General features: G+C 71.0%; 115 protein-coding genes and 4 tRNA genes (2 of these 119 cut by a window edge). 93 read left to right on the top strand and 26 right to left on the bottom strand.

The annotated features are described in order from the left end of the window. From GCL84_RS25250 to GCL84_RS25185, 14 genes are all read left to right on the top strand, one after another. Positions 1-624: the final stretch of a bifunctional uroporphyrinogen-III C-methyltransferase/uroporphyrinogen-III synthase gene (locus GCL84_RS25250; RefSeq protein WP_156758033.1), read on the top strand. Its footprint begins 909 nt before the window's first position; only the last 624 of its 1,533 coding nucleotides appear in the window; the start codon falls outside the window, past its left edge; the stop codon is at positions 622-624. A gap of 77 nt (positions 625-701) precedes the next feature. After that, positions 702-1,676: a porphobilinogen synthase gene (gene hemB / locus GCL84_RS25245; RefSeq protein ID WP_156758119.1), complete on the top strand. Its 975-nt coding sequence runs from the start codon at positions 702-704 to the stop codon at positions 1,674-1,676. 57 nt (positions 1,677-1,733) lie between these two features. Next, positions 1,734-2,249, top strand: a complete 516-nt coding sequence (locus GCL84_RS25240; protein WP_156758032.1) for a hypothetical protein — start codon at positions 1,734-1,736, stop codon at positions 2,247-2,249. Then, positions 2,246-2,767: a hypothetical protein gene (locus GCL84_RS25235; protein ID WP_235926683.1), complete on the top strand. Its 522-nt coding sequence runs from the start codon at positions 2,246-2,248 to the stop codon at positions 2,765-2,767. The genes GCL84_RS25240 and GCL84_RS25235 overlap by 4 nt, the downstream gene beginning before the upstream one ends. Beyond that, on the top strand, positions 2,764-3,903 hold the full coding sequence (locus GCL84_RS30365; protein ID WP_156758031.1) for a hypothetical protein: 1,140 nt from the start codon (positions 2,764-2,766) through the stop codon (positions 3,901-3,903). Before GCL84_RS25235 ends, GCL84_RS30365 begins: the two co-directional genes overlap by 4 nt. Positions 3,904-4,029: 126 nt before the next feature. Then, positions 4,030-4,374 carry a hypothetical protein gene (locus GCL84_RS25225; protein ID WP_156758030.1) on the top strand — a complete coding sequence of 115 codons (345 nt, stop codon included), beginning with the start codon at positions 4,030-4,032 and terminating at the stop codon, positions 4,372-4,374. A 13-nt stretch (positions 4,375-4,387) separates the two neighbouring features. Beyond that, complete coding sequence (locus GCL84_RS25220) at positions 4,388-4,684, top strand: hypothetical protein (RefSeq protein WP_156758029.1); 297 nt, start codon at positions 4,388-4,390, stop codon at positions 4,682-4,684. Positions 4,685-4,721: 37 nt separating this feature from the next. Further along, positions 4,722-6,044 (top strand): glutamate-1-semialdehyde 2,1-aminomutase, encoded by a 1,323-nt coding sequence (gene hemL, locus GCL84_RS25215; RefSeq protein ID WP_235926682.1) that lies wholly within the window; start codon positions 4,722-4,724, stop codon positions 6,042-6,044. After that, on the top strand, positions 6,041-6,670 hold the full coding sequence (locus tag GCL84_RS25210; RefSeq protein ID WP_156758028.1) for a histidine phosphatase family protein: 630 nt from the start codon (positions 6,041-6,043) through the stop codon (positions 6,668-6,670). The genes hemL and GCL84_RS25210 overlap by 4 nt, the downstream gene beginning before the upstream one ends. Next, entirely contained in the window at positions 6,670-7,245 is a 576-nt protein-coding gene (locus tag GCL84_RS25205) for a TlpA family protein disulfide reductase (RefSeq protein WP_156758027.1), read from the top strand. The genes GCL84_RS25210 and GCL84_RS25205 overlap by 1 nt, the downstream gene beginning before the upstream one ends. 74 nt (positions 7,246-7,319) lie before the next feature. Beyond that, positions 7,320-8,102: a cytochrome c biogenesis CcdA family protein gene (locus GCL84_RS25200; RefSeq protein ID WP_235926680.1), complete on the top strand. Its 783-nt coding sequence runs from the start codon at positions 7,320-7,322 to the stop codon at positions 8,100-8,102. After that, positions 8,099-9,661 carry a cytochrome c biogenesis protein ResB gene (gene resB, locus GCL84_RS25195; RefSeq protein ID WP_156758026.1) on the top strand — a complete coding sequence of 521 codons (1,563 nt, stop codon included), beginning with the start codon at positions 8,099-8,101 and terminating at the stop codon, positions 9,659-9,661. Before GCL84_RS25200 ends, resB begins: the two co-directional genes overlap by 4 nt. Next, entirely contained in the window at positions 9,661-10,632 is a 972-nt protein-coding gene (gene ccsB, locus GCL84_RS25190; protein ID WP_156758025.1) for a c-type cytochrome biogenesis protein CcsB, read from the top strand. Before resB ends, ccsB begins: the two co-directional genes overlap by 1 nt. Positions 10,633-10,771: 139 nt before the next feature. After that, positions 10,772-12,172 carry a MinD/ParA family ATP-binding protein gene (locus GCL84_RS25185; RefSeq protein ID WP_156758024.1) on the top strand — a complete coding sequence of 467 codons (1,401 nt, stop codon included), beginning with the start codon at positions 10,772-10,774 and terminating at the stop codon, positions 12,170-12,172. 128 nt (positions 12,173-12,300) lie between these two features. Here the strand turns inward: GCL84_RS25185 and GCL84_RS25180 are convergent, their stop codons facing one another. Further along, a complete protein-coding gene (locus GCL84_RS25180) occupies positions 12,301-12,483 on the bottom strand; it encodes a hypothetical protein (RefSeq protein WP_156758023.1) in 183 nt (60 codons plus the stop codon). 89 nt (positions 12,484-12,572) lie between these two features. Next, a complete protein-coding gene (locus GCL84_RS25175) occupies positions 12,573-12,782 on the bottom strand; it encodes a BldC family transcriptional regulator (RefSeq protein WP_156758022.1) in 210 nt (69 codons plus the stop codon). 182 nt (positions 12,783-12,964) lie between these two features. Here GCL84_RS25175 and GCL84_RS25170 point away from each other — a divergent pair, with 182 nt between their 5' ends. The 6 genes from GCL84_RS25170 to GCL84_RS25145 all read left to right on the top strand — a co-directional run bounded on the left by GCL84_RS25170 (position 12,965) and on the right by GCL84_RS25145 (position 16,549). Then, on the top strand, positions 12,965-13,441 hold the full coding sequence (locus tag GCL84_RS25170) for an Lrp/AsnC family transcriptional regulator (RefSeq protein WP_156758021.1): 477 nt from the start codon (positions 12,965-12,967) through the stop codon (positions 13,439-13,441). A gap of 9 nt (positions 13,442-13,450) precedes the next feature. Beyond that, positions 13,451-13,720, top strand: coding sequence for a DUF4229 domain-containing protein (locus GCL84_RS25165; RefSeq protein ID WP_156758020.1), 270 nt, complete (start codon positions 13,451-13,453; stop codon positions 13,718-13,720). Next, positions 13,717-14,793 (top strand): L-cysteine desulfhydrase Cds1, encoded by a 1,077-nt coding sequence (gene cds1 / locus GCL84_RS25160; protein ID WP_456236908.1) that lies wholly within the window; start codon positions 13,717-13,719, stop codon positions 14,791-14,793. Before GCL84_RS25165 ends, cds1 begins: the two co-directional genes overlap by 4 nt. 105 nt (positions 14,794-14,898) lie before the next feature. Continuing rightward, complete coding sequence (locus GCL84_RS25155) at positions 14,899-15,234, top strand: type VII secretion target (RefSeq protein WP_156758019.1); 336 nt, start codon at positions 14,899-14,901, stop codon at positions 15,232-15,234. After that, entirely contained in the window at positions 15,234-16,115 is an 882-nt protein-coding gene (locus GCL84_RS25150) for a WXG100 family type VII secretion target (protein ID WP_156758018.1), read from the top strand. The genes GCL84_RS25155 and GCL84_RS25150 overlap by 1 nt, the downstream gene beginning before the upstream one ends. Positions 16,116-16,117: 2 nt before the next feature. Beyond that, complete coding sequence (locus tag GCL84_RS25145; RefSeq protein ID WP_156758017.1) at positions 16,118-16,549, top strand: hypothetical protein; 432 nt, start codon at positions 16,118-16,120, stop codon at positions 16,547-16,549. Between the two features lie 23 nt (positions 16,550-16,572). Here the strand turns inward: GCL84_RS25145 and GCL84_RS25140 are convergent, their stop codons facing one another. Next, positions 16,573-17,034 (bottom strand): DUF3592 domain-containing protein, encoded by a 462-nt coding sequence (locus GCL84_RS25140; protein WP_156758016.1) that lies wholly within the window; start codon positions 17,032-17,034, stop codon positions 16,573-16,575. An 82-nt stretch (positions 17,035-17,116) separates the two neighbouring features. Between GCL84_RS25140 and GCL84_RS25135 the strand changes: the two genes are divergently transcribed. The 3 genes from GCL84_RS25135 to GCL84_RS25125 are packed head-to-tail and all read left to right on the top strand — an operon-like array spanning position 17,117 to position 19,532. Then, positions 17,117-18,364, top strand: coding sequence for a hypothetical protein (locus GCL84_RS25135; protein WP_156758015.1), 1,248 nt, complete (start codon positions 17,117-17,119; stop codon positions 18,362-18,364). After that, complete coding sequence (locus GCL84_RS25130) at positions 18,364-19,245, top strand: hypothetical protein (protein ID WP_156758014.1); 882 nt, start codon at positions 18,364-18,366, stop codon at positions 19,243-19,245. The genes GCL84_RS25135 and GCL84_RS25130 overlap by 1 nt, the downstream gene beginning before the upstream one ends. Continuing rightward, complete coding sequence (locus GCL84_RS25125; RefSeq protein ID WP_156758013.1) at positions 19,242-19,532, top strand: hypothetical protein; 291 nt, start codon at positions 19,242-19,244, stop codon at positions 19,530-19,532. Before GCL84_RS25130 ends, GCL84_RS25125 begins: the two co-directional genes overlap by 4 nt. On the opposite strand, the gene GCL84_RS25120 is transcribed toward GCL84_RS25125, so the two are convergent. Further along, the gene (locus tag GCL84_RS25120) at positions 19,507-20,376 is read right to left on the bottom strand and encodes a 1,4-dihydroxy-2-naphthoate polyprenyltransferase (protein ID WP_156758012.1); all 870 of its coding nucleotides are present in this window, start codon (positions 20,374-20,376) and stop codon (positions 19,507-19,509) included. The two genes, GCL84_RS25125 and GCL84_RS25120, sit on opposite strands and share 26 nt — an antisense overlap. A 76-nt stretch (positions 20,377-20,452) precedes the next feature. Further along, positions 20,453-21,565: an o-succinylbenzoate--CoA ligase gene (gene menE, locus GCL84_RS25115; protein WP_156758011.1), complete on the bottom strand. Its 1,113-nt coding sequence runs from the start codon at positions 21,563-21,565 to the stop codon at positions 20,453-20,455. A gap of 74 nt (positions 21,566-21,639) precedes the next feature. Between menE and GCL84_RS25110 the strand changes: the two genes are divergently transcribed. Beyond that, positions 21,640-22,569, top strand: coding sequence for an arylamine N-acetyltransferase family protein (locus GCL84_RS25110; protein ID WP_156758010.1), 930 nt, complete (start codon positions 21,640-21,642; stop codon positions 22,567-22,569). Here GCL84_RS25110 and GCL84_RS25105 read toward each other — a convergent pair. Next, on the bottom strand, positions 22,563-23,474 hold the full coding sequence (locus tag GCL84_RS25105) for a 1,4-dihydroxy-2-naphthoyl-CoA synthase (RefSeq protein WP_156758009.1): 912 nt from the start codon (positions 23,472-23,474) through the stop codon (positions 22,563-22,565). The two genes, GCL84_RS25110 and GCL84_RS25105, sit on opposite strands and share 7 nt — an antisense overlap. A 71-nt stretch (positions 23,475-23,545) precedes the next feature. Here GCL84_RS25105 and GCL84_RS25100 point away from each other — a divergent pair, with 71 nt between their 5' ends. Beyond that, on the top strand, positions 23,546-24,874 hold the full coding sequence (locus GCL84_RS25100; protein WP_156758008.1) for a hypothetical protein: 1,329 nt from the start codon (positions 23,546-23,548) through the stop codon (positions 24,872-24,874). Between the two features lie 52 nt (positions 24,875-24,926). Next, positions 24,927-26,618 (top strand): 2-succinyl-5-enolpyruvyl-6-hydroxy-3-cyclohexene-1-carboxylic-acid synthase, encoded by a 1,692-nt coding sequence (gene menD, locus GCL84_RS25095; protein ID WP_156758007.1) that lies wholly within the window; start codon positions 24,927-24,929, stop codon positions 26,616-26,618. Between the two features lie 10 nt (positions 26,619-26,628). On the opposite strand, the gene GCL84_RS25090 is transcribed toward menD, so the two are convergent. Further along, positions 26,629-27,444, bottom strand: coding sequence for an inositol monophosphatase family protein (locus GCL84_RS25090; RefSeq protein ID WP_156758006.1), 816 nt, complete (start codon positions 27,442-27,444; stop codon positions 26,629-26,631). A 155-nt stretch (positions 27,445-27,599) separates the two neighbouring features. On the opposite strand from GCL84_RS25090, the gene GCL84_RS25085 reads away from it, so the two are divergent. Then, positions 27,600-28,709, top strand: a complete 1,110-nt coding sequence (locus GCL84_RS25085) for a glycosyltransferase family 4 protein (RefSeq protein WP_197523494.1) — start codon at positions 27,600-27,602, stop codon at positions 28,707-28,709. Between the two features lie 24 nt (positions 28,710-28,733). Then, entirely contained in the window at positions 28,734-29,435 is a 702-nt protein-coding gene (locus tag GCL84_RS25080) for a demethylmenaquinone methyltransferase (RefSeq protein ID WP_156758004.1), read from the top strand. On the opposite strand, the gene GCL84_RS25075 is transcribed toward GCL84_RS25080, so the two are convergent. Then, a complete protein-coding gene (locus GCL84_RS25075) occupies positions 29,425-30,150 on the bottom strand; it encodes a DUF4328 domain-containing protein (RefSeq protein WP_197523493.1) in 726 nt (241 codons plus the stop codon). The genes GCL84_RS25080 and GCL84_RS25075 overlap by 11 nt on opposite strands. Positions 30,151-30,256: 106 nt before the next feature. Here GCL84_RS25075 and GCL84_RS25070 point away from each other — a divergent pair, with 106 nt between their 5' ends. From GCL84_RS25070 to GCL84_RS24985, 18 genes are all read left to right on the top strand, one after another. Then, on the top strand, positions 30,257-31,558 hold the full coding sequence (locus tag GCL84_RS25070) for a geranylgeranyl reductase family protein (protein ID WP_156758002.1): 1,302 nt from the start codon (positions 30,257-30,259) through the stop codon (positions 31,556-31,558). Positions 31,559-31,890: 332 nt separating this feature from the next. After that, positions 31,891-32,289, top strand: coding sequence for an NADH-quinone oxidoreductase subunit A (locus GCL84_RS25065; RefSeq protein WP_156758001.1), 399 nt, complete (start codon positions 31,891-31,893; stop codon positions 32,287-32,289). A 15-nt stretch (positions 32,290-32,304) separates the two neighbouring features. Continuing rightward, positions 32,305-32,853: a NuoB/complex I 20 kDa subunit family protein gene (locus tag GCL84_RS25060; protein ID WP_156758000.1), complete on the top strand. Its 549-nt coding sequence runs from the start codon at positions 32,305-32,307 to the stop codon at positions 32,851-32,853. Positions 32,854-32,864: 11 nt separating this feature from the next. After that, complete coding sequence (locus GCL84_RS25055) at positions 32,865-33,686, top strand: NADH-quinone oxidoreductase subunit C (protein ID WP_156757999.1); 822 nt, start codon at positions 32,865-32,867, stop codon at positions 33,684-33,686. Further along, positions 33,683-35,065, top strand: a complete 1,383-nt coding sequence (locus GCL84_RS25050) for an NADH-quinone oxidoreductase subunit D (protein ID WP_156757998.1) — start codon at positions 33,683-33,685, stop codon at positions 35,063-35,065. The genes GCL84_RS25055 and GCL84_RS25050 overlap by 4 nt, the downstream gene beginning before the upstream one ends. Beyond that, positions 35,062-35,928, top strand: a complete 867-nt coding sequence (locus tag GCL84_RS25045; RefSeq protein WP_156757997.1) for an NAD(P)H-dependent oxidoreductase subunit E — start codon at positions 35,062-35,064, stop codon at positions 35,926-35,928. The genes GCL84_RS25050 and GCL84_RS25045 overlap by 4 nt, the downstream gene beginning before the upstream one ends. A gap of 44 nt (positions 35,929-35,972) precedes the next feature. Next, positions 35,973-37,286 (top strand): NADH-quinone oxidoreductase subunit NuoF, encoded by a 1,314-nt coding sequence (gene nuoF, locus GCL84_RS25040; protein ID WP_156758114.1) that lies wholly within the window; start codon positions 35,973-35,975, stop codon positions 37,284-37,286. After that, a complete protein-coding gene (locus GCL84_RS25035) occupies positions 37,283-39,751 on the top strand; it encodes an NADH-quinone oxidoreductase subunit G (protein ID WP_156757996.1) in 2,469 nt (822 codons plus the stop codon). The genes nuoF and GCL84_RS25035 overlap by 4 nt, the downstream gene beginning before the upstream one ends. Next, a complete protein-coding gene (nuoH, locus tag GCL84_RS25030; protein ID WP_156757995.1) occupies positions 39,748-41,046 on the top strand; it encodes an NADH-quinone oxidoreductase subunit NuoH in 1,299 nt (432 codons plus the stop codon). Before GCL84_RS25035 ends, nuoH begins: the two co-directional genes overlap by 4 nt. After that, on the top strand, positions 41,043-41,567 hold the full coding sequence (nuoI, locus tag GCL84_RS25025) for an NADH-quinone oxidoreductase subunit NuoI (RefSeq protein ID WP_156757994.1): 525 nt from the start codon (positions 41,043-41,045) through the stop codon (positions 41,565-41,567). Before nuoH ends, nuoI begins: the two co-directional genes overlap by 4 nt. Next, positions 41,564-42,415, top strand: coding sequence for an NADH-quinone oxidoreductase subunit J (locus GCL84_RS25020; protein ID WP_235926678.1), 852 nt, complete (start codon positions 41,564-41,566; stop codon positions 42,413-42,415). The genes nuoI and GCL84_RS25020 overlap by 4 nt, the downstream gene beginning before the upstream one ends. Beyond that, positions 42,412-42,711, top strand: coding sequence for an NADH-quinone oxidoreductase subunit NuoK (nuoK, locus tag GCL84_RS25015; protein WP_156757993.1), 300 nt, complete (start codon positions 42,412-42,414; stop codon positions 42,709-42,711). Before GCL84_RS25020 ends, nuoK begins: the two co-directional genes overlap by 4 nt. A gap of 24 nt (positions 42,712-42,735) precedes the next feature. After that, positions 42,736-44,676: an NADH-quinone oxidoreductase subunit L gene (gene nuoL, locus GCL84_RS25010; protein ID WP_156757992.1), complete on the top strand. Its 1,941-nt coding sequence runs from the start codon at positions 42,736-42,738 to the stop codon at positions 44,674-44,676. Between the two features lie 20 nt (positions 44,677-44,696). Then, entirely contained in the window at positions 44,697-46,301 is a 1,605-nt protein-coding gene (locus tag GCL84_RS25005; protein WP_456236907.1) for an NADH-quinone oxidoreductase subunit M, read from the top strand. After that, the gene (gene nuoN / locus GCL84_RS25000; RefSeq protein ID WP_156757990.1) at positions 46,301-47,899 is read left to right on the top strand and encodes an NADH-quinone oxidoreductase subunit NuoN; all 1,599 of its coding nucleotides are present in this window, start codon (positions 46,301-46,303) and stop codon (positions 47,897-47,899) included. The genes GCL84_RS25005 and nuoN overlap by 1 nt, the downstream gene beginning before the upstream one ends. A gap of 186 nt (positions 47,900-48,085) precedes the next feature. Beyond that, entirely contained in the window at positions 48,086-49,102 is a 1,017-nt protein-coding gene (locus GCL84_RS24995) for a polyprenyl synthetase family protein (RefSeq protein ID WP_156757989.1), read from the top strand. A 187-nt stretch (positions 49,103-49,289) separates the two neighbouring features. Then, entirely contained in the window at positions 49,290-51,089 is a 1,800-nt protein-coding gene (locus GCL84_RS30360) for a sunset domain-containing protein (protein ID WP_235926675.1), read from the top strand. 90 nt (positions 51,090-51,179) lie between these two features. Next, positions 51,180-51,392, top strand: a complete 213-nt coding sequence (locus GCL84_RS24985; RefSeq protein ID WP_156757988.1) for a hypothetical protein — start codon at positions 51,180-51,182, stop codon at positions 51,390-51,392. 64 nt (positions 51,393-51,456) lie between these two features. Here the strand turns inward: GCL84_RS24985 and GCL84_RS24980 are convergent, their stop codons facing one another. The 4 genes from GCL84_RS24980 to GCL84_RS24965 form a co-directional block, all read right to left on the bottom strand. Beyond that, the gene (locus GCL84_RS24980; RefSeq protein WP_156757987.1) at positions 51,457-52,527 is read right to left on the bottom strand and encodes a 2-oxoacid:ferredoxin oxidoreductase subunit beta; all 1,071 of its coding nucleotides are present in this window, start codon (positions 52,525-52,527) and stop codon (positions 51,457-51,459) included. Then, complete coding sequence (locus tag GCL84_RS24975; RefSeq protein WP_156757986.1) at positions 52,528-54,411, bottom strand: 2-oxoacid:acceptor oxidoreductase subunit alpha; 1,884 nt, start codon at positions 54,409-54,411, stop codon at positions 52,528-52,530. A gap of 308 nt (positions 54,412-54,719) precedes the next feature. Then, positions 54,720-55,490, bottom strand: coding sequence for an enoyl-CoA hydratase (locus tag GCL84_RS24970; protein ID WP_156757985.1), 771 nt, complete (start codon positions 55,488-55,490; stop codon positions 54,720-54,722). Between the two features lie 10 nt (positions 55,491-55,500). Further along, complete coding sequence (locus GCL84_RS24965) at positions 55,501-55,950, bottom strand: Lrp/AsnC family transcriptional regulator (protein ID WP_156757984.1); 450 nt, start codon at positions 55,948-55,950, stop codon at positions 55,501-55,503. A gap of 74 nt (positions 55,951-56,024) precedes the next feature. Between GCL84_RS24965 and ddaH the strand changes: the two genes are divergently transcribed. Together ddaH and GCL84_RS24955 are read left to right on the top strand one after the other, a co-directional pair. Next, the gene (gene ddaH / locus GCL84_RS24960) at positions 56,025-56,897 is read left to right on the top strand and encodes a dimethylargininase (protein ID WP_156757983.1); all 873 of its coding nucleotides are present in this window, start codon (positions 56,025-56,027) and stop codon (positions 56,895-56,897) included. 592 nt (positions 56,898-57,489) lie between these two features. After that, on the top strand, positions 57,490-57,645 hold the full coding sequence (locus GCL84_RS24955; RefSeq protein WP_156757982.1) for a hypothetical protein: 156 nt from the start codon (positions 57,490-57,492) through the stop codon (positions 57,643-57,645). On the opposite strand, the gene GCL84_RS24950 is transcribed toward GCL84_RS24955, so the two are convergent. Together GCL84_RS24950 and GCL84_RS24945 are read right to left on the bottom strand one after the other, a co-directional pair. Beyond that, positions 57,632-58,189: a TetR/AcrR family transcriptional regulator gene (locus GCL84_RS24950; protein ID WP_156757981.1), complete on the bottom strand. Its 558-nt coding sequence runs from the start codon at positions 58,187-58,189 to the stop codon at positions 57,632-57,634. The genes GCL84_RS24955 and GCL84_RS24950 overlap by 14 nt on opposite strands. Next, entirely contained in the window at positions 58,164-59,546 is a 1,383-nt protein-coding gene (locus GCL84_RS24945; RefSeq protein WP_156757980.1) for an amidase, read from the bottom strand. The genes GCL84_RS24950 and GCL84_RS24945 overlap by 26 nt, the downstream gene beginning before the upstream one ends. 82 nt (positions 59,547-59,628) lie before the next feature. Between GCL84_RS24945 and GCL84_RS24940 the strand changes: the two genes are divergently transcribed. The 3 genes from GCL84_RS24940 to GCL84_RS24930 all read left to right on the top strand — a co-directional run bounded on the left by GCL84_RS24940 (position 59,629) and on the right by GCL84_RS24930 (position 64,195). Then, positions 59,629-60,456 carry a siderophore-interacting protein gene (locus tag GCL84_RS24940; RefSeq protein WP_156757979.1) on the top strand — a complete coding sequence of 276 codons (828 nt, stop codon included), beginning with the start codon at positions 59,629-59,631 and terminating at the stop codon, positions 60,454-60,456. 86 nt (positions 60,457-60,542) lie between these two features. Next, entirely contained in the window at positions 60,543-61,403 is an 861-nt protein-coding gene (gene htpX / locus GCL84_RS24935) for a zinc metalloprotease HtpX (RefSeq protein ID WP_156757978.1), read from the top strand. Between the two features lie 35 nt (positions 61,404-61,438). Further along, entirely contained in the window at positions 61,439-64,195 is a 2,757-nt protein-coding gene (locus tag GCL84_RS24930) for an NACHT domain-containing protein (protein WP_156757977.1), read from the top strand. Here GCL84_RS24930 and rfbA read toward each other — a convergent pair. Continuing rightward, positions 64,182-65,066: a glucose-1-phosphate thymidylyltransferase RfbA gene (gene rfbA / locus GCL84_RS24925; RefSeq protein WP_156757976.1), complete on the bottom strand. Its 885-nt coding sequence runs from the start codon at positions 65,064-65,066 to the stop codon at positions 64,182-64,184. The two genes, GCL84_RS24930 and rfbA, sit on opposite strands and share 14 nt — an antisense overlap. 129 nt (positions 65,067-65,195) lie before the next feature. Beyond that, a complete protein-coding gene (locus tag GCL84_RS24920) occupies positions 65,196-65,687 on the bottom strand; it encodes a YajQ family cyclic di-GMP-binding protein (protein ID WP_156757975.1) in 492 nt (163 codons plus the stop codon). 139 nt (positions 65,688-65,826) lie between these two features. Here GCL84_RS24920 and GCL84_RS24915 point away from each other — a divergent pair. Continuing rightward, positions 65,827-65,910: transfer RNA gene (locus GCL84_RS24915), tRNA-Tyr, on the top strand. A 1,022-nt stretch (positions 65,911-66,932) separates the two neighbouring features. Further along, on the top strand, positions 66,933-67,337 hold the full coding sequence (locus tag GCL84_RS24910) for a hypothetical protein (RefSeq protein ID WP_156757974.1): 405 nt from the start codon (positions 66,933-66,935) through the stop codon (positions 67,335-67,337). 45 nt (positions 67,338-67,382) lie between these two features. Here the strand turns inward: GCL84_RS24910 and GCL84_RS24905 are convergent, their stop codons facing one another. Further along, entirely contained in the window at positions 67,383-68,546 is a 1,164-nt protein-coding gene (locus GCL84_RS24905) for a hypothetical protein (RefSeq protein ID WP_156757973.1), read from the bottom strand. Next, positions 68,543-69,055 (bottom strand): SigE family RNA polymerase sigma factor, encoded by a 513-nt coding sequence (locus GCL84_RS24900; RefSeq protein ID WP_197523492.1) that lies wholly within the window; start codon positions 69,053-69,055, stop codon positions 68,543-68,545. Before GCL84_RS24900 ends, GCL84_RS24905 begins: the two co-directional genes overlap by 4 nt. 93 nt (positions 69,056-69,148) lie before the next feature. Between GCL84_RS24900 and GCL84_RS24895 the strand changes: the two genes are divergently transcribed. After that, on the top strand, positions 69,149-70,135 hold the full coding sequence (locus GCL84_RS24895) for a DNA glycosylase AlkZ-like family protein (protein WP_156757971.1): 987 nt from the start codon (positions 69,149-69,151) through the stop codon (positions 70,133-70,135). A 432-nt stretch (positions 70,136-70,567) separates the two neighbouring features. Here GCL84_RS24895 and GCL84_RS30355 read toward each other — a convergent pair whose 3' ends face one another. After that, entirely contained in the window at positions 70,568-71,500 is a 933-nt protein-coding gene (locus GCL84_RS30355; protein WP_235926673.1) for a GNAT family N-acetyltransferase, read from the bottom strand. Between the two features lie 61 nt (positions 71,501-71,561). On the opposite strand from GCL84_RS30355, the gene GCL84_RS24885 reads away from it, so the two are divergent. The 13 genes from GCL84_RS24885 (at position 71,562) to rplA (ending at position 81,029) form a co-directional block, all read left to right on the top strand. After that, positions 71,562-72,356: a PhzF family phenazine biosynthesis protein gene (locus tag GCL84_RS24885; protein WP_235926672.1), complete on the top strand. Its 795-nt coding sequence runs from the start codon at positions 71,562-71,564 to the stop codon at positions 72,354-72,356. Between the two features lie 113 nt (positions 72,357-72,469). After that, a complete protein-coding gene (locus GCL84_RS24880) occupies positions 72,470-75,184 on the top strand; it encodes a putative bifunctional diguanylate cyclase/phosphodiesterase (RefSeq protein WP_156757968.1) in 2,715 nt (904 codons plus the stop codon). A gap of 85 nt (positions 75,185-75,269) precedes the next feature. Continuing rightward, a tRNA-Thr gene (locus GCL84_RS24875) sits at positions 75,270-75,342 on the top strand. Between the two features lie 84 nt (positions 75,343-75,426). Beyond that, positions 75,427-75,499, top strand: a tRNA-Met gene (locus GCL84_RS24870). A 147-nt stretch (positions 75,500-75,646) separates the two neighbouring features. Next, the gene (gene rpmG, locus GCL84_RS24865) at positions 75,647-75,811 is read left to right on the top strand and encodes a 50S ribosomal protein L33 (protein ID WP_156757967.1); all 165 of its coding nucleotides are present in this window, start codon (positions 75,647-75,649) and stop codon (positions 75,809-75,811) included. 89 nt (positions 75,812-75,900) lie between these two features. Further along, entirely contained in the window at positions 75,901-76,356 is a 456-nt protein-coding gene (locus tag GCL84_RS24860) for an FAS1-like dehydratase domain-containing protein (RefSeq protein ID WP_156757966.1), read from the top strand. After that, positions 76,353-76,763 (top strand): MaoC/PaaZ C-terminal domain-containing protein, encoded by a 411-nt coding sequence (locus GCL84_RS24855; protein WP_156757965.1) that lies wholly within the window; start codon positions 76,353-76,355, stop codon positions 76,761-76,763. The genes GCL84_RS24860 and GCL84_RS24855 overlap by 4 nt, the downstream gene beginning before the upstream one ends. Before the next feature lie 25 nt (positions 76,764-76,788). Further along, positions 76,789-77,880: an aminotransferase-like domain-containing protein gene (locus GCL84_RS24850; RefSeq protein ID WP_156757964.1), complete on the top strand. Its 1,092-nt coding sequence runs from the start codon at positions 76,789-76,791 to the stop codon at positions 77,878-77,880. A 230-nt stretch (positions 77,881-78,110) separates the two neighbouring features. Beyond that, positions 78,111-78,183 (top strand) — tRNA-Trp (locus tag GCL84_RS24845). Between the two features lie 88 nt (positions 78,184-78,271). After that, complete coding sequence (gene secE, locus GCL84_RS24840) at positions 78,272-78,718, top strand: preprotein translocase subunit SecE (RefSeq protein ID WP_156757963.1); 447 nt, start codon at positions 78,272-78,274, stop codon at positions 78,716-78,718. Positions 78,719-78,784: 66 nt separating this feature from the next. Further along, the gene (nusG, locus tag GCL84_RS24835) at positions 78,785-79,642 is read left to right on the top strand and encodes a transcription termination/antitermination protein NusG (protein WP_156757962.1); all 858 of its coding nucleotides are present in this window, start codon (positions 78,785-78,787) and stop codon (positions 79,640-79,642) included. 111 nt (positions 79,643-79,753) lie between these two features. Then, on the top strand, positions 79,754-80,185 hold the full coding sequence (gene rplK, locus GCL84_RS24830; protein WP_156757961.1) for a 50S ribosomal protein L11: 432 nt from the start codon (positions 79,754-79,756) through the stop codon (positions 80,183-80,185). A 118-nt stretch (positions 80,186-80,303) separates the two neighbouring features. After that, positions 80,304-81,029: a 50S ribosomal protein L1 gene (gene rplA, locus GCL84_RS24825; RefSeq protein WP_156757960.1), complete on the top strand. Its 726-nt coding sequence runs from the start codon at positions 80,304-80,306 to the stop codon at positions 81,027-81,029. 77 nt (positions 81,030-81,106) lie between these two features. Here rplA and GCL84_RS24820 read toward each other — a convergent pair whose 3' ends face one another. Next, the gene (locus tag GCL84_RS24820) at positions 81,107-81,916 is read right to left on the bottom strand and encodes a hypothetical protein (protein WP_156757959.1); all 810 of its coding nucleotides are present in this window, start codon (positions 81,914-81,916) and stop codon (positions 81,107-81,109) included. 283 nt (positions 81,917-82,199) lie between these two features. Between GCL84_RS24820 and rplJ the strand changes: the two genes are divergently transcribed. The 16 genes from rplJ (at position 82,200) to GCL84_RS24740 (ending at position 103,592) form a co-directional block, all read left to right on the top strand. Next, positions 82,200-82,742 (top strand): 50S ribosomal protein L10, encoded by a 543-nt coding sequence (gene rplJ / locus GCL84_RS24815; protein WP_156757958.1) that lies wholly within the window; start codon positions 82,200-82,202, stop codon positions 82,740-82,742. 63 nt (positions 82,743-82,805) lie between these two features. Further along, positions 82,806-83,192, top strand: coding sequence for a 50S ribosomal protein L7/L12 (rplL, locus tag GCL84_RS24810; protein ID WP_156757957.1), 387 nt, complete (start codon positions 82,806-82,808; stop codon positions 83,190-83,192). 219 nt (positions 83,193-83,411) lie between these two features. Further along, the gene (locus GCL84_RS24805; protein ID WP_156757956.1) at positions 83,412-84,563 is read left to right on the top strand and encodes an ABC transporter ATP-binding protein; all 1,152 of its coding nucleotides are present in this window, start codon (positions 83,412-83,414) and stop codon (positions 84,561-84,563) included. Next, complete coding sequence (locus tag GCL84_RS24800) at positions 84,560-85,354, top strand: MlaE family ABC transporter permease (protein ID WP_156757955.1); 795 nt, start codon at positions 84,560-84,562, stop codon at positions 85,352-85,354. The genes GCL84_RS24805 and GCL84_RS24800 overlap by 4 nt, the downstream gene beginning before the upstream one ends. 2 nt (positions 85,355-85,356) lie before the next feature. Then, positions 85,357-86,208, top strand: a complete 852-nt coding sequence (locus tag GCL84_RS24795) for an MlaE family ABC transporter permease (RefSeq protein ID WP_156757954.1) — start codon at positions 85,357-85,359, stop codon at positions 86,206-86,208. Next, a complete protein-coding gene (locus GCL84_RS24790) occupies positions 86,205-87,545 on the top strand; it encodes an MCE family protein (RefSeq protein WP_156757953.1) in 1,341 nt (446 codons plus the stop codon). Before GCL84_RS24795 ends, GCL84_RS24790 begins: the two co-directional genes overlap by 4 nt. Then, positions 87,542-88,579 (top strand): MCE family protein, encoded by a 1,038-nt coding sequence (locus GCL84_RS24785; protein WP_156757952.1) that lies wholly within the window; start codon positions 87,542-87,544, stop codon positions 88,577-88,579. Before GCL84_RS24790 ends, GCL84_RS24785 begins: the two co-directional genes overlap by 4 nt. A gap of 23 nt (positions 88,580-88,602) precedes the next feature. Next, on the top strand, positions 88,603-89,595 hold the full coding sequence (locus GCL84_RS24780; protein ID WP_156758112.1) for an MCE family protein: 993 nt from the start codon (positions 88,603-88,605) through the stop codon (positions 89,593-89,595). Continuing rightward, on the top strand, positions 89,592-90,785 hold the full coding sequence (locus GCL84_RS24775) for an MCE family protein (RefSeq protein ID WP_156757951.1): 1,194 nt from the start codon (positions 89,592-89,594) through the stop codon (positions 90,783-90,785). Before GCL84_RS24780 ends, GCL84_RS24775 begins: the two co-directional genes overlap by 4 nt. Further along, the gene (locus GCL84_RS24770) at positions 90,785-92,032 is read left to right on the top strand and encodes an MCE family protein (protein WP_156757950.1); all 1,248 of its coding nucleotides are present in this window, start codon (positions 90,785-90,787) and stop codon (positions 92,030-92,032) included. Before GCL84_RS24775 ends, GCL84_RS24770 begins: the two co-directional genes overlap by 1 nt. Further along, positions 92,032-93,297 carry an MCE family protein gene (locus tag GCL84_RS24765; protein WP_156757949.1) on the top strand — a complete coding sequence of 422 codons (1,266 nt, stop codon included), beginning with the start codon at positions 92,032-92,034 and terminating at the stop codon, positions 93,295-93,297. Before GCL84_RS24770 ends, GCL84_RS24765 begins: the two co-directional genes overlap by 1 nt. A 57-nt stretch (positions 93,298-93,354) precedes the next feature. After that, positions 93,355-94,038 (top strand): hypothetical protein, encoded by a 684-nt coding sequence (locus tag GCL84_RS24760; RefSeq protein ID WP_156757948.1) that lies wholly within the window; start codon positions 93,355-93,357, stop codon positions 94,036-94,038. A 36-nt stretch (positions 94,039-94,074) separates the two neighbouring features. Continuing rightward, entirely contained in the window at positions 94,075-95,064 is a 990-nt protein-coding gene (locus GCL84_RS24755) for a hypothetical protein (protein WP_156757947.1), read from the top strand. 332 nt (positions 95,065-95,396) lie between these two features. After that, entirely contained in the window at positions 95,397-98,900 is a 3,504-nt protein-coding gene (gene rpoB / locus GCL84_RS24750; protein ID WP_156757946.1) for a DNA-directed RNA polymerase subunit beta, read from the top strand. 88 nt (positions 98,901-98,988) lie between these two features. Beyond that, positions 98,989-102,888 (top strand): DNA-directed RNA polymerase subunit beta', encoded by a 3,900-nt coding sequence (locus tag GCL84_RS24745; protein WP_156757945.1) that lies wholly within the window; start codon positions 98,989-98,991, stop codon positions 102,886-102,888. A gap of 245 nt (positions 102,889-103,133) precedes the next feature. Then, positions 103,134-103,592, top strand: coding sequence for a hypothetical protein (locus GCL84_RS24740; protein ID WP_156757944.1), 459 nt, complete (start codon positions 103,134-103,136; stop codon positions 103,590-103,592). Positions 103,593-103,599: 7 nt separating this feature from the next. Here the strand turns inward: GCL84_RS24740 and GCL84_RS24735 are convergent, their stop codons facing one another. Together GCL84_RS24735 and GCL84_RS24730 are read right to left on the bottom strand one after the other, a co-directional pair. Further along, positions 103,600-103,977, bottom strand: coding sequence for a hypothetical protein (locus tag GCL84_RS24735; RefSeq protein WP_156757943.1), 378 nt, complete (start codon positions 103,975-103,977; stop codon positions 103,600-103,602). Then, a complete protein-coding gene (locus tag GCL84_RS24730; RefSeq protein ID WP_207710102.1) occupies positions 103,938-104,267 on the bottom strand; it encodes an MHYT domain-containing protein in 330 nt (109 codons plus the stop codon). The genes GCL84_RS24735 and GCL84_RS24730 overlap by 40 nt, the downstream gene beginning before the upstream one ends. Positions 104,268-104,645: 378 nt before the next feature. Between GCL84_RS24730 and GCL84_RS24725 the strand changes: the two genes are divergently transcribed. Next, positions 104,646-105,389: a D-Ala-D-Ala carboxypeptidase family metallohydrolase gene (locus GCL84_RS24725; RefSeq protein ID WP_197523502.1), complete on the top strand. Its 744-nt coding sequence runs from the start codon at positions 104,646-104,648 to the stop codon at positions 105,387-105,389. Positions 105,390-105,441: 52 nt separating this feature from the next. Here the strand turns inward: GCL84_RS24725 and GCL84_RS24720 are convergent, their stop codons facing one another. The 4 genes from GCL84_RS24720 to GCL84_RS24705 all read right to left on the bottom strand — a co-directional run bounded on the left by GCL84_RS24720 (position 105,442) and on the right by GCL84_RS24705 (position 107,584). After that, positions 105,442-105,981, bottom strand: coding sequence for a DUF3558 family protein (locus GCL84_RS24720; RefSeq protein ID WP_156757940.1), 540 nt, complete (start codon positions 105,979-105,981; stop codon positions 105,442-105,444). Continuing rightward, positions 105,981-106,370, bottom strand: coding sequence for a hypothetical protein (locus GCL84_RS24715; RefSeq protein ID WP_156757939.1), 390 nt, complete (start codon positions 106,368-106,370; stop codon positions 105,981-105,983). The genes GCL84_RS24720 and GCL84_RS24715 overlap by 1 nt, the downstream gene beginning before the upstream one ends. A gap of 149 nt (positions 106,371-106,519) precedes the next feature. Beyond that, the gene (locus GCL84_RS24710; protein WP_156757938.1) at positions 106,520-106,693 is read right to left on the bottom strand and encodes a DUF397 domain-containing protein; all 174 of its coding nucleotides are present in this window, start codon (positions 106,691-106,693) and stop codon (positions 106,520-106,522) included. A gap of 15 nt (positions 106,694-106,708) precedes the next feature. Then, the gene (locus tag GCL84_RS24705) at positions 106,709-107,584 is read right to left on the bottom strand and encodes a helix-turn-helix domain-containing protein (RefSeq protein ID WP_156757937.1); all 876 of its coding nucleotides are present in this window, start codon (positions 107,582-107,584) and stop codon (positions 106,709-106,711) included. Between the two features lie 701 nt (positions 107,585-108,285). Between GCL84_RS24705 and rpsL the strand changes: the two genes are divergently transcribed. The 9 genes from rpsL to rplB form a co-directional block, all read left to right on the top strand. Continuing rightward, a complete protein-coding gene (gene rpsL / locus GCL84_RS24700) occupies positions 108,286-108,660 on the top strand; it encodes a 30S ribosomal protein S12 (protein WP_075977316.1) in 375 nt (124 codons plus the stop codon). Position 108,661: 1 nt separating this feature from the next. Beyond that, on the top strand, positions 108,662-109,132 hold the full coding sequence (gene rpsG / locus GCL84_RS24695) for a 30S ribosomal protein S7 (RefSeq protein WP_156757936.1): 471 nt from the start codon (positions 108,662-108,664) through the stop codon (positions 109,130-109,132). Positions 109,133-109,205: 73 nt separating this feature from the next. Next, positions 109,206-111,305, top strand: a complete 2,100-nt coding sequence (gene fusA, locus GCL84_RS24690) for an elongation factor G (protein ID WP_156757935.1) — start codon at positions 109,206-109,208, stop codon at positions 111,303-111,305. Between the two features lie 156 nt (positions 111,306-111,461). Then, on the top strand, positions 111,462-112,655 hold the full coding sequence (tuf, locus tag GCL84_RS24685; RefSeq protein ID WP_156757934.1) for an elongation factor Tu: 1,194 nt from the start codon (positions 111,462-111,464) through the stop codon (positions 112,653-112,655). A gap of 372 nt (positions 112,656-113,027) precedes the next feature. Then, on the top strand, positions 113,028-113,333 hold the full coding sequence (rpsJ, locus tag GCL84_RS24680) for a 30S ribosomal protein S10 (protein ID WP_003938093.1): 306 nt from the start codon (positions 113,028-113,030) through the stop codon (positions 113,331-113,333). Positions 113,334-113,357: 24 nt separating this feature from the next. Further along, positions 113,358-114,008, top strand: coding sequence for a 50S ribosomal protein L3 (gene rplC, locus GCL84_RS24675; protein ID WP_156757933.1), 651 nt, complete (start codon positions 113,358-113,360; stop codon positions 114,006-114,008). A gap of 2 nt (positions 114,009-114,010) precedes the next feature. Next, positions 114,011-114,712, top strand: a complete 702-nt coding sequence (rplD, locus tag GCL84_RS24670) for a 50S ribosomal protein L4 (RefSeq protein ID WP_156757932.1) — start codon at positions 114,011-114,013, stop codon at positions 114,710-114,712. Further along, positions 114,709-115,008, top strand: a complete 300-nt coding sequence (rplW, locus tag GCL84_RS24665; protein WP_156757931.1) for a 50S ribosomal protein L23 — start codon at positions 114,709-114,711, stop codon at positions 115,006-115,008. The genes rplD and rplW overlap by 4 nt, the downstream gene beginning before the upstream one ends. A gap of 14 nt (positions 115,009-115,022) precedes the next feature. Continuing rightward, a protein-coding gene (rplB, locus tag GCL84_RS24660; RefSeq protein ID WP_156757930.1) for a 50S ribosomal protein L2 crosses the window boundary here: on the top strand, positions 115,023-115,090 show its 5' portion. It continues 766 nt past the right edge of the window; 68 of the gene's 834 nt are visible here — the first part of the coding sequence; the start codon lies at positions 115,023-115,025; its stop codon lies beyond the right edge, outside the window.

The following is a 115,090-nucleotide window of genomic DNA, read 5'->3' as shown; positions in this document are numbered from 1 at the left end:
GCCGTGCGCGCGGTCTGGGAGAAGTTCGCCGAGTTCGGCCTCGACGCCCGCGCCTTCTCCGGCGTGAAGATCGCCTGCGTCGGCGAGGCGACCGCGGCGAAGGTCCGCTCGTTCGGCATCAACCCGGAGCTGGTCCCCTCGGGCGAGCAGTCCTCCGAGGGCCTGCTGGCCGACTTCCCGCCCTACGACGACATCCTCGACCCGGTGGAGCGCGTGCTGCTGCCCCGGGCCGACATCGCCACCGAGACGCTGGCCGCGGGCCTGCGCGACCGGGGCTGGGAGATCGACGACGTGACCGCGTACCGCACGGTCCGCGCCGCGCCGCCGCCCGCCGACACCCGCGAGATGATCAAGACTGGCGGCTTCGACGCGGTGTGCTTCACCTCGTCGTCGACCGTGCGCAACCTGGTCGGCATCGCGGGCAAGCCGCACACCCGGACCCTGGTCGCCTGCATCGGCCCGAAGACGGCCGAGACCGCGCGTGAGTTCGGTCTCCGCGTGGACGTGCAGCCCGAGCACGCGACCGTGCCGTCGCTGGTCGACGCGCTGGCCGAGCACGCGGCCCGGCTGCGGGCCGAGGGCGCGCTGCCGCCCCCGCGCAAGACCAAGCGGGCGCGCCGCTGACGCGCTGAGGGACACTGAGCGGGTGGGTCGCCGGATGGTGACCCACCCGTTCTCATTCTTGCCGCATGGGAGAAGCGATGTTCCCCAACCACCGCCCCCGCCGACTGCGCCGCACGCCCGCGCTGCGCCGGATGGTGAGTGAGACCCAGCTCGAGCCGCGCCAGCTCGTGCTGCCCATGTTCGTCAAGGAGGGCGCGACCGAGCCGTCGGCCGTCTCCAGCATGCCGGGCGTCGTCCAGCACACCCGCGAGACGCTGCGCAAGGCCGCCGTCGAGGCGGTGTCGGCCGGGGTCGGCGGGATCATGCTCTTCGGCGTGCCCGCCCGCCGCGACGCCGTGGGCTCGGGCGCGGTCGACCCGGACGGCGTCCTCAACGTCGCGCTGCGCGACCTGCGGTCGGAGCTGGGCGACTCGACCGTGCTGATGTCCGACCTGTGCCTGGACGAGTTCACCGACCACGGCCACTGCGGCGTCCTCGACCCCGACGGCGGCGTGGACAACGACGCCACCCTCGCCGTCTACGCGGACATGGCCCGCGCCCAGGCCGACGCGGGCGCCCACCTGCTCGGTCCCAGCGGCATGATGGACGGCCAGGTCGGCGTCATCCGCGAGGCCCTCGACACCGCGGGCCACACCGACACCGGCATCCTCGCCTACTCCGCCAAGTTCGCCTCGGCCTTCTTCGGGCCCTTCCGCGAGGCCGTCGACTCCCAGCTCACCGGCGACCGCAAGACCTACCAGCAGGACCCGGGCAACATCCGCGAGGCGCTGCGCGAGACCCACCTCGACCTGGTCGAGGGCGCCGACCTGGTCATGGTCAAACCCGCCATGGCCTACCTCGACGTCATCCGCGCCGTGCACGAGATCGCCGACGTGCCGGTCGCGGCCTACCAGGTGTCCGGGGAGTACGCGATGATCGAGGCCGCGGCCGAGCGCGGGTGGCTGGAGCGCGAGCGCACGATCATGGAGTCGCTGACCTCGATCCGCCGCGCGGGCGCAGACGTGATCCTCACGTACTGGGCCGCCGAGGCCGCCGGCTGGCTCGATCGCTGAGGCGGTCGCGGCTGGTCTGCGGCCGGGCAAAACGGACCGGCGGGTAACCTCGGCGGCGTGAGCGGCTCCGAGGACGAGGTCGAAGAGGGCAGCGGGCACCGGCACAAGCCGGTGATGCCGACGGCGGACGAGGCGGACGAGGGCGCGCGCGGCGATGCCCCCGGGGCGGTGCGGGCGGCGTTCTGGGTCTGGGTCGTGGCCGGGGCCGTCGGGTTGGCCGGGGCGATCTACTTCTTCGTCAACCGCGAGAACTGGGTGCGGGCGCAGGTGCGGCTGAACCCGGACCTGCTGGCGCTGGACGTGCAGGCCACGGCCACCGGGCTGGGGGCGTGGCTGATCGCGGGCGCGGCGATGTTCCTGGTCTTCTTCGTCCTGCTCGCCTACCAAGCCCGGCGCGGCATCCGGAAGGCCAGGGCGCTGCTGCTGGTGCTGGGCCTGTTCGCCGCCCTGTTCGAGTACACGCTGGGTCGGGTGACGATCTACGGCCTGCTCAGCGCACTGCTGATCATCATTGCCGCCGGGATGCTCTACTCGCCGCGGGCCAGGCGGTTCTACCGCGAGGCGGACGAGTGACCGATCCGGACCTGCCCACCCCGCCAGAGCAGACCCCGGCTGACCGAGCGGCGCCGGTCGAGGAGGTCGTGCTCTACCGCGAGCCCGGCTCCACCTGGTGGCCGCTGCTCTGGGGCCCGCTGTTCTGCGCCGTCGGCTACCTCGTCGAGGTCCTCACCGGCCCCGCGCACCCGCTGGCCTGGTCGGGCGCCGCGGTCCTGCTGGTCGCCATCACCACGCTCTGGATCGTCGCCCGGCGCCAGGACCGGTCGGTCGTGCTGACCCCGACCTTGCTGCGCCTGGGCGCGGACGTGCTGCACCTGGAGCGGATCGTCCGCGTCGAGGGGGTCGAGGAGCCCGAGGTCGCCCGGCCGGTCGGCCGCGGGTTCACCATCCCCCGCAAGACCCACGCCGTGCCGCTTGAGCTGACCGGCGGGACGGTCGTGCTCGCCTGGGCCCGGTTCCCCGACGACCTGGTGGAGGTCTTGGCGCCGTTGCTGCGCGAACGGCACGAGGAGAGCGAGGACGAACAGCCGTGACCCCGTCCCACACCGGCGCCCGCCCCACGGCCAACCCCCGGCCCAAGCTCGTCGACCAGGCTGTCTGGCTCACCCTCGGCGGGGTCGCGGTCAACGCCGCGGGCACCCTGTTCCAGGTCTTCACCGACCGGGTCTGGGTGGAGCGCACCGCGCGCGAGCTGAGCGAGGGCTTCACCGGCGCGGGCCCCATCACCCCGGGGCAGGTCGTGGCCGCGGGCGTGCTCGGCGTCGTGGCCATGATCGGGCTCTTCGCGTTGCTGGTTGTCAAGGCCCGCGCGGGTCGGGAGTGGTCCCGGATCGCGCTGGCCGGGCTCGCGGCGCTGGGCGCCGCCGGGTTCCTCGCCGAGGTCGCCTCGGTCGGCCCGGCGCCGGTCCTGGCCGTCGACCTGGCCGACGCCGCGTTCCGGGTCGTGGGCGCGGCCTACCTGTTCCGACCGGAGTCGACGCGGTTCTTCCACCTCGTCCGGTCTGGAATTCCCAGCGGAGCGACCCGCGAACCAATACCGTCTGGCGGTATGACGAGCAACGACCCCAACCAGCCGTCGGGCCAGCAGCCCGGCCAGTCCCCCCAGTACGGCCAGGAGCCCCAGTACGGGCAGGCCCCGCAGTACGGGCAGCAGCCCGGCCAGTACCAGCCGATGCCGTCCGCCCCGCCGGTCGGCCACGGCGCCCCGCCTGCCCGGCCCAAGCAGGTCGACACCTCCTTCATGCTCTGGCTGGTCAACGCGGGCATCAACATCCTCAGCTTCATCGTCACGCTGACCATCGGCGCCGACATCCTGCGCGACCAGGTCCGCGACCAGGTCACGGTCGGCGGCGGGCTCTCCGAGTCCGAGATCGACTCCGCGGTCACCGCCGCGCTCACCGTCTCCGGCGTCATCGCGGTCGGCTTCTTCGCGCTCTACGTGCTGTTCGCGTTCAAGATGCGCGCGGGCCGCAACTGGGCCCGCATCACGCTGACCGTGCTGGGCGTCCTCGGCGTGCTGAGCGGCCTGTACAGCCTGGCCAGCGGCGACGGCGGCGTGGTCGGGATCCTGCTGAGCGTGGTGCAGGTCGTCCTGATCGGCACGGCGCTGTTCCTCATGTGGCAGAAGCCCTCGACCGAGTACTTCGAGGCGTCCAAGCGCGTCGGCTGACCCAGCCGCGACCTGAGACGGCATTCGGCGCACGGCGGTAACACGGGCGGGCTCGGCGACTACATACCGGACGTGATCCGGTTGTCCGAGCCCGTCCGAACCCCTGCGCCCACCACCGCGAGACCCGTGGCGGTGGACGCCGCCTTCGCGGGCGCCCTGCTCGCCGCGGGCATCACCGGCGCCCTCCTCGTGTTCTCCACCCGCGCCCTCGGCCTGCTCGGCCTGGGCGCCGCGCTGTCCGCGCTGGTCGCGGCGGCGCTGGCCTTCCCGCTGCGCGAGGGCCGCTCCTGGGCCAGGGCGGGGGTCGCCGCGGCCGCCCTGCTCGGCGCCCTCGGCGCGCCCGCCGCGGCCAACGCCGCCGCGGGCGTCGCGGCCCCGTGGCTGGGCTGCGCGCTGGTCGCGAGCTGGATGGCCGTGGTCGTCCTGCTGCTGCGCGTCGACGCCGCCCGGTACTTCGCCCGCCGGTCGTGACATTCTGGGGCGCGTGACCGATCCGCACTGGCCCGAGCCCACCGCCGCGCCGAACCGGCCCCGCCGGGCGCTGGTCGCCGCGGCCGAGGTCCTCGTGGTCGCCGCGCTGGTGTGGCTCGCGCTGTGGCTCTGGGCCAGGGGGACCCCGGTCTCCACCCCCGTCCTCGACCGCCCCGACCTGCGGCTGGCGGACTTCGACGGCCCGTTCGTCGCGGCCGCGGTGGGGGCGGCGACGCTGGCCGGGCTGCTGGTCGTCGACGCCGTCCGCCAGCTCGCGCTGGCCGTGCGCACCCGTCCCAGCCGGGCGTGAGCGTGCCCACCCGGACGCGTTTGGGACACTGGTCGGCGTGAGCACCGAAGCCCCCGAGCCCCACGTGCGCGCCTCCGCGGCGCTGTTCGACCGCGCGCGGTCCGTCACCCCCGGCGGGGTGAACTCACCGGTGCGCGCGTTCTCCGCGGTCGGCGGCACACCCCGGTTCATGACCGGCGGCGCGGGCGCCTACCTCTGGGACGTCGACGACAACCGCTACGTCGACCTGGTCTGCTCGTGGGGCCCGATGATCCTGGGCCACGCCCACCCCGAGGTGGTGGCGGCGGTGCGCAGGGCGGCGGGCGACGGCCTGAGCTTCGGCACCCCCACCGCGGGCGAGGTGGACCTGGCCGAGGAGATCATCCGCCGGGTCGCCCCCGTGCAGCAGGTGCGGCTGGTCAACTCCGGCACCGAGGCCACGATGAGCGCCATCCGGCTGGCCCGCGGGTTCACCGGCCGGACCCGGATCGTGAAGTTCGCGGGCTGCTACCACGGCCACGTCGACGCGCTGCTCGCCGAGGCGGGCTCCGGCCTGGCCACGCTGGGCCTGCCGACCACGCCCGGGGTGACCGGCGCGCAGGCCGAGGACACCATCGTGCTGCCCTACAACGACCTCGACGCCGTGCGCGCCGCCTTCGCCGAGCACGGCGACACCATCGCCGCGGTGATCACCGAGGCGGCGGCGGGCAACATGGGCGCGGTCGCCCCGGTCGCGGGCTTCAACGCGGGCCTGCGCGAGATCGCCACCCAGCACGGCGCGCTGCTGGTGATGGACGAGGTGATGACCGGCTTCCGCGTCTCCGGCGCGGGCTGGCACGGCGTCGACGGCGTCGCGGGCGACCTCTACACCTTCGGCAAGGTCATGTCCGGCGGCCTGCCCGCCGCCGCGTTCGGCGGCCGGGCCGACGTCATGGCCAGGCTGGCCCCGTCCGGGCCGGTCTACCAGGCGGGCACGCTGTCGGGGAACCCCGTGGCCGTGGCCGCGGGCCTGGCGACGCTGCGCGCGGCGGACGAGTCGGTCTACACCGCGCTCGACGCCAACGCCGCCCGGCTGGGCGAGCTGTTCACCGAGTCGCTGACCGCGGCGTCGGTGCCGCACCGGGTGCAGTTCGCGGGCAACCTGGTGAGCGTGTTCTTCACCGAGGACCCGGTGGTGGACTACGCGGGCGCCAAGGCGGCGCAGACCTGGCGCTTCCCCGCCTTCTTCCACGCCCTGCTCGACCACGGCGTCTACGCCCCGCCCAGCGCCTTCGAGGCCTGGTTCGTCAGCGCCGCCCTCGACGACGAGGCGTTCGAGCGCATCGCCGCCGCCCTCGTCCCCGCGGCCGCCGCCGCCGCACGAGCCCAGGAGCCCGCGTGACCCAGACGATCGTCCACCTGCTGCGCCACGGCGAGGTGCACAACCCGTCGGGCATCCTCTACGGCCGCCTCCCGCACTTCCGGCTGTCGGAGGCGGGCAAGCGCCAGGCCATCACCGTCGCCGAGTACCTGCGCGACCACGACATCACCCACGTGGTGGCCTCCCCGCTGACGCGCGCCCAGGAGACCGCCGCCCCCATCGCCGGGTCGCACCGCCTGGAACTGGCCACCGACGACCACCTCATCGAGTCGGCGAACGTCTTCGAGGGCCAGAAGGTCTCCGTCGGCGACGGCGCGCTGCGCAGCCCCCGCAACTGGCCGCACCTGCGCAACCCGTTCCGCCCCTCCTGGGGCGAGCCGTACCTGCTCATCGCCCACCGGATGCTCGCCGCCGTCCACCGCGCCCGAGCCGCCGCCGAGGGCCACGAGGCGGTCTGCGTCTCCCACCAGCTCCCGGTCTGGACCATCCGCCGCTACCTGGAGGGCAGGCGCCTGTGGCACGACCCGTCCAAGCGCCAGTGCTCCCTGGCCTCGCTGACCTCCCTGGTCTTCGAGGACGAGCGCCTCGTCGACATCCGCTACGCCGAGCCCGCGGGCGCCAGCGACCCCAAGCAGACGGGCGCCTGATGCGTGGCGGCCTGGTTGGTCTCGTCGTCTTGGCCCTGGCCTTGACCGGGTGCGGCGCGGAGAAGGACGCCGTCGCCAACGACACCCAGTTCGTGTTCGTCTCGCCCGGCGGGCAGACGGACATCACCTACCCGGTGGCCGAACGCAAGCCCCTGCCCGACGTGTCCGGGCCGGACCTGATGGACGAGACCAAGCAGGTGGGCCTGTCGGACTTCCGGGGCGAGGTCGTGGTGCTGAACGTGTGGGGGCAGTGGTGCGGGCCGTGCCGCACCGAGGCGCCCGAGCTGGAGAAGGTCCAGCAGGCCTACCAGTCCCGAGGCGTCCAGGTCCTCGGCATCAACTTCCGCGACAACGACCGGTCCGCGCCGCAGGACTTCGTGCGGGACCGGGAGCTGACCTACCCGTCGATCTACGACCCGCCGGGGCGGACGCTGCTGGCGTTGAAGGGGTACCCGCGCGCCGTCGTGCCCGCGACGTTCCTGATCGACAAGCAGGGGCGGGTGGCGGCGGCGTACATGCGCGACCTGCTGGCTGAGGACTTGACAGCGGAGCTGGACAAACTCGTCGCCGAGTGAGCGGTCCTGTGAGCTACGACGCGATGGCCGGACCCGCTCACGCTGGTCTGACGGGGTTTTCCTAGTCTGATCCGGTGGACGCCCCCGAAATCGCCACCACACTCGCCACCAGCGGGCCGCTGGTGGTCGCGGGCGGTGTGGCGCTGCTGGCGGGGATGGTGTCGTTCGCGTCGCCGTGCGTGGTGCCGCTCGTGCCCGGCTACCTCGCCTACCTCGCCGCCCTCGTGGGCGCTGAGACGCCCGCGGTGACCGCCGACGAGCAGCGCAAGACGGGGCGGGGGCGGGTCCTGGGGGCCGTGGCCCTGTTCGTCCTGGGGTTCACCGTCGTCTTCGCCGCGACCGTCGGCACGTTCGTGTGGTTGGCGGACTCGCTGTTCGCCAACCAGGACCTGTTGCAGCGCATCGGTGGCGTGGTGACCATCGCGATGGCGCTGGTGTTCGTCGGGTTGGTGCCGGGGGCGCAGCGGGAGTTCCGGTTCCACAAGACGCCCAACCTGGGGTTGGCGGGGGCGCCGATCCTGGGCGGGATCTTCGGCCTCGGGTGGGCGCCGTGCATCGGGCCCACGCTGTCCGGGGTGCTGTCGCTGGCCGCGGCCACCGGTGGGACCGCGGCGCGGGGGTTGTTGCTGGTGCTCATCTACTGCCTGGGGCTCGGGGTGCCGTTCCTGCTGATCGCCGTGGGCGCGCGGTGGGCGGTGCGCACGACCGCGTGGCTGCGCACGCACGGGCGGGGCATCCAGCTCTTCGGCGGCGGGCTGCTGTTCGTCGTCGGCGTCCTGCTGGTGACCGGGGTGTGGGGCGACTTCGTGGTCTGGATGCGCAACGGCCTGGTCAGCGACTTCGTCCCCTCGCTATGACCAGGCTCCGCAGGCTGTCGGCGTTCCTGCGCAACACCTGGCGCGGCCTGACGTCGATGCGCACGGCGTTGATCCTGCTGTTCCTCCTCGCGATCGCGGCCCTGCCCGGCGCCCTGCTGCCCCAGCGCTCGCTCAACCCGCCGCGCACCGCCGACTACATCGCCCGGCACGGGTGGTGGGGGGAGCTGCTCGACCGGCTCCAGTTCTTCGACATCTACGCCAGCGTCTGGTTCTCGGCGATCTACCTGATGCTGTTCATCTCCCTGGTCGGCTGCCTGCTGCCGCGGATGGTCGAGTACGCCAGGAGCTTCCGCGCCCGGCCGGTGCTGACCCCGCGCAACCTGTCCCGGATGCCGCACCACGTCACCGGCGAGACCGCCACCGACCCGGACGAGGTCGTCGCCAAGGCGGGCGCGCGGCTCAAGGGGTGGCGGACCGAGGTGCGCGAGGAGGCCGACGGCTCCCGCACCATCAGCGCCGAGCGCGGGTACCTGCGCGAGCTGGGCAACCTGGTCTTCCACTTCGCGATGCTCGGCATGATCGTCGCGCTGGCGGTCGGCAAGCTCTACAACTACGAGGGCCAGGTCATCGTGGTGGCCAACGGCTCGCAGTTCTGCAACTCCGGCACGGCGAGCTTCGACAGCTTCCGGCCCGGCCTGCGGGTCGACGGCACCGACCTGAACCCGTTCTGCCTGCGGGTCAACGAGCTCGACGTGGACTACCTGGACAACGGCCAGGCCGACCAGTTCACCGTCAAGATGGAGCACCAGGCGGGCGAGGACCTGGACAACGGCACCTGGCGGCCCTACGACCTGCGGGTCAACCACCCGCTGCGGATCGTCGGCGACCGCGTCTACCTGCTCGGGCACGGCTACGCGCCGACCTTCACCGTGACCTTCCCCAACGGAGAGCAGCGCACCCAGACCCTCCAGTGGCGCACCGTCGACGACCTGACCCTGCTCTCGCAGGGCGCGCTCAAGTTCGACCCGCCCGGCATCACCGACTCCGCCGAGCGCAGGCAGAAGCAGATCGCGATCACCGGCCTGTTCGCCCCCACGGCGATCTACGACGGGACGCTGCTGTCGTCGAGCCACCCCGAGCTGCGCGACCCGGCGGTGGCCGTCGACGTGCTGCGCGGCGACCTCGGCCTGGAGTCCGGCAGCGGTCAGTCGATCTTCGACATCGACCAGGCCCTGGTCGACAGCGGCAGGCTCAACCGGGTGGCCAGGGAGAACCTCACCGTGGGCGAGGAACTGACCCTCGACGACGGCACCCGGGTCAGGTTCGACGGGGTCGACCGGTGGGGGTACCTGCAGGTCTCGCACGACCCGAGCCAGGTGTGGGTCCTGGTGTTCTCGATCGCGATGTTCCTCGGGCTCGGTTTGTCGCTGGTCGTCAAGCGGCGCAGGTTCTGGGTCCGTGCCACCCCGTCCGGGGACGGGTTTACGGTTGTGACCGTCGGCGGCCTCGCTCGCACCGACCAGGCGGGATACGGCGAGGAGTTCAGCAGGACGGCATCCACGCTGTTCACGCTGCTTAGCCCCAGGAGGAGTCCCTGATGCCGGTCAACGAGACGCTGTCGACCTACAGCGACTGGTGCTACGGCGCCGCCACCCTCATCTACGTCTTCGCGATGATCGGGTACGCCATCGAGCAGGCCTTCACCCGCACCGCGAAGAAGTCCGAGGTCGCGGTGCTGGTCGGCGCGGGCGGTCCCGAGGTCGACACACCGGACGGGGGACCCGCCTACGGCAGGGTCGAGGCGGGCGCGGGGCGGTCCAGGGCCGAGCGGGCCGGGCGGGTGGCCGTCGCGCTGACCGCGCTCGGCGTGGCGCTGCACCTGGGCTCGCTGGTGCTGCGCGGGGTCGCCACCCAGCGCGCGCCCTGGGGCAACATGTACGAGTACGGCATGGCCACGATGCTCGTCGCGGTCATCGGCTGGCTGGTGCTGATGCGCAAGTTCGACGTGCGCCGGATGGGCGTGTTCGTGCTGACGCCGGTCGTCATCCTGATGTTCCTCGGCGGCACCGTGCTCTACACCGAGGCCGCCCCGGTCCAGCCCGCCCTGCAGTCGTACTGGCTGGTCGTGCACGTGTCCGCCGCGATCATCTCCAGCGGCCTGCTGCTGATCCCCGGCGTGTTCAGCCTGCTGTACCTGGCGAAGGTGCGCCACGACGCCGACCAGAGCCGGTTCGCCCGGCTCGGCCCGAAGCTGCCCGACGCCGACACCCTCGACCGGCTGGCCTACCGCACCACGATCTTCGCCTTCCCGATCTACACCTTCGGCATCATCTGCGGCGCCATCTGGGCCGAGGCCGCCTGGGGCCGGTTCTGGGGCTGGGACCCGAAGGAGACCGTGGCCTTCGTGGCCTGGGTCGTCTACGCCGGGTACCTGCACTCCCGGGCCACCGCGGGCTGGCGCGGCTCGCGCGCGGCCGTGATCAACTCGGTCGCGTTCGCGGTGGTCGTGTTCAACCTGTTCTTCATCAACCTGGTGGTCTCGGGTCTGCACTCGTACGCGGGCGGCTGACCGGCCGGGGGTTCGTGACCGATTCGATGACGTCGTGGACAGCCCCCGTTTCGGTGGTGCGGGTCGTGAGCGACTACCGTCGCCGGTGAGGGTCCTGGGGCAGGGACCACTCGCACGCCGGGTAGGAGGGGTCGCAGGGGTGACTGGACGCCACGAAGAGTCGGAGCTGGCCTGGGGACCGGGAGCCGCTGGGCAACCCGGTGCGGGCGGCGCCGGGGACGACGCCGCGCGCGACTTCGGGCCCGCGCCCGAGATCGCCGCGGACCTGCCGGAGGTCGCCGCGCAGGCGCAGGCCGACCACCCGCTCGAGAACGAGGCCACGACCGACCACACGAAGTACCCGGACACCTCCGGCCCGCACGCCGTCGCCGGGCCGGGCCAGTCGGGTCCGCACCAGGTCCCCGGGCCGGGCCAGTCCGGACCGCACCAGGTCCCCGGCCAGTCCGGACCGCACCCGGTGCCCGGCCAGCAGCCCGGCTACTACGCCGAGCCGACCCCGTCGGGCCCGCAGCCGATGCAGCAGTACAACCCGCAGCAGTACGCGCCGCAGCCGCACATGGCCCCGCAGCACGGCGGCTTCGCCCCGCCGCAGCCGCCCGGCCCGCCGAGCGATGAGCTGACCTCGGCGCGCCTGATCAAGCAGACCAAGCGCACCCCGCAGTCGGGCTGGCGCCGCGCCGTCTACGTGGCCTCCGGCCACCTGATCAACGTCGGCGAGAGCCCGGCCGACAAGCAGCGCCGCGACCTCATCGCCCGGGTCAACCAGCCGCTGCGCGGCTGCTACAAGATCGCCATGCTCAGCCTCAAGGGCGGCGTCGGCAAGACCACCACGACCACCACCCTCGGCTCGACCTACTCCTCGCTGCGCGGCGACCGGGTCATCGCGGTCGACGCCAACCCCGACCGGGGCACCCTGAGCCAGAAGATCCCGCTGGAGACCACGGCCACCGTCCGCCACCTGCTGCGCGACGCGGGCCGCATCCGCCGCTACAGCGACATCCGCGCCTACACCTCCCAGGGCCCCAGCAGGCTCGAGGTGCTGGCCTCGGAGCAGGACCCGGCCGTCTCGGAGGCGTTCAGCGAGGACGACTACCGCCGCACCGTCGCGCTGCTCGAGCACTTCTACAACATCGTGCTCACCGACTGCGGCACCGGCCTGATGCACTCGGCCATGAAGGGCGTCCTCGACATCGCCGACTCCCTGGTCATCGTCTCCTCCGGCTCGGTCGACGGCGCCCGCAGCGCCTCGGCCACCCTGGACTGGCTCGACGCCCACGGCTACCGCGACCTCGTCGCCCGCTCCGTCGCCGTGATCAACTCGGTCCGCCCCAAGTCCGGCTCGGTCGACCTGGACAAGCTCAGCCAGCACTTCGCCGCCCGCTGCCGCGCCGTCTGCCGAATCCCGTTCGACCCCCACCTGGAGGAAGGCGCCGAGATCGAACTCGAGCGCCTGCAACCCGACACCCGCCTGGCCCTGCTCGACATGGCCGCCACCGTCGCCGACGACTTCCCCAACGAGGCCCGCCGCACCATGCGCTGACCACCAGCCGAGGCGGCGCCCCGACCCGGGGCGTCGCCTCGCGGCGGCAGCTCGGCCTCCACCTCCAGACCCCTCGCATAGAACGACGGCCGGACTCCACCAGGAATCCGGCCGCCACCAGGGACAGATCAGGCCGCCCCGTCCTCGGGCTTCCTGCGCTGCTCAAGCCCGCGCAGGAAATCCGGGTCGTCGTCAGGGGCCAGTTCGCGCTTGGCGCGAGCCGCACCCGCGGCCTCGACCTGGGGGGCCAAGGCCTTCCACAGGAGCACGGCCACGGTGACGGCGCCGACTATGGCGAGCAGGTAGATCATGGGTAGCCACCTCCGAACGCTTCCACGTCGAGGTTAACCCGTTTGTCGCTTTCGCGGGTCTCGGTCCGCGATCGGTTCGGTGTGGCGCCCTACAGGCCGGGGCCGCTGGCCTCGGTGGTCAGCTCGGCCAGCAGGGCGCGGACCTCCGACTCCCGGAACCGGCGGTGCCCGCCCGGGGTGCGGATGGAGCCGATGCGGCCCGCGGTCGCCCAGCGGGTCACGGTCTTGGGGTCGACGCGGAACAGGGCCGCGACCTCGCCCGGCGTCAGCAGGCGCTCTCCGACGTGCGCAACGGTCACCTTGGCCGCCTCCTCGCTCGAATTGCATGGTTGAACTCCGACCATCGTGGCACTTCGACCATCGGGTACTCGAACGGTTGGGTGATGGTAAAGAGGTAGTAAGGGACAAAACGACCAGATCCGGACACCGCTCGGGCCGCTCGTTGCCGCCCCGGGCCCCGCACGCCGTACCCTGCGTACCCGTGGACAACGTGGACCGCCGCATCATCGCGGCATTGCGCACCAACGGTCGCGTCACCTACGCCGACCTGGGCAGGCAGGTGGGGCTGTCGGCGTCCGCCGTCCACGAGCGGGTGGGGAAGCTGGAGACCGCCGGGGTGATCACCGGCTACCACGCGGTCGTCGACCCCACGCTGGTCGGCCTCGGGGTGACCGCGCTGGTCAGCATCCACCCCACCGACACCGCCGACGACGAGGACGTGGCCGCTGAGCTGGCCGAGCTCCCCGAGGTGGAGAGCTGCTACCGGGTCGCGGGCGACGAGGCGTTCGTGGTCAAGGTGCGGGTCGCCACCGTCGACGCCCTGGAGCTGTCGCTGGGGCGCCTGCGCCGGATCAAGGGCGTCGCGCGCACCCGGTCCACCGTGGTGCTGTCCACCCGCTTCGAGGGGCGGCCCAACGTCTCCGACGTCGACGAACCCGCTGATGGGAACGCCGGGTAGCCTGGCCGGGTGGACGACAAGCGGCACCTCGGACGCGATCTCGCGCTCTACTCGCTGGCGCGTCTGGTGCTGGCGGGCCTGATCACCGGCATCCTGGTCTTCTTCGACATCCCGGTGCTGGTCAGCCTCATGATCGGCCTCGTCGTCGGGTTCCCGCTCGGCCTGCTGCTGTTCCGCGGCCTCAACGCCAGGGTCACCGCGGGCCTGGCCGAGCGCGGCGCGGGCCGCGACGCCGAGCGCGACCGGCTGCGCGCCGAGCTGCGCGGCGAGCAGGACTGACCTTGAGCGCGGCGACCACGCGGGCCTGGGTGAACCGGGCCATGCGGCAGATCCAGGCCGACGCCAACCGCAGCGCGGACACCCACCTGCTGCCCTTCCCGCTGCCCGCGCAGTGGAAGGTCCGCCTCTACCTCAAGGACGAGTCGACCCACCCGACCGGTTCGCTCAAGCACCGGCTCGCCCGCTCGCTGTTCCTCTACGCGCTGTGCAACGGCTGGATCGTCGAGGGCACGCCGGTCATCGAGGCGTCGTCGGGGTCCACCGCGGTCTCCGAGGCGTACTTCGCCAGGATGCTCGGGCTGCCGTTCATCGCGGTGATGCCGCGCACGACCAGCCAGGAGAAGGTGCGGCTGATCGAGCACCAGGGCGGCCGCTGCCACTTCATCGACTCGCCGGGGGAGATCTACGCCGAGTCGCGCAGGCTGGCCGAGGAGCTCGGCGGGCACTTCATCGACCAGTTCACCAACGCCGAGCGGGCCACCGACTGGCGCGGGAACAACAACATCGCCGAGTCGATCTTCGAGCAGATGGCGTTGGAGCCGCACCCGGTTCCGGACTGGATCGTGGTCGGGGCGGGCACCGGCGGCACGAGCGCCACCATCGGCCGGTACCTGCGCTACCAGTGCCACCGGACCCAGCTCGCGGTCGTCGACCCCGAGGACTCGGTGTTCTACGACGCCTGGCACAGCGCCGACGTCGAGCTGACCGGGCACCGCGGCTCGCGGATCGAGGGCATCGGGCGGCCCAGGGTCGAGCCGTCGTTCCTCGGCCACGTCGTCGACCGGATGGTGAAGGTCCCGGACGCGGCGTCGATCGCGGTGATCCGGGTCGTCGAGGACCTGCTGGGCCGCCGCGTCGGCGGGTCGACCGGCACGAACCTGTGGGGCGTGTTCCAGATCGTGGCCGAGATGGTCGCCGATGGCCGCTCGGGCAGCGTCGTCACGCTGCTCTGCGACGGCGGCGAGCGCTACTCCAACACCTACTACGACGACGACTGGCTGGCGGCCAACGGGCTCGACACGGCTCCGCACGTCGACAAGGTCCGGTCGTTCCTCGCGACCGGACAGTGGTGAACCGGGTTCCATTCGCTTTGGAAAAGCACTTCCCGGCGGGGGAACCGGACGCGGCCGGTCCCGCGTCAACCCCTGGGTAACCGCAAGACCAGGTGGGGAGCCGCGATGGGTGAGGTCAGGGTCGTTCCGGAGGAGCTGCGGGGGTACGCGGGCCTGCTGGAGCGCAACGCCAACCACTTCTCCGCCATCGAGGGGCACGCCCGCTCCAAGGGCGGCGACACCAGCGGCTTCACCGGCCTGCTGTCCCTGCTGGTCCCGGTGGTCGACGGCGCGGTCGGGCTGTACGCGGAGACGTTGAAGTTCGGCCACGACAAGCTGGCGGGCCTGCACCAGTCCCTCGTGGACGCGGCCGACGCCTACGAGCGCGCCGACACCGCGAGCGCGCGCGGCCTCGACGGCGTGCGCGGCGTCTCCGACATCCCGACCGTTGGGGGCCAGTGATGCCGTACGCGGACACGGTGGACCCGATCGCCGCACTGAACAACGAGGCGAACCTGCAGGGCGGGCCGAGCATCGACTCGGCCATCGCCAACGCCGGGGCGCAGGTCCAGGTGGTGAACTGGATCTGGGAGCAGGTCGTCGGCGAGGACCTGGTCACCTCGATCATCGCCCCGATCACCGGCGACTTTGAGAAGATCGCGGTCACCGGCAAGCAGTGGGACAACGTCTGCGACGCCTTGCAGGCCGTGCGCGACAACATGAACTCCGGCCTCGACGAACTGGCCCCGCACTGGGACGGCGCGGCGTCCGAAGCCCTCGCGCGCAAGGTCCGCACGGTGTGGACGGTCGCGATCGAGGCCGACGCCCAAGCCGCCAAGCTGGTCGGCACCGCGTTCGAGAAGGTCGCCGAGGCCTCGAAGAAGGCCTGCGACCAGGCCCTCAAGCTGATCAAGAAGCTGGTCAACAAGCTGCTCGAGGCGATCGCGCTGCTGCCCATCCCGGTGGTCGGCTGGGGCAAGGCGGTCAAGACCGTCATCGACGCCATCGAGATCTACAACGCCGTGCTGACCATCATCAACGGCATCAAGGCCATCATCGAGGGCTGCCAGGCCGTCGTCCAGGGCGTCAAGGACATGGGCAGCGCCATCAGCGGCATCACCGACATCCGCAACGTCAACGACGCCCTGAACTCCGCCAACGACGTCAACGACGCCCGCACCGACATCAACGCGGGCCGCGAGCAGGCCGCGGGCGGTCTCAAGTCCACGGGCGGCGGCGTGGTCGCGGCGGGCAAGAACGGGTACAACGCCAACAAGCACTACGGCGAGTACCAGCAGGAGCGCAACCCCGCGCCTTCGCCCGACCCGGAGCCGGTGGCCTGACCATGACGACTCCCGAGGACTGGAAGAACCTCCAGGTCCGCGCCGCCGAGGCGGAGTTGGACCTCGCCATCGCCCAACTGGAGACCGCGGTCGCCGAGACCGAGACCCGTTTCGCCGCGATGCCGGACTCCACGCTCACCGATGAGGACATCGAGCTCATCGAGCGGCACAACCGCGGCGCGGAGGCGACGCAGGCGCAGCGCGAGCTGCAGGGGCGGATCGACGCGGGCGAATTCACCTGGCGGGACATCGTGTCCGGGCGGGCGGCGGGGGAGGAGGGCGTGCGGGAGGCCTTGGCGGCGGGTGTCCCGCAGATGCGCCAGGCGTACGCGCTGATCGAGGAAGGGCACTCGCTCAACGAGATCATCGCCGCGGGGCTGCCCCCGGAGGACGACCCGGATGACTTCGGTGGGCCGATCATGCGCAAGCGCTAGAACGCCTGGTCCACAGAGGAACGTCAGACTCGGATGCGGCGGGGGAAGATCGGCCGCAGCAGCAGTGGGCCCTGTCGTCGGAGCCACCACACCAGGGCACCCACGACCACCCAGCCGATGAGCACGGTCGTGCTGACCGGCAGCACAGTCAGTGACGCCCCGCGTCCGGCGACGCGGACCAGTTCGGGGTTGCGCTGGTCGTACTCGACGCGGACCACCTGGCCCTCTTGCAGGGCCTCGGGGTAGAGCACGCCATAACCCGGGGTGTGCACGGCGCCGTCGGGGGTTTGGAAGCGGACCAGGGTGCGGCCGAAGCTGACGCTGACGACGTCGGCTTCGGCTCGACCGGTGTAGGTCTCGATGGCGGAGTCCTCGGTGAACGCGGCGACCACGAGCAGCAGGCCCAGCACGGTCAGCAGGCCAGCGACGCCGAGGGCGGCGAGGGCGACCACGCGGCGGGTCGGCTGGGAGCGATCGGCGGTCACGGTCCGAGCGTAGCGGGTGTGTTCGAGTGCTCGATCCGGGTGAACAGTCCCCCACGAACGTTGGAAACCTTATGCTCGGAGCGTGACTCAAGGTCGGATTCTCGCTGCTGTGCTCGGGTCCGCCCTCGCGCTGATCATCTCCGCGGGCCCCGCCTCGGCGCAGGACGAGCCCATCGGCTGGACGGCCGCGCAGGCGCTGTCCGCTTTGGAGGCCGACGTCGTCGCCAGGGTGCCTGGGGCGCCCGCGGTCATCGACGAGGCCAGGGTCCGGCCCGCGCTCGCCGCCGCCGGGCGCAAGCTCCTGCTGCTGCCGCACTCCGGGGTGGGCAGCCGCGAACGGCACCGCGACGAGGTGGCCAAGGTGCTCGACGAGTACCCGGACGAGGACGACTTGGTCTTCACCAGCGGACTCAAGGTCAACATCGGCGGCAACGCCCGGGTGGTCGGGCCGTCGGACATGGCCGAGGTCGCCGCCACCCTGGGCACCGCGGACCTGACCGAGTTCGTCCTCACCGCGCTCGGCGCCGACTGGAACCCGCCCGCCGCGCCCGTCGCCGCCACCGACGCCCAGGTCACCGAGGTGGGCGACGCCCTGGCCGAGCGGCAGCTCTACAACCCCGACCGGCCCGACCGCGCCCGCGACGACCGGTGGGACAAGGCGGGCGGACTCACCGTGCGCATCGCCGTGCTGCCCGCGGGCCCCGCCACCGACCTCGCCGACCGGCTCGCCCAGCGCTTCCCCGACGACGTCGTCGCCGTGGTCCGGGGGCTGTGGGTGGACCTGCGCGGCCCGGACGCCGGGGTGGCGCGCACCGCGAGCGACGCCTACTACGGGCAGAACTTCTTCCGCCTCGCCGAGTGGGGCCCCGACCCGCTGCAACTGGCGACGCTGCTCGTCGGCGAGTACGGCGAGACCGCCGCGGCCAGGGCCGCGGCGCTGCAGCGGCCGGACCAGGCGGGCGACCCGCTGGAGATCGCCGGGATCGCCCTGCCCTGGGTGTTCGCAGGCGCCGCGGTGCTGCTGGTGGCGGTGCCGGTGGCCATCCGCCGCCGCCCGTCGCGGCTGCGCGGGCTGCGGGCCACGGCCGCGCAGCTCGACCGCGACCGGGTGGCCGCCGAGGTCAGCGCGGTCGCCGCGAAGATCGCCCACCTCGACGCGGTGAGCCGGGGCGGGCGGCCGGGGCAGCTCGTCACCAGCGCCACCGAGCGCTACCAGGTGGCCCGCGACCTGGTGCTCTCCGAGGGGGACCTGACCGTGGCCAGGGAGGCGGTCCGCGAGGCGGCCGCCCAGTTGGCCGAAGCCGCCGAGCTGCTGGGGGTGCCCGCCTGATGTCCACGCGGAACGAGGGCGAACACCGCAGGCCGCCGGACCGGAAGCTGCTGCGCCGCTACCTCTACGTGCTGGTGGTGGGCCTGATCGCGCTGCTGACCTGGAAGGACGTGCTGCTGCTGTTCTCCTCGGCCCGGCCGGTGGTCGCCGCGCTGGACCGCGACGTCGTCTACGTGCAGGACGGGGTGCCCGGGGTCGACGTGCCTGCCATCCAGCGGGCCATCGGGAAGCGGCCGGTCACGGTCTCGATCGTCACCGGCGACTCGGCGGTGGCCCAGGACAAGGCCGACGCCTGCGCGGACGTGGTCGACCGGATCGACGGGATCATGCACGTGGTGATCGCCGACGGCGAGTTCGTGCGCGGCTGCCAGAGCGACGACTTCCCGATCGTGAGCAGCCCCTTCGCTTGGGACTTCGTCACCTGGAGCATCTACGGCGACACCACCCAGTTCATCGAGGGCGACCACCGGGCGATGGCCGAGCAGCTCGTCGCCTACTACGACAGCGAGGTCTTCCGCGGCCGCGTGCTGCCCGGTGAGCGCGTGTTCACCTTCTCCGCCTACCGCTACCTGTTCGCCGCGGGCTTGCTCGTCGGCATGGTGCTGCTGGTCCACTTCGGCACCCGCTGGCTCGGCCGGGGCGCCGCAGGCCTGGCTGCCCGCCGCGAGCAGCGGGCGCGCTGGCGCGTGCAGCGCGCGGACCTGGAGAGCGAGTTGGCCCTGGTGGCGATGCGGATGGTGGCGCAGTCGCCGCGCCGCAGCCTCGGCGAGACCTCCGAGCAGTACCTCGCGGCCCTGGCCGACTGGGAGGCCGCGAAGCCGGGCCAGCCGTGGGACGAGCTGCGGGACCGGGTGGCCGCGCTGCGGGAGCGTGTCCGGTGACGGCGTGGCTGTGGGTGCTGGGCGCCGTGGTGATCCTCGTCGTCGTGACCCTGCCCTACCTGCGCGCCCGGCCCCGTCCGTCCACTGACCGGGCCCGGTCCCTGCTGTCGCGGCTGGAGCACGAGCTGGACCGGTCCGACATCACCGAGGCCGCCCGGGCCGAGGCCGAGCGCTGCCGCACCCTCGCGGGCTCCGCCCTGGCCGACGGCGCGGCCGCCCGCGCCGAGCGCTGGGCCGGGGCTGGTCTGCGGGCCGTCGGGGCTACAGCGCCAAAGCGCCCGCGGTGACCGTCGCCCACAGCAGCATCGCCAGCCCGGTCAGCTTGAGCACGGGGACCAGCCGCATGCCCGTCTCCTGGCCGAGCACCAGCCGCAGCGCGGGCACCACGAGCACCGCGGCGACGAACGCCACCACCGCCACCGGCGAGGCGGACACCAGGATGACGCTCACCACGAACGGGACGCCGACCAGCGCCGCGTAGAGCACCCTGGTCCGCTCCTCGCCGAGCCGCACGGCCAGCGTCTTCTTGCCCGCGACCCGGTCGGTCGGCACGTCGCGCAGGTTGTTGGCCACCAGCACCGCCGCCGAGAACGCCCCCATGGCCACCGCCCCGCCGAGGCCCACCCAGCTCACCGCGCCGACCTGGACGTACTCGGTGCCCAGCACCGCCACCAGGCCGAAGAACAGGAACACGGCCACCTCACCCCACCCCGAGTACCCGTAGGGCCGGTCGCCGCCGGTGTAGTACCAGGCCCCCGCGACGCAGGCGGCGCCGACGAGCAGCAGCCACCAGAACCCCGACACGGCCACGAGCGCGAGCCCGGCCGCCGTCCCCACCCCGAAGCACGCGAACGCGGCGGTCTTCACCGCCCGGGGCGTGGCCACCCCGGCCCCCACCAGCCGCAACGGCCCCACCCGGTCCGCGTCGGTGCCCCGCACCCCGTCGGAGTAGTCGTTGGCGTAGTTCACGCCCACCTGCAGCGCCAACGCCACCACGAGCGCCAGCACCGTGCGCCCCGGCGAGAACCCACCACCGGCCAACGCCGCCCCGGCCCCCACCACCACCGGCGCCACCGAGTTCGGCAACGTCCGCACCCGGGCGCCCTCGACCCACTCCGCCACACTCGCCATGGCCCCATCATCACCGATGCCCCGCGCCCCCTGACCACGGGCCACACCCGACGTGGTCGGGCACACGCGCCGCGTACTACGCCCGTCCACCCCCGAACAGCCCGGCCACCGCCCGTCGATCCACCTTCCCCGGCCCCCGCAGCGGCAGTTCCGCCACCACCACGACCTCCTTCGGCGCCAGCACCCCGCCCAGCACCCCCCGGACCCACTCCACGACCTCCCCGCCCGCGACCCGCCCCACCACGGCCGCCACGACCCGCTCGCCCCACTCCGCGTCCGGCACCCCCACCACGCACGCCTCCTCGACCCCCGGGCAGCCCAGCAACGCCCGCTCCACCACCGCGGGCACGACCTTCTCCCCACCCGTGTTGATCACGTCATCCGCGCGGCCCGACACCGACAGCAGGCCGTCGACGAACTCCCCGGCGTCATTGGTCCGGAACCAGCCGTCCTCGAAGGCGGGAGCGCCGGGGTCCAGCCGGTAGCCCGAAGCCAGGGTGGGGCCGCCGAGCCGGATCAGACCGTCCACAACGGACACGCGAACGCCGTCCAGCGGCCGTCCGTCGTACACGCACCCGCCCGCTGTCTCGCTCATCCCGTAGGTCGTCCGCACGCGGACCCCCGCCGCCAACGCCCGCTCCAGCAGCGGTGCGGGCGTCGCGGCCCCGCCGACCAGGACGCCGTCGAAGGAGCGGAGGGCGGCCAGTCCCTCGCCGCCCTCGGCGAGCAGGCGGGTCAACTGGGTGGGCACCAGGGCCGTGTACCGGGGGCCGGAAGCGCTCAGGACCGACGACGCCGACTCGACGAAGGTGTGGCCGCGGAACGCCCCGGGGGGCACCACCCCCAGCGGGGTGCCCGCCACCAGGGAGCGGACGAGCACCTGGACGCCCGCGACGTGGTGGGCGGGCATGGCCAGCAGCCAGTGGCCGGGGCCGCCCAGGCGGGTGTGGGTGGCCCCGGCCGAGGCGCGCAGAGCGGGGGCGGAGAGGAGCACGCCCTTGGGGGTCCCGGTGGAGCCGGAGGTCTGGACGATGAGGGCGGTGCCGGGTTCCACGGGCAGGTCGGGGCGCATGGCGGCGGGGGAGGCGCCCTCGGCGAGGGGGAGGACGGCGGGGCCGGAGCCGTCCAGGGCGGCGCGCAGGGCCCGCGCCAGCGGGGTGATGCCGCCAGTGAGTTCCACGACCTGCATGGGGCTCATCCTTCCAGGCCGCCGGTGCGGCCCCTTACGCTGCGAGCACGCCGAACCACGAGGAGTGCCGCCGCATGCCCAAGCAGGTCCCCGCCCAGGCGACCCGGGTGACCGCGCGCGGTTGGCGCCGCCCGCTGGACGCGGACCTGCGCGACGCGTACCTGGCCAGGCTGGGGTGGTCGTCGCCGCCGGAGCCCTCGGTGCGGACCCTGGTGGACCTGCACGCCGCGCAGGTGCGGCTGGTGCCCTACGAGGTGGTGTGGATCGCCCTGGGCGAGACCCGCTCCATCGAGCCGCTGAACTCGCTGCGCTACCTGGTCGCCGGGCGCGGCGGCTACTGCTACCACCTCAACGGCGCGCTGGCCGTCCTGCTCGACTGGCTCGGCTTCGACGTGCACCTGCGCGTCGGCGGCACCCAGGGCCACGCCGAGGCCACCGCGCCGGGGGCCACCGGCACGCACATGGTCGTCGAGGTGCACGGCCTGCCCACCGACGCCAACCCGCAGGGCCGGTGGCTGGCCGACGCCGGGCTCGGCGACGGCCTGCGCGAGCCGCTGCCCCTGGTCGAGGGCCTGCACGCGGCCCCGCCGTTCCGCTTCGGCCTGCGCCCCTCGCCGTCGGTGCCCGGCGGCTGGCGCTTCGACCACGACCCCGGCGGCGCGTTCGCGGGCATGGACTTCGCCCCGGGCGAGGCCAGCATCGCCGACTTCGCCGAGCAGCACCGCAGGCTGTCGACCACGCCCACCTCGGGCTTCGTCCGCACGGTGACCGTGGCCCGCCGCGACGGCGACACCATCCACGAACTGCGCGGCCTGGCGGTGCAGAACATCTCGCCGAGCGGTGAGGACTGCGTGTACCTCACCACCCGGGCGGACTACTTCGCCGCGCTGGCCGACGTGTTCCTGCTCCCCTTGTCCGATGTGGAGCGACCGAGGCTGTCGGCGCTGTGGAACCGGCTGCGCGAGGACCACGAGCGCTACCTGCTGGCGCAGGCCGCTCAGTAGTAGTAGGGGAACCGCGACCAGTCGGGATCGCGCTTCTCCAGGAACGAGTCCCGGCCCTCGACGGCCTCGTCGGTCATGTAGGCGAGGCGGGTCGTCTCGCCCGCGAAGACCTGCTGGCCCACCAGGCCGTCGTCGATGGCGTTGAACGAGAACTTGAGCATCCGCTGGGCGGTCGGGGACTTGCCGCAGATCTCCTTCGCCCACTGCAGGGCCGTCTCCTCCAGCTCCGCGTGCGGGACGGCGGCGTTGACCGCGCCCATGCGCACCATGTCCTCGGCGGTGTAGTCGCGGCCGAGGAAGAAGATCTCGCGGGCGTACTTCTGCCCGACCTGCCTGGCCAGGTAGGCCGAGCCGAAGCCGCCGTCGAAGCTGCCCACGTCGGCGTCGGTCTGCTTGAAGCGGGCGTGCTCGGCGCTGGCCAGGGTCAGGTCGCAGGTGACGTGCAGGCTGTGCCCGCCGCCCGCGGCCCAGCCGGGGACCACGGCGATGACGACCTTGGGCATGAACCGGATGAGCCGCTGCACCTCGAGGATGTGCAGGCGGCCCGCGCGCGCCGGGTCGACGGTCTCGGCCGTGTCGCCGCTGGCGTACTGGTAGCCCGTGCGGCCCCGGATGCGCTGGTCGCCGCCGGAGCAGAACGCCCAGCCGCCGTCCTTGGCCGACGGGCCGTTGCCGGTGATCAGCACGCAGCCGACGTCGGAGCTCATCCTGGCGTGGTCCAGGGCCCGGTAGAGCTCGTCGACGGTGTGCGGGCGGAAGGCGTTGCGCACCTCTGGCCGGTCGAAGGCGATGCGCACCGCGCCGGTGTCGACCGCGCGGTGGTAGGTGATGTCGGTGAAATCGAACCCGGGCACCTCGGTCCACCGCGCCGGGTCGAACAGCTCGGAAACTCCACGCTCAGCCACCCCCTGAGCATGCCCCAGCCGCGGTGGCCAGCCATTCGCGGGGTGCGGGGTCGGCGTGTCAAGCTGGTGGCGTGCACGACCTGGACTCGGCACTCGACGTCATCCGCGCGCGGGACGACACCGCCGCCAAGCACGCGCACGCGCTCTGGCACGTGATGCGCTCCACAGCCGCGCACCCGACCAAGGTCACCCGCTACGAGGTGCAGCAGATGGTCTGGCGGACGCTGCCCGGCGCGCACACCAAGCCGGGCGGGGCCGGGCCGTTCGACGACCCGCACCGCATCTGCGACTCCTTCGCCGAGCTGCTGCACCTGCTCGGGCACACCGCCTACGCCGAGGTCTGCCGGTCGGCGGCCACGCACGCCATCATCGCCGCCGCGACCGACCCGCCGCGCTACCGCGAGCTGGTCGACGCCGCCTGGACCGCCTCCGGGGTGCGCCCGCCGGACACCCCCGTGCTGGCCTGGGCCGACGACGGCGGCCCGGTCGAGACGGCGCTGCACGCGGCCTGCGGCAGGCTGCTGGAGGAGGCCCTGGACCAGGGCACCCTGCCCGCCGACGGCACCGGTGGCCCGATGCGGGTCGGCCTGGTGATGCGCCTGCTGACCAGCCCGGAGTCCGAGGGCGACCAGACCTGGTTCGCCAAGCTGCTCGACGAGCGGCTCGACACCTGGACCACCGACGGCGGCAGCCAGACCCGCCGGGAGATGCTGGTGCGGCTGCGCCCGGAGGTGCGGCGCGCCCCGGAGACCGCCGAGGAGCGGCTGCCCGCGCTGGCCGCGCTGCTCGAGGCCTGCCGCGGCGGGGCCAGGCTGACCGGCAGCGGCTACCTGCCCACGTCCCTGGTCGCCGCCCTGGTCGACACCATGCCCGCGTGCCGGGAGCTGGCCGGGACCGGGCGCAGCGAGTCGCGGTGGCCGCCGGTGGCGCTGCTGCGCGCCCTGGCCGAGTCGATGGGGCTGGCGGTGCGCGACGGGGCCCGGCTGCGGCTGACCGACCAGGGCGCGGCGCTGGTCGACGACGCCGACTCGCTGCTGATGACCGTCGGCGAGCGGCTGGTGCCCCGGGAGCGCTCGGCACTGGGCTCGGCGGCCGAGGTCGTCCTCGCCGCGCTGCTGCTCGAGGACCGGATGGCCCCGGCGCGGGTGTTCGAGAAGGTCGGCTTCGTGCTGGCCGAGCAGGCCGCGGCCGGGCAGGAGCCAGCCGGGCAGGTCCGGACCGACGCCGCGCCCGCCCAGGCCACCCGGCTCAGCGCCTGGGTGCTGCGGCGGCTGCGGGTGCTCGACGCGGTCGACGCCGACTGGACCGCCCGCCGGGTCGGGCTCACCGACGCGGGCCGGTCGCTGGCCAGGTGGGCGCTGCGCGCCCGGGTGCTGTTCCCCCCGCCGTCGGCGGCCTGAGTAGCGTTCCAGGGGTCGGATCAGCCGACCCCCGGCTGGGAATGGAGCGCAGGTGAACCCGTCCACCGCGATGGCCGCCGTGGTCGTCAACGAGTTGGTCCGCAACGACGTCCGGCACGTGGTGGTGTGCCCCGGGTCGCGCAACGCTCCGCTGAGCATGGCCCTGCACGCCGCCTCCGCCGCCGACCGGCTCACCCTGCACGTCCGGGTCGACGAGCGCTCCGCCGGGTTCGTCGCCCTGGGTCTGGCCCGCGCGTCCGGCCGCCCCGCCGCGGTGGTGTGCACGTCGGGCACGGCCGTGGCGAACCTGCACCCCGCCGTGCTGGAGGCGCACCACTCCGGGGTCGGGATGCTGCTGATCACCGCCGACCGACCGCCCGAGCTGCACGGCAGCGGCGCCAACCAGGTCATCGACCAGCGCGGCATCTTCGGCAGCGCGGCGGTGGCCATCGACTTCCCGGTCGCCGAGCGGCGGCCGGGGCAGAACCCGGTGTGGCGCGGCCTGGTGTGCCGGGGCGTCGCCCGCGCCGAGACGGGCCTCCCGGTGCAGTTGAACATCCCGTTCCGCGAGCCGCTCGTGCCCACCTTCGGCGACGGCTGGCCGGACTCGCTGGACGGCCGCCCGACGGGTCTGCGGTGGACGACGTCGTCGGCGCCGCGCCCGATCCCGGACAACCGGGTCGACTTCCCGCTGCCCGCCCGCGTGGTCATGGTCGTCGGCAGCGGCGACCCGGCGCGCGCCGAGGCCGCCGCCGGGGTGGCCGCCACCGCGGGCTGGCCGGTGATCACCGAGCCGGTGGGCTCCGCCGCCGCGCTGTCCGGTGGGGCGCACGTCGTCCGGGGTGGGCCGCTGCTGCTGGGCTCGGGGGACCTGCCCGCCGCGCTGCGCCCGGACGCCGTGGTGGTGGTGGGCCGCCCGACGCTCTCGCGCGGGGTGCGCGGCCTGATGGACCGGGCCGCCGTCTACGGCATCGGCGACCACCCGCAGTGGACGGACCCGCAGTACGTGGCCACCCACGTGCGCGGCTGGCTCGACGTCGACGACCTGCACCAGGTGGCCGAGACCGACCCCGCCTGGCTGTCCGCGTGGCGCGAGGCCGAGGCCGCGGCCGGGCTGGCCGTGGAGAAGCTGCTGGGCGAGGAGCCCTGGCCCACCGGCCTGCACGTCGCCCGCGACGTGCTCGACACCCTGCCCCCCGGCGCCACCCTGGTCCTCGGCTCGTCCAACCCGGTCCGCGACGTCGACCTGGTCGCCACCCACCGAGCCGACATCACCATCCACGCCAACCGCGGCGTCGCGGGCATCGACGGCAACGCCTCCACCGCCGTGGGCGTCGCCCTCGGCGGCCACGCCCCCACCTACGCCCTCATGGGCGACCTGACCTTCCTGCACGACGCCAACGCCCTGCTCATCGGCCCAGCCGAACCCCGCCCCGACCTCACCTTGATCATCTTCAACGACGACGGCGGCGGCATCTTCTCCCTGCTGGAACAAGGGGCCACCGAACACCACGACGGCTTCGAGCGCGTCTTCGGCACCCCCACCGCCGTGGACCTGCCCGCCCTCTGCGCGGCCTACCGGGTCCCCCACACCCTCGCCACCACCCCGGCGGAGCTGCGCACCGCCCTGACCCCCACCCCCGGCCTCCGCCTGGTGGAACTCCGAGCCGACCGCACCCGCCTGCGAGACCTCCACGCCCGCCTCCGGGCCGCGGTCCGCGAAGCCGTCGCCGCCCGCCTGTAGGACCCCCGCCCTACCCCTGCCACCACCCCAACGCCTGCTCAGCCACCCCAGGCGCAGCCACGAGCAACCCGTCAACCGGCGGCGACACCGCATCACGCCCACAACGGTCCAGCACGACCGCCCCCGACTCCAGAGCCACCGCCACCGCAGCAGCCACCTCGTGCTCACGACAACCGTGCAGCACCGCGGCAGCCGCGTGCCCGAGAGCCACCTGGGCCACCGCCAGCGCCGCCGACCCCAACACCCGCACCCGGGCCGACGCGGCCCCCGCCCGCTCGATGAACCCCGCCAGTCCCGGCCACGGGTCGCCGGACACCAGTTCCGTGCAGACGATCGCACCCGCCGCCGAGGCCCGGTCGGGCACCTTGATGCGCACCCCGTTCACCCGCGCCCCGCGCCCGCGCGAGGCCGCGTAGATCCGGCCGCGGAACGGGTCGGCGACCACGCCGACGACCGGGCCGTGCGCGTCGGTCAGGGCGAGGCTGTAGGCGCACCAGGGGATGCCCGCCGCGTAGTTCACCGAGCCGTCGAGGGGGTCGACGACCCAGCGGTAGGGCGTGTCGACCTGTTCGGCGAAGGTCGCGCTGACCACCGGGATGCCCGGGAACTCGGCGGTCAGCACCCGGCGGGTGTGGCGTTCGAGGGTGTGGTCGGTGTCGGTGACCCAGTCGAACGGGGACTCCGGGTTGGGCGGGGCGGCGTCGCGTCCGGCTGTCGCGGTGATGACGTCGGTCGCCTCGTTCGCGAGCTTGCCCGCGGTTTCCAGGGCTCGAGAGGCGAGCCCGGGATCAACCGGCCAGCGCGGCCGTGGCGACATGAGGGTCATGCCGACCTAGGGTGACCACTCCGGGTGTCCGGATGGCGACAGCCAGGTGGCCAAACGACGATGCACGGGTCAAGGTTGGCCGGGGCACGCGCTGTTCCCCACGCGTTCTCCCCGCTGCCACGCCCACGTCCCCCTGGGCTGCGACGGTCGGCCCCGTGCGCGTCGCCATCGTCACCGAGAGCTTCCTGCCCCAGGTCAACGGCGTCACCAACTCGGTTCTGCGGGTGTTGGAGCACCTGCGCCTGCGGGGTGTCCCAGCGCTCGTGGTGGCCCCGGGGCCGGGGCCGGACAACTACGCGGGCGCCGCCGTGGCGCGGGTCCCGGCGATCGACGTGCCAATGATCACGTCGCTGCCCATCGGCATCCCGACGCGCCGGGTGCACACCGCGTTGGCCGAGTTCGGACCCGACGTGGTGCACCTGGCGTCGCCGTTCGTGCTCGGCGCGGGCGGGCTGTGGGCGGCCAACCGGCTGGGGGTGCCGAGCATCGCGGTCTACCAGACCGACGTCGCCGGGTTCGCCGCCAGCTACGGCCTCTCCCGCGGGTCGCGCGCGGCGTGGCGCTGGATCCGCAGGCTGCACGCGGGCGCCGACCGCACCCTCGCGCCGTCGTCGGCGTCCGTCGACGACCTCACCGCGCACGGCATCCCGCGCGTGCACCGCTGGGGCCGGGGCGTCGACACCGCCCGCTTCCACCCCGACCGCGCGGACCCCGCGCTGCGGGCCGAGCTGGCGCCCGAGGGGGAGCTGCTCGTCGGCTACGTCGGCAGGCTCGCCCCGGAGAAGCAGGTGCACCGGCTGGCCGCGCTCAACGACCTGCCCGGCGTGCGCGTGGTCGTGGTGGGGGAGGGCCCGGACGAACCCGCGCTGCGGGCGGCGCTGCCCGGCGCGGCGTTCCTCGGCTTCCGCGGCGGCGACGAGCTCGCCGCCGCCTACGCCAGCCTCGACGTGTTCGTCCACACCGGACCGCACGAGACGTTCTGCCAGTCGGTGCAGGAGGCGATGGCCTCCGGGCTGCCGGTCGTCGCGCCGGACGCGGGCGGCCCCCGCGACCTGGTGCGCCACGGCCGGACCGGGTTCCTGCTCGACCCGGCGGCCTTCGACGTGCGGACCGCCGTGCGCACCCTGGCCGACCCGCTGACCCGCCGCAGGATGGGATCGGCGGCGCGCGCGGCGGTGCGCGACCGGGGGTGGCCCGCGGTGTGCGAGGAGCTGCTCGGCCACTACGGCGCGGTGCTCGGCGGCACCCGTGCGCAGGCGGCGTGACGGTTTCCTCGTAGTCTGCCGGGTATGGCGCGCGCCGGTTTGGACAAGGACCCCCAGGACATCGCGGAGATGTTCGACGGGGTGGCCAAGGGCTACGACCGCACCAACACGGTCATGACGATGGGCTTCGACCGCCGCTGGCGGGCGCGCACCGGCCGGGTGCTCGACGCCAAGGCGGGCGACAAGGTCCTCGACCTGGCCGCGGGCACGGCCGTGTCCACCGCGGAGTACGCCCGGTCCGGGGCGTGGTGCGTCGCCGCCGACTTCTCGCTGCCGATGCTGCACGCGGGCGCGGGCCGCGGTGTGCCCAGGGTCGCCGCGGACGCGTTCCACCTGCCCTTCGCCGACGACTCCTTCGACGCGGTGACCGCCAGCTTCGGCCTGCGGAACATGGTCCCGACGGTGGCGGCCCTCGCGGAGATGCTGCGCGTGGTGCGGCCGGGCGGCAGGCTCGTGGTGTGCGAGGTCTCGCAGCCGCCGCTGCGCCCCATCCGCTGGCTCTACCACAACACCGTGCTGCGGGCGCTGCCGATGATCACGCGCCCGTTCTCCTCCAACGGCGAGGCCTACGCCTACCTGGCGGAGTCCATGCGCGACTGGCACGACCAGCGCACCGTCGCCGAGCTGATCGCCAAGGCGGGCTGGACCGAGGTGGAGTGGCGCAACCTCACCTTCGGCGTCGTCGCCCTGCACCGCGCCGTCAAGCCCCAGGCCGTCAAGCCCTGACCGCCTCCCGCCCCGTCTGCCAGCGGTCGATCCGGAACATCAACCACAGCGCGGCCACCGCGGCGACCCCGGCCAGGCCCGCGCTGAGCGCGTTCGCCACCGCCAGCGCCCGGAACGTGCCCTCGGTCGAGTCCTCGTCCAGCACGAACACGGCCACCAGGTCGACGGCGTTGGCGGCCAGCAGCGCCGCCCACCACACGTCGACAGCCCGGCCGGGCCGGACCTTGCGCAGGTTGCGGCCCTGCGGCGGGGTGTCCGGGTGGCTGGCGCGGCGCACGTCGGCGACGACCATCCGCGGCCACCACAGGTTCGCCACCGGGACCAGCCAGGCCCCGACGACCCACCCGCGGGCGAGCTGGTGGCGGCCCGCGCACAGCCGCTCGGCGTTGCCCCTGGCCCGCCACAGCCACCAGGTGAACGCGATCCACGTCACGCCCAGCCCGACCAGCCACGCCCACGCCAGCAGCTCGGCCCGCGACTGCGCGGTGTCCACCTGCTCGGCGGTCACGGGCGCGCCCGCGGCGATGTCGCGCACCAGGTGCAGCGACCGCCACGACTGCCAGGCCACCAGTGCGGCGATCACCACCATGGCCATGACCAGCAGGGACGTGGTGTAGCGGGCGGCCTTGGCCGGGCGCACCACTGGCAGCCCGTCCGGCAGCCGGGTCGTGGCGAAGCCGTGCGGCGGGGTCTCGGTGTCGGTCGGGTCGGACATGTGCTGGCTGGCCTTCCTGCGGTGGGGACGCGGCCGGTCTCCGACCGGGATCGGTCCTGGGCGCGCGCTCGTTTCACCCCGCAGGCCGCCCTCTAGACTCGGTCGCATGACGACTTCTCCGCAGAGCAGGCGCAAGCCGGGCGAGGACGCCGAGGTGATCGTGGTCGGGGCGGGCCCGGCCGGGTCGACCGCCGCGACCTACCTCGCCCGCGCGGGCCTGGACGTCCTCCTGCTGGAGAAGTCGACCTTCCCGCGCGAGAAGGTCTGCGGCGACGGCCTGACCCCGCGCGGGGTCAAGCAGCTCATCGACCTCGGCATCGACACCCGCGAGGAAGCTGGCTGGCTGCACAACCGCGGCCTGCGCGTCGTCGGCGGCGGGGTCAACCTGGAGCTGGACTGGCCAGACCTGGCCACCTTCCCGCCCTACGGCGTCGTGCGCCCCCGCCAGGACTTCGACGAGATGCTGGCCCGCACCGCCCAGCAGGCGGGCGCCCGCCTCCAGGAGCACACCACCGTCACCGGCGCCCTCGTCGACGACCGCACCGGCCGCATCACCGGCGTCGAGGCCAAGACGGGCCCGGACCGCACCCCGGTCACCTACCGCGCCCCGCTGATCCTGTCCTGCGACGGCGTGTCCGCGCGCCTGGCGCTGTCGGTCGGCATGGACAAGATCGAGTCCCGCCCGATGGGCGTGGCCGTGCGCCGCTACTACGCCTCCCCGCGCTCCAAGGACGACTACCTGGAGTCCCACCTGGAACTGTGGGACCGCTCCGACCCGGCGAACCCGGTGCTGCTCCCCGGCTACGGCTGGATCTTCGGCATGGGCGACGGCACCGTGAACGTCGGCCTGGGCATCCTGTCCACCTCCAAGGCCTTCGGCTCCACCGACTACCGCAAGCTCCTGACGTCGTGGCTCGACGGCACCCCCGAGGAGTGGGGCTTCCGCGAGGACAACGCCCTGGGCAAGATCGGCGGCGCAGCCCTCCCCATGGGCTTCAACCGCACCCCCCACTACCGCGCGGGCATGCTCCTGGTCGGCGACGCGGGCGGCATGGTCAACCCCTTCAACGGCGAGGGCATCGGCTACGCCATGGAGTCGGCCAAGATCGCCGCCCAGTGCGTCGTCCAGGCCCTGGCCCGCCCCGAGGGCCCCGCCCGCGAACGCGCACTGGAGGGCTACCCGGTGGCCATGAAGCAGGCCCTGGGCAGCTACTACCGCCTGGGCAACGTCTTCTCCAAGCTCATCGGCAACCCCACCGTCATGAGCGTGGCCACCAAGTACGGCCTGCCCAGGCAAACCCTCATGAAGCTCGTCCTCAAGCTCCTGGCTGGCCTCTACGACCCCAAGGACGGCGACGCCTTCGACAAGGTGATCGTCGCCGCCACCAAACTGGCCCCCAGCGCCTAGCCCTCCAGCTCCCTTCGGGGCCCACCCCCACCCAGCCGCAGCAAGGCCCCAGGGCACGCAGGGCCACTACACCCGCACTGGCGAACCCACCCAGCCAGTCCCAATGAGAATCCTCACTCGAGGACCCCGCCTCACCCCCTGTGAGCGACGTCCTACACTGACCCAGGTTGCTTGTGAAGCCACCCACACCGCCTGCCCAGGCTTGTGAATGTTTTCACAAGCGACGGCCCGCGAGTACGGGTGCCGCGGTTAGGCCCGCCTAACAACAGGTGGTGCGACCAGGTCCCCATAGGGTTCGGCCGGAGGAAGCGGGAAAGGACGACGGAGTGGTCATGCTCGTAGCCCAATCTTCGGACGTGTCGTCGGACCTGGGGGTATACCTGCCCCTGGTCGTGATGTTCGCCCTGGCGGCGGTCTTCGCGGTCGGCTCGGCCCTGCTCGGGCCGCTGGTCGGTCCCAGCCGCTACAACCGGGCCAAGCAGCAGGCCTACGAGTGCGGCATCGAGCCCTCGCCGCAGCCCGTCGTCGGCGGCGGCCGCATCCCGGTCGCCTACTACCTGACGGCCATGCTGTTCATCCTGTTCGACATCGAGATGGTGTTCCTCTACCCGTTCGCGGTCACCGCGGACGTCCTCGGCCTGTTCGGACTTGTGGAGATCTTCTTGTTCATCGCGACGGTCGGCTTCGCCTACGCCTACGTGTGGCGGCGCGGCGGACTCGACTGGAACTGACGGGAGGCACGCGTCATGGGCATCGAAGAGAAAATCCCCAACGGAATCCTGCTGGTCAGCGTCGAGAAGCTGGTCAACTGGGCGCGCAAGAACTCGCTGTGGCCCGCGACCTTCGGGCTGGCGTGCTGCGCGATCGAGATGATGACCAGCGGCGGGCCGCGCTACGACCTCGCCCGCTTCGGCATGGAGGTCTTCCGGGCCTCCCCGCGCCAGGCCGACCTGATGATCGTCGCGGGCCGGGTCACCAACAAGATGGCCCCGGTGCTGCGCCAGATCTACGACCAGATGCCCGAGCCGCGCTGGGTGCTGGCGATGGGCGTGTGCGCCTCCTCCGGCGGCATGTTCAACAACTACGCCGTGGTGCAGGGCGTCGACCACATCGTCCCGGTCGACATGTACCTGCCCGGCTGCCCGCCGCGCCCGGAGATGCTCATCGACGCGATCCTCAAGCTGCACGCCAAGATCGCCGACGAGCCGATCAACGCCACCCGCGCGGCGCTGCTGGCCGAGCAGGGCCACCGCACCGAGCTGATCGCCTCCACCAAGAAGTTCGCGAAGAAGTGAGCTGACCGACGATGGCTGACGAACCCACCACACCAGAAGAGCCCAAGGCCGACGTCCCCGGCCGCGAGATCGGCGGCGAGGACTCCTCCGCCCAGCAGCCCGACGCGGGGCTTCAGGCCACCGCCCCCGGCACCGCGGAGGCCAAGGCCCCGCTGGTCACCGGCCGCGAGCGCCAGGGCATGTTCAACATCTCCGGCTCCGGCGACACCTCCGGCTTCGGCGGGCTCAAGCTCCCCGCGTACTCCCCGGCCCCGGCCGAGCGCCCCTACGGCGGCTGGTTCGACGAGCTGGCCGACGACCTGGCCGCCGCCATGGCCACCCGGGAGATCCCGGCCGAAGCGGTGCAGCAGGTCACCGTCGACCGCGGCGAGATCACCTTCTACGTCGCGGGCGAGCACCTGCTGGAGCTGTGCCGCGCGCTGCGCGACGAGCCCGCGCTGCGGTTCGAGCTGTGCAGCTCGGTGTCCGGGGTGGACTACGGGGTCGACGTGCCGCAGCGGCTGCACTCGGTCTACCACCTGACGTCGATGACCTACCGGCGGCGCATCCGCCTCGAGGTCGCCATCGACTGGCCCGCCGCCGAAGGCGCGCCGAGCACGGTGCCCACGGTCCAGTCCGTCGTGGAGGTCTACCCCACCGCGGACTGGCACGAGCGCGAGGCCTACGACATGTTCGGCATCGTCTACGAAGGCCACCCGGCGCTGACCCGCATCCTCATGCCGGACGACTGGGACGGCTACCCCCAGCGCAAGGACTACCCGCTCGGCGGCATCCCCGTCGAGTACAAGGGCGCGGAGATCCCTCCGCCCGACCAGCGGAGGTCGTACTCGTGACCACCGGCAACAACCTCTCCGACGCCACCACCGGCACCGACACCAGCCCCGAGGGCAGCGACAGCCGCTCCGAGGCGTTCCCCGCGCCGGAGCGCGAGACCACCGAGGGCAAGGTCTACACCGTCACCGGCGGCGACTGGGACGACGTCCTCGAGGACGCCAGCAACGACGAGCGGATCATCATCAACCTCGGCCCGCAGCACCCGTCGACGCACGGCGTGCTGCGGCTGGTGCTGGAGCTCGAGGGCGAGACCGTCACCCAGGCCCGCTCGGTGATCGGGTACCTGCACACCGGCATCGAGAAGAACACCGAGTACCGCACCTGGACCCAGGGCGTCACCTTCGTGACCCGGATGGACTACCTGGCGCCGCTGTCCAACGAGGCCGCGTACTGCCTCGCGGTGGAGAAGCTGCTCGGGGTCGAGGCCCCGCGCCGCGCGCAGGTCCTGCGGGTCATCCTGCTGGAGATCAACCGGATCAGCTCGCACCTGGTCGCGCTGGCCACCGGCGGCATGGAGCTGGGCGCGCTCACCGCGATGACCTCCGGGTTCCGCGAGCGCGAGGAAGCGCTGCACCTGCTCGAACACCTCACCGGCCTGCGGATGAACCACGCGTTCATCCGCCCCGGCGGCCTCGCCCAGGACTTCCCGGCCGACTACGAGGTCAAGATCAAGGAATTCCTGCAGGTGATGAACAAGCGCCTGCCGGACTACGACAAGCTCCTGACCGGGCAGCCGATCTGGCGCAACCGGCTCAAGGACGTCGGCTACCTCCCGGTCGACGCCTGCCTCGCGCTGGGCATCACCGGCCCGGTGCTGCGCAGCGCGGGCCTGGCCTGGGACCTGCGCAAGGTCGAGCCGTACCTGGGCTACGAGGAGTACGACTTCGAGGTCCCGACGGACACCGCGGCCGACTCCTTCGCGCGCTACCTGCTGCGGCTCGAGGAGATGCACCAGAGCCTGCGGATCATCAACCAGGCGCTCAAGAAGCTCGAGCCCGGCCCGGTGATGGTCGAGGACCAGAAGATCGCCTGGCCCGCCAAGCTCAGCATCGGCTCCGACGGCATGGGCAACTCCCTCGAGCACGTCCGCAAGATCATGGGCCAGTCCATGGAGTCGCTGATCCACCACTTCAAGCTGGTGACCGAGGGCTTCCAGGTCCCGGCCGGGCAGGTCTACGTGCCGGTCGAGTCCCCGCGCGGCGAGCTCGGCTACCACGTCGTCTCCGACGGCGGCACGCGCCCGATGCGGGTGCACGTGCGCGAACCCAGCTTCGTCAACCTGCAGGCCATGCCCGCGATGAGCGAGGGCGGCATGATCGCTGACGTCATCGCGGCCGTCGCCTCGCTCGACCCGGTGATGGGGGGATGTGACCGATGACCGGCAGCAACACCGGTTCCACCTACGGCGGCTCCAGCGTGGGCGCCGGGACGACGCACCAGGAGACGGTGGGCGACACCGACGTCCTGGGCATCTCCCCGGTCGCGGCCGAGCACCTCGTCACCGAGTTCGTCGAGGACCTGAGCGTCTTCGACGGCATCGTGGCGAAGGCGCGCGCGATCGTGCTGCGCTACCCGGACTCGCGCTCCGCGCTGCTGCCGATGCTGCACCTGGTGCAGTCGGTGGAGGGCAGGGTCAGCCAGGCGGGCATCCAGTTCTGCGCCGCGCAGCTCGACCTGGCCCCGGCCGAGGTCTCCGCGGTGGCGACCTTCTACACGATGTACAAGCGCAAGACCTGCGGCGAGCACCTGGTCAGCGTCTGCACCAACACGCTCTGCGCGGCGCTGGGCGGCGACGACATCTACAACAAGCTCGGCGAGCACCTGGGCGAGGACGGCAAGAAGCTGGGCCACAACGAGACCGTCGGCGAGCCCGGCGCTCCCGGCTCGGTCACGCTGGAGCACGCCGAGTGCCTGGCGGCCTGCGACCTCGGCCCGGTCATCCAGGTCAACTACGAGTACTTCGACAACCAGACCGCGGACTCGGCCGTCGCGCTCGTGGACGCCCTGCGGGCGGGCGAGAAGCCCGCGCCCACCCGCGGCGCGCCGCTGCGCGACTTCCGCACCGCGGAACTGGAGCTGGCCGGGTTCTGGCCCGAGGACGAGGCCGACTACCGGGCCTCTGTGGACGGTCCCAGTGCCGCGGTGGAGACGCTGCGCGGCGCGAAGCTGGCCGAGGACCGCGGGTGGACGGCCAAGCCGTACCCCGCCAAGGCCCCGCTGCCGGAGGTGGAGAAGAAGTGACAACCCCGAACACTCCCTCTCAGAATCCCACCGCTGAGCCGACTATCAACAAGCCCGCTCCGGTCACGCCCGTGCTGACCAAGCGCTGGCTGTCGCCGACGTCGTGGTCGCTCAAGACCTACGAGCAGCTCGAGGGCTACTCGGCGCTGCGCAAGGCGCTGGGCGGCACCCCGGAGCAGATCGTCGAGCTGGTCAAGGCGTCCGGCCTGCGCGGCCGAGGCGGCGCGGGCTTCCCCGCGGGCGTCAAGTGGTCGTTCATGCCGCCCAACGAGGACAAGCCGCACTACCTGGTGATCAACGCCGACGAGGGCGAGCCGGGCACGTGCAAGGACATCCCGCTGATGATGGCGGACCCGCACTCGCTGATCGAGGGCTGCGTCATCGCCTCGTACGCGATGCGCGCGCACCACTGCTTCATCTACGTGCGCGGCGAGGCCCTGCACTGCATCCGCCGCCTCAACGCGGCGGTGCGCGAGGCCAAGGCCGCGGGCTACCTGGGCCGCGACATCCTCGGCTCCGGGTTCGACCTGGAGATCGTCGTGCACGCGGGCGCGGGCGCCTACATCTGCGGCGAGGAGACCGCTCTCCTCGACTCGCTGGAGGGCCGCCGCGGGCAGCCCCGCCTCAAGCCGCCCTTCCCGGCGGCGGCGGGCCTCTACGGCGCGCCCACCACGATCAACAACGTCGAGACCATCGCCAGCGTTCCCTTCATCGTCAACGGGGGCGCGGACTGGTTCCGCACGATGGGCACCGAGAAGTCGCCCGGCCCGAAGATCTACTCGATCTCCGGCCACGTGACCAACCCCGGCCAGTTCGAGGCGCCGCTGGGCACCACGCTGCGCGAGCTGCTGGAGATGGCCGGGGGCATGAAGGACGGCGTCCCGCTGAAGTTCTGGACCCCGGGCGGCTCGTCGACCCCGATGTTCACCGCCGAGCACCTCGACGTCCCACTGGACTTCGAGGGCGCCGCGGGCGCGGGCTCGATGCTGGGCACCACCGCGGTCATGGTCTTCAACGAGACCGTGTCCGTGCCGTGGGCGGTCATGAAGTGGAGCCAGTTCTACGAGCACGAGTCGTGCGGCAAGTGCACGCCGTGCCGCGAGGGCACCTACTGGCTGACCGGCATCCTGGAGCGGATGCTCGACGGCAAGGGCACCCCGGGCGACATCGACACGCTGCTGGACATCTGCGACAACATCCTCGGGCGCTCGTTCTGCGCGCTCGGTGACGGTGCCGTCAGCCCGATCACCAGTGGCATCAAGTACTTCCGGGACGAGTTCCTGGCGCTGTGCGCGAAGAACACGGGCGACCAGAACGCCGCGACCGCGTCCCCCGCACTGGCTGGAGCGCACTCATGACGATCGCGCCGGAGAACCCCACCACGGACAAGGCCCCAGTCCCCGAGGGCCACGTCCGCCTCGTCATCGACGGCGTCGAGGTCGACGCGCCCAAGGGCGAGCTGATCATCCGCACCGCGGAGCGCCTGGGCATCACGATCCCCCGGTTCTGCGACCACCCCCTGCTCGACCCCGCGGGCGCCTGCCGCCAGTGCCTGGTCGAGGTGGAGGTGGGCGGGCGGCCGATGCCCAAGCCGCAGGCCTCCTGCACCCTCACCGTCGCCGACGGCATGGTGGTCAAGACGCAGGTGACCTCGCCGGTGGCGGACAAGGCCCAGCAGGGCGTGATGGAGCTGCTGCTCATCAACCACCCGCTGGACTGCCCGGTCTGCGACAAGGGCGGCGAGTGCCCGCTGCAGAACCAGGCGATGGCGCACGGCCGCACCGAGTCCCGCTTCGTCGAGACCAAGCGGACGTTCCCCAAGCCGCTGCCGATCAGCACCCAGGTGCTGCTCGACCGCGAGCGCTGCGTGCTCTGCCAGCGCTGCACCCGGTTCTCGGCGCAGATCGCGGGCGACCCGTTCATCGAGCTGCTCGAGCGCGGCGCCCAGCAGCAGGTCGGCATCGCCGAGGAGAAGCCGTTCCAGAGCTACTTCTCCGGCAACACCATCCAGATCTGCCCGGTCGGCGCGCTCACCTCCGCCGCCTACCGGTTCCGGTCGCGCCCGTTCGACCTGGTGTCCACCCCCGGCGTCTGCGAGCACTGCTCGTCGGGCTGCGCGGAGCGCACCGACTGGCGGCGCGGCAAGGTCATGCGCAAGCTGGCCGCGGACGACCCGGAGGTCAACGAGGAGTGGCTCTGCGACAAGGGCCGCTTCGCGTTCCGCTACTCGGGCGCGGCCGACCGGGTCAAGCGCCCGCTCGTCCGCGACGCCGAGACCGGTGAGCTGGTCGAGACGAGCTGGACCGACGCGCTGCAGGTCGCGGCCGAGGGCCTGCTCAAGGCGCGTGCGGGCAAGGGCGCCGCGGTGCTCACCGGCGGCCGCCTGACCGCCGAGGACTCCTACGCCTACGCCAAGTTCGCCAGGATCGCGCTCAAGACCAACGACATCGACTTCCGCGCCCGGCCGCAGTCGGCCGAGGAGCTGGAGTTCCTGGCCTCGACGGTCGTGGGGACCACCCCCGAGACCGGCGTGACCTTCGCGGCGATCGAGCAGGCCCCCGCGGTGCTCTGCGTGGCCTTCGAGCCGGAGGAGGAGGCGCCGATCGTGTTCCTGCGGCTGCGCAAGGCGGTCCGCAGGAACAAGACCAGGGTCTTCCACATGGGGCAGTGGACGACCCCGAGCGTCGAGAAGACCTCCGGCACCCTGCTGGCCTGCCCGCCCGGGGCCGAGCCCGCCACCCTGGACGGCCTGTCCGACAACGACCCGGGCGTCGTCATGGCCCTCGCGGGCACGGGCTCGGTCATCCTGGTCGGCGAGCGCGCAGCCACCGTGCCGGGGCTGTTCACCTCGGTGCTGCGGCTGGCCGCGGCCACCGGGGCCCGGATCGCCTGGATCCCCCGCCGCGCCGGTGAGCGCGGCGCGCTGGAGTCCGGCGCCGCGCCGACCCTGCTGCCCGGCGGACGCCTGGTCAGCGACCACAAGGCCCGCGCCGCGGTCGAGCAGGCATGGGGCCTGGCCGCGGGCGCGCTGTCGCCCGCCCCCGGCCGCGACACCGACAGCATCCTGTCGGCCGCCTCGGTGGGCATGCTCGACGCGCTGGTGATCGGCGGTGTCGACCCGTTCGACCTGGCCGACCCGCAGCTCGCCGAGCGGGCGCTGACCACCGCCGGGTTCGTGGTCAGCCTGGAACTGCGGCACAGCGCGGTCACCGCGCACGCCGACGTCGTGCTGCCCATCGCCCCGACGGTCGAGAAGTCCGGCTCCTTCATCAACTGGGAGGGTCGGGTCCGCGAGTTCGGCAACACCCTGGAGGGCACCGGCGCGCTGCCGGACTGCCGGGTGCTGGACTCGCTGGCGGTCGAGATGGACGTCGACCTGTTCACCCAGACCCCGGCGGCCAGCGCCGCGGACCGGGCCCGGCTCGGCTCGACCGCGCGCACCGCGCCCGCCCCGGCCACCACCGCGGCCGCCCCCGCCGCCCCCGGCCCCGGGCAGGCCGTGCTGGCGAGCTGGCGGATGATGCTGGACGCCGGCTCGCTGCAGGACGACGAGCCGCACCTGGCGGGCACCGCCCGCCCCGTGGTCGCGCGGTTGTCCGCCGCCACCGCCAGCGGCCTCGGCCTCACCTCGGGCGCGCCGGTCGAGGTGTCCACCGGCCGCGGTTCGCTCACGCTGCCGCTGGCCATCGCCGACCTGCCCGACGGCGTGGTCTGGCTGCCCGCGAACTCGCCCGGCTCGGCGACCCGCCGGGTGCTCGGCGCAGGCCACGGCGACGTGGTCGGTCTGGGAGTCGGCACGGTCCACGCTGGAGGCAACGCATGACCAGGGCAGAACTGCTCGCGGACGACCCGCTCTGGCTGATCCTGGTCAAGGCCGTCGCACTGCTGCTCATCGGCATGTTGATGACCCTGTTCATGATCGTCATGGAGCGCAAGGTCGTCGGCCGCATGCAGAACCGGCCCGGTCCCAACCGGGTCGGCCCCGGCGGTTGGCTGCAATCCTTGGCGGACGGCTTGAAGCTGCCGTTCAAGGAGCAGGTCATCCCGGACTCCGCGGACCGGAAGGTCTACTTCCTGGCCCCGATCCTGTCCACGATCCCGGCGTTCCTGGCCCTGTCGGTGATCCCGTTCGGGCCCGAGGTCTCGATGTTCGGCGAGCGCACGGTGCTGCAGCTCGTCGACCTGCCGGTGGGTGTGCTGGTGACGCTGGCCTGCTCCTCGGTCGGCGTGTACGGCATCGTGCTCGCGGGCTGGGGGTCCGGCTCGCCGTACCCGCTGCTGGGCGGCCTGCGCTCGGCGGCGCAGGTGATCTCCTACGAGATCGCGCTGGGCCTGTCGCTGGTCGCGGTCATCCTCTACACCGGCTCGATGTCCACCGGCGACATCGTCGACGCGCAGGCGGACGGCTGGTACTTCTTCCTGCTGATCCCCAGCTTCGTCATCTTCGTGATCTCGATGGTCGGCGAGACCAACCGCGCCCCGTTCGACCTCCCCGAGGCCGAGTCGGAGCTGGTCGGCGGCTTCCACACCGAGTACTCGTCGATGAAGTTCGCCCTGTTCTTCCTGGCCGAGTACGTCAACATGGTCATGGTCTCGGCGTTCTGCACCACGCTGTTCCTCGGCGGGTACATGGCCCCGTGGCCGCTGTCGGCGATCAACGACAACATGTTCAACACCGGCTGGTGGCCCATGTTGTGGTGGCTGGGCAAGACGCTGATCTTCCTGTTCCTCTTCATCTGGCTGCGCGGCACGCTGCCCCGCCTGCGCTACGACCAGTTCATGCGGCTGGGCTGGAAGGTCCTCGTCCCGGCCAACCTGGTCTGGATCGTGCTCGTGGTGGCGCTGCGCGCGTTCCGCAACGAGGCCGACATCTCCGCGGGGACCATCCTCACCGCGGGCGGCATCGTGCTGGTCGTGCTGATCGGCCTCAGCTTCCTGCTGCCGGAGCGCTCGGTGCCCGACGACGAGGACCGCGTGCCGGTCACCGGCGGCGGTTACCCCATCCCGCCGCTGGACCTGGTGGTGCCGGACAAGGCGGAGCTGGCCAAGCCCGCCAGGCAGCGCCGCAAGCGCCAGACCGCGTCGGTTGGCGCGGCCGAGAAGGAGACCGACCAGTGAGCATCTTCGACCCCTTGAAGGGGTTTGGGGTGACCTTCGGGACGATGTTCAAGAAGGTCGTCACCGAGGAGTACCCGGAGAACTTCCCGGGCACCGCGCCCCGCTACCACGGCCGCCACCAGCTCAACCGGCACCCGGACGGGCTGGAGAAGTGCGTCGGCTGCGAGCTGTGCGCGTGGGCCTGCCCCGCTGACGCGATCTTCGTCGAGGGCGGGGACAACACCGACGACGCGCGGTTCTCCCCCGGCGAGCGCTACGGCGCCGACTACCAGATCAACTACCTGCGCTGCATCGGCTGCGGCCTGTGCATCGAGGCCTGCCCGACCCGGTCGCTGACCATGCTCAACGACTTCGAGCTGGCCGACGACGACCGCCAGCGGCTGATCTACACCAAGGAGCAGTTGCTCGCGCCGCTGCTGCCGGGCATGGAGCAGCCGCCGCACCCGATGCGCCTCGGCGACAACGAGCAGGACTACTACGTCAACGGTCCGCAGCTCGCGCGCGAGGAGGGGACGAAGTGAGCGCCGCCCTCATCCTCGCGCAGGACCTCGCCCAGCAGTCGGCCACGCTCAGCACCGGTGAGGCCGTCGCGTTCTGGGTCCTCGGCCCGGTCGCCCTCGCGGGCGGCCTCGGCATGGTCTTCGCCCGCAACGCCGTGCACTCCGCGCTGTTCCTGGTCATGACGATGCTGTCGCTCGGCTGCCTCTACATCGTCCAGCAGGCCCCGTTCCTGGGCCTCGTGCAGATCGTCGTCTACACCGGCGCGATCATGATGCTGTTCCTGTTCGTGCTCATGCTCGTCGGCCGCGACGCCTCCGACTCGGTGGTCGAGGTGCTGCGCGGCCAGCGGCTGTGGGCGGGTGTCCTCGGCGTCGGGCTCGCCGTGCTCATCGTGGCCGCGCTCGCCCGCTCGCTCGAGGGCGTCAGCGACCAGGGCTTGGCCGAGGAGAACGCCGCCACCGGCCCCGGCAACGTCGGCAACATCGGTCGGCTGATCTTCACCGACTACCTGTTCCCGTTCGAGCTGACCTCGGCGCTGCTGATCACCGCCGCCGTCGGCGCGATGATCCTGGGCTACGTCGACCGGCACACCCGCGGCCGCAAGACGCAGAAGGAACTGGTCGAGGCCCGCTTCCGCGGCGAGCACGACCGCCCGTCGCCGCTGCCCGGCCCCGGCGTGTTCGCCACGTCGCACTCGGTGGCCACCCCGGCACTGCTGCCTGACGGCTCGGTCGCCCCGGAGTCGCTGTCCCGGCTGATCGACTCGACCGCGGCCGACAAGCTCGACGCCGAGCGCAAGTCGGTCGCGGGCACCGGTCCGCAGGCCGAGTCCCGCGCGCTCGCGCCCCGCGAGGAGGAGGCGGAATGACGCCGACGTACTACCTGCTGCTCTCCGCGCTGCTGTTCACCATCGGCGCCGTCGGCGTGCTGGTGCGGCGCAACGCGATCGTCGTGTTCATGTGCATCGAGCTGATGCTCAACGCGGTGAACCTGACCCTGGTGACCTTCGCCAGGCTCAACGGCGACCTGCACGGCCAGGTCATGGGCTTCTTCGTCATGGTGGTCGCCGCGGCCGAGGTCGTGGTCGGCCTGGCGATCATCCTGTCGATCTTCCGCACCCGCCGGACGGCCTCGGTCGACGACTCCAACCTGCTGAAGTACTAGGCGGCCGCGGTGGAAGGAAACCTGGTGACTACAACTCTCGCGGAGGGTGTCGTCGACGCCTCCGGGGCAGCGAGCGCGGCGTGGCTGCTGCTCGCGCTGCCCGCCCTCGGCGCCGCGGTCCTGCTGATCGGCGGGCGGCGCACCGACAAGTGGGGGCACCTGCTCGGCAGCGGCACCGTCATCGCCGCGTTCGCACTGGCCGTGGTCACGTTCTTCGGAACCGACTTCGCCCAGCAGCACAACCTGCACCTGTGGGACTGGATCTCGGTCAACCAGCTCGTCATCGACTTCGGGCTGCGGATCGACGCGCTGTCGATCACCTTCGTGCTGCTGATCACCGGTGTCGGATCGCTGATCCACATCTACTCGATCGGCTACATGAACCACGAGCTGCGGGACAGGCGGCGGTTCTTCGCCTACCTGAACCTGTTCGTCTCGGCCATGCTCCTGCTGGTCCTGGGCAACAGCTTCGTGACGCTCTACTTCGGCTGGGAGGGCGTCGGCCTCGCCTCCTACCTGCTCATCGGCTGGTACCAGGGCAAGGACTTCGCGGCCACCGCGGCCAAGAAGGCGTTCCTGATGAACCGCGTCGGCGACGTCGGCCTGGCGCTGGCGATCTTCCTGATGTTCAAGAACTTCGGGTCGACCCAGTACACCGAGGTCTTCGCCGCCGTCGGCGACGCACCGACCGGCCTGATCGTGGCGATCGGCCTGCTGCTGCTCCTCGGGGCCTGCGGCAAGTCGGGCCAGTTCCCGCTACAGGCGTGGCTCCCGGACGCGATGGCGGGCCCGACCCCGGTGTCCGCGCTGATCCACGCGGCGACGATGGTCACCGCGGGCGTCTACCTCATCGCCCGCTCCAGCCCGATCTACTCGCTGCCGCAGGCCGCGGACGCCCGACTGGTCGTCATGATCATCGGCGCGGTCACCATCCTGATCGGCTGCGTCATCGGCTGCGCCTACGACGACTTCAAGAAGGTCCTGGCGTACTCGACGGTCAGCCAGATCGGCTACATGATCCTGGCGGTGGGCCTCGGCCCGGCCGGGTACGCCTTCGGCATCCTGCACCTGATCACGCACGGCTTCTTCAAGGCCGGGCTGTTCCTCGGCGCCGGGTCGGTCATGCACGCCATGAACGACGAGGGCGACATCCGCCGCCTCGGCGGGCTGTGGAAGAAGATGCCGATCACGTTCTGGACCTGGACGCTGGGCTACCTGGCGCTCATCGGCTTCCCGTTCCTGTCCGGGTTCTTCTCCAAGGACGAGATCATCAACGCCGCGCTCGGCCAGGAAGGCCCGCGCGGCTGGATCTTCGGCGGCGTGGCGCTGCTGGGCGCGGGCCTGACCGCGTTCTACATGACCCGGCTGCTGATCCTGGTCTTCCTCGGCAAGGCCCGCTGGACCGGCCTCAAGTCCGCTGACGGCAAGGACTACCACCCGCACGAGTCCCCGACCACGATGACCGTCCCAATGATCATCCTGGCGGTCGGCTCGGTCGCGGGCGGCTTCATCCTGTCGATGGTGCTGCCGGACTTCCTCGTCCCCGCCATCGGCGAGGTCCAGGAGACCCACGGTGCGCTCTCGCACACCATGGTCGGCATCCTGGCCGTCGCCATCTCGGCGATCGGCGCGGGCATCGCCTACCTGATCTTCGGCCGGAGCGAGCAGCCGGTCGAGCGCCCCCAGCGGGTGACCTTCGCGGTCCGCGCCGCGCGCGCCGACCTGTTCGGCAACCACCTCAACGAGGCGCTGTTCGCCCGCCCGGGCACCTGGCTGACCCGGGCGCTGGTCTACGTGGACAACCGCGGGGTCGACGGCCTGGTCAACGGCATCGCCGCGGGCCTGGGCGGCAGCTCCGGCCGGTTGCGCCGCACCCAGACCGGGTTCGTCCGCTCGTACGCGCTGTCCATGCTCGGAGGGTCGATCCTGGTGGTCGCCGCACTGCTGGTGGTGAGGTTCGCGTGACTTCGTCCTCGAATTCGTGGCTGTTGGCAGCGCTCCTGCTGCTGCCCCTGGTCGGCGCGGCGGTGGTCACCGGGCTGCGCGGCAACGACCGGGTCGCCAAGCTGACCGCGCTCGGCTTCTCGCTGGCCGAGTTCGCGCTCGCCATCGGCGCCTGGATCGCCTACGCGCCCGACGGCGCGCGCATCCAGCAGCACTTCTCGTTCGACTGGATCCCCGCGTTCGGGGTGCACATCTCCTTCGGCGTCGACGGCATCGCGCTGGTGATGATCGCCGTCATCGGCCTGCTGGTCCCGCTGGTGATCGGCGCGGGCTGGGCGGAGAAGCTGCCCGAGGGCCGCACCGCGGGCGGGTTCTTCGCGCTGATCCTGCTGGAGCAGGCGCTGACGGTCGGCGTGTTCGCCGCGACCGATGTGTTCCTGTTCTACGTGCTGTTCGAGATCATGCTGATCCCGATGTACTTCCTGATCGGCTCCTACGGCGGGGCGCGCAGGCAGTACGCGGCGGTGAAGTTCTTCCTGTACTCGTTCCTCGGCGGCCTGATCATGCTGGCCTCGGTCATCGCGCTGTACGTGATGAGCGCCGACGAGCTCGGCGGCCAGGGCACCTTCGACTGGGCCACCCTGGTCCAGACCGTCAGCGACGCGCCGCTGTCCACCCAGATCTGGCTGTTCCTCGGCTTCTTCATCGCCTTCGCGATCAAGGCGCCGCTGGTCCCGCTGCACACCTGGCTGCCCGACGCCACCGCCGAGGCGCCCATCGGCGTCGCGGTGCTGCTCGTCGGCATCCTGGACAAGGTCGGCACCTTCGGGTTCCTGCGCTACCTGCTGCCGCTGTTCCCGGCGGCCAGCGAGGCGCTCACCCCGCTGGTGCTCGTGCTCGCGGTGGCCGGAGTCATCTACGGCTCGCTGCTCGCGGTCGGCCAGTCGGACATGAAGCGGTTCGTGGCCTACGTCTCGATCGCCCACTTCGGGTTCATCGCGCTGGGCATCTTCGCGTTCAGCTCGCAGGCGATGACCGGCTCGGTGACCTACATGGTCAACCACAGCATCGCCACCGGCATGCTGATCCTGGTCATCGGCATGGTCATCGCGCGCGGCGGCTCGTCGCGCATCGCCGACTACGGCGGCATGGCCAAGCTGACCCCGCTGCTGGCCGGGACGCTGCTGATCGCGGGCCTGGCGTCGCTGTCGCTGCCGGGCACCAGCTCGTTCATCTCCGAGTTCCTGGTGCTCGTCGGCTCGTACCCGAACGCGCCGGTCTACACGATCATCGCCACCGTCGGCATGGTCTTCGCCGCGCTCTACGTGCTCTGGCTCTACCAGCGGATCATGCAGGGCCCGCTGCGCGGCGCCGCGCTCGTGGGCGCGACCGGCGGGGCCGCGCCCGCGACGGTCGAGGGCGGTGGCGGCGTCGCCGTCGCGACCGAGCCGGAGACGAAGAAGATCCTCGACCTGAACAGCCGGGAGAAGTGGGTGCTGGCCCCGCTCGTCTTGCTGATCGTCGGCCTGGGGCTCTACCCGAAGCCCGTCCTCGCCACCGTGCAGCCCTCAGTGGACGCCACGATGTGCGCGGCGGGCCAGACCGACCCGGTCCAGTCCGCAGAGAGGCAGCTGCAGTGTCCGTGATGTCCTCGGCCCTGTTCTTGGCGCAGGGGGGCGGCCCCCTGGCGCCCGCACCCGCACCGGAGTTCTCGATCGACCCGCCCGCGCTGACGGCGGTCTGGCCGGTCCTTATCGTGCTCGGCGCGGCCTGCGTCGGCGTGCTGTTCGAGGCCTTCCTGCCGCGCCACCAGCGCTGGCCCGCGCAAGTCATCCTGTCGCTGCTGGCCCTGGCCGGGGCCGGGGTCGCGCTGGCGACCTACCTGACCGACGCCCCGGCCGGGGGTGAGACGGCGATCTTCGACGCCCTCGTGGTCGACCGGCCCGCCCTGTTCCTGTGGGGCACGCTGCTGGCGCTGGCGCTGGGCTCGGTGCTGCTCATCGCCGACCGCTCGGTCGAGCCGGGCGGCGCGTTCGTGGCCACCGCGGCCATCCGGCCCGGCACCGTGCAGGACCGGGCGCAGGTCACCGCGACCGGCATGCAGACCGAGGTCTTCCCGCTGACGCTCTTCGCGCTCGGCGGCATGATGATCTTCTGCGCCTCGAACGACCTGCTGACGATGTTCATCGCGCTCGAGGTGCTGTCGCTGCCGCTGTACCTGATGTGCGGCCTGGCCCGGCGCCGTCGCCTGCTCTCGCAGGAGGCGGCGGTCAAGTACTTCCTGCTCGGCGCGTTCGCCTCGGCGTTCTTCCTCTACGGCGTCGCGCTGCTCTACGGGTACGCGGGATCGGTGCGGCTGAGCGAGATCAGCGCGGCCACCGCGGGCAGCGACCGGTCGGACACGCTGCTGTTCGCGGGCATGGGCCTGCTGGTCGTCGGCCTGCTGTTCAAGGCGTCGGTCGGCCCGTTCCACACCTGGACCCCGGACGTCTACCAGGGCGCGCCGACCCCGATCACCGCGTTCATGGCCGCCTGCACCAAGGTCGCCGCGTTCGGCGGCATCCTGCGGGTGCTGCAGGTGGCGTTCGAGTCGACGAGCTGGGAGTGGCGCGGCGTCCTGTGGGGCGTGGCGATCGTGTCGATGGTCATCGGCGCGATCCTGGGCCTGACCCAGACCGACGTGAAGCGCATGATCGCCTACTCGTCGGTGGCGCACGCGGGCTTCCTGCTCATCGGCGCCATCGCGCTGACCGAGAAGGGCCTGTCCGCCACGCTGTTCTACCTGCTGACCTACGGCTTCACCACGCTGGCCGCGTTCGGCGTGGTCAGCCTGGTCCGCGACGGCTCCGGCGAGGCGACGCACCTGTCGCAGTGGGCGGGCCTGGCCAAGCGCTCGCCGCTGGTGGCCGGGGTGTTCACCTTCATCCTGCTCGCCCTGGCGGGCATCCCGCTGACCAGCGGGTTCGTCGGCAAGTTCGTGGTGTTCGAGGCCGCGATCGACGACGGGATGGCGCCGCTGGTGGTCGTCGCCCTCATCGCCTCGGCGGTGGCGGCGTTCTTCTACCTGCGGGTCATCGTGCTGATGTACTTCAGCGAGCCCGCGGCCGACGGCCCCACGGTGACCGTGCCCGGCGCTTTCACCACCGCGGCCATCACCCTGGGCGTCCTGGTCACCCTGCTGCTGGGCCTGGCTCCCTCGTTCGCCCTGGACTGGGCGGCGGGCGGGGTGTTCGCAGGCCGGTAGCGGCCACCGCACCACCGGCGGGGCCGGGCACCCACCACGGGCGCCCGGCCCCGCTGTCGTCGGCAGGGGCGCTTGTGGCTTAGACCACGTCGGCCCGGGCCGGGACACCTGCGCGCGGTGGGCGGGCACCCGGGCAAAGTACGCTCGTTCGCGCAGCATGCCCCACCTGATCAGGAGTGCCCCGCCGTGACAGCCACCGAGAACTCCGCCCAGCCGGACCTGCCCGCCTCGCTCGGGCTCGACTCGGCCGACCCGGAGCTGATCGAGCGCGTGGTCGGCGGCCTGGCCCAGGTCGAGGACCTGCTCCGGTCGATCGTGCACAGCGACGTCGACTTCGTCGACCAGGCGGCCCTGCACCTGGTCAAGGCCGGGGGCAAGCGCTTCCGCCCGCTGTTCACCCTGCTCTCGGCCGAGGTCGGCTCCGGGATCGACGAGAAGGTGGTCACGGCGGCGGCCACGGTCGAGCTGGTGCACCTGGCCACGCTGTACCACGACGACGTCATGGACGAGGCCACCATGCGCCGGGGGGAGACCAGCGCCAACGCCCGCTGGGACAACTCCATCGCCATCCTCACCGGCGACTTCCTGTTCGCGCACGCCTCGATGCTGGTGGCCGACCTGGGCGCGCGGGCGACCAAGGTCATCGCCGAGACCATGCGCGAACTGGTCACCGGGCAGATGCGCGAGACCGTCGGCCCCCGCGACGACGACCCGGTGGAGCACTACCTGTCGGTCATCGCGCAGAAGACCGGCTCGCTGATCGCCACCTCCGGCCGTTACGGCGGCATGTTCTCCGGTGCCACCGACGAGCAGACCGACGCGCTGGTCGCCGTCGGCGACATCATCGGCGCGGCCTTCCAGATCTCCGACGACGTCATCGACATCGCCTCCCCGGCGCACGAGTCCGGCAAGACGCCGGGCACCGACCTGCGCGAGGGCGTGCGCACGCTGCCGATGCTCTACGCGCTCGAGGACGACGAGGACCCGCGGCTGACCGAGCTGCTCGCAGGCCCCCTGCACGACGACGACCTGGTCGAGGAGGCGCTGATCCGGCTGCGCAAGTCGACCGGCCTCGACCGCGCCCGCCGCACCCTGGACACCTATGTGGACCGGGCGATGGCGGAGCTGGAGGTCCTGCCGACCGGACCGGCGCGCGACGCGCTGGCGCTGCTGACACGGTATGTGGTCGAGCGGACGCGTTGAGCCACCACCTTCGTGGCCGCACTGTGACGAAGTGGGGAAAAAGTACTCTGCACACCGTCTGCTCACCAGGCCGCAGTAGCCTTCCCCCCTAGGTCGAGCCGCGGACAGCGGCTTTCGAAACACGACCTAGGCTTGGCAACCGTTCACCGCGCTATCGAAGGCGCGGGCCGGGAGGGAGACGTCGGCGATGCCGTTCTTCGGGCAGGTGTGGGTGTGGAGCCTCGCCGGGTTCCTCGTTGGCGCCCTGCTGTGCTGGCTCCTGATCGCCAACCCGGCTCGCAAGCGCGAAGCCGTCCTCACCGACAAGCTCGCCGACCTCCGCCGCAAGCAGGCGCTGGACGAGGTCGGCGAGGTCGCGACTCCGACCGCCTTCGCCGACGAGCACGACCGCGACAGCCACGGGCGCGACGACCGCGACCAGGACGGCTACGGCCGCGACGAGTTCGACGACCACCACCGCGCCGACCGGGACGACCGGGACGACCGGGACGACCGGGACCGCGACGACTACGACCGCACCCCCGGCGACCTGTTCGACGAGCCCGAGCGCCAGCAGGCCGCGCAGGCCCCCGGGGCCGCCGAGGCCACGACGTTCCTCCCCGCCGCGCGCGACGACCACCCGGCCCAGGACGACGAGTACGACCGCGACCGCGGCGACCTCGCCCACTTCGGCGACCTCGCCGACCTGGCGGGCGCCCGTGACGTCCCGGCCCCCCACGACGCCGTCGACGACGAGGACGACCGCCCGCGCGGCGAGCACGGCCTCGAGGCCGACCGCGACGACTGGTTCGCCGGTCGCGACGGCGGGCCGCGCCCCGCCGCCGGGGTCGACGACGAGCGCCCGGACGACGACCGCATCGACGGCACGCTCGACGTCGACGGCGCGGGCGGCACCGTCTTCACCCAGCACACCGACCGCATCCCGGCCGCGCTGATCGACTCGCTCGACGAGTCCCGCGAGCAGCAGCCCGAGCCCGGCGCCGTCGACCACCCCGAGGCGTCGGACGACTTCCTGCAGCCGGACGACCTGCGCGAGCCGGAGCGGTCCGCGCACGACAAGCCGCTGCCCCGCCGCCGCATCCTGGGGTCGCAGCCCGACGAGCCCGAGCCGGTCGCCGCCGTCGAGGACCCGGTCGACGACGACCTCGACGACGAAGCCCTGGTCGACGACCTCGACGGTGACGACGACCTGGACCAGGACCTCGACGAGGTGCTGCCCACCGACCGCGGCCACCGCCTCGCCGCCCCGCTGCTGGGCGGGGACGCCGCCGCGGAGACCAGCATCGTCCCGCGCGTGGTCGACGAGCCGCGGCCCGAGCCGACCCCGCCGCTGCCCAAGCGCGCGCCGCGGACCGCGCCCGCCGCCGAGAAGACGGTGTTCGCCCAGCCGGAGACCGAGACCCAGCCGGAGCCCGAGCCCGTCGCGGACTCGACGCTGCCGCAGAACTCCTCCGCCTCGTACACGGCCCCGGAGCCGCAGCGCCCCGGCGGCCCGCTGCCCAAGCGCACCCCGGCCAAGCCGCGCACCCGGGTCCCGTTCGGCGTCCAGACCGGCGCGCTGGACGGCAAGGAGCACCCGCTGCCCGCCGCTGTGGTGGCGGAGATCCCGCCGGAGCCCGACGACGCGCAGGGCGGCCGGGAGCGGTCGCTGTTCGAGCCGATCGTCCCGGTCGACCACCAGCCCGCCAAGGAGCCCGTCGCCGCCGCCGTGGCCGCCGCCCCCCAGCGCCGCCGCAGTGGCAGGGCCCCGCACACCACCGGGGTCGGCGGCGTGGACCCGTTCGTCCCGCCCGGCCCCTTCGGCCCCGGGTCGGCCATGCCGCTGCCGGGCGGGCGCCCGCCATCGGGCGAGTTCACGATCAAGGCCAGCGTGACCGCCCTGCGCTACTGCTCCCCGGAGTCGCCGAAGTTCGACCGCACGGTCGCCGAGGTCTGGTTCCGCTCGGTCGACGACGCCGAACGGGTCGGTTTCCGACCGCTCCCGTGAGCCTGCTGGCGAACCACCCACCGAACTGGTAGTCACAGTCGCGGGCGTCGGACGGTCCGCTGCGCCCGCTGTGCCGAGGAGGCCCAACCCGTGCGGCGACCGGTCCTGATCATGCTGATCCTCTTGGCGCTCGGCGCCCTGCTGGCGCTGCTCCGGCCGCGGCAGCACCCCGCCCCCGCCCTCCAGGCACCCCGCTCGGACGACGGCGCGTGGGTCGACAACACCCCGACCACGGAGATCCCGGTCCTGCGCGCCCCCAGCACCACCGTGACCATCTCCGGCACCCTCGACGACGTGCTCTGAGCCCGCTGACGCGGGAAGGCCCCGCACTCAGCGCGAGTGCGGGGCCCTCCTGGGTCGCGGGGCGTCAGTCGGCGGCGACGGTCCAGGTGTCCTTGCCGCGCAGCAGCGACTGCAGGTTCGGCGCCTTCTGCTCCACCGCGGCCGCCACCTGGGCGCGCGCGGCGTCGTCGTAGGTGGGCCTGGCGACCGAGCGGAACACACCGGTGATGGTGTGGGTGAGGTCCTGGGTCGACAGCCGCGACAGCGCGAAGCTGTAGGACGGGTCGTCGTTGTGCGCGTCGTGCACCACCACGGCGTCCTCGCCGACGTCGGCGACCTTGGCCACCGACAGCGAGCCGAAGCCGGAGCGGACCACGCCGTACTCGCCGTCCTTGCCGAACACGATGGGCTTGCCGTGCTCGAGCGGGATCAGCCTGCTGGCCGCCTCGTCGGCGTCCTTGAGCACGTCGAACGCGCCGTCGTTGAAGATCGGGCAGTTCTGGTAGATCTCCACCAGCGCGGTGCCGCGGTGCTCGGCGGCCTGGCGCAGCACCTCGGTCAGGCCCTTGCGGTCGGAGTCGAGGGCCCGGCCGACGAAGGTGGCCTCCGCGCCCAGGGCCAGCGAGACCGGGTTGAACGGGTTGTCCAGCGAGCCCATCGGGGTCGACTTGGTGACCTTGCCGGTCTCCGAGGTGGGCGAGTACTGGCCCTTGGTCAGCCCATAGATCCGGTTGTTGAACAGCAGGATCTTGAGGTTCACGTTGCGGCGCAGCGTGTGGATGAGGTGGTTGCCGCCGATGGACAGCGCGTCGCCGTCACCGGTCACCACCCACACCGACAGGTCCTCGCGGGCGGTGGCCAGACCGGTGGCGATGGCCGTCGCGCGCCCGTGGATCGAGTGCATGCCGTAGGTGTTCATGTAGTACGGGAAGCGGGACGAGCACCCGATCCCGGACACGAACACGATGTTCTCGCGCTTGAGCCCCAGCGACGGCAGGAACGACTGGACCGCGTTGAGCACGACGTAGTCGCCGCACCCCGGGCACCAGCGCACCTCCTGGTCGGACTTGTAGTCCTTGGCCTTCTGCGGCTCGTCGGTGGTCGGAACGCCCGCGAGGCCACCGAGAGCGGGCAGACCCAGATCAATGGCAGTCATTTAAGCGTCGACACCTTTCACAACGCCGGTCAGGACGTCCTGGAGTTCTTCGGCCATGAACGGCAGACCCGCCACCTTGGTGTGGCTGATGACGTCCACCAGGTACCTGGCGCGCAGCAGCATCGCGAGCTGCCCGAGGTTCATCTCCGGCACCACGACCTTGTCGTAGCCCGCGAGCACCTCGCCCAGGTTCTTCGGGAACGGGTTGAGGTTGCGCAGGTGCGCCTGCGCGATGGCGTGGCCCTGCTTGCGCACCCGCCTGCACGCCGCGCCGATCGGGCCGAAGGACGAGCCCCAGCCCAGCACCAGCACCCGGGCCTTGCCGGAGGGGTCGTCCACGGCGAGGTCGGGGACCTCGACGCCGTCGACCTTGGCCTGGCGCAGCCGGACCATCTTGTCGTGGTTGGCCGGCTCGTAGGAGATGTTGCCGGTGCCGTCGGCCTTCTCCAGGCCGCCGATGCGGTGCTGCAGCCCGGCGGTGCCGGGGATGGCCCAGGCGCGCGCCAGGGTCTCCGGGTCGCGCAGGTAGGGCCAGAACTCGCCGGAGCCGTCGGTGGCGTTGGGCTCCGCGGCGAACTCGACGGTGAGGTCCGCCAGGTCCTCGACGTCGGGCACCAGCCACGGCTCGGAGCCGTTGGCGATCGCGCCGTCGGACAGCAGCATCACCGGCGTGCGGTACTTGAGCGCGATGTGCGTGGCCTCCACCGCCGCGGCGAAGCAGTCCGCCGGGGACTGCGGGGCCACGATCGGCACCGGCGACTCGCCGTTGCGGCCGAACATCGCCTGCAGCAGGTCGGCCTGCTCGGTCTTGGTCGGCAGGCCGGTCGAGGGCCCGCCGCGCTGCACGTCGATGACGAGCAGCGGCAGCTCGGTCATCACGCCCAAGCCGATGGCCTCGGACTTGAGCGCCACGCCGGGGCCCGAGGTCGAGGTCACGCCGAGCGCGCCGCCGTAGCTGGCGCCCAGCGCCGCGCAGATGCCCGCGATCTCGTCCTCGGCCTGGAAGGTCAGGATGCCGAACTGCTTGTACTTGCTCAGCTCGTGCAGGATGTCCGAGGCCGGGGTGATCGGGTAGGTGCCCAGCAGCACCGGCAGCTTCGACTGCTGCGAGGCGGCCACGATCCCGTACGCCAGCGCGGTGTTGCCGGTGATCTGGCGGTAGGTGCCGGGGGCCAGCTTCGCCGGGGCGACCTGGTAGGTCGTCGCGAAGGACTCGGTGGTCTCGCCGTAGTAGTAGCCCGCGCGGAAGGCCAGCACGTTGGCCTCGGCGATGTCGGGCTTCTTGGCGAACTTCTCCCGCAGGAACCGCTCGGTCCCCTCGGTGGGCCGGTGGTACATCCACGACAGCAGGCCCAGGGCGAACATGTTCTTGCAGCGCTCGGCGTCCTTCTTGCCCAGGCCGGTCTCGGCCAGCGCCTCCTGGGTGATCGAGGCCATCGCCACCGGGTGCACCTGGTAGGCCTCGAGCGAGTCGTCGTCGAGCGGGCTGCCGTCGTAGCCGACCTTGGTCAGGTTGCGCTTGACGAACTCGTCGGTGTTGACGATCAGCGTGCCGCCCGCGGGCAGGTCGCCGATGTTGGCCTTGAGCGCCGCCGGGTTCATCGCCACCAGCACGTCGGGGCGGTCGCCGGGAGTGAGGATGTCGTAGTCGGCGAAGTGCACCTGGAAGCTCGACACGCCGGGGATCGTGCCCTGGGGGGCCCGGATCTCGGCGGGGAAGTTCGGCATCGTCGACAGGTCGTTGCCGAAGGCAGCCGCCTCCGAGGTGAACCGGTCCCCGGTGAGCTGCATGCCATCGCCCGAGTCTCCCGCGAAGCGGATCACCACCCGGTCCAGTTTGGTGACGCCGCCGGTGGCGCCGTTGCCGTCCACGCTAGTGCTCATCAGCCGCCGTTCCCTCTCTCCCGCGCCAGGAAACGGCGCGCCGCAACACATCGGCAGAGTAGTCCTCCACCCGGTCAAGACCGCTCATCAGGCGCTCTCCGCTGCTTCCACGGTAGGCATGGCCGGGATCACCCCCCGCTCAGTGCGCCGTAGATCACAGCGGTCGCTACCCGGGCGGCCCCACCCGGTGGGTTATAGGGGCTAGTTCACTGTAACCGTTGGTTACGGCAATCCCGTATCGTGGACACTCGTTCTCGTTCTGTGAATGAGTCTCCCGCGGCGCGCTTGGCGATCGACCAACGCCGGTCTTAAGCCGAGCTTGAGATGCGCGCCTTCATGCTCGCCAGCAGCGCCGCGAACTCCGGGGTGCCCATGGACTCGACCTGCACCTCCAGCTCCGCCTCGACGGCCTCGGCGTGCTCGGGCATCCGGTGGGTGGCCCGCAGCGTCCGCTTGATTGTCTTCACCAGCTCGCGCGGACCCGCCGCCGCGGGGGCGGCCAGCGCGACCGCGGCTTCGACGAGCGCGTCGTGGTCGCCGTCGACGGTCTGGAACGACAGCCCGATCCGCCTGGCCTCCTCGGCGTCGGGGACGTGCTTGAACAGCGTCATCGCCGTGGCCGCCTGCGGGCCGACCAGCCGCTGCAGCATCCAGGTCATGCCGCCGCCGGGGTGGATGCCGAGCTGCAGGAAACGGGCGTCGTAGCGGGCGCGCGGCCCGGAGAGCCGCACGTCGGCGGCCAGCGCGAGGTTGAGCCCCGCCCCGACCGCCGCCCCGCCCACGGCCGCGATGGTCGGCAGCGTCGAGTTGGCGACGGCGAGGAACCCGGCGTAGATGCCGCGCAGTCCCTCGGCCTTGGACTCGCCGAGCACCGTCAGGTCGGCGCCCGCGCAGAACGCCGGGGGAGCGCCCGTGACCACGATCGCCGAGACCTCGGGATCGTCCTCGCAGTCGCGCACGTGCGCCGCGAGTTGCCGCGAACTTGCCAGCGTGAGCGCGTTGCGCCGCTCCGGGTCGTTGAGGGTCAGGACGGCCACCCCGTCGCGCTTGGCCAGCAGAACCGCGTTGTCCGTGCTCATGCCGAGGAACTTAGTTGGGTTCAGGCGCCGTGGGCCTGTCGAGCAGTGTGGAAAGCACCACGGTCGAGACCGTCCGCGAGATCATGTCGACCGCCCGCAGCCGCTCCAGGGCCTCCTCGAGGTGGTGGATGCTCGCCGCCCGCAGGTGCACGATCGCGTCGGCGGACCCGGAGACGGTGTAGGCGGCCACGACCTCCGGCAGCGGCTCCAACCGCTGGCGGATCCGGTCGGGGGAGACGTTGCCCTGGCAGTGCACCTCGACGAACGCCTCGGTGCCCCACCCGAGCGCCTCCGGGTCGACCACCGCCGTGAACCCCTTGAGCACCCCGTTCTCCAACAGCCGGTCCACCCGCCGCTTGACCGCGGGCGCCGACAGCGACACCGCCTTGCCGATCTCCGCGTAACTCGACCGCGCGTCGGCGACCAGCCGCGAAATGATTCGCTGATCTATGCTGTCCACACGCAACATAATGCCGGTCATCGGGCATGGAAGCGACATTGAACAGGGGTCAAAGCCTCCCTAGATTGCGAATCATGACGCCATCAGCGAGCACCGCCACCCTCGCCGTGCCCCGCGCCGTCGAGCGGGTCCCGACGGCCCGCCGCTACCTGATGTGCGAGCCCGCCCACTTCGCCATCGAGTACTCCATCAACCCCTGGATGGACCCCGACGCCCCCATGGACCGCGACCTGGCCCTGAGCCAGTGGCGCGCACTGGTGGCCACCTACGAGTCCCTGGGCCACGAGGTCCACCGCATAGACCCGGTCCCCGGCCTCCCCGACATGGTCTTCGCCGCCAACTCCGGCACCGTCGTCGCGGGCCGAGTCCTCGGCGCCCGCTTCCGCGCCCCCCAACGCGCCCCCGAGGCCGACCACTACCGCCGCTGGTTCCACACCCACGGCTACCCCGACATCACCATGCCCACCGCCACCAACGAGGCCGAGGGCGACCTGGTCTGGACCGGCGACCTCCTGCTGGCGGGAAGCGGCTTCCGCACAGACCCCGCAGCCCACCCCGAGGCCCAGGAGACTCTGGGCGTTCCAGTCGTCTCCCTCTCCCTCATCAACCCGTCGTACTACCACCTGGACGTGGCCCTGGTAGTCCTGTCGGAAGCCTCACCGACCCGCCGAGCCCACATCGCCTACTACCCCGCCGCCTTCTCCCACGGCACCCAACAAGTCCTGGCGGCGCTGTACCCAGACGCCATCATCGCCACCGAGACCGACGCAGCCTGCCTGGGCCTCAACGCGGTATCGGACGGCCTAAACGTGGTCCTCCCCCTGGAAGCCACCCACCTCCGCGCCGAACTAGAGGCCCACGGCTACACCCCCCACCCAGTAGCCGTCAGCGAGCTCCGCAAATCCGGCGGCGGCCCCAAGTGCTGCACCCTCGAACTCCGCGCCTGACCCCCGCCTGACCACCCGCCCAGCCCCCCACGCAGCAGTGGCCTGAGAGCAGGTCTCCCGTCTGCTCCCAGGCCACTCACCCTCCAAGTACCCCCTCCCCCCACTCAAAACCCCCCTTAACCCGTCCGTGTACACACCACCCACGGACAAACTCATCATGAAATAACCAAGAAACACCTGGCGTTCCAAGCCAACGCCGTGCTGGAATTGCTCAACGGCGGCGTCGCAGAGGTTGCTGTCGGGCTTATGCGGGTAAGCTGGCACCACGGGCGTAAGACACAAGAGGCCCCGCAGCGCGACAACGAGCGCACGACCTCGCCGCCCATCAACAAGCGTGGCGCCCCGCGGGTCAAGGTGATCCAGCAGGGCGAGCAGCGAAGTCCTCGAAATCCAGGTCACCCGCGTCTCCAACGCGCACGGCGATCCAGAGGACAGCGGACACCCCACAGTGCCCGCCCCAGACAGTGATCGACATCACGGCGACCGTGGTGTGGCGTACGGCCGGACAGGGAAATACCGGCACAGCCGCCCGCGATCTCGAGATGTCGAGCGATTGATGCCCCCCGCGGGCACTCCAGGAGGAACGACACCCTTGAACGAGAACACGACAGGCCCCGACGGCCGCCAGACCCCGCCGGTCCCGGTCTTCCAGAGCGCGCCCGGCGCCGACCAGCCGGAGCAGCCCGAGGTCACGCACGCCGTCAAGGCGATGCAGACCCCCGCGTTCACCAGCGCTAGCCAGGCCTGACCAGCAGGGTCAGCGCCTCGGCGATCCCGGTCGACCCCGAGGCGCCGGTGGCCAGGCGGCGCAGTTGCGTGCCCGCCACCAGCGCCACGACCGGCCCGGCCAGCCGCGCGGGCTCCGCCACGCCCAGCCCGCGCAGCACCGAGCGCGCGAGCTCGTCGTAGGCGGCGAAGCACTCGGTGGCCGCGTCCCGCAGCGACGGGTCGCGGCCCGCCTGGATGTAGAGCTCCAGCGGCGCGATCTCCTCGCGCCCGAAGGCGGTGCTCTCCACCACCTGCTCCACCAGTGCGGCCGCCTGCTCCACCGAGACCGGCCCGCGCCGCTGCCGCGAGAACTCCGTCAACCGGGTGGTCTCCTCGCGCACGAACAGCAGCAACGCCTCGCGCAGCAGCTCGGTCTGCGTCGCGAAGTGGTAGGTGATCGACCCCAGCGACACCCCGGCCTCGGCCGCGATGCGCCGGTTGGTCACCCCGGCCACGCCGGACGCGCCGATGACGCGCAGCACCGCGCGCAGGATTCGCTCACGCACGGGGCGGCGTCCGCTCATGCCAGCGCTCCACGCTCTCGAGCTCCGCGGCCAGCGATAGCAGCAACGGCTCGCTGTCAGCCGGTCCCAGGAGTTGCGCGCCCACCGGCAGCCACTCCTCGGTGAGCCCGGCGGGCACGCTCACGCCCGGCCAGCCCAGCACGTTCCACGGCCACGAGTACGGGCACGCCTGGATGATGCGCCGGTCGGTCTGCCAGCCGGTGAGCCCGTCGATCGCGCCGACGGGCAGCGGCGGTTGGGCTGTGGTCGGCGTCAGCACGACGTCGACCCGGTCGAAGATCCGCCCGACCCGCCGGTGGAACACCCCCAGGGTGGCGTGCGCGGCAGCCAGCGCCCGGCCGCGCAGGCGCCCGCCCATCCGCCCGTTGTCCTGGGTGCGCGGGTCGAGCAGCAGCGGGTCGGGGACGCGGCCGTGCCAGTCGTTGAGACCGCCCAGGGAGCGGGGCAGGAAGTTCAGGCCGATCAGGCCGTAGGCGGGCTCGGCGAGCACGATCTCGTGCCCCAGCTCCCGCAGCACGCGGGCCAGCCGCACGACCGCCGCCCTGACCTCCGGGTCGAGGGCGACCGGGAACCCGGTGAACGCCGGGCGCAGCGACAGCGCGATCCGCAGCCTGCCGGGCTGGCGGGCGGCGGCCTCGGTGTGGCGGGTGCCGGTGTCGGCCAGCACGTCGAGCAGCAGTGCCGCGTCGCCGACGGTGCGAGCCAGGGCGCCGCTGGTGGTGATGCCGTTGAACAGCTCCTCCTCCGGCAGCGGCGACAACCGCCCGCGCTGCGGCTTGATGCCGACCAGGTTCGTCCACGACGCCGGGATGCGCACCGACCCGGCGCCGTCCGAGCCCACCGCGGCGGGCACGATCCCGGCCGCGACCGCCGCCGCCGACCCGCCGGACGAGCCGCCGGGGGAGTGGTCGAGCCGCCACGGGTTGCGGGTGGTCCCGAACGCCGCGCCCTCGGTGATCGGCCACTGGCCGAACTCGGGGGTGTTCGTCTTGCCGACGATCACCGCGCCCGCGGCCTTGAGCAGCCGCACCAGCTCGCAGTCGGCGGTGGCGGGCGCGAATTCGCCCGCGCAGCCGAAGGCCGTGGGCTCGCCCTCGACGTCGACGTCGTCCTTGATCGCGACCGGGACGCCGAGCAGCGGCAGCCGCTCGCCCGCGGCGAGCCGTTCGTCGGCCCGCGCGGCCTCCTCCCTGGCCCGCGCGGCGCGCACGACGCGGAAGGCGTTGAGCGTCGGCTGGGTGTCCTCGATGTCGGCCATGACCCGCTCGACCAGGGCAACCGCGCTGGTCGAGCCGGTGGCAAGCGATTGCGCCGTTGCCGCGAGGCCTGCGAAGCGCAGGTCTGGTGCCGTCGTCATGGGAGCCTCCTGTTCGTTCGAACGAACAGTACCTGGGGACCGGTTTGGAACGGGCCCGCCGACCGGGTGAGGATGTGCTGCGATGACTGACAACCCGATGACTGACAACCCGATGACTGACAACCCGGCGGGCGCTCGACCGCCCGAGCCCTCGACCCGCCGCCGCTCCCGCCGTCAGGAGACCCGCCTCTGGCACCTGCCGGTGACGCGCGTCGAGCGGGTGACGCCGAACCTGGCCAGGATCACCGTCCGCGACGAGTCGCTGGCCGTGCTCGCGGGCGCCGGGACCGACCAGAACGTGATGCTCTACCTGTACCCGGAGGGCACCGAGCTGCCCGAGCCGCTGACGCTCGACGGCGCGCGCGGCCTGTGGTCCCAGGTCCGGCCGCTGACCAGGACGTACACGATCCGGCGGCACGACCCGGAGACGAACGAGGTCGACTTCGACTTCGTCCTGCACGGCGACATCGGCCCGGCCTCGGCCTGGGCGTCCCGGGTGGCCGTCGGCGACATGATGATCTTCGTCGGGCCCTCGCCCGCCTACCAGCCCGACCCGGACGCCGACTGGTACCTGCTCGCCGGGGACGAGACGGCGCTGCCCGCCATCGCCAACATCATGGCCGCGGTGCGCGCCCCCGTCGTCGCGTTCGTCGAGGTCGCCGGGCCGGAGGAGGAGCAGGACCTGCCCGGGGTCACCTGGTTGCACCGCGACGCGCCCGCGGGCGAGAGCACCGTTCTCGTCGACGCGATCCGGGCCGCCGAACTGCCCCCCGGGACCCCGGAGGTGTGGCTCGCGGGGGAGCGCTCGGCCATGGTCGACGTGCGCGCGCACCTGTTGGAGGACAGGGGTTTCCCGCGCAAGCAGGTGCGGCCCACCACGTACTGGCGACTCGGTGAGAGCGGCAACTGACCTACCGTCCGGTTGGAACTTCTCGGTCGTGGGCCTCGTTGGACCCTGCGGAACGAAACAACGACTTCACACCGGGAGGAGCGCCCGTGCACCGCCATGCCAACGGGGTCAAGACCGCGCTCCTGCTCGGCGGCCTCACCGCCCTGGTCCTGCTGGTCAGCTCGCTGTTCGGACGCACCGCCCTGCTGATCGGCATCGGCGTCGCGGTCGTCGTGAACGGCTACGCGTTCTTCAACTCCGACAAGCTCGCCCTGCGCTCGATGCGCGCCCGGCCCGTCTCCCAGGCCGAGCAGCCCGCGCTCTACCGCATCGTCCGCGAGCTGGCCACCGCCGCCCGCCAGCCGGTGCCGCGCCTGTACATCAGCCCCACCCAGGCGCCCAACGCCTTCGCCACCGGCCGCGGCCCCCGCACCGCCGCCATCTGCTGCACCACCGGCCTGCTGGACCTGCTCGACGAGCGCGAACTCCGCGGCGTCCTGGCCCACGAGCTCGCACACGTCCACAACCGGGACATCCTCATCAGCTCCGTCGCGGGAGCCCTCGCCACCGTCGTGAGCATGCTCGCCAACATCGCCTTCTTCACCGGCCTGTTCGGCGGCGACGACGAGGACAGCAACCCCCTGGGCCTGCTGCTGGTCGCCATCCTCGGCCCCATCGCGGGCGTCATCGTCCAGATGGCCGTCAGCCGCTCCCGCGAGTACCAGGCCGACGAGTCCGCAGCCCGCCTCACCGGCGACCCGGAGGGCCTGGCCAGCGCCCTGCGCAAGCTCGGCCTGGGCACCCAGGCCGCCCCCCTGGCCCCCGAACCCGCCCTCGTCAGCCAGTCGCACCTGATGATCGCCAACCCCTTCCGCCCCGGCGACGGCCTGTCCAAGGCGTTCAGCACCCACCCGCCCCTGGCCGACCGCATCGCCCGCCTGGAGCGGATGGCCCTCCCGGAGCTGTGATCACCGCCTGACGGTCATCGCCTAACCTGAGCGCCGTGCGACGTGACCCGGCGATCACCTTCCGCGGCGCCCTGCAGATCCTGGGCGTGCACGACCGCCCGTGGCTGGACCGGCTGAACGCGCTGCTGGGCGGGGTGGTGCTGGCCTCGGTCGGGGTGCCGCCGGTCAGCGGGCTGTTCGAGCTGGTCGACCAGAAGAACGAGGCGACCGGGCTGCTGCGCTCGGCGGTGGGCTCGGTGTCCCAGCGGCTGACCCGCACCGGCGGACTGGACCGGCACGAGCTGGTCCTCGCCGCGCACACCGCCATCGTCGTGTCCGCGCTGTTCGACACGATCGACAGGGCGTACCCGGGTGTCGACTTCAGCGACACGGAGAAGCTGGGGATCGTCACCGGTAGCTGGGAGCGCTCGGGGGAGTCGGTCGTCCGCGCCCTGTACGGCGCGGAGGTGCCCGCGCCGGCGCTGTCCCGGGGGTTCCACGAGAACGTCGCCGCCGTCCGGGAGTGGGCGGGCGCAGCCCTGGTGCCCGTCGACGCGTTCCTGGACGGCCTCGCGGGCGACTTCCGGCCCCTGGCAGGCGACTCGCAGGTCCTCGCCCTGGTCGAGGGCACCTACCGCACCAGCTTCCAGTCCCTCGCCGCCACGGTGCCCGAGTTCAAGGTCTGGTCCGACCTCACCGAGCACGCCGCCACCCGCTCCGCCCTGGCCCGCTTGGAAACCCTGCTCACCACCCCCGTCCCCGCCGCCACCCGAGACCTCCGCACCCGCCTCGCCGCCATCAACCGAGCCGAACTCACCCGCCGGGTGATCGACGTCGACACCGACGGCTTCGGCTCCGACACGGTGTTCCCCGACGTCGCCGACATCTTCATCACCCCCCGCTTCCGCCACACGACCGCCGCCACCCGCGACCACCGCATCGCCGACGACACCTGGTGGCACAACGAGGTCCCGGTGAGCACCGACCTGGACCTGGCCCTGGCCCGCCACTTCTCCGGCGGCGAGTCCACAGCGCGCCCACTTCTCCTGCTCGGCCACCCCGGCGCCGGGAAGTCCCTGCTCATGAAGGTCCTGGCCGCCCGCCTCCCGGCGGACACCTACACCGTCGTCCGCGTGCCGCTGCGCCGCGTCGAGGCCAACGCCACGATCACCGAGCAGGTCCAGGCCGCGCTGTCGCTGATCTCCAACCGCGCCATCCCGTGGGACGACTTGGCCGACCAGAGCGCTTCCTCGGTCCGGGTGATCCTGCTCGACGGCCTCGACGAGCTGCTGCAAGCCACCACCCACGACCGCAGCCGCTACCTCGCCGAGGTCGCCGAGTTCCAGCGCACCGAGGCCGTCCTGGGCCGACCGGTCGCCGTCGTGGTCACCTCCCGGACGCTGGTCGCCGACCGCGTGCGCCTGCCCGAGGGCACGCCCGTGGTCAAGCTCGAACCGTTCGACGCCGTGCAGATCGAGGAATGGGTGCGGGCGTGGAACAACGCCAACGTCCGCGAGATGCCCTTGGCCCAAGCGCTGCAACACGACGATCTGGCGCAGCAGCCGTTGTTGCTGCTCATGCTGACCCTCTACTTCACCGACCCCCAGGTGGAACTCGCAGGCGACCTCACGCTGGCTGAGCTGTACGAGAGCCTTTTCGCCACCTACGCCCGCCGCGAGGTCACCAAGCAAGCTGGCCGCCCCCTGTCGGACGGGGAGGCCAAGGAAGCGGTCCGGACCCAGCTCGACCGCCTCTCGGTGGCGGCGATGGGAATGTTCAACCGCGGCACCCAAATGATCACTGAGGACGACCTGGCCAAGGACCTCGCCGCCCTCGGCCGGACAGTCCCGCCGGGTGTTCGGGTCCTCGGCGAGTTCTTCTTCATCCACGCGCCCGAGGCGACCGTGGAGGTGGCGCAGCGGGGCTACGAATTCCTGCACGCCACCTTCGGCGAGTACTTGGTGGCGTCCTTCGTCGTGGAGACCCTTCGGGACGTGGCCGATTCCGCCTTCGGCGGCAGACGGGAACGAGACCCCGACGACGAGCTCCTCGCCGCGCTGTTCGGGTTCCAGCCGTTGACCATTCAGGCCCCGGTGGTCGAATTCCTCTTCGAGATGCTCAGTCGGCTACCGGCTGACGAGCGCGCGGACATCTCGGCTGTGCTGGACAAACTGATCGCCACCCGGCGGTCGGTGGTGCCGCGTCCGGAGTACCGCCCCCTGCCACCCAACATCGTCCGCTTCTTGGCGGCACACTCGCTGAACCTGTACCTGCTGCGCGGGATCATCGGGCCGATCGACCTCCCCGACGACGGCTCGTGGCGCGCGCAGGTGGACCTGTGGTCGGCAGGCCTGGACGTCGAGGGCTTCCGCTCGATCACCGGCTTCCTCAAGCGCGAGTCGCACAAAGTCTCCACAGCGCTCGACTACTGGCAAGCCACCGTCCGAGACGACGACATCAACACCGCCGTGCTGCAAGGCAACATCGTGCGCTTGAACAGACTTCGCGCCGGGATGGAGGTGCTCAACCAACGGTGGCACCAGCACGATGAATTCGTAGAACCTGGTGAGTGGAATGCGGTCGCTAGAGGAGTGCTTGCCCAACTGGCGCTGGGAGACCTCTGGCTCGTGCCCCCGGAACCACCGTCGGGGGAGTCTTTTGCATCAAAGAAGGCGATCGCCGAACTGGGTGCTCTTGTTCTGCGGGTCTGGTCGCAGAACTGGCCGAAGAACCTGATCCCGAAGTTTAGGAGGTGGCTCACGGAGGTCGATCCCACGTGGGAACAGATCACCCCACCGTTCAGCTCGAACTAGCGCCCGCCGCCACGGCCAGGGACTGGATGTACTGCCCGTACCCCGACTTCGCCAGCTTGGCGCCCAGCGCATAGGCCTGGTCCGGGCTGATGAACCCCCGGTCCATGGCGACCTCTTCCAGGCACGCCACCCGCACCCCGGTCCGGTGCTCCAGCGTCTGCACGAACTGCCCCGCCTCCAGCAGCGAGTCGTGCGTGCCGGTGTCCAACCACGCGAAGCCGCGCCCCAGTTCCAGCAGCCGGGCCTTGCCGCGCCGCAGGTACTCCAGGTTGACGTCGGTGATCTCGAGCTCGCCGCGCGGCGACGGGGTCAGGTTCTTGGCGATGCCGACCACGTCGTTGTCGTAGAAGTAGAGGCCGGTGATGGCCCGGTTGGACTTGGGCTTGGCGGGCTTCTCCTCGATGGAGACCAGCATCCCGTCCGGCCCGACCTCGCCAACGCCGTAGCGCTCGGGGTCCTTGACCTGGTAGCCGAACAGCACCGCGCCGTCCACGTCGGAGGTGTTGGCCCGCAGCAGACCGGAGAAGCCCATCCCGAAGAAGATGTTGTCCCCCAGCACGAGCGCCACGTCGTCATCGCCGATGAACGGCTCACCGATGATGAACGCCTCGGCCAGCCCGTTGGGCTCGGCCTGCTCGGCGTAGGCGAACTCCACCCCGAACTGCGACCCGTCCCCCAGCAACCGCTTGAACAGCGGGAGGTCCGTCGGGGTCGAGATGATCAGGATCTCCCTGATCCCGGCCAGCATCAGCACCGAGATCGGGTAGTAGACCATCGGCTTGTCGTAGACGGGCAGCAGCTGCTTGGACACCGCCTGGGTGATCGGGTGCAGCCTGGTGCCGCTTCCCCCCGCGAGGACGATGCCCTTCATCAAGCCGCTCCCGTCGTAGCCGATCTGTGACCGTCCAGAGGCTACCGGGACGCGGAACCACCCCGGCCGGCGGCTGAAGCGGCCCCGGGGCGCGCCACACCGCACGGCGGGCGCGTCCCCCGAGCTGGGTCAGCGGTAGTTCGTGAACTGCAGCGCGATGCCGAAGTCCGCGCCCTTGAGCAGGGCGATGACGTCCTGCAAGAGGTCCTTCTTCTTGCCCGAGACGCGCAGTTGGTCGCCCTGGATCTGGGCCTGGACGCCCTTGGGCCCCTCGTCGCGGATCTTCTTGGCGATCTCCTTGGCCTTGTCGGTGGTGATGCCCTGCACCAGGGTGCCGGTGAGCTTGTAGACCTTGCCCGACACCGCGGGCTCGCCGTGGTCGAACGCCTTCTGCGAGACGCTCCGCTTCACCAGCTTCTCCTTGAAGACCTCCAGCGCGGCCAGGCAGCGCTCCTCGGTCTCCGCCGAGATGAGGATGGACTCGTCGCCGGTCCACTCCACCTTCGCCTCGGTCCCCCGGAAGTCGAACCTGGTGGACAGCTCCTTGGCCGCCTGGCGAAGCGCGTTGTCGACCTCCTGCCGATCAACCTTGCTCACCACGTCGAACGACGGATCCGCCACGTGTACTGCACCTCCGGCTCAGGTCTGCCTGCTGGTCGCCGAGGATGCTACCGCCGCCGCCCCCCACCAGTGGGGTACCCGTTGGCGCGCCGCCAGACCCATTCGGTATGGTCTCCCACGTCCACAGCGCTGGACACCCGGCGGGTTGCCCGAGCGGCCAATGGGAGCGGACTGTAAATCCGTCGCGAAAGCTTCAGAGGTTCGAATCCTCTACCCGCCACCAGCAGGTCTGACCTGCGGATACAACAGAAGACAAGACCGGATGCTGGTCTTGGTGGACGGCCTTGGGTGCGAACAGCACTCGAGGCCGTTTCTCTTGTTGGGGCCCGAGTCAACTGTGGGCTTGGACAACGCGAGAACCCCCGCGCTTCTGCTGGTGCTCCCCAGGAGTCCGCCCACTGCAATTGTCTCCAGCGCGCGGATGATCTGGACTCACGCGGCGCTGTATGGGATCTGGAACGAGGTGACCAGTGGGGTGGTGGTGACCTCCGCCTTGGGAACCTCGGAGAAGTAGAGTTCGACGGCTTCGCGGAGGTTGGCTGGAGCTTCCTGGATTGACTGGCCTGGCTGGCGATGTCGACCTCGAGGCACTGGGCGATGAACCAGTCCTCTTCCTGGTGCACTGCCGCGGTCAGCGTCCGCTGTTCGCTCATGCCTCCAGTTTCCCACCTGCCCAGGCCGCGTGCCTCGTGCGGACGTCGGGCTGCTGGATTCGAATCTTTCCTGGGTGGTCGGTGCGCGAGTGCTCTTTCTGATTAGTGCTCGGCGACTCATTGCGCTTCCTTATTTGTGAGTACCGCTGATGGTGGTTTGTTGGAAACTCTTCCGCAGGGTGTCCGGCCCGCTCGGTGGCGAGCCCCGACCGGGGCGGGTGGTGTGGGCGGGCAACGGAAAGAATGTCGGCGATTGTTCGAAAGTCAGCACTCTCGCGTGCCGCTGGCGAACGCGCGGGGTGCGTTGATCTCTTTGTGGTAGCGCGGGGACTGCTTTCGCAGCATCTTGCAGATGGTCACTCGCAGGAGGGACGTCTTCAGGGCGGGTACTGGCTAGTTTCCGGTCTGGAGTGTCCGGTGATGACGACAGGGGATTGTCGCTGTGGAGTGGAGAAAACGGGTTGGGGGCGTCGTCGCGGCCCTGGTTGTGCTCGGGGGGACGAGTGCGGGGACCGCGAGTGCGCAGATCGATGGCGCGGCCGACAGGTCGGTGCGCAAGGAGGTGCGGGCCACGCCAAGGAGTGGGCCGCCGGTGGGGGCGGTGGAGGTTGACCTGCTGCCTGACACGCGGCAGGACCGGCCGTCGGGGCAGGTCGGGATTCAGGCGTCCTACCTGCCGTTCACGTTCAGCTACGACTTCACCAGTTCGCTGGTGTCGCGGACGTTCTGGCCGGTGGCCGGGCGGGCGTGCGTCTCGCTGCGCGGGGGTGGGAGCACCGACCCCGTGTACTTCCTGCGGGAGGTGAAGGTTGAGATGTGGGACGCCTACGGCACGGACACGCGCCGGGGGCAGGTCGCCAGGTACCCGCTCAACGGCGGGTACTACGGGTACTGCTGGAACGGCCTGATCGCGGGGCACGAGCACTACTTCCGGATCACCAAGGACTGGAACCACGGTGCCCGGGTCTGGGGCAGCGGGTGGACCTCGCCGTTGTGAGTTGTCCGGGGGACGGGGCGGCGCGCTCCGCCCCGCCCCCGCGGCTCAGGGGGTGCCCGCGCTGATGCGCAGCAGCGGGCCCGGCTGGGTGCTCGACGCGGCTTGGCGGATGGTCCAGGGGTCGGTCGAGTCGATGAAGCCGACGGTCAGCGGGAACGGGGCGTCGGCGAGCGAGACCCGGTTGCCCGGGAATGGCTTGCGCGACGAGGCGGGTTCGAAGGTCAGCACCGAGCCCTGCTTGCCCAGGGTCCCGGTGACGCCGCCCATGTGGCGGATCTCGACCTCCCGGCCCGTCAGATCGGTGTCGACCGACCCGTCCGCGGTGATCACGCCGATGACGCCGTCCGGGGTGGCCACGTAGTCCCCGGCCGTGCCGGGGACGATCAGCCGCAGGGCCGACCGGGACGGGACGACCTCGGTGACCACCGGGTCGTCGACCCCCGAGGCCAGGACGACGTCCTGGTTGTCGAACGTGGCGACCGTGTCCCAGGCGCCCGCGCCATCGGCGAACACGTTCCAGGTCACGCCCGGCTCGACGCGCGGGGTGGGGACCTGGCTGTCGGTGGCGGAGTTGTCCAGCGTGATCCACTCGACCCCCGGTTCGGCCAGGGCGAACCCGATCGAGCCGCCGCCCGTGATCGGCTCGTCGCCTGCCAGCGGGGTCGCCGAGACGAACCCCACCGCCCGCTGCCCGCGCTGGACCGGGCCGGTGGCCCGCAGGACCAGGGTGCTGGTGTCCGGCGACTCGCCGACGCCGCCCACCGGGCTGGTCACGAAGCCGACCGTCGTCGCGCCCGAGGCGTCGATCGCGACCAGCACGACCACCGCCAGCGGCGCGACGCTGGGCGGGGAGCTGCCCGCGTAGACCGCGCGCACCGACCCGCCGACCGACCAGGCCTGCCGCGCGCGCTCGATCAGGGCGTCGTCGCCTGCCAACTGCCCGCGCACCCCCCAGTCCGCGATCGAGGCCACCGCGACCGGGACGTGCCCGTCGCCGGTGCTCGGCCACAGCGAGAAGGTCGTGGCCACCACGGTCAGCGCGGCCGCGACCACGAACGCGACCGTGCGCCGCTGCTTGCGCTGCTCGCCGCGCCGCTGGTGCAGTCCGGCCAGCAGGGAGTCCACGTGGGCGGGGTGGCTGTGCACGTCCACCGCGCCCAGCTCGTACCGCAGCCGGGCAAGCACGTCGTCGTCGCTGTCTCCGGTCACTTGGGCCCCCTCCTCCCCGGCGCGGCGGCCTCCTCGGCCACCCACAAACTCCTGATCTTGGCCAGACCCCTGCTGGTCAGCGACTTCACCGTGCCGACCGAGCAGCCCAGCGCCTTGGCCGCCTGCGCCTCGGTCATGTCGCCGAACACCCGGCACACCACCGCGGCCCGCTGCCGCGCGGGCAGCTGCTGCAACATCTGGAGGACGTGCGAGTGCGCCACGACGGACCCGGTGAAGTCCGCCACGTCCACGTGCTCGCCCAGCTCGTCCACCGGCACCGGCGGCTTGTTCCGCACGGTGCGCAGGAACTCGTGGTAGACCGCCTTGCGCGCATAGGCGATCTTGTTGTCGGGGCGGACGAGCCGCCACCGGGCCAGGCAGCGCATCAGCGCCTCCTGGACGATCTCTTCCGCGTCGACCCGGCGTCCGGTGAGCATGACGGCGTAGCGCAGCAGTTGGTCGTGCCGCTCCCGGACGAACTCGTCGAAGTCGGGGTCACCGCCCCGCACGCCACCACCTCCTGCCTCACCCACCTAGATGGCGGTCGGCGCGGGAAGGTTGCCGCGCGCTCGGGAAATCCCCCCGCGCGCTACCGTGCCGCCATGGACCTGGTCTCCCGCAGTGTGTCCCAGGGCCTCGCCGGTCAGCGCCCCGGTTCGCCGGTCGACGCGGTGCGCCGCATCGTCGGCCAGCCCGCCCGCGACCCGTTCGCCGCCGCCCTGGCCATCCGCGCGCGCACCGACGGCCTGGTCCTCGGCGACGTCGACGACGCCCTGACCTCCGGCGCGCTGGTCCGCACCTGGGCGATGCGCGGTGCGCTGCACGTCGTCGCCGCGGCGGACGCGGCGTGGCTGGTGGCCCTGCTCGGCCCGCGCGCCGCCGCCGACCTGCGCGACCGCAGGCACGCGCTCGGCCTCGACGACACGCGCGTCGCACACGGCGCCAAGGTCCTCGCCGAGAGCTGCGTCGTGCCGCGCACCCGCGCCGAGCTGCTCGCCGACCTGGCCGAGTCGGGGATGGCCCTGGACGACACGCGCGCGTTCGCCCAGCTCGTGGTGTTCACGGCGCTGACCGGCCAGATCGTCCGCGTCGCCGACGTGGGCGGCGAGCCGACCTTCGCCCGCGCGGAGACGTGCGTGGAGGAGGAGGCGGTGCTGCTGGACCGGTTGGCCTCGCGCTACCTGGCCGGCTACGGGCCCGCGACCTGGGAGGACTTCGCGGCCTGGTCCGGGCTGCCGACGGGCAAGGCCAAGTCGGCGTTCGGTCGGCAGTACCCGCCCGCTGCCCCGCCGGAGCCTGCGCGGACTGTGCGGCTGCTGGGGCCTTCGGACGCATACTTGCTGGGGTACGGGTCGCGGGTGTTCGTGGTGCCGTCCGGCTTTGAGGAGCGGGTCGAGCAGGAGGGGGTCGTGCAGCCGCTGGTGGTGGTCGACGGGGGGACTGTGGGGACCTGGGGGATGGAGGGCGGGGTGGTGCAGGTGGCGCCGTTCGCGATCTTGCCTCGGGGAGTGGGGGCGTTGTTGCGGGCTGAGGTGGGGGAGTTGGGGCGGTTCCTGGGGGTTGAGCTGGTGTTGCAGGAGCGGGCTTAGGCCGGTCGGCCCGCGCCTGCCTGGTTTCGCACCGGAGGCAACGCCTTGATCAGCGTCGTGAACCCGGGATGTCCGCTGGTCGAGGCGGCGGCTGGCACCATCGACCTCCCACGGCCGGCGCTGAGCCACCCTCGAGAAGGTCGACCGTATGTGAGATCGAACCGGCCCAAGATCGCTTTGCGGGGGGAACCCTCGGGGTGCCTGGGGATCGTTTCGGAGTTGTCCACAGGCATGATCGACTTTGGGGGGTGGCGGGGTTTGGGCCGGTAGAATGGGCTTCGGGACGCCCCCAGAGGTGTGGCGGGGTTTGTTGCGGGGCGGGTGGGGGTTGGTGTGGGTGGTTGTGCGCGGTGGGGGTTGAGGATTGGGGCGCGTGGCTGTGAGTCCGCGATCGGTGTTCTGGGTGATCGATTGATGCCGCGGTCGTGGCCGTTAGCGGCGGATGGGGCGGCGTTGCCAGGTGGTCCAGAGGGGGCGGTAGCCGTGGGAGTACCAGAACGGCGTTGACCTGGGGTTGGGGAGGGCGTGGTGGAGCAGGGTCACGCCAACGCCCTGGGAGTCGAGGGTGGTGTGGACGTGGTGGGCCAGGGTGGTGCCTATGCCTGCGCCGCGGTGGGTGGTGGTCACGCCGAGGCTGGAGAGGTAGGCGGGGTTGGGGGCCGAGGTGTAGCGGGTGGTCCAGGAGGACACGGGGTGGAGTTGCACGTGGGCGTAGCCGAGGGGGTGGCCCGCGTCCTCGGCGATCCAGACCGGGGGGCCGGGTTGGGTCAGCAGGAAGGAGACCTGGTTGCGGAGGGCCTCTTCGGTGTCCTCGCGCGGGGTGATCTTGCCGAAGGGGGCGTCGTAGTGGACCACCTCCAGGTTGAGGTGGACCAGGGTGTCCAGGTCGGCCGTGGTGGCCGGGCGGATGTCGAGCCCGGTGGCGGGGGGCGGGCCTGGCTTGCCCGCGGTCCTGATGGCCAGGGTGCTGACGGGGGCGAAGCCGCGGTGCAGCAGCGCCAGCACCGCCTCGGTGTCGCGGGAGGGGAGTTCGACCACGGCGGCGCAGTCGGGGTCGCCGGGGGTGACGGCGCCGGAGAGCAGGTCGAACCAGGAGTCGAGCAGGGCGCCGAGGGTGGTGGCGCGGTCGTGGCCCGCGAGGCGGACCTCCAGGTTGTGCCGCACCGCCGCGTCCCAGGTGCGGGCGGCCGTGCCCGCGGGCGAGTCCTGGCGCCAGGCGATCGCGGCGCCGTCGGGGGTGGTGATGAGCCTGCCCGCGCCGGGGGCCAGCGGCGGGGGCGGGGGCAGCAGCGGGTCGAGCGCGGCCAGCCGGTCCGCGTGCGCGTCCGCCACGGCCACCAGCGCGTCCACATCGAACTCGGTCACCGGGACATCCAAGCGCAAGGCGTGCAGAGTGGGGCGGGGCACCGGAGCAGAGGAGAGCACCGTGGAGATCACCTTCGTCGACAGCTTCACCGACACCCCGTTCCGGGGGAACCCGGCGGCTGTCGTCGTGCTCGACCGGCCTGCCGGGGCGGGGTGGATGCAGGCCGTCGCCGCCGAGGTGAACCTGTCGGAGACCGCGTTCGTCGTGGTGGGCGGGGACGGGCCGCTGCCGTTGCGCTGGTTCACCCCGCGCGCCGAGGTCGACCTGTGCGGGCACGCCACCCTCGCCGCCGCGCACGTGCTGGGCGGCGAGCGGCGGTTCGACACCCGCAGCGGGGTGCTCACCACCACCGAGGCCGACGGGTGGATCGAGATGGACTTCCCCGCCGACGAGACCGCGCCCATCGAGGTGCGCACCGAGCTGGCGGCTGCGCTGCCCGGCGTGACCGTCGTCGAGGCCAGGCGCGGCCGCGACGACTACCTGGTCCGCGTCGCCGACCTGGGGCAGGTGCGCGCCGTGCGGCCCGATCTCGCAGAGTTGGCACGCCTGTCCGCCAGAGGGGTGATCGTCACCGCCGAGGGGGGTGACGGCGCCGACTTCGGCAGCCGCTGCTTCTACCCCGCCCACGGCATCGACGAGGACCCCGTCACCGGATCGGCGCACTGCTCGCTGGCCACCTACTGGGCGGCGGAGACCGGCAAGTCCGAGCTGGTCGCTGACCAACTCTCAGCACGCGGCGGACGGCTGCGGCTGACCGTCGACGGGGACCGGGTGCGGCTGCGCGGGCAGGCGGTGACCGTTATCACGGGCACCCTCTCCGCTGGAGCGTCGGCTGAATCCGGTGTCCACGAGTAACGAGGACAGGTGCCACTTTCGCCCTATCGGGGTACAGTCCGAAAGCCGTGGGGGGACTCGCCATGCGCGGGGGACGGGTACCCGCCCGGCCACCCGCCGTCCGAGGAGGTTGCATGCCGGACCACCACGGCGCGGCTGAGGCAAGCCTGCCGCCGGTGATCGCCGCACCCCCGGACGAGGTCGACGACCCCCCGGCCTGCCCGGACCCGGTTCGCGCCGCGGCCCCGCAGTGGACCGAGGACCCCGCCCCCAACCGCCGGTTCCTGGCCTTCTCCATCTTCGTCCTGGCCATCTCGCTGATCGCCGCCTGGTTCGTCGGCGGGTCCATCCCGCCGAACCTCGGCGAGGGCGGCGCGACGGTGATCTGGTCCGGGCTGCTGCTGGCCCTGGGCTTCCTGCTCGCCGAGCAGCTCGCGATCAACATCGACGTGCGCTCCGGCGTGTCCTGGACGATCTCCTTCTCGGAGATCCCGCTGGTCATCGGCCTGTTCGTGGCCCCGTTCGAGGTGGTGCTCGCCGCCCACCTGCTCGCGGGCGTCGGCACCCTGGTGGTGCGCAAGGTCAACGACCGCATCCTCTACAACGCGGGCGCCATGGTGTTCGAGATCACCTGCGCCTTCGCCGTCGCCGACCTGGTCGACCGCGTGCTCGGCGGACTCGGCCCGGCCTGGAGCGGCACGCTCGCGGGGGCGCTGGCCGCCCCGCTGTCGTCCACGCTGCTCGCCCTGGTCTGCGTGCGCATCCTCGGCCGCCGGATGCGGGTCGGCCCCGCGGTCCGGCTGATGCTGCGCACGCTGGTGCTGGGCCTGGTCAACGCCTCGGTCGGCGTCGTCGGCTACCAGGTCGTCGCGCACGCCGAGGCCGGGTGGCCGCTGCTGGTGCTGGCCATGAGCGGGCTCGCCGCGCTGTACATCGCCTACTCCGGGCTGCTGCGCGAGCAGCGCGACCTGGAGGCGCTGTCCGAGGTCAGCCTCATCGTCGCCCGGTCGGGCCACCAGGCCGCGGCCAAGCCGTCGCTGGGCCTGGCCGACCCGAGCGAGGTCGCCGGGGTCGCCGACAGCGACGAGTGGCAGGCCATCGCCGAGCGGATCAAGGAGCAGCTCGGCGCGGCCAGGGTCGTGCTGCGGCTGCGCTTCGACCCGCAGCTCCCGCTGCACACCGTCGTCTCCGGCGCCGACCTGCCCGTCGAGGTGCACGACGTCGAGACCAACGGGGCCAAGGCCGACGCGCTGCTGCGGCTGCCCGGCTCGCACGTGCGCCACTTCCGCCGCGGCGACGCCGTCCCCGAGGTCCGCCACGCGCTGGCCCGCCGCGACGCGGAGGAGGCGCTGGTCGTCCCGCTGCGCAGCGCCAACCACCTGCTCGGCGTGGTCGAGGCGCACGACAAGCTCTCCCGCTGGCGCGGTTTCGGCCAGGCCGACACCCGGCTCATCGGCACCATGGCCAGCCACCTGGCCACCGCCATGGACAACCGCCGCCTGGTCGCCACCCTGCGCCACGACGCCTACCACGACCCGCTGACCGGCCTGCTCAACCGGCCCGGCTTCCGCCGCGCCGCCGGGGAACCGCTGCGCCAGCACCCGAACTCCGTCGTGCTGCGCATCGACCTCGACATCCTGTCCACGGTCAGCGACGCGCTCGGCTACGCCTGGAGCGACCGGATGGTCGTGGCCGCGGGCCGCAGGCTGCGCGCCGCGCTCGGCCCGGACGTCGCGCTGGCCAGGCTGGAGGGCGGGCAGTTCGCCGCCCTGCTGGCCCAGACCTCCCCGGACGGGGCGCACGAGGTCGCCGAGCGGCTGCGCGCCGAGCTGGCCGCGCCGTACCCGGTCGACCGGCTCACCGTCGAGGCCAACTCCGTCGTCGGCTACTCCACCCCGCGCACCGCCGAGGGGGAGCCCGTCGAGCTCGACGTGGACGCGCTGCTGCAGCGCGCCGACGTGGCGCTGCGCGCGGCCCGCTCCGGCGGCGACACGGTGCGCGTCTACCAGCCGACGATGGGCCAGGTCTTCCTGCGCCGCTTCCAGTTGGTCACCCAGTTCCGGCAGGCGCTGGAGACCGGCCAGGTCAAGGTGCACTACCAGCCCAAGGTCGCGCTGCCCTCGCGCCAGGTGATCGGCGTCGAGGCCCTCGTCCGCTGGCGGCACCCGGAGTTCGGGCGCCTGGACCCGGACGAGTTCGTGCCCGCCGTCGAGGCCGCGGGCCTGGTCGACGCGCTGACCGGGTTCGTCATGGAGCAGTCGCTGATCCGGGTGCGCAAGTGGCTCGACCGGGGCCTGCGCATCGCCGCGGCGGTGAACCTGTCCGTGCGCAGCCTGGACGACCCCAAGTTCCCCGACCGCGTCGCCGAGGCCCTCGAGCGCCACGGCGTACCGCCGGAGCTGCTCACCCTGGAGCTGACCGAGTCCGGCGTGATGGCCGACCCGCAGCGCGCCCTGCCGGTCCTGCGCCGCCTGCACACCCTGGGCGTGACGCTGGCCGTCGACGACTTCGGCACCGGCTACTCCTCGCTGGCCTACCTGCGCCAGCTCCCGGTCGACGAGGTGAAGATCGACAAGAGCTTCGTCCTCGGCATGGGCACCGACCTGGGCGACCTGGCCGTGGTGCGCTCGATCGTCGAGCTGGGCCACTCGCTCGGCCTGACCGTGGTCGCCGAGGGCGTGGAGGACGACGCCGCGCGCGACCAGCTCTCGGCGATGGGATGCGATGTGGCGCAGGGGTACCTGATCTCCCGGCCGCTGTCGGAGAGCCGGTTGGAGGCGTGGTTGCAGGCCCGGACCACGCAGGCCAGGGGCGTGCGCGACGAGACGGTGCTGACCCTGCTGTCGTAGGGGGACCCCCGTTTTGGAGCCCCGCGCACGACCGTGTATGGTTCTCCACGTCGCCAGGGAAACCAAGGCGCTGCAAGGAAGACCTGCCCCTTTAGCTCAGTCGGCAGAGCGTCTCCATGGTAAGGAGAAGGTCTACGGTTCGATTCCGTAAAGGGGCTCGCTGGTTCAAGCCGCGGTGACACCGGAAGTATTGCGGTGTAGTCGCGGCTTAAGCCATGTAGGATGCAAGGTGCAAGACACGAAGCGGCGTAGCTCAGTTGGTAGAGCAAACGGCTCATAATCGTTGTGTCGCCGGTTCAAGTCCGGCCGTCGCTACTCAGTGGGTGAGCTGTGCCAGCGGAAAGCGCTGGCCGGGCTGATTCGCAGTAATATCCGGGGGGCGACCCCCGGTCCCCCGGGGGCAACCCCGGACCTCCGACCGCGTGGGCGTCCTCGCGGTCATCGGTTACGAAAGGCATTGCTGTGGCTTCTACTGACGTGCGGCCGAAGATCACGCTCGCGTGTGAGAGCTGCAAGCACCGCAACTACATCACCAAGAAGAACCGGCGCAACGACCCGGACCGCGTGGAGCTGAAGAAGTTCTGCCCGAACTGCGGCAACCACCAGCTCCACAAGGAGACCCGCTGACCGCACCGGGTCCCGCCGACCAAGCCGCTCTCGCCACCGCGCGAGGGCGGCTTTCGTCGTTCTCGGAGCCTCCTCGATAGGGTGCCGGGGTGGCACTTGACCAGTCGTTCGTGGGGCGCACGTACCCGCCCGCGCCCGTCTACGAGGTGGGGCGGGCGAAGATCCTGGAGTTCGTCGAGGCGATCGGGGACACCAACCCCGTGCACCGCGACCCGGCGGCCGCCCGCGCGGCCGGGCACCCGGACGTGACCGCCCCGCCCACGTTCACCACGATCATGAACCTGAACTTGATCAACACCATCGTCACCGACCCCAAGCTGGGCCTGGACTACAGCCGGATGGTGCACGGGGACCAGAGCTTCGAGTACCACTCCCCGGTCGTCGCGGGCGACCGGTTGGTGACCACGGCCTCGATCGAGGCGATCATGCACCGCGCCGGGAACGACTTCATCACCCTGCGCGCGGAGATCGCCACAGTGGACGGCGCGCCCCGGGTCACGGCCAGGGCGCAGTTGGTCGTGCGCGACGCGGAGGCGGCGGGATGAGCGTGCACAAGGGGTTCGAGCTCGAGCCGCTCGAGGTCCGGCTCACCCGCGCCGACCTGGTCAGGTACGCGGGCGCCTCGCTGGACTTCAACCCGATCCACTGGAACGGGCGGTTCGCCGGGGAGGTCGGCCTCCCGGACGTCATCGCGCACGGGATGCTGACGATGGCGGTCGCGGGCCGGGTCGTGACCCAGGCCGAGCTCGGGGCGCTGGTCAGCTACACCGCCCGCTTCACCCGGCCCGTCGTCGTGCCCGACGACGACAAGGGCGCGCTGGTCGAGCTGTCCGCGAAGGTCGGCGCCGTGCTGGACAACGGCGACCTCCGGGTCGACATCACCGCCCGGTTCGACGGCAAGACCGTGCTGGGCAGGGCCCAGGCCGTCGTCCGCCCCACTGAGGCGGGCTGACCGCCCGGGACTAGCCTCGGCAGGCGTGACGGCTTCCGACCTCATCTCGTTCGCGCGCGGCGCCCCCTCCCTCGACATCATCGATGTCGAGGGGCTCAAGGCGGCCACCGACGCTGCCCTGTCCGAAGACCCCGGCGGCGCGCTGGGCTACGGCACCGCCATCGGCTACCCCAAGCTGCGCAAGCTGCTGGCCGAGCGGCACGGCGTCGCCGAGGAGCAGGTGCTGGTCACCAACGGCTCCATGCAGGCCGACGCCTTCCTGTTCGACCAGCTCGTCGTCAGCGGCGAGCCGGTCGTCGTCGAGCGCCCGACCTACGACCGCACGCTGCTGGGCCTCAAGCAGCGCGGCGCGGCGATCACCCCGGTCTCGCTCGACCTCGACGGCATCGACGTCGACGAGCTCGCGGGCCTGCTCGAGGGCGGGCTGCGGCCGACGTTCGCCCACATCATCCCCAACTTCCAGAACCCGGCCGGGTACACGCTGACCCTGCCCAAGCGGCAGCGGCTGCTGGAGCTGGCCGAGCAGTACGACTTCGTCATCTTCGAGGACGACCCGTACGTGCAGATCCGGTTCGCGGGCGAGCCGCTGCCGACGATGCTGGAGCTCGACGCGGGCAAGGGGCGCGTGGTCTACGCCAGCTCCTTCTCCAAGACCGTCGCGCCCGGCGTGCGCATCGGCTACCTGGTCGGCCCGGCCGACCTGATCGCCAAGATCCGGGTGCGGGCGACCAACACCTACATCTCGCCCAACATGTTCGCCCAGGCCGTGGTGTACCAGTTCCTGGCCAGCGGCGGCCTCGACCGCGCGGTGGCCAAGGTGAACGCCGCGCTGGCCGAGCGGGTCGCGGTGCTGACCACCGCGCTGGGCAAGCACATCCCGGACGCGAAGTTCACCGCTCCCGACGGTGGCTACTTCATGTGGGTGGACCTGCCCGACGGCGTCGACGTGGCCAAGCTGCTCGTCGCGGCCGAGGAGCGCGGGGTGACCTTCGTCAAGGGCACCGACTTCCTGCTCGAGGGCGGCACGTCGAGCGCCCGCCTCGCGTACTCCGGTGTCACCACGGACAAGGTCGAGGAGGGCGTCCGGCGGCTCGCCGACGCGCTCGCCTCGCTGTGACACCCCGCCCCCGCCCGGCGCCGTCCCCGACCTGTCGGGGAGGGCGCCGCCACGGCGGGGGCCGGGTACTGGATCACGCGTTCGGCGGCCGGTGGGGTGGTACTCGGTTGCGAGGCCACCCACCGGGTGCCGTATGCTCCCGTACTCGGGACCACCTGGTGCCCACTGGCTCGCGCGAGCAGGCTAAGCTGGGTTCGTCAGGTGCGTCGGTCGCGACCCCCGGGTCGCGGAGGGGCGTAGCTCAATTGGCAGAGCAGCGGTCTCCAAAACCGCAGGTTGCAGGTTCGATTCCTGTCGCCCCTGCGTTTGACGTCGGGGCTCGCTGAGGACTTGAGACAGGGTCTTCAGCGGGCCCCGACGACCACAAACACCCACCGAGTGGAGGACTGGCGTGGCTGAGGACAAGGACCGGGAAGAGGGGCAGCAGGACGACGCCCCCCGTCCGTCCAGCGCCGCTTCCCGGCGTGAGCGCCGCGGGACCAGCCGCCCGGCCTCGTCCAACCCCAAGGACGACGACGGTGGTCCGCAGACCGAGAAGGTCCCGGTCGTCCGCCCCGAGGGCAAGGCCAAGCCGTCCGACGCGGAGAAGTCCGGCAAGGCCAAGAAGAGCCGCCCCACCCCGAGCCGCGAGCGCAAGCCGGAGAAGGTCGGGTTCTTCTCCCGGATCTTCCGGTTCCTCCGCGAGGTCGTCGCCGAACTGCGCAAGGTCATCTGGCCGACGCGCAAGCAGATGGTCACCTACACCGCCGTGGTGCTGGTCTTCGTGGCCTTCATGGTGGCGCTGATCTCCGGTCTCGACCTCGCCCTCGGCCAAGGCGTCTCCTGGCTGTTCGGCTGAGCCGCGCCGCTGGCCGCGTGTCGCGCGCCGGGGCCGTGGATGTACTGAAAGGAAGCGAGACCTACTGTGACCTCCGAGAACGGCGCCGTCGACGGGCGTGAGCTGACTGCCCTGAGCGATGCGGAGGTCGTCGACGCCAAGGGCGCCGACGAGTCCGACGCTGCCGCCGAGCCCGCAGAGGTCGCCGCGGACAGCTCCTCCGAGAACGTCACCGACACCACCGCCGAGGCAGGCGACACCGCCGCCGAGGACGCGCAGGCGCAGGACGTCGAGCCCGCCGAGGTCGTCGACGAGACGCCGATCGACGCCCCGCCCGCCGACCCGGTGGCCGAGATGCGCGACGCGCTGCGGTCCGCGCCCGGCGACTGGTACGTCGTGCACTCGTACGCGGGTTACGAGAACAAGGTCAAGACCAACCTCGAGACCCGCATCCAGACCCTCGACCAGGAGGAGTTCATCTTCCAGGTCGAGGTGCCGACCGAAGAGGTCACCGAGATCAAGAACGGCCAGCGCAAGCAGGTGCAGCGCAAGGTGCTGCCCGGCTACATCCTGGTCCGCATGGAGCTGACGGACTCCTCCTGGTCCGCGGTCCGCAACACCCCCGGCGTGACCGGGTTCGTCGGCGCCACCTCCAAGCCCTCGCCGCTGACCGTGGACGAGGTGCTCAAGTTCCTGCTCCCGCAGGTGGAGGAGGCCAAGCCCGCCGCGGCCAAGTCCGGCGGCGGCTCCACGGCGAACCGTCCCACGGTCGAGGTGGACTTCGAGGTCGGCGAGTCGGTCACCGTCATGGACGGCCCGTTCGCGACCCTGCCCGCCACGATCAGCGAGGTCAACGCCGACCAGCAGAAGCTGAAGGTCCTGGTGTCGATCTTCGGCCGGGAGACCCCGGTCGAGCTGTCGTTCACCCAGGTCTCCAAGATCTGACCGGCTCCCGCTCGAGCGGGGACCGGACGGCCGGACCCGGCGCAGCCATTCGCCGGGTCCGGACCCCGTGGCGCGAGTCGCCACCACCGATAGGAACAGAAAGCCGGAGAGATGCCTCCCAAGAAGAAGAAGCTCGCAGCGATCATCAAGCTGCAGATCAAGGCGGGCCTGGCCAACCCGGCCCCGCCCGTCGGCCCCGCGCTGGGCCAGCACGGCGTCAACATCATGGAGTTCTGCAAGGCCTACAACGCCGCGACCGAGTCGCAGCGCGGGCAGGTCGTGCCGGTCGAGATCTCCGTGTTCGAGGACCGCTCGTTCGACTTCAAGCTCAAGACCCCGCCCGCGGCGAAGCTGCTGCTCAAGGCCGCAGGCGTGGAGAAGGGCTCGCCGGAGCCGCACGTGAAGAAGGTCGCCAAGGTGACCTGGGACCAGGTGCGCGAGATCGCCGAGACCAAGAAGGCCGACCTCAACGCGATCGACGTCGACCAGGCCGCCAAGATCATCGCGGGCACCGCCCGCTCGATGGGCATCACGGTCGAGTAGGACCGCTCCGCCCAGAGCACGTGTGGGAGGGCCAGGCGCTGGCCCGCACCACGACTGATCAGCGGCACCCGGTTCTCCTGTCCCGGGCCGCACTCCAGGACTTACCAGAGGAACAGCAATGGCAAAGCGCAGCAAGGCTTACCGCCAGGCGGCGGAACTGATCGACAAGGCGAACCTGTACAGCCCGCTCGAGGCGGCCACCCTGGCCAAGGACACCTCGAAGGTCAAGCTGGACGCCACCGTCGAGGTCGCGATCCGCATCGGGGTCGACCCCCGCAAGGCCGACCAGATGGTCCGCGGCACCGTCAACCTGCCGCACGGCACCGGCAAGACCGCCCGCGTCATCGTCTTCGCCACCGGCGACAAGGCCACCGAGGCCGAGGCCGCCGGTGCCGACGCCGTGGGCTCCGACGAGCTCATCGCCCGCATCCAGGGCGGCTGGCTCGACTTCGACGCGGCGATCGCCACCCCCGACCAGATGGCCAAGGTCGGTCGCATCGCCCGCATCCTCGGCCCGCGCGGCCTGATGCCCAACCCCAAGACCGGCACCGTGACCCCCGACGTCACCAAGGCCGTCGCGGACATCAAGGGCGGAAAGATCAACTTCCGCGTCGACAAGCAGGCCAACCTGCACCTGGTCATCGGCAAGGTCTCCTTCGACAAGGAGAAGCTGGTCGAGAACTACGCGGCCGCCCTGGACGAGATCCTGCGGGCCAAGCCGTCGGCGGCCAAGGGCCGCTACCTGAAGAAGATCACCTTCTCCACCACCATGGGCCCCGGCATCCCGGTCGACCCGGCGCGCACCCGCAACCTCCTCGAGGAGGACACCGCGGGCACGGCGTGACGTCGCTGAACTGCTGAACGACGGAAGAGGGCGGTCCCGGTCGGGACCGCCCTCTTCCGTTTCCGCGGTGGGGGTCCTCAGCAGGACTCGCGCTCGTGCCGGACGATCGTCCACTGGCCCGCCCGGGAGTTGTCGATCTCCTTGACGGTGAACACGCCCAGCCGGGGGCCGCTGCTGACCTCCAGGTCGCAACTGCTGACGCGCACCTCGCCGTCGGCGTCGGGCACGAGGCTGACCCTGGTCGGGAAGTAGACCTCGGCGTAGTTGTTCTTGCTGGTTACCTGGGTGTGCAAGCGCTTGACGGCGGTGTCGCAGTCGGGGGCGTTGAAGTGGGTGGCGAAGGACTGGGCGACCTGCTCGGTGGCGAAGCGGGTGCAGGCGTCGGGGAGGGTCTCCTGGGCGACGTTGTCGTAGAAGGCGCGGACGGCCTCCTTCGGGTTGGTCGCGAACAGCACGGTGCGCTCGGTCTTGCCGCCGCCGGTCTGGCTGGCGGGCAGGTCCTCGTCCGGGCCGCCGAAGTACTTCTCGTAGGCCCAGTTGAGCAGCAGGACGGCCACCAGCAGGTAGATGGCCCGGCGGAACCACTTGGACAGCAGCACCTTGCGCCACAGCGGGCGGCCTGCGCGGCGGGGCCTGGGCTCGGCGGGGTCGGAGTCGGGGGCGCCGAACTGCGAGGAGCGCTGCCACTCCTGGTAGCGCTGGAACTCCTGGAACTGCCGGAAGCGCTCGGCCTCGTCCGGCGTCAGCGCGGGGCCCGGCACGACCTGGCCCGGCACCACCTGCGGCTGCTCCTGGGGCGGGACGGGCGGCGGTGCGGGCACCTGCGGGCCGGGGTGGCGCGCGGGCGGCTGGGAGTCGGGCTCCTCGGGACGCTGGTTGTCGGCCACGGCGACCATCATGCCGTGACCCGATTTGGAGCGTCGAGAACCGGGGGCGTACTGTCTACCTCGGTTCTACCGAAGACCGCTGGTTTCCCGCGCGGCCCACCTGGGCGGCAGAGGACGAAGGCCCCGGAGTGGGCGGCCCGCGCAGGGGAACGAGGATTGCCGCTCGCCGTGCCTCCAGCACGCTGCCGCGCCCCGTGCCGCTCCTGCGCCGGGGCGCTTGTCGTTTCTCTCCGACCGCCCTCGTGATGCCGGCGCAACCCACGCAACACGAGAGGAGCGATCCATGGCGAAGCCTGACAAGGTCGCTGCGGTCGCCGAGATCGCGGACAAGTTCCGCAGCAGCTCGGCCGCCGTCGTCACCGAGTACACCGGCCTCACCGTGGCGCAGATCACCACGCTGCGGCGCGCTCTCGGCACCGGCACGTCCTACCGCGTCGCCAAGAACACCCTCGTCCAGCTCGCCGCGAAGGACGCGGGCGTGCAGGGCCTCGACGACCTGTTCGTCGGCCCCACCGCCATCGCGTTCGTCACCGGCGAGCCGGTGGACGCGGCCAAGGCCATTCGCGACTTCGCGAAGGACAACAAGGGCCTGGTCGTCAAGGGCGGCTACATGGACGGCCGCGCGCTGTCCGTGGACGAGGTCACCAAGATCGCCGAGCTGGAGAGCCGCGAGGTTCTGCTCGCCAAGCTCGCGGGCGCGATGAAGGGCAACCTCAGCAAGGCCGCGGGTCTGTTCCAGGCCCCTGCCTCGCAGGTCGCCCGGCTGGCCGCCGCGCTGCAGGACAAGAAGGCCGCGGCGGGCGAGTCCGCCGACGCCGAGAGCTGAACACCCACCCGGTAAGTACAACGCGCCCGTTCGACCGGGTGTGCTAGTGAAAGGAACGCCACCATGGCGAAGCTCAGCACCGACGAGCTGCTCGATGTCTTCAAGGACATGACCCTCCTGGAGCTGTCGGCCTTCGTGAAGCAGTTCGAGGAGACCTTCGAGGTCACCGCGGCTGCGCCGGTCGCCGTCGCCGCCGCCGCCCCGGGCGCGGCGCCCGCCGAGGCCGCCGAGGAGCAGGACGAGTTCGACGTCATCATCGAGGCCGCTGGTGACAAGAAGATCCAGGTCATCAAGGTCGTCCGCGAGGTCGTCTCGGGCCTGGGCCTGAAGGAGGCCAAGGAGCTGGTCGAGGCCGCTCCGAAGGCCCTCCTGGAGAAGGTCAACAAGGAGGCCGCCGACGCCGCCAAGGAGAAGCTCGAGGCCGCGGGCGCCAAGGTGTCCGTCAAGTAACTCGCGCCTCTCGCGCTCGAAAGGGCCCGGTACCGTCCCTGGTACCGGGCCCTTTTGTGTGCGCCGGTCACAACCCCGGCGGGCACCGGTCGAGGGAGACGAGTACTTTTCCAACTCGGCGGTAACTTTCGGAGTAACCGGGCCGGGCCGCCGTCGTTGCATCCAATGACGCCGTTGCCGGGGGCGGCCGGGCGGCGGAGCACAGGGTCGGGAGGTCCGATGGGCGCCGAGGTCGTCATCGAGGGGCTGACGAAGTCCTTCGGCAGGCAGACCATCTGGCGGGACGTGTCGCTGACGCTGCCCCCGGGTGAGGTCTCGGCGATGCTGGGGCCATCGGGCACCGGCAAGTCGGTCTTCCTCAAGTCGATGATCGGCCTGCTCAAGCCCGACCGGGGCCGCTGCGTGGTCAACGGCGTCGACATCGTCACCTGCTCCGAGGCCAAGCTCTACGAGGTGCGCAAGCTGTTCGGCGTGCTGTTCCAGGACGGCGCGCTGTTCGGGTCGATGAACCTCTACGACAACGTCGCCTTCCCGCTGCGCGAGCACACCAAGAAGTCCGAGTCCGAGATCAAGCGGATCGTGCTGGAGAAGCTCGACCTCACCGGTCTGGCTGGCGCGGAGACGAAGCTGCCCGGCGAGATCTCCGGCGGCATGCGCAAGCGCGCCGGGCTGGCCCGCGCGCTGGTGCTCGACCCGCAGATCATCCTCTGCGACGAGCCGGACTCCGGCCTCGACCCGGTCCGCACCGCCTACCTGAGCCAGTTGCTCATCGACCTCAACGCCCAGATCGACGCGACGATCCTGATCGTCACGCACAACATCAACCTGGCCCGCACGGTGCCGGACAACCTGGGCATGCTCTTCCGCAAGGAACTGGTCATGTTCGGCCCGCGCGAGGTGCTGCTGACCTCCGACGCGCCGGTCGTCGAGCAGTTCCTCAACGGGCGGCGGCTGGGTCCGATCGGCATGTCCGAGGAGAAGGACGCCACGCAGATGGCGCTCGAGCAGGCCCACATCGAGGCCGGGCACTCCGACGGCACCGTCGGCGAGGACCTGCGCGGTGTCGTCCCGCAGATCGCCCCGACCCCCGGCCTGCCCGAGCGCGAGGCCGTGCGCCGCCGCAAGGACCGGGTCATGCAGATCCTGCGCACCCTCCCGCCGGTCGCCCAGCAGGGCATCCTCGACTCGCTGACCGACGAGGACCGCCGCCGGTACGGGATCACCTCGGGCCAGGCGCCGCTGAGCGCCCGTCCGGCCCTGCCCCGCCGGGGGGAGCGGCCGTCGCCCGCCCCGCGCCCGGGGTACGGGGGCGACATGAGCGCGACGCAGGAGATCGCCGCCGTCCCCGACGCCCCCGGCAGGCGCGCGTGACCACCGGCCTCGCCAAGGGTGACTTCCCCGGTGCGGGCGCCCTGCGCGAGACCGGCAGGCTGTTCGCGCTGGCGCTCGACGTCCTGGTCAACATCTTCCGCAAGCCGTTCCAGGTCCGCGAGTTCATCCAGCAGTGCTGGTTCATCGCCAGCGTCACGATCCTGCCGACCGCGCTGGTCGCCATCCCGTTCGGCGCGATCATCGCGCTGCAGCTCGGAACGCTGATCGTCCAGTTGGGAGCGCAGTCGTTCACCGGCGCGGCCAGCGTGCTCGCGATCATCCAGCAGGCGGCGCCGCTGGTGACCGCGCTGCTGGTGGCGGGCGCGGGCGGGTCGGCGATCTGCGCCGACATCGGCTCGCGCACCATCCGCGAGGAGATCGACGCCATGGAGGTCCTCGGCGTCTCCCCGGTGCAGCGGCTGATCGTGCCCCGCGTGCTGGCCTCGATGCTGGTCGCGGTGCTGCTCAACGGCCTGGTCAGCGTCGTCGGGGTGATGGGCGGGTACTTCTTCAACGTCGTCCTGCAGGGCGGCACCCCCGGCGCGTACCTGGCCAGCTTCTCCGCGCTGGCCCAGCTCCCGGACCTGTGGATCAGCGAGCTCAAGGCGCTGATCTTCGGGTTCATCGCCGGGGTCGTGGCGGCGTACCGGGGGCTCAACCCCAAGGGCGGTCCCAAGGGCGTCGGCGACGCGGTGAACCAGGCCGTGGTCATCACGTTCCTGCTGCTGTTCTTCGTGAACTTCGTGCTGACCGCGGTGTACCTGCAGGTCGTCCCGGCGAAGGGGAGCTGATCATGGCTTCGGTGACCGACTCGGCGAAGCGGGCCGCGCGCAAGGCCTACGACCGTCCGATGAAGACGCTGGACGGCCTGGGCGACCAGATGTCGTTCTACGTGCGCGCCCTGCTCTGGGTGCCCCGCGCGATCCGCCGCTACACCCGCGAGGTGCTGCGGCTGCTGGCCGAGGTCAGCTTCGGCTCCGGCGCGCTGGCCGTCATCGGCGGCACCGTCGGGGTCATGGTCGGCCTGACCGTGTTCACCGGTGTCGTCGTCGGCATCCAGGGCTACGCCGCGCTGGAGCAGATCGGCACCGCGGCGTTCTCCGGCTTCACCTCGGCCTACATCAACACCCGGGAGATCGCGCCGCTGATCGCGGGCCTGGCGCTGTCGGCCACGGTCGGGTCCGGGTTCACCGCGCAACTGGGCGCCATGCGGATCTCCGAGGAGATCGACGCGCTGGAAGTCATGGCCGTGCCCAGCCTGCCGTTCCTGGTGACCACGCGGATCATCGCCGGGTTCATCGCGGTCATCCCGCTCTACATCGTCGGCCTGCTGACCTCGTACCTGGCGTCCAGGTCCATCGTGGTCTACGCCTACGGGCAGTCAGCGGGCACCTACGACCACTACTTCAACCTCTTCCTGCCACCGGAGGACGTGTTCTGGTCGTTCGGGAAGGTGCTGATCTTCGCGGTCATCATCATCCTGTCGCACTGCTACTACGGCTACACCGCCAGCGGCGGCCCCGCGGGCGTCGGCATCGCGGTCGGCCGGGCGGTGCGCACCACGATCGTCACCGTCGCGATCGTCAACTTCTTCATCGGCTTCGCCATCTGGGGCACGACGACGACGGTGAGGATCGCCGGATGAGTCTCGGGAAAGTGATCAAGAGAAGGCTCTACGGGCTGTCGTTCATCGTCGTCGTCGTGGCGCTCGTCTCGCTGAGCATCGCGATGTACAACAAGGCGTTCACCCCGGTCGCGTCGGTCACCCTGACCACCGACAAGGTGGGCAACCAGCTCTCGGTGAACTCCGACGTCAAGGTGCGCGGGCTCATCGTCGGCGTGGTCCGCAAGATCACCCCGACCGCCGGCGGCGCTGAGCTGGACCTGGCCATCGACCCGGACAAGATCGACGTCATCCCGGCCAACGTCTCCGCCCGCTTCCTGCCCAAGACCCTGTTCGGCGAGCGCTACGTCGCGCTGCAGATCCCCGAGCGGCCCGCCCCGGAGTCCCTGCGCGGCGGCGACAACATCCGGCAGGACGACTCGGTGCGCGCGGTGGAGCTGGAGCAGGCGTTCGAGAGCCTGCTGCCGGTGCTGCAGGCGGTGCAGCCGCAGAAGCTGTCGGGCACCCTGACCGCGATCTCCACCGCGCTGCGCGGCCGCGGCGACCAGCTCGGCAAGACCCTCGCCGACCTCGGCGACCTGGTCGGCGAGCTCAACCCGCACCTGCCGCGGCTGCGCGAGGACCTGGTGACGCTGGCCGCGGTCTCCGACACCTACGCCGACGCCACCCCGGACCTGGTCGACGCGCTGTCCGACCTGACGGTCACCTCGCAGACCGTCGCCGAGCAGCGGGCCAACCTGGACCGGCTGTTCGCCACGACCACCACCGCCTCCCGCGACCTGGAGTCGTTCCTGCGGATCAACCGGGACAACCTGATCCGGCTGGCCGACAGCTCCCGGCCGACGCTGGCGGCGCTGGCGAAGTACTCGCCCGAGTACCCGTGCCTGCTGCAGCTCATGGCCTCCAACGTGCCCGAGCTGGACAAGGTCTTCGGCAAGGGCACCAACCAGCCCGGCCTGCACGCCACCATCGAGGTCACCGTCAACCGCGGCAAGTACGAGCCGGGGGAGGACACCCCGGCCTACAGCGACGACCGCGGCCCGCGCTGCTACGACTTCACCCAGTTCCCGACGCCGTTCCCGCAGAACCCGCCGGACGGCCCGATCCAGGACGGGACCAGCTTCAAGCCGCCCGCCCGCTCCCAGCAGGACGGGGTCCTCCCGCCCGCGGGCGGCACCACCACCCCGCAGGCCGCGGTGAGCGCTGATGGCCTCGGCCTGCCCAACTCGCGCGGCGAGGCCGACTTCCTCGCCCAGTTGCTCGCCCCGCAACTGGGCGTCGAGCCCGAGCAGGTGCCCGGCTGGGCGTCGCTGCTGGTCGGCCCCGTCTTCCGCGGCGCGGAGGTGAGCTTCCGATGAAGGGCCTGGTCGCCCCGCTGGTCAAGCTGGGCATCTTCATGGTCGTCACGGTCGCGGCCACCGGCGTGCTCGCGCTGAGCATCGCCAACGTCGACCTGTCGAGCACCTCGACCTACACCGCGCGGTTCACCGACGCCACGCAGTTGCTGCCCGGCGACGACGTGCGCATCTCCGGCGTGCGGGTCGGGCAGGTGGAAGAGGTGGCCATCGTCGACCGCAAGCAGGCCGAGGTGCGCTTCTCCGTCGACTCCGGCCGCGAGCTGCCCGCCTCGGTCACCGCGACGATCAAGTTCCGCAACCTGGTCGGCCAGCGCTACGTCGCGCTCGGGCAGGGCGCGGGCGCGGACCCCAACGCGGTGCTGGAACCCGGCGACACCATCCCGGTGGACCGCACCAAGCCCGCGCTCGACCTCACCCAGCTCTTCAACGGGTTCAAGCCGCTGTTCCAGGCGCTGTCCCCCGACGACGTCAACAAGCTGTCCTACCAGGTCATCCAGGTCCTGCAGGGCGAGGGCGGCACGGTGGAGAACCTGCTCGCCCGCACGGCATCGCTGACCAGCACGATCGCCGACAAGGACCAGGTCATCGGCCAGGTGATCACCAACCTCAACGGCGTGCTCACCACCATCAACGCCCGGGGCGACCAGCTCGGCGGGCTCGTCGGCCAGGTCCAGCAGCTGGTCTCCGGCCTCGCCGAGGACCGCCAGCCGATCGGCCGGGCCATCGACTCGCTCGGCGGCCTGGCCCAGACCACCAGCGGCCTGCTCACCGAGGCCCGTGAGCCGCTCAAGCAGGACATCGCGGCGCTGGGCGGCCTGGTGGACAACCTCAACGCCAACGAGCAGACCGTCGAGCACTTCATCCGGTTCCTCCCGGAGAAGACGGCGACGCTGACCCGCACGGTCAGCTACGGCTCGTGGTTCAACTTCTTCCTCTGCTCGGCCTCCGGCCAGGTCGGCGTCCCCGGCCTGATCACCACGCCGATCTCCGTGCCGGTCCTGCCCGCGAACCAGCCGAGGTGCACGACGCCATGAGCCCCAAGAGCAGCGGCGAGCCGATGAAGCCGTTCCGCCAGCGCGACCCGATCCCGATCGGCCTGGTCTCCCTGCTGACCATCGGCCTGGTGCTGACCGCGGCCGTGTACTCCGACGACCTGCCGGTGATCGGCGGCGGCACCACCTACAGCGCCGAGTTCAGCGAGGCGGCGGGCATCCAGTCCGACGACGAGGTCCGGATCGCGGGCATCAAGGTCGGGCAGGTCTCCGAGGTCTCGCTCGAGCGGGACAAGGTGATCGTCAGCTTCAAGGTCAAGGACGCCTGGATCGGCGACCGGACCAGGGCCGACATCAAGATCAAGACCCTGCTCGGGCAGAAGTTCCTGTCGCTGGAGCCCGACGGCGCCGAGGTCCTCGACCCGGACGCGCGCATCCCCCGCGACCGCACGACCGCGCCCTACGACGTGCTCGAGGCCTTCCGCGGCCTGGCCGAGACCACCGACGCGATCGACACGACCCAGCTCGCGCAGAGCTTCGAGACGATCGCGACCACCTTCGCCGACACCCCCGACGACGTGCGCGGCGCGCTCACCGGCCTGCAGGCGCTGTCGAAGACGATCTCCTCGCGCGACCAGGAGCTGTCCACGCTGCTGGACAACACCCGCCAGATCACCAAGACCCTCGCCGACCGCGACGCCCAGGTGGTCAAGCTCATCCAGGACGGCAACCTGCTGCTGGAGGAGGTCAACGCGCGCAAGAAGGCGATCGACGCGCTGCTGACCGGGGCCCAGACGCTGTCCAAGGAGGTCAGCGGCCTGGTCACCGACAACCAGGAGCAGCTCGGCCCGGTGCTGGCCAGCCTCGACCAGCTCACCACCATGCTCCAGCGCAACCAGGACGCGCTGGCCAACGGCATCAAGAACTTCGCCCCGTTCGCCCGCCAGTTCAACAACGTGCTGGGCAACGGCCGCTGGTTCGACAGCTACATCTGCGGGCTGCTGCCGCCCTCGCTGGGCCCGCTCAACAGCCCCGGCTGCCTGGGGGACCCGAGATGAGCACCTTCACCAGCAAGTTCTCCCGCGACCTGTCCCGCACCGTCGCCATCGCCTGCGTGCTGGGCCTGGTGGTGGCCGCCGCGCTGTGGTGGTTGCTGCGCGAGCCGAACGAGAAGCGCTACACAGCGGTGTTCACCGGCGTCGTCGGCCTCTACGAGGACAACGACGTGCGGGTGCTCGGGGTCAAGGTCGGCTCGGTCGACAAGATCACCCCGCGCGGCGACCGGGTCGAGGTGGAGATGCTCGTCGACCGCACGGTCGAGGTCCCCGCCGAGGCCCAGGCGCTCATCGTCTCGCCGTCGCTGGTCTCCGACCGGTACGTGCAGCTCGCCCCCGCCTTCACCGGCGGGGAGGTGATGGCCACCGGCTCGGTCATCCCGCTCGAGCGCACCTCGACGCCGCTGGAGGTCGACGACCTCTACGCCAGCCTGACCAGGGTCGCCCAGACCCTCGGGCCCAACGGGGCCAACTCCGACGGCGCGCTGTCGGACCTGCTCAACGCCGGGGCGCAGAACCTCGGCGGCAACGGGCAACTGATCAACGAGACCATCACCCAGCTCGGCCAGCTCTCCAGCACCCTGTCCGGCAACTCCGGCGACCTGTTCGGCACCGTGGACAACCTGCAGAAGTTCACGACCGCGCTGGCGGGCAGCGACGACCAGGTCAACCGGTTCGCCGAGCAACTGGCCCAGGTCACCGACTTCCTCGCCGCCGAGCGCGGCAACCTCGGCGCGGCCGTCGACCAGCTCGGCAAGTCGCTGGGGCTGGTGCAGCAGTTCGTCAACGACAACCGCGGCCGCATCCGGTCCAACGTGGACAAGCTGGCCTCGGTGACCGGCGTGCTCACCCAGCAGCGGGCTGCGCTGGCCGAGACGCTCGACATCGCCCCGCTGGCGCTGAGCAACGTCATCAACACCTACAACGCCTCGTCCGGCACGCTCGACGCGCGGGCCAACATCAACGAGCTGACCCAGCCGCTGATCGTGACCCTGTGCAACCTGATCAAACAGGGCACGCCGCAGAGCCTGCCCAGCACGCTGGGCGACGCCTGCACGGCCATCGCCCCGATCGTCAACGGACTGGTGCCGCTGCCGACCCCGGCGCAGGTCGTCGCCGACCTGCAGGCGGGCAGGCTGCCCTCGCTCCCGCTGCCGCTGGCGGGCCAGGTCTTCGGAACGGGAGGCCAGTGATGCCCGCGGTGACCGTGAAGAACCGGCTCAAGCTCGCCGCCGTCGCCGCCGCGGCGGCCGTCGGGATCTCCGGCTGCGGCTTCACCGGCGTCTACGACCTGCCGCTGCCCGGGGGCGCCGACCTCGGCGACGACCCGTACCGGGTCAAGGTGGAGTTCCGCGACGTGCTCGACCTGGTGCCGCAGTCCGCGGTCAAGGTCAACGAGGTCGCCGTCGGCCGGGTCGAGGAGATCGGCCTCGCCGAGGACGGCTGGACCGCCCAGGTCACCCTGCTGGTGCGCGGCGACGTCGTGCTGCCCGCCAACGCCGACGCCAAGGTGCGCCAGACCAGCCTGCTCGGTGAGAAGTACATCGAGCTGGCCCGCCCGCCCGCCGGGGTGCGGGCCGACGGCGAGCTCACCGACGGCGCGGTCATCCCGGTGAGCAGGACCAACCGCAACACCGAGGTCGAGGAGGTGCTCGGCGCGCTGTCCATGCTGCTCAACGGCGGCGGCGTCGAGCAGTTGCGCGACATCACCCGGGAGCTGAACAAGGCCACCGAGGGCCGCGAGACCGACATCAAGGCCCTGCTGGACAACGTGGACACCGCGGTCTCCACCCTCGACGAGGGCAAGGGCGACATCACCCGCGCCATCGACGGGATCAACCGGCTGGCGATGACCTTGAACGGTCAGCGCGACCGGGTCGCGGGCGTCATCGACAACATCGGCCCCGGCCTCAAAGTCCTCACCGACCAGCGCAGGCAGCTCGTGACGATGCTGCGGAGCCTGGACTCGCTGTCCGGGGTCGCCATCGACACGGTCAACCGCAGCCAGGAGGACCTGGTGGCCGACCTCAAGGCGCTCACCCCGACGCTGCTGAAGCTGGGGGAGGCGGGCAACAACCTGCCCAACGCCCTGGAGCTGCTGGTGACCTTCCCGTTCACCGACGCCGCCGTGGCCGGGGTCAAGGGCGACTACTTCAACATCTACGCCGACATCGACCTGAACCTGCAGAACATCGTCGACAACCTGGGCCGCTCCCGGCAGAACCCGCTCGACGGCCTGCTGCCGCTGCCCGGTCTCACCGGCGGCGAGGAGCAGCAACAGCCAACCCCGCGGCAACCGACCCAGCAGCCACCCGGCCAGCAGCCCCAGCAGGGCTCCACGGGCCCCCTCGGTGGCCTGCTGCCCAGCCCCACGCAGAGCGGCGGCGTCAAGGGCGGGCTCGGCGGCCTGCTCGACATCCTGACCGGGGGCGGCGCCTGATGCTGACCAGGACAGTCCGGCTCCAGCTCATCGCCTTCGCGCTGATCGCCGTCGTCTCCATCGTCTACGCCCTGTTCCGCTTCACCGACATCGGCCGCGTCTTCGGCACCGACGGCTACCGGGTGCGGATGGAGCTGACCGAGTCCGGCGGCATCTTCACCAACGCCGAGGTCACCTACCGGGGCATCACCGTGGGCCGGGTCGGTGAGATCCGGCTGACCCGCGAGGGCATGGAGGTGGACCTCGACATCGAGCCGTCCGCACCGCAGATCCCGGCCGACCTCGACGCCGTGGTGGCCAACCGGTCGGCGGTCGGCGAGCAGTTCGTCGACCTGCGCCCGCGCCACGACGGCGGACAGGTGCTGGGGGAGGGTTCGCTCATCGAGTCCGACCGGACCAAGACCCCGGTCAGCACCGACACCGTCATCCGCGAGCTGGAGAGCCTGGCCAGCTCGGTCCCGACCGACTCGCTGCGCACCGTCGTCGACGAGCTGGACAAGGCCTTCGACGGCACCGGTCCGGACCTGCAAGTCCTGCTCGACACCGTCACCGAGTTCACCGCCGCCGCCCGTGACCACCTGCCGCAGACCATCAAGCTGATCGAGGACGGCGGCACCGTGCTGAAGACGCAGGCCGCGCAGTCGGGCAACATCAAGGGCTTCGCCAGCGACCTGGCCGCGCTCACCGACCAGCTCAAGGCCTCGGACCCGGCGCTGCGCACCCTGATCGCCACCACCCCGCAGGCCGCGACCGCGGTGACCGACCTGCTGCGCGAGTCCGGCCAGGGCCTCGGCGTGCTCACGGCGAACCTGCTGACCACCGCCGACATCCTCGAGACCAGGGTCGACGGCCTCGAGCTGGCGCTGGTGGTCTACCCGGTGCTCGCCGTCGGCCCGAAGACGGTCACCCCCGGAGACGGCACCGCCCACCTGGGCCTGGCGCTGAACCTGTTCGACCCGCCGCCGTGCACCAAGGGCTACGAGGGCACCCCGGAGCGGGCGGGCGACGACCTCGCGGACGTGCCGCCGAACCAGGCCGCGTACTGCGCGGAGCCGGTGGGCAGCCCGATCAACGTGCGCGGCTCGCAGAACGCGCCGTTCGGCGGGGCCCCGCAGCAGCCGACCGACGCCGAGATCGCCGCCAACTCCGAGCGGTCCCAGGAGCAGCTCGCGCAGATGGCCGCGGCCAGCCTGCCGGGCACCGTGGGCAGGCCGGGCTCGGCCACCGCGCCGACGCTCGCCGGGCTGCTCGGCCTGCTCGGCTGAGTTGTTACCGGTCGGTCAAACACGGATGTGACCGGGCACCCTCTACGCTGGAGCGCCATGACCAGTAAGGACGAGCGCGAGTCCGCCGAGGACGCCGCTGACCTGCGTGTCGGCGAGTCCGATTCGGACGCCGCACCCTCGGTCAACGCACCCCCGGACGACGCCGCGCCGGAATCCGCTGCCACCGAACCCGCCGATGCGGAGACCGAGGCGCGGGCCAAGCCGCGCGGCGCCAACGCGCTGCTGCTCGGCGCGGGCGCGGTCGCGGTCGTCGCCCTGGTCTTCGCCGTGTGGTTCGGCGTGGCCTGGATCAGCGCGGCGGGCGACGACGACCTGTCGGTCGACCGGGCCCGCGACGAGGTGTCCCGGGTCGGCGAGGCCGCCGTGGTCACCCTGAACACGCTGGACTACCGCCAGCTCGACCGCGACCTCGACCGCTGGGCCGCCGCGACGACCGGCCCGCTGCTCGAGAACATCAACGGCGACCGCGCCGCGGCCAAGGCCACCATCGAGCAGGGCAAGCTGGTCACCACGGCCCGGGTGCTCAAGTCGGCGGTCACCCAGCTCAACGACCGCGAGGGCACCGCCCAGATCATGGTCGCCATCGTCCGCGACTTCACCCCCGACGGCGGCGAGGCCGAGACCGCCTACTTGCGGATCCAGGGCGCCCTGGACCGCACCGAGACCGGCTGGAAGCTCAGCAACGTCGGCACCGTGGACTTCGCCCCGCCAGGTAGCTGAGCCCCGCCGCATCCCCCGTCGTCGAGAGGACCCGCAGTGCCCACGCCCCCGCGCCGCCGCCCGGCGAACCAGCCCGCCCGCCGTCCCAAGGTGGCGGGTCTGCGCAGGCCCGCCGGACCTGAGCCCCGGGACGCCGACGGCCGCGAGGACCTGGCCCAGGACCGCCACGACGAGCAGGTCCCCGACGCCGCCGAAGAGACCACCACCGAGGCGCCCGCGACCCCGGTCGTCAGCGACGACGGCGTGGTCGGCGGCGCCGACGAGCCCGAGGACGACAAGCCCGAGGTCGCGCTGGTCGAGGACGAGCCCGCACCCAAGCCCAAGCCCGCGCCCAAGCCGAAGGCCGCGCCCTCGCCCCGGCCCGCGGGCAAGCGCAAGAACACCGGTTCCTCGGTGGCCGCGGAGCCCGCCGAGGACCGCCCCCGCACGCCCAAGGTCGCGGCCGTCCCGCGCAAGGCCTCGGCGACCCCGGGGATGAACGCCGCCATCGTGCTGGCCGTGCTCGCCCTGGTGCTGGCGGGCCTGGCGTTCTGGTTCAAGGGCCAGGCCGACTCGCTGACCGCGGGCGCCGACACCGATAACAGCGCGGTCACGGACTCGGCGGGCACCGAGCAGGTGAAGAACCAGGTCAAGGAAGCCATCGAGCGGACCCTGTCCTACGACTACACCAAGCTCGACGTCACCGCCCAGGCGGTGGACGAGACCCTGGAGGGCCGCGCGGTCTGCGACTACAACGCGATCTACGGCCAGCTCAAGGAGATCGCCCCGCAGCAGAAGCTGGTCCTGTCGACCAAGGTCCGCGACATCGGCGTGGTGTCGCTGCGCGGCGACGACGCCGAGGTGCTGGTCTTCGTCGACCAGTCGGTCACCAGGGCGGCGGTCGAGGCCGGGGCCGAGCCCCAGCAGACCGCCAGCGGGGCTCAGTTCGCCGTCAGCGCGCACCGCTCCGGGGATGCGTGGAAGATCACTGCCTTTGACATGCTCAGCCAGCCGCTGCCGGGCGGCGCCAGCCAGCCGCAGTGCTGAGCCGAACGGTGTCAGCAACCGTTTGTCCTGGTCAGGCCGTGTGCTGTGGGTGACCGCACACTGCGACGAACGGGGCGAGGTTGGCGTGGCATCTTGACTCAGGAGACGGACCCGGTCACGCTGTAGGCCTACGCGGATGGATGTGGGAGTTGTACTTGAGCGGTGGGTCTCGACAGTCGCCCATCTAGTGGCTAGACTGCCCCTTTGCGCTGCCCACTTTCCGCACGCCCTTTGCCAAGAGCTAGGATGTTGGGCACCACGGCACCCTTGACAGCCTCGTTGACTGTTGCTAACGCGGCTGTCAACCGCTCATAGTCCTGGAAGGACGCATCTTGGCAGTCTCCCGCGCGACCAAGGCCACTGCTGCGACCCACTCCACTCCGTCGAACTCGGGCATCCCCAACGCCCCGCGCCGCGTCTCGTTCGCGAAGATCCGCGAGCCGCTGGGCACGCCCAACCTGCTGGACCTGCAGATCCAGTCGTTCGAGTGGTTCACCGGCGCCGAGGCGTGGTTCCAGCGCCGCATCGACGCAGGTGAAGAAGAGCCCACCGGTGGCCTTGAAGAGGTCCTCAACGAGATCTCCCCGATCGAGGACTTCTCCGGTTCGATGTCCCTGTCCTTCTCCGACCCGCGCTTCGACGAGGTCAAGGCCTCCGTCGAGGAGTGCAAGGACAAGGACATGACGTACGCGGCGCCGCTGTTCGTCACGGCCGAGTTCACCAACAACACCACCGGCGAGATCAAGAGCCAGACGGTGTTCATGGGCGACTTCCCCGTGATGACCAACAAGGGCACCTTCATCATCAACGGCACCGAGCGGGTCGTGGTCTCCCAGCTCGTGCGCTCGCCGGGCGTGTACTTCGACACCTCGATCGACAAGACGACCGACAAGGACGTCTTCTCGGTCCGCGTGATCCCCAGCCGCGGCGCGTGGCTCGAGTTCGACGTCGACAAGCGCGACACCGTGGGTGTGCGCATCGACCGCAAGCGCCGCCAGCCGGTCACCGTGCTGCTCAAGGCCCTGGGCTGGTCCACCGAGGCCATCCGCGAGCGCTTCCACTTCTCGGAGACGCTGCTCGCCACCCTCGAGAAGGACCACACCGCGGGCACCGACGAGGCGCTGCTCGACATCTACCGCAAGCTGCGCCCCGGCGAGCCGCCGACCAAGGAGTCCGCGCAGACCCTGCTGGAGAACCTGTTCTTCAAGGACAAGCGCTACGACCTGGCCAAGGTCGGCCGGTACAAGGCCAACAAGAAGCTGGGCCTGTCCCTGCCCACCGACCGCGGCGTGCTCACCGAGGACGACATCGTCACCACGATCGAGTACCTGGTCCGCCTGCACGCGGGCGACACGGTCATGACCGTGGGCGAGGGCGAGAACGCGGTCGAGATCCCGGTCGAGACCGACGACATCGACCACTTCGGCAACCGCCGCCTGCGCACCGTCGGCGAGCTGATCCAGAACCAGATCCGGGTCGGCCTGTCCCGCATGGAGCGCGTCGTGCGCGAGCGCATGACCACCCAGGACGTCGAGGCGATCACCCCGCAGACCCTGATCAACATTCGGCCCGTCGTGGCCGCGATCAAGGAGTTCTTCGGCACCTCGCAGCTCTCGCAGTTCATGCAGCAGACCAACCCGGTCGACGGCCTGACCCACAAGCGCCGCCTCTCCGCGCTGGGCCCCGGCGGCCTGTCCCGCGAGCGCGCGGGCATGGAGGTCCGCGACGTCCACCACAGCCACTACGGCCGCATGTGCCCGATCGAGACCCCCGAGGGCCCGAACATCGGCCTGATCGGCTCGCTGTCGAGCTACGCGCGGGTCAACCCGTTCGGCTTCATCGAGACCCCGTACCGCAAGGTCATCGAGGGTCAGGTCACCGACCAGATCGACTACCTGACCGCCGACGAGGAAGACCGCCACGTCATCGCGCAGGCCAACACGCCGATCGACGCGGACAACCACTTCGCCGAGGACCGCGTCCTGGTCCGCAAGAAGGGTGGCGACGTCGAGTTCATCGAGCCCTTCGACGTCGACTACATGGACGTCTCACCGCGGCAGATGGTCTCGGTCGCGACCGCGATGATCCCGTTCCTCGAGCACGACGCCGCCAACCGCGCGCTGATGGGCGCCAACATGCAGCGCCAGGCGGTGCCGCTGCTGCGCAGCGAGTCCCCGCTGGTCGGCACCGGCATGGAGCTGCGCGCCGCCGTCGACGCGGGCGACCTCGTGGTCGCGAGCAAGGCGGGCGTGGTGGAGGAGGTCTCGGCCGACTTCATCACCGTGATGGCCGACGACGGCACCCGCCAGACCCACGGGCTGTACAAGTTCCGCCGGTCGAACCAGGGCACCTGCATCAACCAGAAGCCCATCGTGGCCGAGGGCCAGCGGGTCGAGGTCGGCCAGGTCATCGCCGACGGCCCGTGCACCGAGGACGGCGAGGTCGCGCTCGGCAAGAACCTGCTCGTGGCGATCATGCCGTGGGAGGGCCACAACTACGAGGACGCGATCATCCTCTCGCAGCGCATCGTCCAGGACGACGTGCTGACCTCGATCCACATCGACGAGCACGAGATCGACGCCCGCGACACCAAGCTGGGCGCCGAGGAGATCACCCGGGACATCCCGAACGTCTCCGAAGAAGTGCTAGCGGACCTGGACGAACGAGGCATCGTCCGGATCGGCGCCGAGGTCGGCGCTGGCGACATCCTGGTCGGCAAGGTCACCCCCAAGGGCGAGACCGAGCTGACCCCGGAGGAGCGGCTGCTGCGCGCCATCTTCGGCGAGAAGGCCCGCGAGGTCCGCGACACCTCCCTCAAGGTGCCGCACGGCGAGACCGGCAAGGTCATCGGCATCCGGGTGTTCTCCCGCGAGGACGAGGACGAGCTGCCCCCCGGCGTCAACGAGCTGGTCCGCGTCTACGTGGCCCAGAAGCGCAAGATCCAGGACGGCGACAAGCTCGCGGGCCGCCACGGCAACAAGGGCGTCATCGGCAAGATCCTCCCCGCCGAGGACATGCCCTTCCTGCCCGACGGCACCCCGGTCGACATCATCCTGAACACCCACGGTGTCCCCCGGCGGATGAACATCGGCCAGATCCTGGAGAGCCACCTCGGGTGGGTCGCCAAGCAGGGCTGGTCGATCGAGGGCGACCCGGACTGGGCGGCCCTGCTGCCCGAGGAGCTGCGCGACGTCGAGCCCAACACCAACACCGCCACCCCGGTGTTCGACGGCGTCCGGGAGAACGAGCTGACCGGTCTGCTCGCCTCCACCCGGCCCAACCGCGACGGCGACCGCATGGTCGGCGAGAACGGCAAGGCCACGCTGTACGACGGCCGCTCCGGCGAGCCGTACCCGTACCCGGTCTCGGTCGGCTACATGTACATCCTCAAGCTGCTGCACCTGGTCGACGACAAGATCCACGCCCGGTCGACCGGCCCGTACTCGATGATCACCCAGCAGCCGCTCGGCGGTAAGGCCCAGTTCGGTGGCCAGCGCTTCGGTGAGATGGAGTGCTGGGCGATGCAGGCCTACGGCGCCGCGTACACGCTGCAGGAGCTGCTCACCATCAAGTCGGACGACGTCCTGGGCCGGGTCAAGGTCTACGAGGCGATCGTCAAGGGCGAGAACATCCCCGAGCCGGGCATCCCGGAGTCGTTCAAGGTGCTCCTCAAGGAGCTCCAGTCGCTGTGCCTGAACGTGGAGGTCCTCTCCAGCGACGGTGCCGCGATCGAGATGCGCGACGGGGACGACGAGGACCTGGAGCGCGCGGCCGCGAACCTGGGAATCAACCTCTCCCGCAACGAGTCCCCCTCCGTGGACGACGTCGTCAACTAGCCCCGCCGCCGGGGGCGTGTGGCACCGCCCGCCCCCGGCCCTCTAGGCCCTTATCTGTGCAGTGACCAAGAAGGGGAGAAGACCCCACGTGCTGGACGTGAACTTCTTCGATGAGCTCCGCATCGGTCTCGCCACCGCCGATGACATCCGCCAGTGGTCCTTCGGCGAGGTCAAGAAGCCGGAAACCATCAACTACCGCACCCTCAAGCCGGAGAAGGACGGGCTCTTCTGCGAGAAGATCTTCGGCCCCACCCGGGACTGGGAGTGCTACTGCGGCAAGTACAAGCGCGTCCGCTTCAAGGGCATCATCTGCGAGCGCTGCGGCGTCGAGGTCACCCGCGCCAAGGTGCGCCGTGAGCGGATGGGCCACATCGAGCTGGCCGCGCCGGTCACCCACATCTGGTACTTCAAGGGTGTCCCGAGCCGCCTGGGCTACCTGCTCGACCTCGCGCCGAAGGATCTCGAGAAGATCATCTACTTCGCCGCGTACGTGATCACCACGGTGAACACCGAGCTGCGCCACAACGACCTGGCCACCCTCGACTCCGAGATGGGCGTCGAGCGCAAGCAGGTCGAGAACAAGCGCGACGCCGACATCGAGGCCCGCGCGCAGAAGCTCGAGGCCGACCTGGCCCAGCTCGAGGCCGAGGGCGCCAAGTCCGACGTGCGCCGCAAGGTCAAGGAGGGCGGCGAGCGGGAGATGCGCCAGCTCCGCGACCGCGCCCAGCGCGAGCTGGACCGGCTCGACGAGATCTGGACGACCTTCACCAAGCTCGACGTCAAGCAGCTCATCGCCGACGAGATGCTCTACCGCGAGCTGATCGACCGCTACGGCGACTACTTCACCGGGTCCATGGGCGCCGAGGCGATCCAGACCCTGGCGCGCGACTTCGACGTCGACGCCGAGGCGGTCAACCTGCGCGACACGATCCGCAACGGCAAGGGGCAGAAGAAGCTCCGCGCCCTCAAGCGGCTCAAGGTCGTCGCGGCGTTCCAGGCGACCCGCAACTCGCCGATGGGCATGGTGCTCGACTGCGTCCCGGTCATCCCGCCGGACCTGCGCCCGATGGTGCAGCTCGACGGTGGCCGCTTCGCCACCTCGGACCTCAACGACCTGTACCGCCGGGTCATCAACCGCAACAACCGCCTCAAGCGGCTGATCGACCTCGGCGCGCCCGAGATCATCGTCAACAACGAGAAGCGGATGCTGCAGGAGGCCGTCGACGCGCTGTTCGACAACGGCCGCCGCGGCCGCCCGGTCACCGGGCCGGGCAACCGCCCGCTCAAGTCGCTGTCCGACCTGCTCAAGGGCAAGCAGGGCCGGTTCCGCCAGAACCTGCTCGGCAAGCGCGTCGACTACTCCGGCCGTTCGGTCATCGTCGTCGGCCCGCAGCTCAAGCTGCACCAGTGCGGCCTGCCCAAGGCGATGGCGCTCGAGCTGTTCAAGCCGTTCGTGATGAAGCGCCTGGTGGACCTCAACCACGCGCAGAACATCAAGTCGGCCAAGCGCATGGTCGAGCGCGCCCGCCCCGCCGTGTGGGACGTCCTGGAAGAGGTCATCACCGAGCACCCGGTGATGCTCAACCGCGCGCCCACGCTGCACCGCCTCGGCATCCAGGCCTTCGAGCCGCAGCTCGTCGAGGGCAAGGCGATCCAGCTCCACCCGCTGGTCTGCGAGGCGTTCAACGCCGACTTCGACGGCGACCAGATGGCGGTCCACCTGCCGCTGTCGGCCGAGGCCCAGGCCGAGGCCCGCATCCTGATGCTGTCGTCGAACAACATCCTGTCCCCGGCCTCGGGTCGCCCGCTGGCGATGCCGCGACTGGACATGGTCACCGGCATCTACCACCTGACCCGCCCGAAGGAGGGCGGCCTGGGTGAGGGACTGGCGTTCTCGTCCCCGGCCGAGGCCATCATGGCCTTCGACCGCGGCGTGATCGGCCTGCAGTCCGCGGTGAAGATCCGCATCGCCGACCGCAACCCGGGCCCGGGCATGGCGCCCGAGGACTGGCAGCCGGGTCAGCCCTGGCTGGCGCACACCACGCTCGGCCGCGTGATCTTCAACGAGCTGCTGCCCGCGGACTACCCGTTCCTCAACGAGGCGATGCCGAAGAAGCGCCAGGCGGCGATCGTCAACGACCTCGCCGAGCGCTACCCCATGGTCTCCGTCGCGCGGACCCTGGACCGGCTCAAGGACGCGGGCTTCTACTGGGCCACCCGCTCCGGGGTCACCGTCGCCATCTCCGACGTCGTCGTGCCGCCCGCCAAGAAGGGCATCCTCGACGAGTACGAGAAGAAGGCCGACATCGTCGAGAAGCGCTACCAGCGCGGTCAGCTCTCCGGCTCGGAGCGCAACAACGAGCTGGTCAAGGTGTGGTCGAACGCGACCGAGGACGTCGCCAAGGCCATGGAGGACTACTTCCCGGACGACAACCCGATCCCGACGATCGTGAAGTCGGGCGCGGCGGGCAACATGACCCAGATCCGGCAGCTCGCGGGCATGAACGGCCTGGTGACGAACCCGCGGGGCGAGTTCATCCCGCGGCCGATCAAGGCCAACTTCCGCGAGGGCCTGTCCGTGCTGGAGTACTTCATCGCCACGCACGGCGCCCGCAAGGGTCTGGCCGACACCGCGCTGCGCACGGCGGACTCGGGCTACCTGACCCGCCGCCTGGTCGACGTCTCGCAGGACGTCATCGTGCGCGAGGTCGACTGCGGCACCACCCGGGGCATCATGATGCCGCTGGGCGAGGCCATGCCCGACGGCACGGTCCTGCGCGACCAGCACGTGGAGACCTCGATCTACGCGCGCTGCGTGTCCGACGACGTCAGCGACGCCAGCGGCAACGTGCTGCTCAACCGCGCCGACGACCTGGGCGACCCGGCCATCGACAAGCTGCTGTCCTCCGGCGTCACCCAGGTCAAGGTCCGCTCGGTCCTGACCTGTGAGGCGGCGGTCGGCGTCTGCGCCACCTGCTACGGCCGCTCCATGGCGACCGGCCAGCTCGTGGACATCGGCGAGGCGGTCGGCATCGTCGCCGCCCAGTCGATCGGTGAGCCCGGCACCCAGCTGACCATGCGCACGTTCCAGCAGGGTGGCGTCGTCAACGACGACATCACCAGTGGTCTGCCGCGTGTCCAGGAGCTGTTCGAGGCCCGCGTCCCGAAGGGCAAGGCGCCCATCGCCGACGTCGACGGCCGCGTGCGGATCGAGGACGGCGACCGGTTCTGGAAGATCACCCTCACCCCCGACGACGGGTCCGAGGAGATCATCTTCGAGAAGCTGTCCAAGCGCCAGCGCCTGGCCGCCACCCCGGACGGCCCGCTGTCCGACGGCGACCACGTCAAGGTCGGCCAGCAGTTGCTCGAGGGCACCCGGGACCCGCACGAGGTGCTGCGCGTGATGGGCCCGCGCGAGGCCCAGCTCCACCTGGTGGACGAGGTCCAGAAGGTGTACCGCGCGCAGGGCGTGTCCATCCACGACAAGCACATCGAGGTCATCGTCCGGCAGATGCTGCGCCGGGTCACGATCCTCGACAGCGGCGCGGCGGAGTTCCTGCCGGGCGCCCTCATCGAGCGCGCCCTGTTCGAGTCCGAGAACCGCCGCGTGGTGGCCTCCGGCGGCGAGCCCGCCTCCGGCCGCCCGGTCCTGATGGGCATCACCAAGGCCTCCCTGGCCACCGACTCCTGGCTGTCGGCCGCCTCCTTCCAGGAGACGACCCGAGTGCTGACGGACGCCGCCATCAACGGCCGCTCCGACAAGCTCATCGGCCTCAAGGAGAACGTGATCATCGGAAAGCTGATCCCCGCGGGCACCGGCATCAACAAGTACCGCAACATCCAGGTCCAGCCCACCGAGGAGGCCCGAGTGGCCGCCTACGCCATCCCCAGCTACGACGACGGGTACTACACCCCCGACGTCTTCGGCACCGGCACCGGCGCGGCTGTCCCCCTGGACGACTACGACTTCGGCCGCGACTACCGCTGAAGCTCTAGTTAGGACAAGAAAGGCCCCCGACGCCAAGTGGTGTCGGGGGCCTTTCCCGTCGCTGTCCATCGTGCTCGGTCTAAGGTGATGCGGTCTTGATTCTCGACCGGGGGGACCGGGAAGTGGTTTATCCAGGACAGGGCGGGCAGCAGCCTCACCCGCCGCAGCAGCAGCACGGGTACCCACCGCAGCCCGGGTACGGGCCGCCGGGGTATCCGCCGCCGAGCCAGGGATCGAGCCCGGGGTTGACGGCGTTCCTCATCCTGTTCTCGATGTGCGTCGTGGCCTTCCTGCTCACGGGTTTCCTGTGGCCGGGCTACTTGAAGGGGCTGTTCAAAGCGGAGCCCCCGCCGCCTCCGCCCGCGCCGGTGGTCTACGACCCGAGAAAGGCGGAGCGGACAGCCCGCGACTTCATGTATGGGCTGGAGGGCGGGGGCACCTCGCGGAGCATGGCCGGGCTTTGCGCGGACGCCGACGAGAACTCACGGCGGGTCGTCACGAGTATCAACGGCACCGAGTGGGAGCCCGCCCGCGCCGGCCTCAACATCGCGCACGTCGAAGAGCGCTTCCGCGCGTCCGCGACCATCTCGCTGAAAGCCAAGACAGCGGACCCCTACGACAAGTCCGGTGACATCAAGGTCCTGATCGACCTCCGCGGTGACAAGAGCAACGTCTTCTGCGTGGAACGCGTCAGCCTTTCCTGACACGGGGTCAGCGGGGGAGGGCCACCGAGGAGGCGCAGTGGGCGCCGTCGCGGTGTTCGACGACGACCACCAGGTCGATCGCGCCGCCGCGGGTGTCGTACTCGGGGGAGATGGGCAGGATCGCGTTGTCCTCGCTGACCTCGAAGTCGCCGACGACGTACCGGCGGGACAGCACGCTCCGCAGGTCGTCGGTGTCGGTGACGCCGGGGCAGAGCTGGGCCAGGGCGGCCTGCTCGTCCTGGGCCTCGATGGCGTCGGACAGGGCGTTCAGGAGGTCGTCCTCCGGGTGCGGGCCGCTGTGCGCGCTCGTGCCGCAGGCGGTGAGCAGCGCGGCGAGGACGAGGGTCAGCGCGAGGCGAGGTCGGTCAACTGGGATTCGACCCACAGCTCCTCCTCGATCTCCTGCTCGCTGGCCGAGATGGCCACCGTCAGCAGGGACGCCGCGGTGATCAGACCGATGATCATAGCCAGCGGGGCGAAGAAGGAGTACGAGCTCATGCCGCCCAGCGACGACGGCGAACAGGCCGACGAGCACGATGCCGTCGACAGGGCCAGGCTGACCAGGGTGCGCGGCAGGTCGTAGCGGATCTCGGTGTCGTCGACGGCGAAACCGAGCATGGCGACGAAGTACATGACCCAGATCCCGGTGCCGCCGATGGAGAGGGCGCTCAGCACCAGCCAGCCCAGCTTGCGCCAGCCCCGGTTGGGCCGCGCCCGCTGCGAGCTGAGGGGGCCGAGCGAGCAGCCCGAAACACGACAAGAACCGAGCAATCCATCCCAAGTTCATGTGATCTGATTCACGCGCAGCCTTTGATATCGAGACATCTCTGACCTGCGATGAAGCTCAATCACGCCCTTGTTGAGCGATCTTGGAAAGCACGGGCTGGGCGCGATGGAATAGAAGTCGAATCAGTAGTCGACCGCATACGGGGTGTTGAGGGGTCAACGGATGGCAGAACCCCTATCTGCATCGTGATTCGTTGACCGCTGTCGCGCGGGCGGGTCAGGCTCGGGCGTGTCACTCACCGAACCCGGAGGTGCCCCGTGAAGCGACTGGCCGAGCGCCTGGCTGTCGTCCCCCTGCTCGCCGCCGTCATCCTGGCTGGCCTCGTCATCGGTTCCGCGCCCGCGAGCGCGCAGCCGTTCGCCCCGACCGCGAGCTGCTACTCGTTCAGCCGCACCCTGTCCCAGGGAGCGTCCGGCACGGACGTCCGCCAGCTCCAGATCCGCGTGTCCGGCTACCCCGGCTACGGCGGCGTGCTCGCCATCGACGGCCAGTTCGGCCCGGGCACCAAGGCCGCCGTCACCCGCTTCCAGCAGGCCTACGGCCTCAGCGCGGACGGCGTCGCCGGCCCGGCGACCTTCGCCAAGCTGTCCTCCCTGGAGGACTCGGACTGCACCCCGGTGAACTTCGCCTACAGCGAGCTCAACCGCTGCAACAGCACCTGGTCCGGCGGCAACGTCTCAGCCGCCCAGGCCAAGGCCAACGCCCTGGTCACCATGTGGAAGCTCCAGGCCATGCGCCACGCCCTCGGCGACCGCCCCATCCAGGTCAACGGCGGCTTCCGCAGCGTCTCCTGCAACAACGCCGTCGGCGGCGCCCCCGCCAGCCGCCACCTCTACGGCGACGCCGCAGACCTCGGCGCGGGCGTGCACGGCTTCTGCGCCCTGTCCCGCCAGGCCCGCAACCACGGCTTCTCCGAGATCCTCGGCCCGGGCTACCCCGGCCACAACGACCACGTCCACGTCGCCGCCCGCTCGGGGCGGCTGTGGAGCGCTCCGAGCTGCGGCATCTGACCCTCGAAGTGAGCGACCCCCGCCGGACCATTCCGGTGGGGGTCGCTCGCTGTCATGGCAGTTCTGGCTCGACGAGTTCGGCGAGCCGCTGGACTCTTGCCCACTTCGGGTCGCCATCACCGCCTGCGTAGGAGACGTCGACGCGGGAGGTGGGGGTTATCTCGAAGCAGATGGAGTAGACGGTGCCAGCCGCGCCGGTGGCTTTGACGGCTCTTCGGCCGTTGATGGTGATCTCGGTTTTGGGGCCGTATGAGTTCACTTTGTCGACGCCGAGTTTGGGGAAGATAGTAATGCCGAAACCGAACTTGGCGCCGTCGAGGACGTCGTCTGTGTTCCACCGGCATGACCTACTGGATGGTAGTTCGTCTTCCAGTGGGGTGGTTTCGCCTTTGAGTTCTGTTCTGGCTTCGGTGGTGAGCAGGGTGCAGGGGTCGAGATCGGCGAGGGTGTCGGAGGATTGCGACGGTTCTGTTGTTTGGGCGGTGCTGGTGGGTGTGGTGGCACGGTCGGGGGTGGGTGTGCCTGGGGTGGTGGATGTGCAGGCGGTGAGGATGAGGGCTGCTGCTGTGGTCGTCAGAAGTGTGCGCCTCATCAGGGTTCCTCTCGGGTCAATGCGGCCGTGATATCGCTATCGGTCTGCTGGTAGTTGCTCATGGCGATTTCTATGGCCTTACGCGCCTTGGCGAGATTCTCGTTCAACGCCCTGAGTTGGGTCAAGAATCCTTGATGATCGGTGGCCACATTCACCATGAAGGGTTTCATGACCTCTGCGGCGTGGCTCGAGCCCAACGGCGGTTCCTGCTCAAGGTCTCGGAGCTTGTACAGGTTGTCGACGAGCCAGTCTTGGAGTTGGTCGATGGCAGCGATCAGGGCTTGGCCGCCTTGTTCGTTGACGGCGAACTGGCCTGCTGAGGCGGCGTTCACGAACTGGGCCATTGAAGCGCCAATCGCGCCTACGTCCTGTGGTTGATCGAATGGCATGTGGTGCTCCCCCGGTTGACCCCAAATCAACGGGAGCGACGCTAGCGGATCGCGCGTGCCTCGTACCGGGGGTTGAAACAACTAGCCCCAGGTGGGCGAGCGACCCCCGCCGGAACCCCCGGTGGGGGTCGCTCGTCAGTGCGCGGGGCTCAGCCCAGGCGACCGGCCTTGATGGCGGCGACCAGGGCTGTGGTGGGGGTGTGCAGGGCTGGGCCGGGGTTCTTGGAGTCGCGGATGCCTGCGAGGTCAGAGCGGACCTCAACGCAGTCGGAGCCGTTGCTGCTGTGGGTCGACTTGCGCCAGGTGTGGGTGGCGGTGCTCATTCGGGGTCTCCAGACTCAGTCCAAGGCGGCCAGCCGCTTCGTGATCGCGGCGGCGGACTTCTGTTCGGAGAGCGCGACACCGCGTAGCTGGTTCGCGTTGCGAGTGTACTGGGCTACTTGGCGCTGATCCTGGATGTAGATGCTGTCGTCCGGGATCTCTACGTAGACGACCGACTGCGCCTGCTGTTGGCCTTCTGCGTCCTGGAAGTGCAGCAGCGTGAACTTGCCTTCGAGGCCGTCGTGGCGGCCGATCGCACTGGGCAGCAACAGGATTTCGATGTTGTCGCGCTTGCCCAGTTCGAGCAGGTGCTTGAGCTGGCCGCGCATGACCTCGCGGGAATTGGCCCCGCCGATCGGCCGGTCCAGCACCGACTCCTCGAGCAGCAGGGTGAGCCGCGTCGGGTTCTCGTCCCTGAGCACGAGTTTCTGCCGTTCCATCCGCAGGTTGACCATCCGGTCCTCCTGGTCGGCGCGGACTCGCGCGCTCGCCGCGGTGACGCCCGCCGAGTACTCGCGGGTCTGGACCAAGGCGTAGAGCACCATCGGCGAGTACGTGACGATGTGCGACGCCAGTGCCTCCAGGCCGATGAAGGTGCGCAGCCAGTCCGGCAGGACGTCGCTCCACCGCGCCAGCCAGCTCCGCTCGTCGGCGCGGCCCGCGAGCCACGACAGGCGTTCCACGTCGTGCGCGGGCGCGTCGTAGAAGCCCAGCATCTTGGCGATCTGGTCCGGGGACGGGAAGTACCTGCCCACCTCGAAGTGGGCGATCATCCCCGGGCTCACGCCCAGCGCCCTTGCCGTCTCGGCCTGTGACTTGTCCGCCTGCTTGCGGTAGTGCGCCAGCTCGACACCGATGAGCCAGCGCAGTGCCGAGGGATCGACTCGTTCCACCGGGCCAGTATCCCAACACCCATCGTGCTTACGATATCACTCGATAGTGCTATCTCTCCGGCTATGCCTATAGCGCTACTCTCCACGAAAGCCGTATGAGTAGAGGAGCGAGACACCCCGATCGCCTTCGAGCAGTACCCCGACGAGCACATCTCCCTCCAGTTGGGCCACGGGTTCGAGGAGGTCGAGCTCGTCTGCACTCGGGCCGGTCTGGAGCACTTCGTCGAGGTGGCCAGGGTGGCGCTGGAGGGGCGGGTGCGCTTCTGAGCGCCCACCCACGCCGCGGGCCCCGTCGGGAATACCCGGCGGGGTTTTGTGTTGCACCACACAGTGAGACGACCCGGGCGGTGCGCGCGGCGCGTGGTCGCGCCGGTGTAAGGGGACCCCGTTTTGACCCGCCGTTCGAGGCCGGGGTATCTTTTGTGTTCGTGCCCGACCCATGTCGGGTCGGTCCGTGTGCCTGTGCCGCGCGGTCGGACTGCGAGACGGAGATTCACCTCCCCGTCAGCCGTCGGACTCCTGCCAGTCACGCCGGAGTTCCTCCCGAACACCGCAGGGATGGTGACATTGCCCCGCGGACGGCTTTCGAGGCCGGGCGACACGCCCGACCTCGGGGGGCGGGCGGAGCAGCAGGAACCGCAAGTACACAGTGCCTTCGGCGCCCGGCAGGGTGTTGAGAAGCAGATAGAGAAAGCCGGTCTATGCCCACGATCCAGCAGCTGGTCCGCAAGGGCCGCCAGGACAAGGTCGCCAAGCAGAAGACTGCGGCTCTCAAGGGGAGCCCGCAGCGGCGTGGCGTGTGCACCCGCGTGTACACCACCACCCCGAAGAAGCCGAACTCCGCACTCCGCAAGGTCGCCCGCGTGCGGCTGACCAGCGGTATCGAGGTCACGGCTTACATCCCGGGCGAGGGTCACAACCTGCAGGAGCACTCGATGGTGCTCGTGCGCGGTGGCCGAGTGAAGGACCTCCCGGGTGTCCGTTACAAGATCATCCGGGGTTCGCTGGACACGCAGGGCGTGAAGAACCGCAAGCAGGCGCGCAGCCACTACGGCGCGAAGAAGGAGAAGAGCTGACATGCCCCGCAAGGGACCGGCCCCTAAGCGGCCGCTGATCTCCGACCCGGTGTACAGCTCGCCGTTGGTCACCCAGCTCATCAACAAGGTCCTCAAGGACGGGAAGCGCTCCGTTGCCGAGCGCATCGTCTACGGGGCCCTCGAGGGTGCCCGCGAGAAGAGCGGCACCGACCCCGTGGTGACGCTCAAGCGCGCCCTGGACAACGTGAAGCCCACCATCGAGGTGAAGTCCCGCCGCGTCGGTGGCGCCACCTACCAGGTGCCGATCGAGGTCAAGCCGGGTCGCTCGACCACGCTCGCGCTGCGCTGGCTGGTGTCGTTCTCCCAGGCCCGCCGCGAGAAGACCATGATCGAGCGTCTGCAGAACGAGCTGCTCGACGCCGCAAACGGCCTTGGCGCTTCGGTGAAGCGACGCGAGGACACCCACAAGATGGCCGAGTCCAACAAGGCCTTCGCCCACTACCGCTGGTGAGAATGCGCCCCGGCCGACCGGCCGGGGCCCCAGCGGCGCCGCCAGCTCTGCATCAAGGACAGGGGAAACACCCGTGGCACTCGACGTGCTGACCGACCTGGCCAAGGTCCGCAACATCGGGATCATGGCCCACATCGACGCGGGCAAGACCACGACGACTGAGCGGATCCTCTTCTACACGGGGATCAGCTACAAGATCGGCGAGGTGCACGACGGCGCCGCGGTCATGGACTGGATGGAGCAGGAGCAGGAGCGGGGTATCACGATCACCTCCGCTGCCACCACCTGCTTCTGGAAGAACCACCAGATCAACATCATCGACACCCCCGGGCACGTCGACTTCACCGTCGAGGTGGAGCGGTCCCTGCGGGTGCTCGACGGCGCCGTCGCGGTCTTCGACGGCAAGGAGGGTGTCGAGCCCCAGTCCGAGCAGGTCTGGCGCCAGGCCACCAAGTACGACGTGCCGCGCATCTGCTTCGTGAACAAGATGGACAAGCTCGGCGCGGACTTCTACTTCACCGTGCGGACCATCCAGGAGCGCCTGGGCGCCAAGCCGCTGCCGCTGCAGCTCCCGATCGGCGCCGAGGGTGACTTCATCGGCGTCGTCGACCTCGTGCAGATGCGGGCGCTCACCTGGCGCGGCGAGGTGTCCAAGGGCGAGGACTACGCCGTCGAGGACATCCCCGCGGACCTGGCCGACAAGGCCGCCGAGTACCGCGAGGCCCTCATCGAGGCCGTCGCCGAGACCGACGACAGCCTCATGGAGAAGTACCTCGCCGGCGAGGAGCTGACGCTCGAGGAGATCAAGCTCGGCGTCCGCAAGATCGTCAACGACCGGGCCGCCTACCCGGTGCTCTGCGGTTCGGCGTTCAAGAACAAGGGCGTCCAGCCCATGCTCGACGCCGTGATCGACTACCTGCCCGCGCCGATGGACGTCCCGCCGGTCGAGGGCACGCTGCTCGACGGCGAGACCAAGGCGACGCGCGCGCCGAACACCGACGAGCCGTTCTCGGCCCTGGCGTTCAAGATCGCGGTGCACCCGTTCTTCGGCAAGCTCACCTACGTCCGGGTGTACTCGGGCAAGCTGGCCTCCGGCTCCCAGGTCGTCAACTCGACCAAGGAGCGCAAGGAGCGCATCGGGAAGCTGTTCCAGATGCACGCCAACAAGGAGAACCCGGTCGACGTCGCGTCCGCTGGTCACATCTACGCCGTGATCGGCCTCAAGGACACGACCACCGGCGACACCCTGTGCGACCCGGCGAACCCGATCATCCTCGAGTCGATGACGTTCCCGGACCCGGTCATCCAGGTCGCCATCGAGCCCAAGACGAAGGCCGACCAGGAGAAGCTGGGCACCGCGATCCAGAAGCTCGCCGAGGAGGACCCGACCTTCAAGGTCCACCTGGACGAGGACACCGGTCAGACCATCATCGCGGGCATGGGCGAGCTGCACCTCGACATCCTCGTCGACCGCATGCGGCGCGAGTTCAAGGTCGAGGCCAACATCGGCAAGCCGCAGGTGGCCTACCGCGAGACCATCCGCAAGACGGTCGAGAAGCTGGACTTCACCCACAAGAAGCAGACCGGTGGGTCGGGCCAGTTCGCCAAGGTCATCATCAAGCTGGAGCCGCTGGAGACCACCGACGGCGCCCTGTACGAGTTCGACAACAAGGTCACCGGTGGCCGCGTGCCGAGGGAGTACATCCCCTCGGTCGACGCCGGTGCCCAGGACGCCATGCGGTACGGCGTGCTGGCGGGCTACCCGCTCGTGGGGTTGAAGCTGACCCTGCTCGACGGTGCCTACCACGAGGTCGACTCGTCCGAGATGGCGTTCAAGGTGGCCGGTTCCATGGCGCTCAAGGAGGCGGCGCGCAAGGCGAGCCCCGCCCTGCTCGAGCCGCTGATGGCCGTCGAGGTGACCACGCCCGAGGACTACATGGGCGAGGTCATCGGCGACCTCAACTCCCGCCGCGGCCAGATCCAGGCGATGGAGGAGCGCTCCGGCGCCCGCATCGTCAAGGCGCTGGTCCCGCTGTCGGAGATGTTCGGGTACGTGGGCGACCTGCGGTCCAAGACCCAGGGCCGCGCCAACTACTCGATGGTGTTCGACTCCTACGCCGAGGTTCCCGCGAACGTGGCCAAGGAGATCATCGCCAAGGCCACTGGGGAATGACCGAGTTCTCCGTTCCCCGGAGCAGCGAAGCGTAGTACCGGGCTCCGGGGGACTCCCCGAGGTCCACACAGACCCTGATGAGCCGCAACGGGGTCGGCCGGATAACGTCCGGCTCCTCAGCGGAAGAAAGCACATCCAGTCCAGGAGGACAGTCCAGTGGCGAAGGCCAAGTTCGAGCGGACCAAGCCGCACGTCAACATCGGCACCATTGGTCACATCGACCATGGCAAGACCACGCTGACCGCGGCAATCTCCAAGGTCCTGCACGACAAGTACCCGGACCTCAACCCCTTCACGCCGTTCGACGAGATCGACAAGGCGCCGGAGGAGAAGCAGCGCGGCATCACCATCTCGATCGCGCACATCGAGTACCAGACCGAGAAGCGCCACTACGCGCACGTCGACTGCCCGGGTCACGCTGACTACGTCAAGAACATGATCACCGGTGCGGCGCAGATGGACGGCGCCATCCTGGTGGTCGCGGCCACCGACGGCCCGATGCCGCAGACCCGCGAGCACGTGCTGCTGGCGCGCCAGGTCGGCGTCCCCTACATCGTCGTCGCCCTGAACAAGGCCGACATGGTGGACGACGAGGAGATCCTGGAGCTCGTCGAGCTCGAGGTCCGCGAGCTGCTGTCCTCGCAGGAGTTCCCCGGCGACGACCTGCCGGTCGTGCGCGTCTCCGCGCTCAAGGCCCTCGAGGGCGACGCCGAGTGGGGCGACAAGCTCATCGAGCTGATGGACGCGGTCGACGAGTCGATCCCGGCCCCCGAGCGCGACACCGAGAAGCCCTTCCTGATGCCCGTTGAGGACGTCTTCACGATCACCGGCCGCGGCACCGTCGCGACCGGTCGCATCGAGCGCGGCGTGGTCAACGTCAACGAGGAGGTCGAGATCGTCGGCATCCGCGAGAAGGCGCAGAAGACCACCGTCACCGGTGTCGAGATGTTCCGCAAGCTGCTCGACCAGGGCCAGGCGGGCGACAACGTCGGCCTCCTGCTGCGCGGCATCAAGCGCGAGGACATCGAGCGCGGCCAGGTCGTCGTCAAGCCGGGCACCACGACCCCGCACACCGAGTTCGAGGCGCAGGTCGTCATCCTGAGCAAGGACGAGGGCGGTCGCCACACCCCGTTCTTCAACAACTACCGCCCGCAGTTCTACTTCCGCACCACCGACGTGACCGGCGTCGTGACCCTCCCCGAGGGGACCGAGATGGTCATGCCGGGCGACTCGACCGCGATGAGCGTCAACCTCATCCAGCCGATCGCGATGGACGAGGGCCTGCGGTTCGCGATCCGCGAGGGTGGCCGCACCGTCGGCGCCGGTCGGGTCACGAAGATCAACAAGTAGTCACCACCGGGGTGGTCGGGAGCGATTCCGACCACCCCGGTTTGGGTGTCCGCACCGCGGTGTGGCATCCTTGACGGGTTGCTCGACGCGGGGCCGACTGAACCGGTGTTGCCGAACCATTCGCCCGCGTCTGAGCGCCGGGGCCACTACGGCCCCTCGGAGCAGGACGCTAGTCCCGAGGAACCGGTCCCACCCCAGGGTGGAGGCCAAAGTCCCAGGGACGGGCATGTGGAAAAGGCGCGACACGCCCGACCGCGTGGACCGGAGCGACCTGGTGCGACCGGAATTGACTTGTGAACAGGGAAGCGGCGCGGTTGCGGCCTGAAGCGGCCTGCCGACATCGCAATCGAAGAAGAGGAACGGCAAGCCACCATGGCGGGACAGAAGATCCGCATCCGGCTCAAGGCCTACGACCACGAGGCGATCGACGCGTCCGCGCGCAAGATCGTGGAGACGGTGACGCGCACCGGCGCCCGTGTGGTCGGACCTGTGCCGCTGCCCACTGAGAAGAACGTCTACTGCGTCATCCGCTCGCCGCACAAGTACAAGGACTCGCGCGAGCACTTCGAGATGCGGACGCACAAGCGTCTGATCGACATCCTCGACCCGACGCCGAAGACGGTCGACGCGCTCATGCGCATCGACCTGCCGGCCAGCGTCGACGTCAACATCCAGTAAGCGCGCGGCGGAGAGTAAAGGCTCATGTCTGAGAGGCAGATGAAGGGAATCCTGGGCACCAAGCTCGGGATGACCCAGGTCTTCGACGAGAACAACCGGATCGTTCCGGTGACCGTCGTCAAGGCCGGTCCGAACGTGGTCACGCAGGTGCGCGACGCCGAGTCCGACGGCTACGTCGCCGTCCAGCTCGCCTTCGGCCAGGTCGACCCCCGCAGGGTGAACAAGCCGGAGGCCGGGCACTTCGCCAAGGCAGGCGTCACCCCGCGCAAGGTCCTTGCCGAGCTGCGCACCTCTGACGCCGGCGAGTACACCGTCGGCCAGGAGATCACCGCCGACGTGTTCGAGGCCGGTTCGGTCATCGACGCGACCGGCACGACCAAGGGCAAGGGCACCGCGGGTGTCATGAAGCGGCACGGGTTCAAGGGCCTGAGCGCTTCGCACGGCACCCAGCGCAAGCACCGTTCGCCCGGCTCCATCGGTGGCTGCGCCACCCCCGGCCGGGTGTTCAAGGGTCTGCGCATGGCCGGTCGCATGGGCCACGTCAAGGTGACCACCCAGAACCTGAAGGTCCACCAGGTCGACGCCGAGGCGGGGCTGATCCTGCTCAAGGGCGCCGTTCCCGGCCCCAAGGGCGGCCTGGTGTTCCTCAAGTCCGCTGCGAAGGGCGGTGCCTGAGAATGACTGCGAATAGCCCCCTGGCTGTCGACATCAAGACCCCCGCCGGTAGCACCGACGGCAAGGCCGAGCTGCCCGCCGAGGTCTTCGACGTGCAGGCGAACATCCCGCTGCTGCACCAGGTCGTCGTCGCCCAGCTCGCCGCGGCCCGCCAGGGCACGCACTCGACCAAGACCCGCGGCGAGGTGTCCGGCGGTGGCCGCAAGCCCTACCGCCAGAAGGGCACCGGTCGCGCCCGCCAGGGCTCGACCCGCGCGCCGCAGTTCGTCGGCGGTGGCGTCGTGCACGGCCCCCAGCCGCGCGACTACACCCAGCGGACCCCCAAGAAGATGAAGGCGGCCGCCCTGCGCGGCGCGCTGTCCGACCGCGCCCGCGCCGGTCAGGTGCACGTGGTGAGCGACCTCGTCGAGGGCTCCACCCCGTCCACCAAGACCGCGCGCACGCTGATCGAGTCGGTCACCAGCGCCAAGCGCGTGCTCGTCGTGCTGACCCGCGAGCAGGACGTCGCCTGGGTCTCCGCGCGCAACCTGCCGCACGTGCACCTCATCGCGCCGGACCAGCTCAACACCTACGACGTGCTCGTCAACGACGACGTGGTGTTCACCAAGGCCGCTCTGGACGCGTTCCTGACCAGCCGCTCGGCCAAGGCGGGCAAGGCCCGCGCCGCCGAGTCCGAGGTCGCGACCTCCGAGGAGGGCAAGTGATCCCCGACCACCGCGACATCCTCCTCGCGCCGGTGATCTCCGAGAAGTCCTACGGGCTCCTCGAGGAGAACAAGTACACCTTCCTGGTGTCCCCGGACGCCAACAAGACCCAGATCAAGATCGCGGTCGAGAAGGTCTTCGGCGTGCAGGTGGTCAGCGTGAACACGCTGAACCGCAACGGCAAGCGCAAGCGCACCCGCACCGGGTACGGCAAGCGCAAGGACACCAAGCGCGCCATCGTGACGCTGACCGCCGAGAGCAAGCCGATCGAGATCTTCGGCGGCCCGGCCGCGTAAGGGACTGAGAACACATGGGAATCCGCAAGTACAAGCCGACGACCCCCGGTCGTCGCGGCTCCAGTGTCTCGGACTTCGCCGA

It is taken from the genome of Actinokineospora pegani (assembly GCF_009745975.1).
GTDB lineage: Bacteria > Actinomycetota > Actinomycetes > Mycobacteriales > Pseudonocardiaceae > Actinokineospora > Actinokineospora pegani.
This window is presented reverse-complemented; position numbering and strand designations above follow the sequence as displayed.

Coding starts and splice junctions, on each gene's coding strand:
- GCL84_RS25130 (WP_156758014.1), top strand. CDS start 18,364: ATGTCCACGCGGAACGAGGGCGAACACCGCAGGCCGCCGGACCGGAAG.
- GCL84_RS24880 (WP_156757968.1), top strand. CDS start 72,470: ATGCCGGACCACCACGGCGCGGCTGAGGCAAGCCTGCCGCCGGTGATC.
- menE (WP_156758011.1), bottom strand. CDS start 21,565: ATGCAGGTCGTGGAACTCACTGGCGGCATCACCCCGCTGGCGCGGGCC.
- GCL84_RS24780 (WP_156758112.1), top strand. CDS start 88,603: ATGAAGCCGTTCCGCCAGCGCGACCCGATCCCGATCGGCCTGGTCTCC.
- rplL (WP_156757957.1), top strand. CDS start 82,806: ATGGCGAAGCTCAGCACCGACGAGCTGCTCGATGTCTTCAAGGACATG.
- GCL84_RS24770 (WP_156757950.1), top strand. CDS start 90,785: ATGCCCGCGGTGACCGTGAAGAACCGGCTCAAGCTCGCCGCCGTCGCC.
- GCL84_RS25150 (WP_156758018.1), top strand. CDS start 15,234: ATGCCGTACGCGGACACGGTGGACCCGATCGCCGCACTGAACAACGAG.
- rpsL (WP_075977316.1), top strand. CDS start 108,286: ATGCCCACGATCCAGCAGCTGGTCCGCAAGGGCCGCCAGGACAAGGTC.
- rplA (WP_156757960.1), top strand. CDS start 80,304: ATGGCAAAGCGCAGCAAGGCTTACCGCCAGGCGGCGGAACTGATCGAC.
- GCL84_RS24720 (WP_156757940.1), bottom strand. CDS start 105,981: ATGAGGCGCACACTTCTGACGACCACAGCAGCAGCCCTCATCCTCACC.
- GCL84_RS24895 (WP_156757971.1), top strand. CDS start 69,149: ATGGACCTGGTCTCCCGCAGTGTGTCCCAGGGCCTCGCCGGTCAGCGC.
- GCL84_RS24710 (WP_156757938.1), bottom strand. CDS start 106,693: ATGAGCACCGCCACCCACACCTGGCGCAAGTCGACCCACAGCAGCAAC.
- GCL84_RS25045 (WP_156757997.1), top strand. CDS start 35,062: ATGACCGGCAGCAACACCGGTTCCACCTACGGCGGCTCCAGCGTGGGC.
- GCL84_RS24940 (WP_156757979.1), top strand. CDS start 59,629: ATGACTGACAACCCGATGACTGACAACCCGATGACTGACAACCCGGCG.
- GCL84_RS24790 (WP_156757953.1), top strand. CDS start 86,205: ATGAGTCTCGGGAAAGTGATCAAGAGAAGGCTCTACGGGCTGTCGTTC.
- nuoH (WP_156757995.1), top strand. CDS start 39,748: ATGACCAGGGCAGAACTGCTCGCGGACGACCCGCTCTGGCTGATCCTG.
- GCL84_RS24970 (WP_156757985.1), bottom strand. CDS start 55,490: ATGAGCACGGACAACGCGGTTCTGCTGGCCAAGCGCGACGGGGTGGCC.
- GCL84_RS25065 (WP_156758001.1), top strand. CDS start 31,891: ATGCTCGTAGCCCAATCTTCGGACGTGTCGTCGGACCTGGGGGTATAC.
- GCL84_RS25075 (WP_197523493.1), bottom strand. CDS start 30,150: ATGTCCGACCCGACCGACACCGAGACCCCGCCGCACGGCTTCGCCACG.
- GCL84_RS25145 (WP_156758017.1), top strand. CDS start 16,118: ATGACGACTCCCGAGGACTGGAAGAACCTCCAGGTCCGCGCCGCCGAG.
- GCL84_RS24950 (WP_156757981.1), bottom strand. CDS start 58,189: ATGAGCGGACGCCGCCCCGTGCGTGAGCGAATCCTGCGCGCGGTGCTG.
- GCL84_RS25090 (WP_156758006.1), bottom strand. CDS start 27,444: ATGACCCTCATGTCGCCACGGCCGCGCTGGCCGGTTGATCCCGGGCTC.
- GCL84_RS25205 (WP_156758027.1), top strand. CDS start 6,670: ATGCGTGGCGGCCTGGTTGGTCTCGTCGTCTTGGCCCTGGCCTTGACC.
- hemB (WP_156758119.1), top strand. CDS start 702: ATGTTCCCCAACCACCGCCCCCGCCGACTGCGCCGCACGCCCGCGCTG.
- GCL84_RS24855 (WP_156757965.1), top strand. CDS start 76,353: ATGAGCGTGCACAAGGGGTTCGAGCTCGAGCCGCTCGAGGTCCGGCTC.
- GCL84_RS25070 (WP_156758002.1), top strand. CDS start 30,257: ATGACGACTTCTCCGCAGAGCAGGCGCAAGCCGGGCGAGGACGCCGAG.
- GCL84_RS25155 (WP_156758019.1), top strand. CDS start 14,899: ATGGGTGAGGTCAGGGTCGTTCCGGAGGAGCTGCGGGGGTACGCGGGC.
- GCL84_RS24785 (WP_156757952.1), top strand. CDS start 87,542: ATGAAGGGCCTGGTCGCCCCGCTGGTCAAGCTGGGCATCTTCATGGTC.
- GCL84_RS25120 (WP_156758012.1), bottom strand. CDS start 20,376: ATGGCGAGTGTGGCGGAGTGGGTCGAGGGCGCCCGGGTGCGGACGTTG.
- GCL84_RS24805 (WP_156757956.1), top strand. CDS start 83,412: ATGGGCGCCGAGGTCGTCATCGAGGGGCTGACGAAGTCCTTCGGCAGG.
- GCL84_RS24975 (WP_156757986.1), bottom strand. CDS start 54,411: ATGAGCACTAGCGTGGACGGCAACGGCGCCACCGGCGGCGTCACCAAA.
- GCL84_RS24760 (WP_156757948.1), top strand. CDS start 93,355: ATGACCAGTAAGGACGAGCGCGAGTCCGCCGAGGACGCCGCTGACCTG.
- ccsB (WP_156758025.1), top strand. CDS start 9,661: ATGCCGGTCAACGAGACGCTGTCGACCTACAGCGACTGGTGCTACGGC.
- rpsJ (WP_003938093.1), top strand. CDS start 113,028: ATGGCGGGACAGAAGATCCGCATCCGGCTCAAGGCCTACGACCACGAG.
- resB (WP_156758026.1), top strand. CDS start 8,099: ATGACCAGGCTCCGCAGGCTGTCGGCGTTCCTGCGCAACACCTGGCGC.
- GCL84_RS24775 (WP_156757951.1), top strand. CDS start 89,592: ATGAGCACCTTCACCAGCAAGTTCTCCCGCGACCTGTCCCGCACCGTC.
- rplJ (WP_156757958.1), top strand. CDS start 82,200: ATGGCGAAGCCTGACAAGGTCGCTGCGGTCGCCGAGATCGCGGACAAG.
- nuoK (WP_156757993.1), top strand. CDS start 42,412: ATGACGCCGACGTACTACCTGCTGCTCTCCGCGCTGCTGTTCACCATC.
- GCL84_RS30360 (WP_235926675.1), top strand. CDS start 49,290: ATGCCGTTCTTCGGGCAGGTGTGGGTGTGGAGCCTCGCCGGGTTCCTC.
- nuoN (WP_156757990.1), top strand. CDS start 46,301: ATGTCCTCGGCCCTGTTCTTGGCGCAGGGGGGCGGCCCCCTGGCGCCC.
- rplK (WP_156757961.1), top strand. CDS start 79,754: ATGCCTCCCAAGAAGAAGAAGCTCGCAGCGATCATCAAGCTGCAGATC.
- GCL84_RS25180 (WP_156758023.1), bottom strand. CDS start 12,483: ATGATCTACCTGCTCGCCATAGTCGGCGCCGTCACCGTGGCCGTGCTC.
- GCL84_RS25080 (WP_156758004.1), top strand. CDS start 28,734: ATGGCGCGCGCCGGTTTGGACAAGGACCCCCAGGACATCGCGGAGATG.
- GCL84_RS24945 (WP_156757980.1), bottom strand. CDS start 59,546: ATGACGACGGCACCAGACCTGCGCTTCGCAGGCCTCGCGGCAACGGCG.
- GCL84_RS25055 (WP_156757999.1), top strand. CDS start 32,865: ATGGCTGACGAACCCACCACACCAGAAGAGCCCAAGGCCGACGTCCCC.
- rplC (WP_156757933.1), top strand. CDS start 113,358: ATGTCTGAGAGGCAGATGAAGGGAATCCTGGGCACCAAGCTCGGGATG.
- rpsG (WP_156757936.1), top strand. CDS start 108,662: ATGCCCCGCAAGGGACCGGCCCCTAAGCGGCCGCTGATCTCCGACCCG.
- GCL84_RS24715 (WP_156757939.1), bottom strand. CDS start 106,370: ATGCCATTCGATCAACCACAGGACGTAGGCGCGATTGGCGCTTCAATG.
- GCL84_RS25110 (WP_156758010.1), top strand. CDS start 21,640: ATGCCCAAGCAGGTCCCCGCCCAGGCGACCCGGGTGACCGCGCGCGGT.
- GCL84_RS25035 (WP_156757996.1), top strand. CDS start 37,283: ATGACGATCGCGCCGGAGAACCCCACCACGGACAAGGCCCCAGTCCCC.
- GCL84_RS25060 (WP_156758000.1), top strand. CDS start 32,305: ATGGGCATCGAAGAGAAAATCCCCAACGGAATCCTGCTGGTCAGCGTC.
- rplD (WP_156757932.1), top strand. CDS start 114,011: ATGACTGCGAATAGCCCCCTGGCTGTCGACATCAAGACCCCCGCCGGT.
- GCL84_RS24980 (WP_156757987.1), bottom strand. CDS start 52,527: ATGACTGCCATTGATCTGGGTCTGCCCGCTCTCGGTGGCCTCGCGGGC.
- rfbA (WP_156757976.1), bottom strand. CDS start 65,066: ATGAAGGGCATCGTCCTCGCGGGGGGAAGCGGCACCAGGCTGCACCCG.
- GCL84_RS24795 (WP_156757954.1), top strand. CDS start 85,357: ATGGCTTCGGTGACCGACTCGGCGAAGCGGGCCGCGCGCAAGGCCTAC.
- ddaH (WP_156757983.1), top strand. CDS start 56,025: ATGACGCCATCAGCGAGCACCGCCACCCTCGCCGTGCCCCGCGCCGTC.
- GCL84_RS24765 (WP_156757949.1), top strand. CDS start 92,032: ATGCTGACCAGGACAGTCCGGCTCCAGCTCATCGCCTTCGCGCTGATC.